The sequence below is a fragment of the Helicobacter rodentium ATCC 700285 genome, from assembly GCF_000687535.1.
Lineage (GTDB): Bacteria > Campylobacterota > Campylobacteria > Campylobacterales > Helicobacteraceae > Helicobacter_D > Helicobacter_D rodentium.
Genome location: NZ_JHWC01000008.1, coordinates 1 through 111,316 on the forward strand (window position 1 = coordinate 1; position 111,316 = coordinate 111,316).

114 protein-coding genes and 4 tRNA genes are annotated in these 111,316 nt (G+C 37.6%); 29 read left to right on the forward strand and 89 right to left on the reverse strand.

The window, feature by feature from the left end:
• Positions 1 to 237 precede the first annotated feature (237 nt).
• Positions 238 to 1,536 (forward strand): O-acetylhomoserine aminocarboxypropyltransferase/cysteine synthase family protein, encoded by a 1,299-nt coding sequence (locus BS85_RS0106890; RefSeq protein ID WP_026944143.1) that lies wholly within the window; start codon positions 238 to 240, stop codon positions 1,534 to 1,536.
• 8 nt (positions 1,537 to 1,544) lie between these two features.
• Positions 1,545 to 2,432 (forward strand): homoserine O-succinyltransferase, encoded by an 888-nt coding sequence (locus tag BS85_RS0106895; RefSeq protein WP_026944144.1) that lies wholly within the window; start codon positions 1,545 to 1,547, stop codon positions 2,430 to 2,432.
• On the opposite strand, the gene BS85_RS0106900 is transcribed toward BS85_RS0106895, so the two are convergent.
• The 5 genes from BS85_RS0106900 to BS85_RS0106920 all read right to left on the reverse strand — a co-directional run bounded on the left by BS85_RS0106900 (position 2,419) and on the right by BS85_RS0106920 (position 9,058).
• Complete coding sequence (locus BS85_RS0106900; protein WP_026944145.1) at positions 2,419 to 2,874, reverse strand: hypothetical protein; 456 nt, start codon at positions 2,872 to 2,874, stop codon at positions 2,419 to 2,421. The two genes, BS85_RS0106895 and BS85_RS0106900, sit on opposite strands and share 14 nt — an antisense overlap.
• Before the next feature lie 3 nt (positions 2,875 to 2,877).
• Positions 2,878 to 3,396: a Sua5/YciO/YrdC/YwlC family protein gene (locus tag BS85_RS0106905; protein WP_245596311.1), complete on the reverse strand. Its 519-nt coding sequence runs from the start codon at positions 3,394 to 3,396 to the stop codon at positions 2,878 to 2,880.
• Positions 3,396 to 6,656 (reverse strand): carbamoyl-phosphate synthase large subunit, encoded by a 3,261-nt coding sequence (gene carB, locus BS85_RS0106910; protein ID WP_026944147.1) that lies wholly within the window; start codon positions 6,654 to 6,656, stop codon positions 3,396 to 3,398. Before carB ends, BS85_RS0106905 begins: the two co-directional genes overlap by 1 nt.
• 75 nt (positions 6,657 to 6,731) lie before the next feature.
• Entirely contained in the window at positions 6,732 to 7,346 is a 615-nt protein-coding gene (gene gmk, locus BS85_RS0106915) for a guanylate kinase (protein WP_026944148.1), read from the reverse strand.
• A gap of 5 nt (positions 7,347 to 7,351) precedes the next feature.
• The gene (locus tag BS85_RS0106920) at positions 7,352 to 9,058 is read right to left on the reverse strand and encodes a hypothetical protein (RefSeq protein ID WP_026944149.1); all 1,707 of its coding nucleotides are present in this window, start codon (positions 9,056 to 9,058) and stop codon (positions 7,352 to 7,354) included.
• A 91-nt stretch (positions 9,059 to 9,149) separates the two neighbouring features.
• Here BS85_RS0106920 and BS85_RS0106925 point away from each other — a divergent pair, with 91 nt between their 5' ends.
• Complete coding sequence (locus tag BS85_RS0106925) at positions 9,150 to 9,674, forward strand: phospholipase D-like domain-containing protein (protein ID WP_026944150.1); 525 nt, start codon at positions 9,150 to 9,152, stop codon at positions 9,672 to 9,674.
• On the opposite strand, the gene BS85_RS0106930 is transcribed toward BS85_RS0106925, so the two are convergent.
• From BS85_RS0106930 to BS85_RS0106990, 13 genes are all read right to left on the reverse strand, one after another.
• Entirely contained in the window at positions 9,671 to 10,204 is a 534-nt protein-coding gene (locus BS85_RS0106930; RefSeq protein ID WP_026944151.1) for a hypothetical protein, read from the reverse strand. The genes BS85_RS0106925 and BS85_RS0106930 overlap by 4 nt on opposite strands.
• Complete coding sequence (locus BS85_RS0106935) at positions 10,201 to 10,719, reverse strand: hypothetical protein (protein WP_026944152.1); 519 nt, start codon at positions 10,717 to 10,719, stop codon at positions 10,201 to 10,203. Before BS85_RS0106935 ends, BS85_RS0106930 begins: the two co-directional genes overlap by 4 nt.
• Positions 10,716 to 11,765, reverse strand: a complete 1,050-nt coding sequence (locus tag BS85_RS0106940) for a hypothetical protein (protein WP_026944153.1) — start codon at positions 11,763 to 11,765, stop codon at positions 10,716 to 10,718. The genes BS85_RS0106935 and BS85_RS0106940 overlap by 4 nt, the downstream gene beginning before the upstream one ends.
• Before the next feature lie 134 nt (positions 11,766 to 11,899).
• Positions 11,900 to 12,709, reverse strand: coding sequence for a sulfite exporter TauE/SafE family protein (locus BS85_RS10485; protein ID WP_084310229.1), 810 nt, complete (start codon positions 12,707 to 12,709; stop codon positions 11,900 to 11,902).
• 64 nt (positions 12,710 to 12,773) lie between these two features.
• Complete coding sequence (cysS, locus tag BS85_RS0106950) at positions 12,774 to 14,192, reverse strand: cysteine--tRNA ligase (RefSeq protein WP_034551389.1); 1,419 nt, start codon at positions 14,190 to 14,192, stop codon at positions 12,774 to 12,776.
• A gap of 69 nt (positions 14,193 to 14,261) precedes the next feature.
• Positions 14,262 to 15,281: a hypothetical protein gene (locus tag BS85_RS0106955; protein ID WP_026944155.1), complete on the reverse strand. Its 1,020-nt coding sequence runs from the start codon at positions 15,279 to 15,281 to the stop codon at positions 14,262 to 14,264.
• Between the two features lie 68 nt (positions 15,282 to 15,349).
• Positions 15,350 to 16,471, reverse strand: a complete 1,122-nt coding sequence (locus tag BS85_RS0106960) for a ParB N-terminal domain-containing protein (protein WP_169734696.1) — start codon at positions 16,469 to 16,471, stop codon at positions 15,350 to 15,352.
• A 104-nt stretch (positions 16,472 to 16,575) separates the two neighbouring features.
• Entirely contained in the window at positions 16,576 to 16,821 is a 246-nt protein-coding gene (locus tag BS85_RS0106965) for a ParB N-terminal domain-containing protein (RefSeq protein WP_026944157.1), read from the reverse strand.
• A 4-nt stretch (positions 16,822 to 16,825) separates the two neighbouring features.
• Entirely contained in the window at positions 16,826 to 18,217 is a 1,392-nt protein-coding gene (locus BS85_RS0106970) for a restriction endonuclease subunit S (RefSeq protein WP_026944158.1), read from the reverse strand.
• Positions 18,214 to 20,319: an N-6 DNA methylase gene (locus BS85_RS0106975; RefSeq protein WP_026944159.1), complete on the reverse strand. Its 2,106-nt coding sequence runs from the start codon at positions 20,317 to 20,319 to the stop codon at positions 18,214 to 18,216. The genes BS85_RS0106970 and BS85_RS0106975 overlap by 4 nt, the downstream gene beginning before the upstream one ends.
• Positions 20,320 to 20,376: 57 nt before the next feature.
• Entirely contained in the window at positions 20,377 to 20,514 is a 138-nt protein-coding gene (locus BS85_RS11480; protein WP_156938082.1) for a hypothetical protein, read from the reverse strand.
• An 84-nt stretch (positions 20,515 to 20,598) separates the two neighbouring features.
• Positions 20,599 to 21,063: a restriction endonuclease gene (locus tag BS85_RS0106985; RefSeq protein ID WP_026944160.1), complete on the reverse strand. Its 465-nt coding sequence runs from the start codon at positions 21,061 to 21,063 to the stop codon at positions 20,599 to 20,601.
• A gap of 27 nt (positions 21,064 to 21,090) precedes the next feature.
• Entirely contained in the window at positions 21,091 to 23,046 is a 1,956-nt protein-coding gene (locus BS85_RS0106990) for a saccharopine dehydrogenase family protein (RefSeq protein WP_026944161.1), read from the reverse strand.
• Positions 23,047 to 23,194: 148 nt separating this feature from the next.
• Between BS85_RS0106990 and BS85_RS0106995 the strand changes: the two genes are divergently transcribed.
• Positions 23,195 to 23,821, forward strand: a complete 627-nt coding sequence (locus tag BS85_RS0106995) for a superoxide dismutase (protein WP_026944162.1) — start codon at positions 23,195 to 23,197, stop codon at positions 23,819 to 23,821.
• A gap of 434 nt (positions 23,822 to 24,255) precedes the next feature.
• On the opposite strand, the gene hisS is transcribed toward BS85_RS0106995, so the two are convergent.
• Entirely contained in the window at positions 24,256 to 25,566 is a 1,311-nt protein-coding gene (gene hisS, locus BS85_RS0107005) for a histidine--tRNA ligase (RefSeq protein ID WP_026944163.1), read from the reverse strand.
• Between the two features lie 137 nt (positions 25,567 to 25,703).
• Here hisS and rpmE point away from each other — a divergent pair, with 137 nt between their 5' ends.
• From rpmE to ilvD, 11 genes are all read left to right on the forward strand, one after another.
• Positions 25,704 to 25,907 carry a 50S ribosomal protein L31 gene (gene rpmE / locus BS85_RS0107010; RefSeq protein ID WP_026944164.1) on the forward strand — a complete coding sequence of 68 codons (204 nt, stop codon included), beginning with the start codon at positions 25,704 to 25,706 and terminating at the stop codon, positions 25,905 to 25,907.
• Positions 25,908 to 25,922: 15 nt separating this feature from the next.
• Positions 25,923 to 26,756 carry a 16S rRNA (cytidine(1402)-2'-O)-methyltransferase gene (rsmI, locus tag BS85_RS0107015; protein WP_026944165.1) on the forward strand — a complete coding sequence of 278 codons (834 nt, stop codon included), beginning with the start codon at positions 25,923 to 25,925 and terminating at the stop codon, positions 26,754 to 26,756.
• A 43-nt stretch (positions 26,757 to 26,799) separates the two neighbouring features.
• Entirely contained in the window at positions 26,800 to 27,486 is a 687-nt protein-coding gene (gene rlmB / locus BS85_RS0107020) for a 23S rRNA (guanosine(2251)-2'-O)-methyltransferase RlmB (protein ID WP_026944166.1), read from the forward strand.
• Positions 27,473 to 28,411: a hypothetical protein gene (locus tag BS85_RS0107025; RefSeq protein ID WP_026944167.1), complete on the forward strand. Its 939-nt coding sequence runs from the start codon at positions 27,473 to 27,475 to the stop codon at positions 28,409 to 28,411. The genes rlmB and BS85_RS0107025 overlap by 14 nt, the downstream gene beginning before the upstream one ends.
• Positions 28,405 to 29,253 carry a hypothetical protein gene (locus tag BS85_RS0107030; RefSeq protein ID WP_026944168.1) on the forward strand — a complete coding sequence of 283 codons (849 nt, stop codon included), beginning with the start codon at positions 28,405 to 28,407 and terminating at the stop codon, positions 29,251 to 29,253. Before BS85_RS0107025 ends, BS85_RS0107030 begins: the two co-directional genes overlap by 7 nt.
• A gap of 21 nt (positions 29,254 to 29,274) precedes the next feature.
• Complete coding sequence (locus BS85_RS0107035) at positions 29,275 to 30,492, forward strand: LL-diaminopimelate aminotransferase (protein ID WP_026944169.1); 1,218 nt, start codon at positions 29,275 to 29,277, stop codon at positions 30,490 to 30,492.
• Positions 30,493 to 30,499: 7 nt separating this feature from the next.
• On the forward strand, positions 30,500 to 31,873 hold the full coding sequence (locus BS85_RS0107040) for an NCS2 family permease (protein WP_425402393.1): 1,374 nt from the start codon (positions 30,500 to 30,502) through the stop codon (positions 31,871 to 31,873).
• Between the two features lie 7 nt (positions 31,874 to 31,880).
• Positions 31,881 to 34,385: a heavy metal translocating P-type ATPase gene (locus BS85_RS0107045; protein WP_026944171.1), complete on the forward strand. Its 2,505-nt coding sequence runs from the start codon at positions 31,881 to 31,883 to the stop codon at positions 34,383 to 34,385.
• Between the two features lie 9 nt (positions 34,386 to 34,394).
• A complete protein-coding gene (locus tag BS85_RS10490) occupies positions 34,395 to 34,643 on the forward strand; it encodes a DEAD/DEAH box helicase family protein (protein WP_034551397.1) in 249 nt (82 codons plus the stop codon).
• 123 nt (positions 34,644 to 34,766) lie between these two features.
• Entirely contained in the window at positions 34,767 to 34,907 is a 141-nt protein-coding gene (locus BS85_RS11485) for a hypothetical protein (protein ID WP_156938083.1), read from the forward strand.
• Positions 34,908 to 34,978: 71 nt separating this feature from the next.
• Entirely contained in the window at positions 34,979 to 36,670 is a 1,692-nt protein-coding gene (gene ilvD, locus BS85_RS0107060; RefSeq protein ID WP_026944172.1) for a dihydroxy-acid dehydratase, read from the forward strand.
• Between the two features lie 246 nt (positions 36,671 to 36,916).
• On the opposite strand, the gene BS85_RS0107065 is transcribed toward ilvD, so the two are convergent.
• The 6 genes from BS85_RS0107065 to BS85_RS11490 form a co-directional block, all read right to left on the reverse strand.
• Complete coding sequence (locus BS85_RS0107065) at positions 36,917 to 37,141, reverse strand: hypothetical protein (protein WP_026944173.1); 225 nt, start codon at positions 37,139 to 37,141, stop codon at positions 36,917 to 36,919.
• A 35-nt stretch (positions 37,142 to 37,176) separates the two neighbouring features.
• The gene (locus BS85_RS0107070) at positions 37,177 to 38,715 is read right to left on the reverse strand and encodes an ankyrin repeat domain-containing protein (protein WP_026944174.1); all 1,539 of its coding nucleotides are present in this window, start codon (positions 38,713 to 38,715) and stop codon (positions 37,177 to 37,179) included.
• Between the two features lie 46 nt (positions 38,716 to 38,761).
• Complete coding sequence (locus tag BS85_RS0107075; protein ID WP_026944175.1) at positions 38,762 to 39,094, reverse strand: hypothetical protein; 333 nt, start codon at positions 39,092 to 39,094, stop codon at positions 38,762 to 38,764.
• Between the two features lie 8 nt (positions 39,095 to 39,102).
• Positions 39,103 to 40,554 carry an IMP dehydrogenase gene (guaB, locus tag BS85_RS0107080; RefSeq protein WP_026944176.1) on the reverse strand — a complete coding sequence of 484 codons (1,452 nt, stop codon included), beginning with the start codon at positions 40,552 to 40,554 and terminating at the stop codon, positions 39,103 to 39,105.
• Between the two features lie 11 nt (positions 40,555 to 40,565).
• Positions 40,566 to 41,906, reverse strand: a complete 1,341-nt coding sequence (gene gatA, locus BS85_RS0107085) for an Asp-tRNA(Asn)/Glu-tRNA(Gln) amidotransferase subunit GatA (RefSeq protein ID WP_026944177.1) — start codon at positions 41,904 to 41,906, stop codon at positions 40,566 to 40,568.
• An 84-nt stretch (positions 41,907 to 41,990) separates the two neighbouring features.
• Positions 41,991 to 42,128, reverse strand: a complete 138-nt coding sequence (locus BS85_RS11490; RefSeq protein WP_156938084.1) for a hypothetical protein — start codon at positions 42,126 to 42,128, stop codon at positions 41,991 to 41,993.
• Between BS85_RS11490 and BS85_RS0107090 the strand changes: the two genes are divergently transcribed.
• Entirely contained in the window at positions 42,128 to 42,361 is a 234-nt protein-coding gene (locus tag BS85_RS0107090; RefSeq protein ID WP_026944178.1) for a hypothetical protein, read from the forward strand. The two genes, BS85_RS11490 and BS85_RS0107090, sit on opposite strands and share 1 nt — an antisense overlap.
• A gap of 120 nt (positions 42,362 to 42,481) precedes the next feature.
• Here the strand turns inward: BS85_RS0107090 and BS85_RS0107095 are convergent, their stop codons facing one another.
• From BS85_RS0107095 to BS85_RS10495, 11 genes are all read right to left on the reverse strand, one after another.
• Positions 42,482 to 43,828 (reverse strand): SGNH/GDSL hydrolase family protein, encoded by a 1,347-nt coding sequence (locus BS85_RS0107095; protein ID WP_169734697.1) that lies wholly within the window; start codon positions 43,826 to 43,828, stop codon positions 42,482 to 42,484.
• A complete protein-coding gene (locus BS85_RS0107100) occupies positions 43,777 to 43,998 on the reverse strand; it encodes a hypothetical protein (RefSeq protein ID WP_026944180.1) in 222 nt (73 codons plus the stop codon). The genes BS85_RS0107095 and BS85_RS0107100 overlap by 52 nt, the downstream gene beginning before the upstream one ends.
• Positions 43,995 to 44,939, reverse strand: coding sequence for a 4-hydroxythreonine-4-phosphate dehydrogenase (gene pdxA, locus BS85_RS0107105; RefSeq protein WP_026944181.1), 945 nt, complete (start codon positions 44,937 to 44,939; stop codon positions 43,995 to 43,997). The genes BS85_RS0107100 and pdxA overlap by 4 nt, the downstream gene beginning before the upstream one ends.
• A gap of 10 nt (positions 44,940 to 44,949) precedes the next feature.
• Complete coding sequence (locus BS85_RS0107110; RefSeq protein ID WP_026944182.1) at positions 44,950 to 45,483, reverse strand: DUF2393 family protein; 534 nt, start codon at positions 45,481 to 45,483, stop codon at positions 44,950 to 44,952.
• A 22-nt stretch (positions 45,484 to 45,505) separates the two neighbouring features.
• A complete protein-coding gene (gene hisIE, locus BS85_RS0107115) occupies positions 45,506 to 46,204 on the reverse strand; it encodes a bifunctional phosphoribosyl-AMP cyclohydrolase/phosphoribosyl-ATP diphosphatase HisIE (protein WP_026944183.1) in 699 nt (232 codons plus the stop codon).
• A gap of 11 nt (positions 46,205 to 46,215) precedes the next feature.
• On the reverse strand, positions 46,216 to 47,304 hold the full coding sequence (locus BS85_RS0107120; RefSeq protein ID WP_026944184.1) for an SPFH domain-containing protein: 1,089 nt from the start codon (positions 47,302 to 47,304) through the stop codon (positions 46,216 to 46,218).
• A 9-nt stretch (positions 47,305 to 47,313) separates the two neighbouring features.
• Positions 47,314 to 48,231 carry a branched-chain amino acid transaminase gene (locus BS85_RS0107125; protein ID WP_026944185.1) on the reverse strand — a complete coding sequence of 306 codons (918 nt, stop codon included), beginning with the start codon at positions 48,229 to 48,231 and terminating at the stop codon, positions 47,314 to 47,316.
• Between the two features lie 307 nt (positions 48,232 to 48,538).
• Positions 48,539 to 49,465: a hypothetical protein gene (locus BS85_RS0107130; RefSeq protein ID WP_026944186.1), complete on the reverse strand. Its 927-nt coding sequence runs from the start codon at positions 49,463 to 49,465 to the stop codon at positions 48,539 to 48,541.
• A 280-nt stretch (positions 49,466 to 49,745) separates the two neighbouring features.
• A complete protein-coding gene (locus BS85_RS0107135; protein ID WP_211246905.1) occupies positions 49,746 to 51,164 on the reverse strand; it encodes an efflux transporter outer membrane subunit in 1,419 nt (472 codons plus the stop codon).
• Positions 51,139 to 54,282, reverse strand: a complete 3,144-nt coding sequence (locus tag BS85_RS0107140; protein WP_026944188.1) for an efflux RND transporter permease subunit — start codon at positions 54,280 to 54,282, stop codon at positions 51,139 to 51,141. The genes BS85_RS0107135 and BS85_RS0107140 overlap by 26 nt, the downstream gene beginning before the upstream one ends.
• A gap of 10 nt (positions 54,283 to 54,292) precedes the next feature.
• Entirely contained in the window at positions 54,293 to 55,399 is a 1,107-nt protein-coding gene (locus BS85_RS10495; RefSeq protein ID WP_034551403.1) for an efflux RND transporter periplasmic adaptor subunit, read from the reverse strand.
• Positions 55,400 to 55,551: 152 nt separating this feature from the next.
• Between BS85_RS10495 and BS85_RS11495 the strand changes: the two genes are divergently transcribed.
• On the forward strand, positions 55,552 to 55,722 hold the full coding sequence (locus tag BS85_RS11495; protein WP_156938085.1) for a hypothetical protein: 171 nt from the start codon (positions 55,552 to 55,554) through the stop codon (positions 55,720 to 55,722).
• A 209-nt stretch (positions 55,723 to 55,931) separates the two neighbouring features.
• Here BS85_RS11495 and BS85_RS0107150 read toward each other — a convergent pair.
• From BS85_RS0107150 to BS85_RS0107280, 26 genes are all read right to left on the reverse strand, one after another.
• A tRNA-Arg gene (locus tag BS85_RS0107150) sits at positions 55,932 to 56,008 on the reverse strand.
• 5 nt (positions 56,009 to 56,013) lie between these two features.
• Positions 56,014 to 56,089, reverse strand: a tRNA-Ala gene (locus BS85_RS0107155).
• A gap of 40 nt (positions 56,090 to 56,129) precedes the next feature.
• Positions 56,130 to 56,732, reverse strand: a complete 603-nt coding sequence (coaE, locus tag BS85_RS0107160) for a dephospho-CoA kinase (protein WP_026944189.1) — start codon at positions 56,730 to 56,732, stop codon at positions 56,130 to 56,132.
• On the reverse strand, positions 56,729 to 57,532 hold the full coding sequence (locus BS85_RS0107165; protein ID WP_026944190.1) for a spermine/spermidine synthase domain-containing protein: 804 nt from the start codon (positions 57,530 to 57,532) through the stop codon (positions 56,729 to 56,731). Before BS85_RS0107165 ends, coaE begins: the two co-directional genes overlap by 4 nt.
• Before the next feature lie 77 nt (positions 57,533 to 57,609).
• A complete protein-coding gene (locus BS85_RS0107170) occupies positions 57,610 to 58,140 on the reverse strand; it encodes an META domain-containing protein (RefSeq protein ID WP_026944191.1) in 531 nt (176 codons plus the stop codon).
• Between the two features lie 9 nt (positions 58,141 to 58,149).
• Positions 58,150 to 59,019 (reverse strand): peptidyl-prolyl cis-trans isomerase, encoded by an 870-nt coding sequence (locus BS85_RS0107175; RefSeq protein WP_245596312.1) that lies wholly within the window; start codon positions 59,017 to 59,019, stop codon positions 58,150 to 58,152.
• 58 nt (positions 59,020 to 59,077) lie between these two features.
• A complete protein-coding gene (locus BS85_RS0107180) occupies positions 59,078 to 60,454 on the reverse strand; it encodes a M20/M25/M40 family metallo-hydrolase (protein ID WP_026944193.1) in 1,377 nt (458 codons plus the stop codon).
• Positions 60,455 to 60,463: 9 nt separating this feature from the next.
• Positions 60,464 to 61,129 (reverse strand): 3-methyladenine DNA glycosylase, encoded by a 666-nt coding sequence (locus BS85_RS0107185; protein ID WP_026944194.1) that lies wholly within the window; start codon positions 61,127 to 61,129, stop codon positions 60,464 to 60,466.
• 17 nt (positions 61,130 to 61,146) lie between these two features.
• Entirely contained in the window at positions 61,147 to 62,319 is a 1,173-nt protein-coding gene (locus BS85_RS0107190) for a replication-associated recombination protein A (RefSeq protein WP_026944195.1), read from the reverse strand.
• Positions 62,320 to 62,538: 219 nt separating this feature from the next.
• Positions 62,539 to 63,213: a di-trans,poly-cis-decaprenylcistransferase gene (locus BS85_RS11500; protein WP_026944196.1), complete on the reverse strand. Its 675-nt coding sequence runs from the start codon at positions 63,211 to 63,213 to the stop codon at positions 62,539 to 62,541.
• On the reverse strand, positions 63,214 to 63,972 hold the full coding sequence (locus BS85_RS11505) for a hypothetical protein (protein ID WP_026944197.1): 759 nt from the start codon (positions 63,970 to 63,972) through the stop codon (positions 63,214 to 63,216).
• Positions 63,969 to 65,243, reverse strand: coding sequence for a bifunctional phosphopantothenoylcysteine decarboxylase/phosphopantothenate--cysteine ligase CoaBC (gene coaBC, locus BS85_RS0107210; protein WP_245596313.1), 1,275 nt, complete (start codon positions 65,241 to 65,243; stop codon positions 63,969 to 63,971). The genes BS85_RS11505 and coaBC overlap by 4 nt, the downstream gene beginning before the upstream one ends.
• Before the next feature lie 8 nt (positions 65,244 to 65,251).
• The gene (mrdA, locus tag BS85_RS0107215; protein ID WP_026944199.1) at positions 65,252 to 67,114 is read right to left on the reverse strand and encodes a penicillin-binding protein 2; all 1,863 of its coding nucleotides are present in this window, start codon (positions 67,112 to 67,114) and stop codon (positions 65,252 to 65,254) included.
• Position 67,115: 1 nt separating this feature from the next.
• A complete protein-coding gene (locus BS85_RS0107220; RefSeq protein WP_245596314.1) occupies positions 67,116 to 67,535 on the reverse strand; it encodes a hypothetical protein in 420 nt (139 codons plus the stop codon).
• Between the two features lie 11 nt (positions 67,536 to 67,546).
• The gene (locus BS85_RS0107225; RefSeq protein WP_026944201.1) at positions 67,547 to 68,083 is read right to left on the reverse strand and encodes a GNAT family N-acetyltransferase; all 537 of its coding nucleotides are present in this window, start codon (positions 68,081 to 68,083) and stop codon (positions 67,547 to 67,549) included.
• Complete coding sequence (gene yihA, locus BS85_RS0107230) at positions 68,080 to 68,721, reverse strand: ribosome biogenesis GTP-binding protein YihA/YsxC (RefSeq protein ID WP_026944202.1); 642 nt, start codon at positions 68,719 to 68,721, stop codon at positions 68,080 to 68,082. Before yihA ends, BS85_RS0107225 begins: the two co-directional genes overlap by 4 nt.
• Positions 68,718 to 69,188: a lipopolysaccharide transport periplasmic protein LptA gene (lptA, locus tag BS85_RS0107235; RefSeq protein ID WP_026944203.1), complete on the reverse strand. Its 471-nt coding sequence runs from the start codon at positions 69,186 to 69,188 to the stop codon at positions 68,718 to 68,720. Before lptA ends, yihA begins: the two co-directional genes overlap by 4 nt.
• The gene (locus tag BS85_RS0107240) at positions 69,188 to 69,709 is read right to left on the reverse strand and encodes a hypothetical protein (protein WP_169734698.1); all 522 of its coding nucleotides are present in this window, start codon (positions 69,707 to 69,709) and stop codon (positions 69,188 to 69,190) included. The genes lptA and BS85_RS0107240 overlap by 1 nt, the downstream gene beginning before the upstream one ends.
• Positions 69,710 to 69,737: 28 nt before the next feature.
• Positions 69,738 to 70,232: a KdsC family phosphatase gene (locus BS85_RS0107245; RefSeq protein WP_026944205.1), complete on the reverse strand. Its 495-nt coding sequence runs from the start codon at positions 70,230 to 70,232 to the stop codon at positions 69,738 to 69,740.
• The gene (hisB, locus tag BS85_RS0107250; protein ID WP_026944206.1) at positions 70,229 to 70,801 is read right to left on the reverse strand and encodes an imidazoleglycerol-phosphate dehydratase HisB; all 573 of its coding nucleotides are present in this window, start codon (positions 70,799 to 70,801) and stop codon (positions 70,229 to 70,231) included. The genes BS85_RS0107245 and hisB overlap by 4 nt, the downstream gene beginning before the upstream one ends.
• Positions 70,802 to 70,847: 46 nt before the next feature.
• On the reverse strand, positions 70,848 to 71,687 hold the full coding sequence (locus BS85_RS0107255) for a septal ring lytic transglycosylase RlpA family protein (RefSeq protein WP_026944207.1): 840 nt from the start codon (positions 71,685 to 71,687) through the stop codon (positions 70,848 to 70,850).
• A complete protein-coding gene (locus tag BS85_RS0107260; RefSeq protein ID WP_026944208.1) occupies positions 71,684 to 72,763 on the reverse strand; it encodes a lytic transglycosylase domain-containing protein in 1,080 nt (359 codons plus the stop codon). Before BS85_RS0107260 ends, BS85_RS0107255 begins: the two co-directional genes overlap by 4 nt.
• Positions 72,764 to 72,852: 89 nt before the next feature.
• Positions 72,853 to 73,326: a hypothetical protein gene (locus BS85_RS0107265; RefSeq protein WP_026944209.1), complete on the reverse strand. Its 474-nt coding sequence runs from the start codon at positions 73,324 to 73,326 to the stop codon at positions 72,853 to 72,855.
• A gap of 28 nt (positions 73,327 to 73,354) precedes the next feature.
• Entirely contained in the window at positions 73,355 to 74,038 is a 684-nt protein-coding gene (locus BS85_RS0107270; RefSeq protein WP_084310237.1) for a lysophospholipid acyltransferase family protein, read from the reverse strand.
• Position 74,039: 1 nt separating this feature from the next.
• Positions 74,040 to 75,365 carry a tRNA (N6-isopentenyl adenosine(37)-C2)-methylthiotransferase MiaB gene (miaB, locus tag BS85_RS0107275; RefSeq protein WP_026944211.1) on the reverse strand — a complete coding sequence of 442 codons (1,326 nt, stop codon included), beginning with the start codon at positions 75,363 to 75,365 and terminating at the stop codon, positions 74,040 to 74,042.
• Positions 75,366 to 75,376: 11 nt separating this feature from the next.
• Positions 75,377 to 75,619 carry an HP0268 family nuclease gene (locus BS85_RS0107280; RefSeq protein WP_026944212.1) on the reverse strand — a complete coding sequence of 81 codons (243 nt, stop codon included), beginning with the start codon at positions 75,617 to 75,619 and terminating at the stop codon, positions 75,377 to 75,379.
• A gap of 203 nt (positions 75,620 to 75,822) precedes the next feature.
• Here BS85_RS0107280 and nusA point away from each other — a divergent pair, with 203 nt between their 5' ends.
• From nusA to BS85_RS0107320, 8 genes are all read left to right on the forward strand, one after another.
• Positions 75,823 to 76,950, forward strand: a complete 1,128-nt coding sequence (nusA, locus tag BS85_RS0107285) for a transcription termination factor NusA (RefSeq protein ID WP_026944213.1) — start codon at positions 75,823 to 75,825, stop codon at positions 76,948 to 76,950.
• Between the two features lie 93 nt (positions 76,951 to 77,043).
• Positions 77,044 to 78,501 carry a peptidylprolyl isomerase gene (locus BS85_RS0107290; protein ID WP_026944214.1) on the forward strand — a complete coding sequence of 486 codons (1,458 nt, stop codon included), beginning with the start codon at positions 77,044 to 77,046 and terminating at the stop codon, positions 78,499 to 78,501.
• Between the two features lie 50 nt (positions 78,502 to 78,551).
• Positions 78,552 to 79,958: a cell division protein FtsA gene (gene ftsA, locus BS85_RS0107295; RefSeq protein WP_026944215.1), complete on the forward strand. Its 1,407-nt coding sequence runs from the start codon at positions 78,552 to 78,554 to the stop codon at positions 79,956 to 79,958.
• A 23-nt stretch (positions 79,959 to 79,981) separates the two neighbouring features.
• On the forward strand, positions 79,982 to 81,157 hold the full coding sequence (ftsZ, locus tag BS85_RS0107300) for a cell division protein FtsZ (RefSeq protein ID WP_026944216.1): 1,176 nt from the start codon (positions 79,982 to 79,984) through the stop codon (positions 81,155 to 81,157).
• 78 nt (positions 81,158 to 81,235) lie between these two features.
• A complete protein-coding gene (locus tag BS85_RS0107305) occupies positions 81,236 to 82,003 on the forward strand; it encodes a TSUP family transporter (RefSeq protein WP_051604733.1) in 768 nt (255 codons plus the stop codon).
• 30 nt (positions 82,004 to 82,033) lie between these two features.
• Entirely contained in the window at positions 82,034 to 82,594 is a 561-nt protein-coding gene (locus BS85_RS10500; RefSeq protein WP_245596315.1) for a DNA-deoxyinosine glycosylase, read from the forward strand.
• Positions 82,595 to 82,617: 23 nt separating this feature from the next.
• Positions 82,618 to 82,695, forward strand: a tRNA-Met gene (locus BS85_RS0107315).
• 3 nt (positions 82,696 to 82,698) lie between these two features.
• A tRNA-Arg gene (locus BS85_RS0107320) sits at positions 82,699 to 82,775 on the forward strand.
• Positions 82,776 to 83,170: 395 nt separating this feature from the next.
• On the opposite strand, the gene BS85_RS0107325 is transcribed toward BS85_RS0107320, so the two are convergent.
• From BS85_RS0107325 to BS85_RS0107345, 5 genes are read right to left on the reverse strand one after another with little or no spacing between them, the layout of a single operon-like run.
• Positions 83,171 to 84,082 (reverse strand): sulfate/molybdate ABC transporter ATP-binding protein, encoded by a 912-nt coding sequence (locus BS85_RS0107325; protein ID WP_026944218.1) that lies wholly within the window; start codon positions 84,080 to 84,082, stop codon positions 83,171 to 83,173.
• Positions 84,079 to 84,744 carry a molybdate ABC transporter permease subunit gene (gene modB / locus BS85_RS0107330; RefSeq protein ID WP_026944219.1) on the reverse strand — a complete coding sequence of 222 codons (666 nt, stop codon included), beginning with the start codon at positions 84,742 to 84,744 and terminating at the stop codon, positions 84,079 to 84,081. Before modB ends, BS85_RS0107325 begins: the two co-directional genes overlap by 4 nt.
• A gap of 9 nt (positions 84,745 to 84,753) precedes the next feature.
• Entirely contained in the window at positions 84,754 to 85,152 is a 399-nt protein-coding gene (locus tag BS85_RS0107335; protein WP_051604734.1) for a hypothetical protein, read from the reverse strand.
• Positions 85,145 to 85,906: a molybdate ABC transporter substrate-binding protein gene (modA, locus tag BS85_RS0107340; RefSeq protein ID WP_034551410.1), complete on the reverse strand. Its 762-nt coding sequence runs from the start codon at positions 85,904 to 85,906 to the stop codon at positions 85,145 to 85,147. The genes BS85_RS0107335 and modA overlap by 8 nt, the downstream gene beginning before the upstream one ends.
• A gap of 9 nt (positions 85,907 to 85,915) precedes the next feature.
• Positions 85,916 to 86,713 carry a TOBE domain-containing protein gene (locus BS85_RS0107345; protein WP_245596316.1) on the reverse strand — a complete coding sequence of 266 codons (798 nt, stop codon included), beginning with the start codon at positions 86,711 to 86,713 and terminating at the stop codon, positions 85,916 to 85,918.
• 188 nt (positions 86,714 to 86,901) lie between these two features.
• Between BS85_RS0107345 and BS85_RS0107350 the strand changes: the two genes are divergently transcribed.
• Positions 86,902 to 87,390: a 3-isopropylmalate dehydratase small subunit gene (locus tag BS85_RS0107350; protein ID WP_026944223.1), complete on the forward strand. Its 489-nt coding sequence runs from the start codon at positions 86,902 to 86,904 to the stop codon at positions 87,388 to 87,390.
• A complete protein-coding gene (gene leuB / locus BS85_RS0107355; protein ID WP_026944224.1) occupies positions 87,390 to 88,451 on the forward strand; it encodes a 3-isopropylmalate dehydrogenase in 1,062 nt (353 codons plus the stop codon). The genes BS85_RS0107350 and leuB overlap by 1 nt, the downstream gene beginning before the upstream one ends.
• Positions 88,452 to 88,625: 174 nt before the next feature.
• Here leuB and BS85_RS0107360 read toward each other — a convergent pair whose 3' ends face one another.
• The 16 genes from BS85_RS0107360 to BS85_RS0107440 form a co-directional block, all read right to left on the reverse strand.
• Positions 88,626 to 89,786, reverse strand: a complete 1,161-nt coding sequence (locus BS85_RS0107360) for a sugar transporter (RefSeq protein WP_026944225.1) — start codon at positions 89,784 to 89,786, stop codon at positions 88,626 to 88,628.
• A gap of 59 nt (positions 89,787 to 89,845) precedes the next feature.
• Positions 89,846 to 90,337: a hypothetical protein gene (locus tag BS85_RS0107365; protein ID WP_026944226.1), complete on the reverse strand. Its 492-nt coding sequence runs from the start codon at positions 90,335 to 90,337 to the stop codon at positions 89,846 to 89,848.
• Positions 90,334 to 90,930 (reverse strand): hypothetical protein, encoded by a 597-nt coding sequence (locus BS85_RS0107370; protein ID WP_026944227.1) that lies wholly within the window; start codon positions 90,928 to 90,930, stop codon positions 90,334 to 90,336. The genes BS85_RS0107365 and BS85_RS0107370 overlap by 4 nt, the downstream gene beginning before the upstream one ends.
• 123 nt (positions 90,931 to 91,053) lie before the next feature.
• Entirely contained in the window at positions 91,054 to 91,257 is a 204-nt protein-coding gene (locus BS85_RS0107380) for a DUF4006 family protein (protein WP_026944228.1), read from the reverse strand.
• Between the two features lie 12 nt (positions 91,258 to 91,269).
• Positions 91,270 to 92,151 carry a c-type cytochrome gene (locus BS85_RS0107385; RefSeq protein WP_026944229.1) on the reverse strand — a complete coding sequence of 294 codons (882 nt, stop codon included), beginning with the start codon at positions 92,149 to 92,151 and terminating at the stop codon, positions 91,270 to 91,272.
• Complete coding sequence (locus BS85_RS0107390; protein WP_026944230.1) at positions 92,152 to 92,370, reverse strand: cytochrome c oxidase, cbb3-type, CcoQ subunit; 219 nt, start codon at positions 92,368 to 92,370, stop codon at positions 92,152 to 92,154.
• Positions 92,371 to 92,372: 2 nt separating this feature from the next.
• Positions 92,373 to 93,056, reverse strand: coding sequence for a cytochrome-c oxidase, cbb3-type subunit II (gene ccoO, locus BS85_RS0107395; RefSeq protein WP_026944231.1), 684 nt, complete (start codon positions 93,054 to 93,056; stop codon positions 92,373 to 92,375).
• 12 nt (positions 93,057 to 93,068) lie between these two features.
• Positions 93,069 to 94,535 (reverse strand): cytochrome-c oxidase, cbb3-type subunit I, encoded by a 1,467-nt coding sequence (ccoN, locus tag BS85_RS0107400; RefSeq protein WP_026944232.1) that lies wholly within the window; start codon positions 94,533 to 94,535, stop codon positions 93,069 to 93,071.
• A gap of 130 nt (positions 94,536 to 94,665) precedes the next feature.
• Entirely contained in the window at positions 94,666 to 94,821 is a 156-nt protein-coding gene (locus BS85_RS11510) for a hypothetical protein (RefSeq protein WP_156938086.1), read from the reverse strand.
• Positions 94,822 to 95,014: 193 nt separating this feature from the next.
• The gene (locus BS85_RS0107410; protein WP_026944233.1) at positions 95,015 to 95,956 is read right to left on the reverse strand and encodes a KpsF/GutQ family sugar-phosphate isomerase; all 942 of its coding nucleotides are present in this window, start codon (positions 95,954 to 95,956) and stop codon (positions 95,015 to 95,017) included.
• 9 nt (positions 95,957 to 95,965) lie between these two features.
• Positions 95,966 to 97,267: a Na+/H+ antiporter family protein gene (locus tag BS85_RS0107415; RefSeq protein WP_026944234.1), complete on the reverse strand. Its 1,302-nt coding sequence runs from the start codon at positions 97,265 to 97,267 to the stop codon at positions 95,966 to 95,968.
• Positions 97,268 to 97,336: 69 nt separating this feature from the next.
• A complete protein-coding gene (locus tag BS85_RS10505) occupies positions 97,337 to 98,422 on the reverse strand; it encodes a damage-control phosphatase ARMT1 family protein (protein WP_051604736.1) in 1,086 nt (361 codons plus the stop codon).
• Positions 98,423 to 98,458: 36 nt separating this feature from the next.
• The gene (locus tag BS85_RS0107425; protein WP_026944235.1) at positions 98,459 to 99,007 is read right to left on the reverse strand and encodes a DUF3972 domain-containing protein; all 549 of its coding nucleotides are present in this window, start codon (positions 99,005 to 99,007) and stop codon (positions 98,459 to 98,461) included.
• Positions 99,008 to 99,015: 8 nt separating this feature from the next.
• Complete coding sequence (gene purE, locus BS85_RS0107430; RefSeq protein ID WP_026944236.1) at positions 99,016 to 99,510, reverse strand: 5-(carboxyamino)imidazole ribonucleotide mutase; 495 nt, start codon at positions 99,508 to 99,510, stop codon at positions 99,016 to 99,018.
• Between the two features lie 10 nt (positions 99,511 to 99,520).
• Positions 99,521 to 99,706 carry a hypothetical protein gene (locus BS85_RS0107435; RefSeq protein WP_026944237.1) on the reverse strand — a complete coding sequence of 62 codons (186 nt, stop codon included), beginning with the start codon at positions 99,704 to 99,706 and terminating at the stop codon, positions 99,521 to 99,523.
• A gap of 1 nt (position 99,707) precedes the next feature.
• Entirely contained in the window at positions 99,708 to 101,036 is a 1,329-nt protein-coding gene (locus BS85_RS0107440; protein ID WP_034551413.1) for a hemolysin family protein, read from the reverse strand.
• A 1,224-nt stretch (positions 101,037 to 102,260) separates the two neighbouring features.
• On the opposite strand from BS85_RS0107440, the gene BS85_RS0107455 reads away from it, so the two are divergent.
• Positions 102,261 to 103,553, forward strand: a complete 1,293-nt coding sequence (locus BS85_RS0107455; protein ID WP_026944239.1) for a protoporphyrinogen/coproporphyrinogen oxidase — start codon at positions 102,261 to 102,263, stop codon at positions 103,551 to 103,553.
• A 544-nt stretch (positions 103,554 to 104,097) separates the two neighbouring features.
• Here BS85_RS0107455 and BS85_RS0107470 read toward each other — a convergent pair.
• The 6 genes from BS85_RS0107470 to rfbF are packed head-to-tail and all read right to left on the reverse strand — an operon-like array spanning position 104,098 to position 109,714.
• Complete coding sequence (locus BS85_RS0107470) at positions 104,098 to 104,988, reverse strand: NAD-dependent epimerase/dehydratase family protein (protein WP_026944240.1); 891 nt, start codon at positions 104,986 to 104,988, stop codon at positions 104,098 to 104,100.
• The gene (locus BS85_RS0107475; RefSeq protein ID WP_026944241.1) at positions 104,989 to 105,552 is read right to left on the reverse strand and encodes a dTDP-4-dehydrorhamnose 3,5-epimerase family protein; all 564 of its coding nucleotides are present in this window, start codon (positions 105,550 to 105,552) and stop codon (positions 104,989 to 104,991) included.
• Positions 105,553 to 105,603: 51 nt separating this feature from the next.
• A complete protein-coding gene (locus BS85_RS0107480; RefSeq protein ID WP_026944242.1) occupies positions 105,604 to 106,500 on the reverse strand; it encodes an NAD-dependent epimerase/dehydratase family protein in 897 nt (298 codons plus the stop codon).
• Entirely contained in the window at positions 106,478 to 107,563 is a 1,086-nt protein-coding gene (gene rfbG / locus BS85_RS0107485) for a CDP-glucose 4,6-dehydratase (RefSeq protein ID WP_026944243.1), read from the reverse strand. The genes BS85_RS0107480 and rfbG overlap by 23 nt, the downstream gene beginning before the upstream one ends.
• 7 nt (positions 107,564 to 107,570) lie before the next feature.
• On the reverse strand, positions 107,571 to 108,896 hold the full coding sequence (gene rfbH / locus BS85_RS0107490) for a lipopolysaccharide biosynthesis protein RfbH (protein ID WP_026944244.1): 1,326 nt from the start codon (positions 108,894 to 108,896) through the stop codon (positions 107,571 to 107,573).
• Between the two features lie 20 nt (positions 108,897 to 108,916).
• Positions 108,917 to 109,714: a glucose-1-phosphate cytidylyltransferase gene (rfbF, locus tag BS85_RS0107495; protein WP_026944245.1), complete on the reverse strand. Its 798-nt coding sequence runs from the start codon at positions 109,712 to 109,714 to the stop codon at positions 108,917 to 108,919.
• 85 nt (positions 109,715 to 109,799) lie between these two features.
• Here rfbF and BS85_RS11725 point away from each other — a divergent pair.
• A partial coding sequence (locus BS85_RS11725) for a cytidylyltransferase domain-containing protein (protein ID WP_051604705.1) occupies positions 109,800 to 111,316 on the forward strand: 1,517 nt, incomplete at its 3' end.

The window sequence follows — 111,316 nt, forward strand, 5'->3', positions numbered from 1 at the left end:
GGGGGGATAATCTGTGCAAGAAACATACACTAAAAAGTGCATTTGAGATTTTACTTATAAAGTATAAAAGTAAAATAAAAATTTATGTGAATTTAGAGGAAAAACGCCACAAAACTTCAAAAGATTAAATCTCAATTTCTTGGTTTTGCAAAATTTATTATTAAATTTATAAATACATATTGTATTTTTTAAATTTTATGCTATAATTCCACAAATTTTAAAAACAAGGAAAACAAAATGGCAAATTTACCACACAACAACTATACACAAGAAACACTCGCACTACACGCAGGTTATACTTATGATTCACAGCGCACATTGAATGTCCCAATCTATCAAAACACCGCTTATAGCTTTGAGAGCTTGGAACAAGCCGCTGCTAGATTTGGATTACAAGAGCTTGGCAATATCTACACAAGATTGACAAATCCGACTTATAAGATTCTAGGCGACCGCTTAGCCGCAGTAGAGGGTGGCGCATTTGGAGTGCCGACTGCAAGTGGAACAGCAGCGATTTTTTACGCTTTAGCAAACTTAGCGCAAAATGGCGATCATATCGTGTATTCCAATAAAATCTATGGCGGGACACAAACGCTTATTGTGCATACTTTGAAGCGATTTGGCATTACATCTAGCGCATTTGATATTGATGATATTGAGGGCACTTTAGAATCCGCAATCAATGAAAATACAAAAGTCATTTTCTTTGAAAGCCTCTCCAACCCGCAAATTGCGATTGCCGATGTAGAAAAAATCGTCAAGATTGCTAAAAAATATGGAATCGTAACGCTTTGTGATAACACCGTTGCAACCGCGTTTTTGCATAAGCCACTAGATTTTGGCGTAGATGTGGTGGTGTATAGTCTAAGCAAATATGTCAATGGGCAAGGAAGCGCATTGGGTGGTATTGTGATTGAACGCAAAGGATTAAACGATTTGCTTGTCAATAATCCCCGCTATCCCGCATTTAACACGCCTGATGAAAGCTATCACGGGCTTGTGTATGCAAGCCTCGCGGGTGCTTTACCTATCTTTGGAATCCGACTGCTTACAGAATGGTTAAGAAATATCGGCGCAACCATTTCTCCACAAAATGCGTGGATTATCATTCAAGGGCTAGAAACATTAGAATTACGCATTAAAAAACATAGTCAAAATGCACTAGAAGTAGCGAAATTCTTACAATCGCACCCGAAAGTCAAAAATGTATTCTATCCGGGCTTAGAGGACAATCCTTACCATAGTTTATTGCAAAAATATTTCAGCGATTCCAATTCTAGCGGACTTCTAAGTTTTGAAGTGGGAAGTTTTGAAGAGGCGAAAAAAGTCTGCAACGCGCTAGAGATTTTTGCGATTGTTGCAAACATTGGGGATTCTAAATCACTTGTCATTCACCCAGCCTCCACAACCCATTCACAACTCAATGAGGCGGAATTGCAATCTGCGGGAATCACACCTTGCACGATTCGTTTAAGTATTGGCTTGGAATCTCCTAAAGATTTGATTGCGGATTTGAAACAAGCATTAGAGAAATAAGGATTTTTATGCCACTTGTCATTCCAGAGGATATTCCAGCTTTTTCACTCTTAAAGCAAAATGCCTTTATTATGGGTTGCAATCGTGCGAAATCGCAAGATATTCGCCCTTTGGAAGTGTTGATTTTCAACCTTATGCCCACAAAAATAGAAACAGAAAATCAGATTCTCTCTCTCCTTGCAAACTCGCCTTTGCAAGTGAATATCACACTTCTATCCACCGCAAGTTATGTCGGTAAAAATACGTCAAAGTCGCACTTGGAACGATTTTATGTGAATTTTGAAAACATTAAGAATCGCAAGTTTGATGGAGCGATTGTTACAGGTGCGCCTATTGAACATTTGGAGTTTGAGGAAGTGAAATATTGGGGTGAATTAACGCAAATTATGGACTTTTTAAAGACGCATTGCACAAGCACTCTCTATCTTTGCTGGGGCGCAATGGCGGGGTTGCACTATTTCCATAAAATCCAAAAGATTCCGCTAGATTCCAAGCTTTTTGGCGTATTTGAGCATTCTTGGGTGGAAAAAGACTTGCTTTTAAATGGTTTAGATGAGATTGTCAGGATTCCACATTCGCGCCATTCAGGAATCAATGAAGCACAAGTGCGAGAAAATAGGAATCTTAAAATCTTGCTAGAGGGTGAAGAGAGCGGAATCACTGCCTTAAAAGACGCAAAAGACTTCTTTATCTTAGGACACCCGGAATATTCCAAAGAAACATTGGATTTAGAATACAAAAGAGACTTGGATAAAGGCTTAGAAATCACGAAACCAAAGCATTATTACAATGCGGAGAATTTACCAATCTTTTCGTGGCGTTCTTCTGCTAGCGTGCTGTTTGCAAACTGGCTAAACTTCTCTGTGTATCAAGACACACCTTTTATTCTTGGGTAGGCTTTTGGTAATACACAAGATTGCGTTTGCGTGTCTCAAAGTCTTCGGAATCCTCTTTTAAATAGACGATATAATTTTCATCTTCGTATAATCCACGAATCGTTTGCATTTCTCCTTGAATGCTTAAAGTGTAATCTTTAGATAAAAAAATCTCTCCCGCTGTGCGTCCAAGTTGCGGAATAAACAATACCATAACCCCCATTAAAGCCAAAATAAAAAGAATTTTAAACGCTTTATCCACAAAAGGAATCACAAACCCGATTCCAAAAATTGCAACAAAAAAGACAAAGGCATAGGGGTTAAAAACATTAAAAAAAAATGGATTGAAAAACACCGCAATACCATAGTATTGAATGTAACCACTAAAAATAGTCGCCCAAAAAATACAAAAAAGGAGGAAAACTAGCATAAAACTAACCACAAAAGAAGAAAAAATTTTCATAAATCACCTAATACATTTAAGATTCAAATTTGTAATTTTATAAATTTTAGAGGGCTTGGATTCCTCTAAACCGCGCTTATCCAATATCACAATATCAGCCTTTTTCAATGCAAACTCCAAATTAAAAGATTGATGGTGTGCATTTGCCGAGCTAGAATACAAAAAGGGAAAGAATCGCAAAAACTCCGTGTGCAAGGCATTTTGTCCTTGCTGATTTTGCACCACACGGATTGCTAGAGATTCCTTGTTTAAAGCATTTTTGCCTTTATAAATAAAGGTGCTTTTTGTGCTTTTTCGGATTCTATTTTTATGCTTGTTTGGAATCCGCACAAGATTTTTTAGTTTTGAAAAAGAATCCAATGTTAAAAGCACATTTTGGGATTCACTGCGCCCCTTAATAGTATTTAACTTGGCAGAATCCGCACACAAAAACCCCGCTGTTGTATCACTTTGGGCTAAAAAAATTGGCATAGCCCCATTACTAAAAAACCCCTCTCCACCTTGCCTAATTTGTAATTCCATTATTTCAAATAATCTTGAACAGCTCTAGCAATATTTGGATTTTGAGATTTTATTTCACTCATCGCACACACCGCGACACGCGCCGCTTCAAGGGTTGTAAAATAAGGCACATTGTTGCGCAAAACCTGTGTGCGAATCTTATCGGTATCGTCCTTGCTAGAAGCCTCATCGCTTGTATTAATGGCTAAAGCAATCTCTCCATTTGCTAACATATCGCCGATATTTGGACGTCCCTCGCTGATTTTTAAGGCTTCCTCGCAAGAAATTCCTGCTTTTTGTAGAATCTCCGCCGTACCTTTGGTGGCGCAAAGCTCAAATCCAAAACTTTGTAAATCACGCGCAAGGGAGACCGCTTGTGGCTTATCCAAGCTTCTAAGAGAGATAAACACCTTACCACTTGTTGGAAGCGAGTTTTTGCAGGCAAGCTGACTTTTTGCAAAGCTTAGCCCAAAGCTCTCGCTAATCCCCATTACTTCGCCTGTGGAGCGCATTTCAGGTCCTAGCACCATCACCGCACCACTTAGCTTGTTAAAAGGAAAAACCGATTCTTTGACGGCGATATGTTTTAAGGTTTTGGGCTTATACAATCCGTCTTTAAACTCTATCTTTTGGAATCTATCATACCGCGCTAATGCGGATTTTAAGTCGCCATTTACCATTACATCGGTTGCTACTTTAGCAAGTGGAATCCCAGTTGCCTTGCTCACAAATGGCACAGTGCGACTTGCGCGAGGATTGACTTCAATAAGATAAAGCACATTTTCAAAAATAGCATATTGCGTATTCATAAGCCCCACAACACCTAAGTTTCTCGCAATCTTTGCTGTGGTCTGCTCAATCTCTTGAATCCTCTCCTTAGATAAGCTAATTGTAGGGAGAGAACACGCAGAATCGCCACTATGGATTCCAGCTTCCTCAATATGCTGCATAATCCCGGCAATATACACTTCCTTGCCATCGCTGATAATATCCACATCTAGTTCAATGGCGTTGTTTAAGAACTTGTCAATCAGCACCGGAGAATCCTCACTCACGCTCACCGCCTCGCTCATATATTCTTGCAACTCTAACACATTATAAACAATCCGCATTGCGCGTCCTCCTAGCACATAGCTAGGACGCACAAGCACAGGGAAGCCAATCTTTTGGGCAACAGAAATTGCCTCCTCTTTTGTATAGGCTATGCCATTTTGGGGTTGGATTAGCCCATTCTCCTCTACAAATTTTGCAAATTTCTCCCTATCTTCGGCAATATCAATCGTTTTTGCACTCGTTCCGATGATTTTTGCCCCAATGGTTGTGAGCTTTTTTGCAAGTTTCAATGGCGTTTGTCCGCCAAAATGGACGATGATTCCATCGGGCTTTTCGCGTTCAATCACACTGCGCACATTCTCAAAGGTAATAGGTTCAAAGTATAAAACATCACTTGTGTCATAATCGGTGCTAACGGTCTCGGGATTGCAATTATACATAATGCTTTGAATCCCCATATCCCGCAATGCAAAACTCGCATGCACGCAGCAATAATCAAACTCAATCCCCTGCCCAATGCGGTTAGGTCCTCCACCAATAATTAGCACTTTCTTGCGTGGATTCTCTTGTTTTTGAGTATTTTCATTTTCTCTTGCAAAGGGTGTTGTGGAATACAAATAAGCGGTTTTTGTCGCAAACTCTGCGGCGCAAGTATCCACTTCATTGTATTGCAAATGCACACCAAGTTTTTGACGCAAGGCATAAATATCCTCTTCACGCAATTCCAAAGATTCCTCAAGATTTACCAAAAATGCTAAACTCTTATCACTAAAGCCCCATTGCTTAACTTGTCGCAAAAATCCCTCATCGTTGAGTTTTTCAAAAGAAATTTGTTTCTCTAGCGCAATGATTTCTGCAATTTCTTTAAGAAAATAAAAATCTATTTTGCACCACTTTTGCACTTCCTCCACACTCACTCCACAGCGGAACGCATCGGCGATATAAAGCAGACGCTCCGCATTGGGGCGGCGCACTTCGTGTTGAATCTCGCTTAAATCACTGCTTTTGGGCGTGAAGCCAAAGATTCCTGTTTCTAGGCTGTTGAGTGCTTTTTGTAAGGATTCCTTGAAAGTCGCACCAATCGCCATTACCTCACCAATGCTTTTCATAGAGGTTGTAAGGGTGGAATCCGCTTGAGGAAACTTCTCAAAAGTAAAGCGCGGAATCTTTGTAACAATATAATCAATGCTGGGTTCAAAACTTGCAGGAGTGCCTGTAATATCGTTTTTAATCTCATCTAGTGTATAGCCCACCGCAAGGAGAGTTGCAACTTTAGCAATGGGATAACCTGTGGCTTTGGAGGCAAGTGCGGAGGAGCGCGAAACGCGTGGATTCATCTCAATAACCGTCATTCTGCCTGTGCTAGGGTTAATGGCAAATTGCACATTGCTCCCGCCCGTATCCACGCCAATTTCACGCAGAATCGCAAAGGAGGCATCACGCATTCTTTGGTATTCCTTATCTGTTAGCGTGAGAGCGGGGGCAATGGTAATGGAATCCCCTGTATGCACACCCATTGGGTCAAGGTTTTCTATGCTACATACGATAATGCAATTATCCGCTTTATCGCGAATTACTTCCATTTCGTATTCTTTCCAACCTAGCAGGGATTCCTCAATCAAAATCTCTCCAATGGGGCTAATCTCCAAGCCATTTTGCGCAAGATTCTTAAACTCATCAATGTTATAAGCAACACCACTTCCACCCCCTGCTAGAGTATAACTTGCGCGGATAATGAGCGGGAATCCTATCTCTTTTGCCGCATTGAGTGCCTCCTCTAGTGTGTAAGCATAACGCGACTTTGGCAAGTCCATACCAATTTTTAGCATTGCTTCCTTAAAAGCTTGTCTATCCTCGCCTTTTTTAATTGCTTCGGGCTTCGCGCCTAAAAATTGCACATTCCCTAGCATTCCCTTTTCAAACATACTCATCGCAATATTGAGTGCAGTTTGCCCTCCCATTGTGGGTAAAATCGCATCAACCTTTTCTTTTTGAATAATATCTGCTACCACTTCCTCTGTGATGGGTTCAATATAGGTGCGGTCGGCAAACTCGGGGTCTGTCATAATGGTTGCGGGATTGGAGTTAATCAATACCACTTTATAGCCAAGCTCTTTAAGCGTTTTAGCCGCCTGTGTGCCGGAGTAATCAAACTCGCACGCCTGTCCGATAACAATCGGTCCTGAACCGACAAGCAAAATTGTGTGAATATCATTGCGTTTTGGCATAGAATCTCTCTTGAAGTTTAGGGTTAAAATTTCGTAATTCTAGCGTTTTATGACTTAAAAGTTGAAAGAAAAGTTTTATTTTTCCCAATTTTGTAAAAAAGGTTGCATTTTATACAAACTCGCCTTGCAAAATGCACTCTTTGCAATGCAAATAAGCTCCTTAGCGGAATCCTCTAAGTTTTCATTAATGATTAAATAATCAAAGTTTGGTAGATTTTTCACCTCATCAAGGGCGTTTTCTAAACGTTTCTCTATTGTCGCGCTATCATCGCTTCCGCGCCCATTTAAACGCTCTTTTAGTGTGCTTTTGTTGGGTGTTGTGATAAAAATGCTTGTGGTTTGGCTTGGAAAAGCCTTTTTGATATTTGCCTGTCCTTGCACATCTATATCAAAAATGACAAGTTTATCCTCCTCTAACGCCTTTAAAACCTGCTCTTTGGAAGTGCCATAATAGTTATTATGCACTTGCGCCCATTCTAAAAACTTGCCCTCTTGGATTCCTTTCTCAAAGGATTCTTTGGTAATGAAATGATAATGCACCCCCTCTATTTCTCCCTTGCGTTTTTCGCGCGTTGTGGAGGAAATGGAAAAGTAATGGTTGGGAAATTCTTGCGCTAGAATCTTGTATAATGAGCTTTTACCCGCTCCACTAGGACCTGAAAGGATTAGAATTGCTCCTTTGTGTTTCATAGATTCTAATCCTTTTTGGGAAATTGGATATTAATACTAATGGTTGCGCCACTTAGTAAGTCTTTGAGATTCTGCGCTTGAAGTGCTTGAAGTGCAGTAATCAAAGATTCCAAAGAGTTTGCCTGAATGTTGCTTGGCAATGCAGAATCCGCCACACTCGCATTTGGCACAATAGGGGCAGGATTAGGAGCTTTGGCAATAGGCTCTCCTAATGCTTCACTCATACCCTCTAGGCTTAAAGTATCAAATTCGTCCGTATTAGGTGCATCAGACATTGGCATTTGAGATTCCACTTCCCCCGCATTTAACCCTTCCTCATCTAAAGACAAATCCTCTTTATTTTCTAATTCTGTGTCTTCTGGAATCTTTAAACCTTCCTCTTCTGCTAGATTGGGTTCCTCTTGCATTGCATCTTGGCTTTCATCTCCTAATCCTATATCCAAAGGAATCTGGCTCTCTGCTTCCTCTCCACTCAAATCATTGAAATCCGCTTCCTCACCCAAGTCCCCTAAAGAATCCAAATCCTCTTTTGTTTCGCTTGTTTCCTCTGTTGGCAAATGATCGGATAAATCTAAATCCAAACTCTCTTCTTTTAACTCCTCGCTAGGGGTTTCTCCCAAGCTCTCCACTTCTTCTCCTATCTCGGATTGTGTAGAATCCTCTAACGCCTCCGTTAAATCAAGCTCCTCGTTGCCCTCTTTGGATTCCTCTGCTACCATATTCTCCATAGATTCTGACGATTCTTCAGGTTTATCGTCTATGCTTTCTCCTATCTCATCAAGGGAAAAATCAAAATCCTCCGCTTTAGAATCCTCACTAGCCTCTGTATTTTCAACCTCTAATGGCGGTATGTTCTCCTCTTTGGATTCTATTTCCTCCTCTTTGCTCTCCTCTGCAACTTCAATATTATCAAGCTCTGCCTGTAAATCACTAAAATCCAAATCATCTTTTACTTCAAAATCCCCGATTGCTTTCTCTAAGGATTCTGATTCGTCTGCTTGTTTTGGTGTCTCCTCTTCGTTGGAGAGTAAATCTTTAATCTCATCTACATCACTTTTATCCAATACATTTAAATCTTGTTCTTCCCCGCTATCGTCCTCTGCGCCAAAATCTAGTTGCTCATCGGGATTCTCTGTTGCGCTTTCTTCCCCCTCCTCTGCGCCAAAATCCAATGGAGCATTAGGATCCTCTGCTGCCTCCTCTATGCCCTCCTCTGCGCCAAAATCTAGTTGCTCATCACCACCCACATTGGAATCCGCCACCGACTCTTCATCGTCTAATTGCAAATCATCAAAGCTAGAAAGGTCTAACTCATCGTCTAAATCTAAAGATTCTGCACCCTCAAGCTCTGATATTTCACTATTATCGCTTTCTTTATGGGCTTGTTGATGATCCATAGGTGTGATTCCAGAAACCTTGCTTAAAGTTTTTACAAGATCTGTTGGCAAAAAAGGCTTTTGAATATACTCATCAAATCCCTCTAAACGTTCGGTGGATTTAGCATAAAATAGACAAAATTTTGTTTCAGGATTTGCTGTTTTATAAGCGTCAAACAACTCCTTTTCAAAACATTCATCATCTATTAACACAATCTGTGCGCTTAAACTTGAATCAATTTCTTGAGCCTCTTCCATTTCCACACCAAGCTTAGACACGCTTAGTGCCACAAGTTTGCTAATAATGGGATTTTTATTGATGAGATATAGTTTCATAGATACTCCCTATTTGCTTTGTTTAATCTTTTTAAACAAAGAATTGCTACAATTTTAACAATTTGTATCTTAATTTTGCAAGGAACTTCCAATGTTTAAAAAAGTTTTCGTTCTCATCAGTCTTTTTGTGAATTTTATGTGGGCAGATGCGCTCTATTTTATGCCCCAAGAACAAAATACTGCGCTTAATGCGCTCCTTTCCACAATCAACAACACACAGACTTCCTTAGATGTTGCGATTTATAGTTTTACGAATCGTGAAATCAGCAAAGCCATTCGCGATATTGCAAAAAAAGGCGTAAAGGTGCGTATTATCTACGATAAAAAAAGTAATCAAGACCCCAATAAATCTACGATTGGCTATCTTGCAAAGCTAAAAAACATAGAAACCTGCCTCTTAGAGGGGGAACGCTCACGCAACGGAAAATACAATGGCTTAATGCACACAAAAATGGCAATTAGCGATGATTCACACCTTGTGCTAGGCTCGGCAAATTGGTCTAAGAGTGCGTTTGAAACAAACTATGAAACGCTTTTAATTACACAAAATCAAGATTCCATTGCTAAAGCAAAACAACATTTTGAAAGAATGTTTCAAAAATGCGAAAAATATTAATAAGATTTTGTAGGCAGAGAATAGGCGTCTAATCTGAAAGAGAAAACCAATTCGGCATTTTCTCTTTCAATCTGAATAGGAAAGCTAAAACGCACGACACCGGGCAAGGTTTTTGTTATATTCAAAGCTTCTTTGAGTTTATGTATATTATCCAAACGACCACTAACAACAAAACGTTGTTTTAGATATTTTCCCTCAAACAAAGGCGTTCCGTCCTCTACAACCCCAACATCTGTAAAAATAATTCTTAATTTTTCCTCAATCTCTTTTTGTGTAATTTGACGCTCAAAATTTTCAAGAGCGAACGCATTTTGGTTTTGATAATTCGCAAGTTTTTGCATTTCTGCATCACGTTGAGATTCTATCCTGCCTTGCACATAAAGTTCCTTACGATATTGTGCATTTGTTTTGCGGAATATATCCAATTGTGGTTTTAATACACTCATAAAAACTACAATAACCATAAAAAAGTAAAAGACGAAAAAGAAAGTATTGCGGACCCAATCAATTTGTGCAAAAAATGCTCTCATTGTTGCGCTTCCTCTTGATTTAATTTGCTAATAGACACGAAATTATACCAACCATTTGGTAACATATAAAAATCTGCACGACTTTGATGAAAAATAGAACGCAAAGGCACTTCAAGCAAGAAAGTGTAAATCTGCTTAGAAGGGGTTGTTCCATAAAGAGTTAATTGGGATTGCTCCATTTGAATCTTGTTAAGAGTGATTTGCTCGGGGATTAAATCAAAGAGATTCTCAACACTCTCTTGTAACATTTTGTTTTGGCTTTCTACATAGGAATGAAAATACACTTTTTCCTCTTCTGCAAGCATTATCTCCTGATATTCTTTAATTTGCTTTAACATTTGTTGCTGCATTTCTATGGCTGCTTTTTCGTTTTGCTGCATAAAATATCCCTGCACTTTTAGCATTGCGACAAAGCCAACAAAAATAAAGAGCGTTAAGAAAATATAGCCCCACCAAATACGCGAAACTTTTTTTAGAATTGTTTTTTTGCCCGGTTGCGTGAAACTATAATTCATACTTGCCCTTTTGTTTCAAAAAACCTATAAGATTCATAACCTAAATCCGCCAATTCTTTTGCGACTTCACAAGTAAGCACCTGCACTTCTAGCATAGTGATTTGTTGAATCTGCTGCAAGGTTTCTTCTGCGATATTATGGGGATTAAAAATCACAACTTCACTGATAAATTCCCCCTCGTAAAGATCATTGTTGTAAAACTCATTTAAAGCAGATTGAATAAATTTCGCCGCTGTATCAACGCGAGAAAAATCATCTAAATCATCTCCCTTAGGCTCTTTGGAATCCTCTTGCAATTCATCTTCTGTATCGTCATTTTTTAAAACCTTAATAAGATCTTCTGCATCATCGCTTTCGCTATCTAAATCTAAAACATCTTCAATTCCGCTCAATTCGTGCTGTAAATCCGATTCAATATTCGTTTTTTGAATATCCTCTTCGTCTTCGCTCAAGGAATGCTTCACAATAGACAACCCCAAATTAATCTCACTCTCCAACACATAATATCCACCAAACAACACACCTGCGTTTTGTTTGGTAACAATTAAAGTCATATTGGAACGTTGGAATAATACATACAATTTGCAAGAATCTTGAAAGGTGTCTTTTGCTAAGCGATAAAGCACTAAAAAAGGAGAAACTACAAAGTCTGCACCCAATTTCAAAAAACACTTTTTTGTTTCTGCGATTCCTTGATTTAAAACATAAACAGACCAATTATTATCAAATCGTTTATAAACAATTTCATTGCAATTAATGCCGTGCTTTTCAAAATCACTCTCTTTATCAGAATTAATCACTCCTTGCGTAATGGAACGCGACAAAGTTGAAACATAAGTAAAAGGATTTTTGGCACGAATTTTTTTGATATACCGCACCGCTTGGATTGGTAATTCGCCGGGATTGGTTTTAAATTCTTTTGTTTGAGTCTGTATTATCTTGCCTCTGCGATAAAAATTCACCACAACGCTACATAATTTATGATCCACTTCAATACCAGCAATCACGGTGGCAAAAAATGGGCGAATGGTTTTAATTAAATTCATAATAACTCCAGACTTAAACTCGCATTGCTATATGGTATGCAATTTTGCCTTAAAAAATAGACTTTTGTAGTCAAAATTATGATTTTTTTATAAAATCCTCTTAAAATTCTATCAATCTTAACCCACTCTTTTCTTTAATTTTTAAAATCCATACTAGGAGCTTCCTCCTGTATAGAGTGTTGCATAGTTCCCATTTCTTGGGATTCCATTGTTTGCGGAGAATGCGAATCTTGCATTTGGTGCATTTTATGGGACATTTGTGGATTTTGCAAGAATCTCACGCCTTTTTCAACCATTAAAGCTCCAAAAATTACAATAGAAATTGCGGCAAGATTCATTGCGAGTTTGCGTAAAAAAGGCTTGTATAGAATCGTATTGGCTAAGATTCCAAAAAGCAACAAAGGCACAATCGTAGCAATTCCAAAAATCAACATCACCAATGCACCCTTAAAAACACTCGCAAAAGATGCTGCACTAAAAAGAAACGCATAAACAAAACCACAAGGCAACAATCCATTTAGCAACCCTAAAACATAGAGGCTAAAAGGTGTCTTAAGATTCAAAGCATTTTGGAATTGCATTTGATACCATTTGGAATTTTGCACCGAATGCTCTAAGAATGTCAAAAATTTTGATTTACCAAAAAGCGATAATCCCGCAAACACCATCAAAAATCCCGCAACAACAAACAATACACCACGCAAAGTGCCATTGAGACTAAACATACTTCCAAGCCCACCAACCAATGCGCCAAGCAACACATAAGTGCTAATGCGTCCAAGATTGTAAAGCAAATGAGAGATAGCTATTCCTCCCTTGCTTGTATTGTTTTTAGCTAATTTCCCGCTAAAGGCTAACACGATTCCACCACACATACCAATGCAATGCCCAAATCCCCCAACTAGCGCAATACCAAAAAGGCTAATGAAGTCTAAAGTTTCCATTTCTTTCCTTTTGCTTGTATAGAATCACCAATTTATCAGACAAAATCCAACGAGGTTTGCGATTCTATATTTTTTCCCACTCACACCCACTAGGTGTATCCATAATCTCTATTCCATTTGTGCGTAAATCCTCTCGGATTTTATCTGCATTTGCAAAATCTTTTGCCTTTTTGTATTCCGCTCTTTTTGCGATGAGAGATTCAATCTCTGCGCGTCTTGCTTCGCTCACACCAAGTTTAAAGTATTCAAAAGAATCCTTTAAGCCTACACCCAAAATTCTTGCAACCAAAGCAAGATTTGCCGCAATTTGTGGAATCTTATCCTTTTGCTTATTATCTAGCATTTCATTTGCGTTCGCGATAAGTTCCTCTACAATGCTTAGGGCTTTGGAAATATTTAAATCATCGCTTAAAGCCTCTAAAAATGCCTCACTAAAAGCATTTTTCTCATTTTGAGATTCTGCATTTTGCGAGACTTTAACTTGCGTCTGTGCCAATCGTTTTTTAAGCCGATAGATTCTATCTAGCCGCTTCTTGCTTGCGAGCAAATCCTCTTCAGAGAAATTTAATCCCGCACGATAATGTGTGCTTAAAAGATAGAATCGCAGAATCTCTCCATCGTAATTTGCCAAAGCATCTTTGATAAAAAAGCTGTTCCCAAGCGACTTTGCCATTTTTTCGCCATTAATCGTTACAAAGCCGTTGTGTATCCAATATTTTGCGAGATTCTGTCCCTGCGCACAACGCGTCTGACAAACCTCATTTTCGTGGTGAGGAAACAGCAAATCTGCTCCGCCCCCGTGAATATCAATCGCGTATTTGCCCTCTGTTGCCAAATGTTCTTGAATCATTGCGCTACACTCAATGTGCCAACCCGGACGCCCCTTGCCAAAAGGCGAATCATAGCCCACATCACCTACGCCTTTGTAGCTTTTCCAAAGCGCAAAATCTTTTACATCGTGCTTTTGCTCACTATTTTGGATTCTGCTTTTGGATTCCTCATCTGCGATTCTACCGCTCAAACTCCCATAATCTATGTCTTTATCCACAGACAAATAAATATCTCCATTGGGCGTTTGATAAGCAAAGCCTTTATCTAGTAGCGTTTGAATCATCGCGCAAATGCTTGGCAAACTTTGTGTAGCCTTTGGCTCAATATCGGCACGTTCCACGCCTAGAGATTCCATTTCGTCTAAATATTTTTGTGTGTAAGTTTGCGTGATTTCCTCCACACTTAAGCCTGTTTGTGAGGATTTGTTGATGATTTTGTCATCAATATCGGTAAAATTTTTGGCAAAAATCACTTGGTAACCGCACTCCCGCAAGAGTTTGCGCCACAAATCAAACACAATCGCGCTTCTTGCGTGCCCTAAATGTGAATCGTCATACACCGTCGGACCGCACACATACATACGCACTTCTTTTGGATTAATAGGCTTAAATTCAACTTTTTCTTTTAATTTGCTATCATAAATCTTAATCATCACCACTCCATTAAATCAAAGCTGAAGTATAGCAAAAAATGAAAGGTTTTTTAAAGAAGCGTAGGCACCTTAAAGACAAAATATCTCTGCGAGGGTAGATTTGGTGTAGTTTTGCAATTCTTGACTTAGATTTGCAGTGCCTTGCGGATTGAAATAATACAAAAACACTTGATTGTCTAATCCCTTGCTCTCGCCAAAAACACTTTCAAATCCTTGCACCTTATCCCTTGCATTCACCTCGTGTGTTAAGCCCTTAGGGTCTATGAAAATGATTTTATACTCCTTGCTTTGCTTATGCCTTAGCCAAAAGATAAAATCGGGATAAAACTTCCTATACGCTTGATTTTGCGAATCAAAATAAGGAATGTAAATAGAATCCACATTTTCTACAATCTTGCTAAAGCACCATTCATAGTCTTTTAGTGCATTGTCTTTATTTTTTATATAAACTTGTAATTCCTTTAAAAATGCAATCTCGCTTTGCTCTTTTATCGCACACACAATCCGCCCATCTTGCTTCTCATCAAGGATTAAAGGATTATAATAATACTCTTTTAATTCCGCATTAAGTTCATACGATTCTATTTTTTGTATTTTTGCATTTTGCTTGATAGCCTCTGTATATTCACTAAGATTTATTTTACCATCATTAAATTCCGCTTGTAATTCCTCTTCACTTTTAGCTAATAAAACTTCTTTTATCTTTACATTTATCTCTTCTATAATGCTAAAATCAAGCGTGGAGCTAAATTTCTTGAAATGACAAATTTCATCTTTAATCTCTGCAAACCTTTCAAGCTTTTTACTCTTCGTATGAAAGAAACTCTCTAAAACCCTCAAAGCATTCTCCGCCTTAAGCGTTTGCATATCCCCACTAATTTCAATCGCTTGTGTCTCACTATCATTTGCCATTTTTTCTTTAACTTTACACAATGTTTGATAACCTAAATCTTTCACCCTTATGTTCTCGCTTAAAAGCAGCACATCTTCATCAAAGGATTCTATATAACTTTTAAGCTCCTCAAAATCACATCGTGAGAGGATATAAGGCTTATTTTGTAAGTTTGTGGAATCCTTATATTTTGGCACGAGCAAGGGCTTAAGTTGCTATTAAAACTTAAATTTAGGGAAATTATAACGCCTACATTTTACTTTTACTATTTGGGAAATTTAGGAATATATTTTATCCGATAATATTCTTTTAATTCTTTTTCAAGTTCTTCCCTTAATTCCTCTGTATTTTTATAAGGAATCCATTTATACCCCTGTAAATCAAAACCAACTTCTTCTTTTACTTGCCCATCTCCATTATCTTTAAGCAACAAAATCAGTTGATTATCAATCCCTTTAGCACGACAAAGGGCTAAAGTATAACCCACTTCCAAATAAACATTAGGATTTTTACCTGTAATATCCGCAATCACAAGCCCTCTCTCATCAATTTGATTAAAAATCTCATCAATAATTTTATAAGTTGTTCCTTTTATATGTTTATCTATGCGTAAAGGCTCCAAAAGTTTTTCATCTCCTAAATTTCTACTTGCCTCTTTTATAGCTCCTCTTATCGCTTTATCAACATCATCATTACCTTTAAATTCCATAGCAATAAAAATCTTAAAACTTTTAGGAATATAGGTATTCTGATAGACCAAAAAGAGATTTTCAAAATCTTGAAATTTTTCTAACTTCGCATCCTCTAACAACCACTCACAAAAATATTTTATTTCTTTTCCTAGCTCAATGTTCTCATCATTTTGCATTTTTTCATAGAGTAAAAAGGCAATACAAATAAATTCTGCTAGTTGATTATGATTAGAAAAACTTTCTAATACCTCTTTAAAATTATCCTGCTTAACACTATCTCTCAAAAATGCGAAAAAATTATTTAGCAGTTCCTCGTTTTCAATCTTTTTTGCCAAATAATCACAAGCTTTAGCAATTATATTTTTTTCTAATTTATCCTGATAATCTTTAAAAATACCCAAAATCTTATCATTTGATTCTTTAAATACATATAGCCACCAATCAATACTTTTAAGTTCTTTAGAATCTTGAAATTCTTTCAATGTCTTGCTTAGATAATCTTTTGGCAAAAGCGGCTTGGATTTGGAATTAAGATAATAAAAGAGTGCCAACTCATTTTTGATGTTATCCTCATTGGATAAAATGAAAGTTACACCGATGATTTCATCACCAAAGCTACTTTCTTCACTCTCCAAAAGCCTTTTTATTGCTGAAAGCCTATGATTGCCATCAACGATTTTAAATTTTTGTAACATTTCATCTTTTTTTGAGGTCTCCCAAACTTGTAATTTTGCTAAACAATCTTTGCGTTGTGATATGCGAATACCCAAAGATTGATTTATAAATATATTTCCACTTTTCACCATTCAACAAATTGCAATTTCTTATCCCTTACCACAATCACAATATCAGGCAAATAACGATACTTTTCATTTTTAAGATATTGAATAATTTTCTCTTCGTGTTCTTGCTCTATTTCCCTCTGATACTCCCCGCTAAAAACTTCAAAGTTTGCTAGTTGCTTAAAAGTTAAATAACCTTTAGCCACACGATAATTAAAAACTTGCTCCTGCCACAAATAAATATCAATGGGTTCAAATGCCATATAGTTATCCTCCTAAAATCATAGATTCCACTTGTTTTTTAGCAGATTCTAAAATTGCTTTTGCTTCTTGTTGTAGTTTTTTTGCTCTCTCTTGTCTTTGCCTTATTTCATCAGCAATTCTTTCCTGCTCTGTCAATGATGGCAGAGGAATTTTTAGGTTTAAAAATTTGTCTATATTTAGATGTTTTATCACCGCTCCGATACTTTGACGACTAGCGAGAATATTCATCATAGAGCTTGCAAGCAAAAACTGCAAAAAATATCTATTAACTTCTTGGGTTAGCTTTAGCCTAAGTATTCCTCCGCTAATGACGTAATCTCTGGAGGTATCTGCTTCTAGACATATTCCTATCGTGCCATCTTTAGAATATAAAAGTTCATTTTCTTGAGGCTGGAAAATTTTAAGATTCTCATAAAGAGAAGCACTAATAAACTTTTGCACATTGTCAAAATCTATGCCACTATTTGAAATATCACTTACCCTAATAAATGGAATCTCTTGGCTTTGCGAATATTCGCTACTGCCAACTTCTATACCTTTTCTGAAACCCTCTATTGTAGAAGCTAAATTGACTAAAGGATATGAGGAACATTGTAAGGCTTTTTCTAGGTCTTGATAATATTTTTGATGATAGTTTGGGTCAAAGCGAGTATTACTTATATCGCTAAAGCTTCGCATAAAGATTCTGTTTTCTAGGATATTATTACTTTTTAGTGGCATTACAATACCTAATTCGTCCAATAAATATTTATCAGTAGAATCTAAAATCTCTTTTGCTATTTGGTCTTTGTCTTTCTTAACTTGATAAGCGTTGTCCATAATATCAATAATTTGCTGTTGAATTTGTTTGTTGGGAATCTGTGGAATTTGTAATTCTTTGATTCTCTCAATAGCCAATTTTGGAATTGTCGTTTGTATATATTGTCTTTTCATTTGATTTTGCAAAAACGAAGTTTTCAAAACAATACTCAAAAATTTTGGCAATACACTATTAATAGCTTGTAGCTTTACGCAATTTTCTGTCAAAATGACTTGATTATTTGTGTGATTTTTAAATAAAAATATTTTTCCTATTGTTCCAGCAATAGACAAAGCTATTTCATTATTATGGATTTCATAACGAGAAAGGAGATTAAAAATATTCTCATCTATTGATTTTAAATTATTTATATCAACCTCTAAACTTTCAGAATCTAAATCTTCAACGCGTAAATATTTATATGGCGTTATGGTATGAGAATAGGTTTCACCCTTTGGGATTCTCTTACCACTTCGGATAGAAACAAAGCTTTTTAGGGGATAGGTTGTTATTGTTATATTGGCATCTCTATAATACTCTGCATCAAATCTTCCATAACAAACTTCGCTGAAATTGCGTGAAAATATCTTGCTCATTTTTTGCCCCAATTTTGTGCATAATATTCTTTAAACTGCTGGGCGACTTCTGCTAAATCAGACTCTTCATATTTGCAAGTTTGCTTACCTGTGGCGTCAAAGCCAATCTCTTCAATGATAGCCATAAAAATGCGATAATCTTCTAATGTTTTGATTTGCTCCTTTGCCTCACTCTCTATTTTATCCCTTATCAGTTCTTCTTTAAATTTATATTCTCCTTTGATATTTGCAATTTCATTTTTAAGATTATTAATATTCTCTTGTAAAATTTTATTTTCTAAATCATTTTTGAGTTCTTTTTCTAGGGATTTTAGTTCTTTATTGATTGGAGTTATTGCTTTCTTACATTCTTCTCTTAAGGATAAAATCTTTGGTTTATATTTTGAAGTGCTACTTTGTTCAATATTTTTCTTTTGGGAAACAAAAGATTCATAAGCCTTTTTAGGTTTCTTTTTTAGAACCAAAATGCTTGATTTTACTCCCGCCCCATAGTTTGAAAAGGTATGCTGTGGCAAAGAAAAAGAAGCAAGCAGATAGAATCTTTCTAGCAAATAATCTCGCACATTTTGTGTGCTAGAATTTGTTAAGATTCCATCAGGCAAGACACAAGCGACAATTCCATTTTCTTTTAAAAAGTCAAAATATCTCTCCAAGAAGAGAACTTCACTTTTTTGAGATTCTAAATCTTTGTTTAATTTTTTATCTATGATTTCATCAATAAAATGCACTTCACTTTTGGAAAAATCAAAGTTTTCAAAATAAGATTTGCTTGAGGGGATACTAGAACCAAAGGGGGGATTGGTAAAAATATAATCAAAGCTATTTTTTTGAAATTTGTTATTTTTAATAATGAAGTTTTCAAAGGAATCCAAACCATCGGCAGTAATAACATTCGTATGTCCATCATCGTGGATAATCATATTCATTTTAGCAGTTTGTGAAATCCCACCACTGATTTCTATACCATAAAGATTTTTTTCCGCAAAGGAATGCCAAAAATTATGTTGTGCAGTTTTATCTTTAAGCTTTTTGCTTTTTTCTTGCATATATTGCAAGGTTTGCAACAAAAAACCTCCGCTTCCACAACTTGGGTCTAACACTAAATCATCTCTTGTAATCTCAAAGCATTGCACAATAAATTTAACAATATTTAATGGCGTAAAATATTGTCCCGCTGTGCCCTTGAAAAAATCAGCAAAAAACTTTTGAAAAACCTGCCCCTTAATATCTAAGTCTGTTTTACTAAGATTGATTGATTCTAAATTCTCGACAAGGAATTTGATTTCATCAGCATCAAGGATTATGGAATTATCAAAAACATTACTATCTTTTTCTTTATAACGACCATAAAGTTCTTTAATGCGTTTTTCTAAGGCGTATTTATCTTCATCACGATTTTTTTGAAATTCATAATATTCTTTATCATAGTCCGCATCGTATTCAGCTATTTTTTCGTCCATAATTTTTGTAAAAATAATTTTGCTAAATTCGCTAAACGCTTCGGCTGGATTTCTTTTACCACCATTCCACAAATAATTATGAATCTTTTGCAATAGAGATTTTAATTCCTCTGTGTCAATAGGTTGGATATTATTATTTTCAGAATCTCTTAGATATTTCCATAGGGGTGCATCGCCTCCATAATTAGGAATATCGTCAATCAAATCATTGCCATCATCTTTAATGTAAAGCGTTACACTTTCTTTACCATTGGTCGCTTGCGCATAGTCTGCGCGCAAAAAATTTGCATAGCTCAAAGCTTGCTCTTTAGCCTCCTTTAAATCTCTTTGGTCTTGTTTTTTGCATTCTATTATAATAGAAGCTTTTTTATGGTTTTTGTCTTTATATATTATAATATCCGCCCTTTTATTACTTTTGTTTTCACTCCCTCTTTTAACAGGCACTTCTATAGCTAGAGTTTCAAGCGGATATTTCTTTTCCTCAATAAGTTTTATAAAAGTTTTTGCCCTTATTTTTTCTTCTGGGCTATTGTAAGGCTGTTTTGATGGCTTTTTAGTATGGTAAATGATATATTCTTCCTCAAAACTTATATAACCTTCTTTTTGCGCATTTTGAAATGCCTGAGTTATGTCTTCTTGCATTATGCTTTAACCTCCTTGATTTTCCAACCTTACAAAGTAATAAGATAATTTTTGCCCTTAATTACACTTTAATCCACGATTAATAAGTAGATTGCTAAAGCCACTTTTAGCAATATTTCCCTGATGAAAATCCTTGATTTTCACACCTAAGTAGCAGTCTTCTAGTTTGCTGTAAAATGCTTTTTTGTAATCCATACGCAACACTCCCTTATGCCTTTATTTTGCGGTATTTTAGCGATATTGGGCTTAATTCTTGATTGAAAGCTGTTTAAGCGAGTTTCACGCAAAATAAGGGATAATCTTATACTCCATATCGTTTTCTTCCAAAAATTTTTTCACCCCATAATCCACACTTTCACAACTTGTTACAAACACACGGCGCACATTCTTTTTGGCAAAAATCTTTTGATTTTGCTCTATGTATGCAGTGCAATCGCCTAAAAAGATTCTCAAATGCTCCTGCTTCACTTGCGAACGCTCCCAATTCTTGCACTGAATCAAAAGTGCCTCTTTGTCTTTATATGCAATTATATCAATGCCTTTATCGCGCCGTCCCTCCTTAAGTCCTTTAGGATATACCTTGTAACCCTGCTGTTTATAATGCCTAACAATTTGCAATTCGTATTTATCGCCTTTTTGCTTGTTTTTTCGTGCATTATTAAAGTCTTTATTCTCTCTGTAAGCATAAGTTGTGCGCTTTTTAGGAAAGAGCACATAACGCAACAATCTAAACAATACACCCACAAATGCCTCCTTATTCCTCCAAAATATTCAAATGCCACAAGCACTTAAGCAAATTTCACTCTCTCTCCCGTCTTCTAGCACTTTTGCCTCTCCATTAGATTCAATTTCAAGCACAACATAAGGAAGCCCTTGTTTGTTTAGCTCTTGCATAAAGGGGTCGGGGTCGTTTTGCTCCATATTCCACACACCACTTCCTTGAAATTCAGCTTGTAGCGATAAATCGGAGAGCTTGTCGCTCATTTGTGCGATAGACGCTTGTGTCTTATCTCCGCATTCGCAACTGCGCAACTCCGATTTCTCATCTACAATCTTAGAATTTCTATCACTACTTGCCACTTCCGCACAATTCTTATTATTTCCATTTTGCAACTCTAGCGCATTATCAATTCCTTGATATTCTCCACCTTTTGGCATATCCTGGTTTGCCTCCAAACGCTCGGCATTATAAGATTCCTTTAAATCCTCAAATTCTAGGGTTGTAGATGAATTTTTGAGGTTGTGCGAGGTAAGCGAATGAGGTGTATTAGACATACTCCGCAATGAAGTGTCCGATGCACTCCTCAAAAAGTCGCTACAAACCGAATTTGCGCCTACGCCCCATTTGCCCTCACAAATGAGCTTCGCCCCAATCATCGCCGGCACACCTGTGGTATAACTCACACCCTGCGCATTCACTTCGGCATAGCATTTCTCGTGTTCGCATACATTATAAATATAAATCGTGCGCTCCTTGCCGTCCTTGATTCCGCGCATATAGCAGCCGATATTTGTCTTACCCTTTGTGCGACTTGCCAAACTTGCAGGATCTGGCAAAAGCGTCTTTAGCACCTCTATTGGCACGATTTTTTGCCCCTTGTGTTCCACAGAGTCTACGCGCAAAAGCCCGACATTCTCAAGGCATTTCATATGCGTGAGGTAAGATTCTCCAAAGGTCATAAAAAAGCGGATTCTTTTTAGTCCCTTGATATTACGCACAAGTGATTCTAGCTCCTCGTGGTAGAGCAAATAGCTATTTTTCACGCCCACTTCGGGATAATCCCACTCTTTCATTAACGCAAGAGGTGGAATATCGCGCCATTGCCCCCCTGCATAATCCACCACCTGCAAATTCTGTGTGTTAGATTCTAGCGCAAAATGCTTCTCTTCGCGTTCAAACTTGCGATAAATGGTGTCTTGTTGTAAATCAGAATTGATGGCGGTATCGGTTTGGGAGACAAGGGAGGATTTAGAATCTACTTGAGATCCTGAATCTTGCGCGCCGCGTTCCAAGATTGTAGATGAATTTTTAGGGTTGTGCGAGGTAAGCGAATGAGGTGTATTAGACATACTCCGCAATGAAGCGTCCGTTGCACTCCCTAAAAAGTCGCTACAAGCTGAACGCGCCACCCAATACCGCGCCTTGCTACTTACTTCACGCAAATTGATTTCAGGATTAAAGTTTGTCGCAAACGCATAGCCGTGGTCGCCAGCGTTGCAATCCAAAATATCAATGCTCTCTATCTCGTCAAAATAATGCTTCTGCGCATACGCACAAAAGACATTCGTAACACCCGGGTCAAAGCCGCTACCAAGCAGCGCGTAAATCCCCGCTTCTTTGTAACGCGCGTCATACGCCCATTGCTCCTTATACTCAAAATGCGCGGAATCTGGGTGCTCATAGTTTGCAGTATCCAAATAATGTGTCTTTGTGCGCAAACACGCCTCCATAATCGCCAAATCCTGATAAGGAAGCGCGACATTCACCACGAGTTTTGGGCGATATTTCTCAATCAAAGCCACAAGGGATTCCACATTATCCGCATCAACTGCATCAATCTCAATTTCGCCCAAGCCTTTCGCGCGGATAGAATCTGCGATTGCCCTGCATTTACTTAATGTGCGTGAAGCTAAAATAATGCGTGAAAATACCTCGCGATTCTGCGCCATTTTGTGCGCGACAACGCCCCCAACTCCCCCTGCTCCGATTTGTAAAACAACAGCCATTTCTAATCCTTATATAAAACAAAATGAAGCAATTTTACAAAATTTTTGTTTAAGAATTCAAGGAATCTTTAGAGGACAATTTTATTTTAATTATGTTAGAATCTCATTTCAAAACTTTATGTTTTAATTTATTTTTTAAGGATTCATTATGTTTCAATTACGCAAATTACCATTTACCGAGATTACAGGCTTTATTAGTAAAGAAACCTGCGAATATCATCACGGCAAACACCACCAAACCTACATCAACAATCTAAACAATTTGATTAAAGGAACGGAGTTTGAAAGCAAAGGCTTATTTGAGATTCTAACAAAATCACAAGGAGGCGTGTTTAACAACGCGGCACAAGTGTATAATCACGACTTTTATTGGGATTGCGTTAGCCCAAATACAAGCAGCAAAAGCGCAGAACTAGAAGAAGCTATCCAAACAAGTTTTGGTGGGCTAGAAAAGTTTAAAGAAACCTTTTTAAACGCCGCTACAACACTTTTTGGCTCTGGTTGGTGCTGGGTTGTATGGAATCCAAATGCTAACAAGCTAGAAATCAAACAAACAAGCAATGCGCAAACTCCTGTAACAGAGGGATTAATTCCTGTGCTTGTCGTAGATGTGTGGGAACACGCTTATTACATTGACCACAGAAACGCGCGTCCTGCGTATTTAGAAAAGTTTTTCAGTCATATTCATTGGGAATTTGTCTCTACAAGCCTTGCAAACGCAAAAGCACAAGGGATAGATTCTGTGAAAAACTACACAAAATCTCTCCACATTTAAATCTTATCCTTAGCAGGTAAGCTTTATGCTTACTTGCAATATTAAAAATTCCAAAAATTCACGATTTTACACGCTTCTTTTAAGTGCGTCAAAATGCGGATACTTTGGTTTCTGTCCTTGCGAGGCGCGGAGCAACGAAGCAATCTATAATCTTGTATAAAGTAATCTTTACGATGGAATCTTTTAAGGAGGTGCAACATTATAGATTGCCACGAAAATTTTTCAAATTTTCTCGCAATGACAAAGCAAGCAACATCAAGGCAATTTAAAGTTGTGGATTTGCATTAAAGCGGGTAAATTTACTATCACAAATACACACCACGAAGTCCTGCGACTTCTCGCAAGGACAGAGTGGAATCCCTGTTTCCACTAATGCAGAATCTCATAAGGGTGCAGTAGTGAAGATTCCTAATTCTTACCCCACAAGGGCGCACTTAAGATTCTACAACCCGCAAACACTCCACGAGGGATTCTAAACTCAAATGATTTTTTTGCTCTCCGCTTTCCATATTTTTGAGCGTATAAGTCTTTTGTGCTTCCTCCTCCTCCCCTAGCACAATCACATATTTATAACCCTTAGCATTCGCATACGCAAAGGATTTTTTAGGTTTTACAACTTCGGGATACACCTCAATTTTTAAGCCAAGATTCCGCAAATTCTGTGCCACAAAATAGCCATACTCTAGCGAATGCAGCGGAATCAGCAAGGCATTTGCAACATTTGCATTACCCTTGATTAATCCTAGCTCCTCTAATCCTGCAAGCAACCTATCTAGCCCGATACTAGCCCCCACACCACTGAGGGAATCGCTAGAGAAATTTTGCGTCAAATTATCGTAACGCCCACCCGAGCAAACAGAACCCAATGTGGGCAAATCCCCTAATGTCGTCTCATAAATGATTCCGGTGTAATACCCAAGCCCACGCGCAATAGAGAGATTGATGTGATAAAATTCTTGTGGAAGCAGCGAACGAAGCAGTTTGCAAAGTTCCTTTAATTCACTAATGCCCTGCTGAAATACCGCGTTTGCACTAAAGGATTCCAATTTACCTAAAAACTCTAGCGCACTGCCCTCTTGCTTTTGCGCAATAAAATCCAAAAGCATTGTAATATCCGCGCCCTTGAGAGTCGTTTTACTTTGTAATTCCTCACACACGCTCTCCCGCCCAATCTTATCAATCTTATCAAGGATTCTTAAGGTTTCAATCGTTTGCGATTCCGCGCCTAAAGATTCCATCAAGCCATTAAAAATTTTGCGATGATTCAAAGCAATCGTGAATCTCTCCACACCCAAATGGCGCAAAGTCTGATAAATCACTTGCACAATCTCCGCATCACTTCCTATGCTTTGTGTGCCAATAAAATCAAAATCGCATTGCGTAAATTCCCTATAACGCCCTTTTTGTGCGCGTTCCCCGCGAAACACATTGCCAATACAATACCGCTTAAAAGGCAAACCAAGCTCGTTTTTGTATTGCGAAATAAAACGCGCCAAAGGAACGGTTAAATCAAACCGCAATGCAACCTCGCGTCCTCCGTGGTCTAAGAAGTGATACATTTCCTTTTGAATCTCCTCACTCCCTTGCTTTTTTAGAATCTCTGCATATTCTAAATGCGGGGTTTCAATAGGAGAGAAACCAAATGCTTCAAAGGATTCCACAATGCGCTTGAGCATTTTTGATTTTGCATAAGATTCTTTGGGCAAGCGGTCTTTAAAGCCGCTTAAAGTGCGTGGTGTAATCATCTTTGCTCCAATTTCAAAATTTCTAAAAAAAGATATTAACAAAAATATGCTAAAGAATTTTAAAATTTATGCTAAATCTTAGTATTTTTTAGATATGATTTGCGCTTCATTTTATTTAAATTTTAAAGGCTGTTATGATGAAAAAAGGAATCCACCCTGAATATGTCCCCTGCAAAGTAACTTGCGTTACAAGTGGCAAAGAAATTGAAGTTTTAAGCACAAAACCCACATTAAGAATTGATATTTCCTCCTTTTGCCACCCTTTTTACACAGGTTCTGACAAGGTAGTTGATGCAACTGGAAGAGTTGAGAAGTTTAAACAAAGATACAATCTAAAATAACTCATTGATTGGGATATGGTTACTTTTCTGCCTACACCCATTGGTAACCTACAAGACATTACACTCCGCACATTAGAAGCCTTGAGAGAATGCGAGGTGCTTTTGTGTGAGGATACAAGAGTGAGCAAAAAGTTAATCTCGCTTCTAGTGGAGCGCGGACTTCTGCCACTCAAAGACTATCAATATTTTGCCTTTCACACGCATAACCAAACACAATTTTTAAGCCAAATTTCCTTAGAGTTTTTCAGTCAAAACATTGGTTTTTTAAGTGATGCAGGAATGCCTTGTATCAGCGACCCGGGCGTGGAGCTTGTCCGATATTTGCAAACACACAATCTGCCCTATGAGGTTTTAGGTGGAATTAGTGCGGTAACACTTGTTGTTGCCTTTAGTGGAATCGTGGAGAAAGAATTTTGTTTTTTGGGATTCCCTCCACATAAGCTAAAAGAACGCACACAATACCTTGCAAACGCATTAAAAAATCCTTATCCAACAATTTTTTATGAATCGCCTCACCGCTTACTTGAAAGCTTGGAATTAATGGCACAAGTGGATAAAAATCGGCAAGTGTTTTTAGCAAAAGAATTGACAAAAAAGTATCAACAAACCTTTCAAGGCACTTTAGCGCAAATCCAAGAATCTTTAACGCAGCATAGCTCTAAGGATTCCGCATTGCTTAAAGGAGAATGGGTGATAGTGGTAAGCGGTGCGCCATTGGATACCAACGAGAATGTTTTAACACAAGAAATGTTATTAAGCCTAGAGATTCCACCTAAAATAAAAGCTAAGATTCTAGCGAAATTAAAAGGCGGAAATGCAAGTGAATATTATCAACTATTGATAAAATAAAATAAAATAAACAAAAATTTTAAGAAAAAATAGGATAAAATCAATGATTGTTTATGGAAAACGCATTGCGGAATATATCTTAGCAAATCATAGCGCAAAAATCCAAAGCATTTATCTCGCAAAAGAGATTGACAAGAAGCAATTTAGTGCATTTGCTAAGCTGAATGTCCCGCTTTTGCGCGTGGATTCCAAAAAAGCACAAGCTTTAGCAAAAGGCGGAAATCATCAGGGCTATTTGCTAGAGATTACACCTCTAGTGCCATTAGAGTTTAACGCAATAAAGGCTATGGACTTTGTGCTTGTGCTTTGTGGAATCAGCGATGTAGGCAATATTGGCGCACTCTTTCGCACTGCCTATGTGCTAGGAGTGAATGGAATCGTAATTTGCGGCTTAAAGGATTTTAAGCAAGAGGGTGTTTTACGCGCGAGTGCTGGGGCATTACTAGATATGCCTTTTGCTGTGATACATAATGCGTTAGATGTGGCAAATGAATTGAAATTAGCCCATTTTACCCTTTATGGAACAAACGCACAAGGCACAAACCTAATGCAAACGCCAAGCGGAAAAATAGCATTATTTCTAGGCAATGAGGGAGAGGGCTTAAGCAATAAAATCTTAAAAAAAATGGATAAAAATCTAGCGATTCTACAAAAAAGAGAATTTGATTCTCTCAATGTCAGCGTAGCTGGTGCAATTTTAATAGATAGGATTCTAAATGGAAGATATTGAAAAATTAAAAAATATTGGCGCAAGAGAAATTTCAAAGCATACGCACATGGCGTTAAATAAAATCCAAAATATTTTGGATTCCAACTTTGCAGAACTTAAAGACCATACAACCACTATTGGGCTTATAAAAATTTTAGAGAGAGAATATAATGTGGATTTACAAAAATGGCAAGAAGAATACAATGAGTTTTGCAACAACAACCAAGAACCAAATCCGGAGAACCTAGAATCTGTGATTAATTTCAAAATCACGCACGAGATAACAGGACAAAATAATTCCAAAACCTACATTATTGCAAGTGCAATTATTCTTGTATTGTTAGGTGTTGGATTCTATGTTTATACTAATTTTTCCAACAATTCTGTCAAGATTACAGACGCCATAACTTCACAAGAACCACCACAGACAGAATCGCAAACCATTGCTCCTGCTACGGAGGAGAATGCTACAAGCAATGTTGAGAATAACTCCACTATTGGCGAAGGAAACACTAAAACACTTGCTAATTCCGAACCACTACCAACCAATAATTCCCTAGACGCTTCTGCCTCTGCACCCATCAATTCTCAACCAAAAAATGGGGGGCAAGATTCTTTGCAAACTACGCAAAACACGCAAAACAATACTATTTCAACCACAAAACACAAATTAGAAATTATCCCCCGTTCTAATGTGTGGGTTGGAATCGTTTATTTAGATACACGCAAAAAAACCTCCCTACTCACAAGCACTGCCTTAGAGATAGACTTAACGCGTCCGCAGACGATTATCACAGGACATGGAATGCTTGATTTAAATAGCAATGGTGAGCTAACCAATTACAACCAAGCAGAAAAAATGCTTTTTATGGTAGATGAAGCAGGAAACTTTAGCCAAATCACACTTGCACAATACAATCAACACACTAAGGGATTAGGATGGTAAAAAACACTTGCAAATGGTTTATCCTTGCAATGATTGGTTTGTTTGTCAGCAATGTTTATGCGCAAACTTCCTTGCAAAATCCTATTGATTATAAAGTCATACAACTTCTAGGCGCACAAGAGTATCAGACAAACCAAAAGTTTATCCAAAGACTTTTTAGCAATCAAGGTTATTTTTTGGATAAGCAAGGACAGCCTGATTTATATAAAATTTCTAAAACCCTAAAACAAAATGGGCTACTCAAACTAACTTTCAAACAACCAAGAGAGCTTGAAGTTACTTTCAGTATCCAAGAAAATCCAACAACTTTCACAAGCGTATTGTATGACATATTAAACGAAATGGGATATTATTACTTTTTGCTCAAAGAAAGTATGTTAGATGGGCGACAATTTAAATTTATTCTTTCAATGAATACAGAATATGCCATTGACCCTACCCTACTACAGGAAAAATTATCTGACTATGGTTACAAAGTTCAAAATATTGAACGCAATAGCATTTATCAATGGAATTATGCAATCACAAATACCACTTTCGCATATCCAAAAGCCACACAATTAACACCTAGCCAAACAAACCAAAAGGCGAATCTAAAAGGGGAATATTGGTATCAAATCAGCAATGGCACTCGTTTAGAAGTTAAATCAAGCAATGGAATCTTATGGTATCCCAAGCTCATATTCTTTGATAAAAATCTTAATATCCTAGAAATCATCAGCAGTCAAAAAACTTTACAAATAATCCAAAAGGAGATTCCAAAAGGAGCAATATTTGTAAAAATTACAGATACTTTTCTACCCATCACAATTAAAAATGGCTTAGATATAACACTAAAATAACAATCTAAACGAGGAGAAAAAATGTTTGACGAAATTGAATTTGAAAAAATCAAAAGACTGCCAAAGTATGTTTTTGCTGCAATCAATGAAATTAAATTAAAAATGCGCCAAGAGGGTGAAGATGTCATTGATTTTAGTATGGGGAATCCCGATGGAGCAACTCCAGAACATATTGTGGATAAGCTTTGCGAAGCAGCACATAAACCAAAAAATCACGGCTATTCTGCGAGTAAAGGAATCTATAAATTACGCCTTGCTGTTGCAGATACCTATCAACGCAAATATGGAATCGCATTAGACCCCGATATGCAAGTGTGTATCGCAATGGGTTCTAAAGAGGGCTATGTGCATTTAGTCCAAGCCATTACGAATCCGGGCGATACTGCTATTGTTGCAGAACCCGCTTATCCGATTCATTACTACGCCTTTATTTTAGCGGGTGCGAATGTCGCGACTTTTGGGCTAAAATGGAATGAAAAATACGAACTAGATGAGGACGCGTATTTTGCAAGTTTGGAGAAAGCCTTGCACAATACAATGCCAAAGCCCAAGTTTGTCGTAACAAATTTTCCACACAATCCCACTACCGTAGTTGTTTATAAAAGCTTCTATGAAAGACTTGTGGCATTGGCAAAAAAAGAGCGATTTTATATTATTAATGACATTGCCTATGCGGATTTAAGTTTTGATGGCTATGTTGCGCCCTCTATTTTTGAGGTAGAAGGTGCGCTAGATGTAGCAGTGGAATCTTACACGCTTTCTAAAAGCTACAATATGGCAGGTTGGCGCGTGGGTTGCGTGGTGGGAAATGAAAAACTCATTGGCGCATTGCAAAAAATTAAATCGTGGCTAGATTATGGGCTTTACACGCCGATTCAAATTGCCGCTACGATTGCCTTAAATGGCGACCAAACTTGTGTGCAAGAGATTGCAAACAAATACGAACATCGTATGGAAGTGCTCATTGATAGCTTTGGAGCGGCAGGGTGGAAAATGACAAAACCAAAGGCGAGTATGTTTATTTGGGCGGAGATTCCAGAAAGTGTGAAGCATTTAGGCAGTATGGAGTTTTCTAAGTGGCTTTTGCAGGAGGCAAAAATCGCGGTAAGTCCGGGTATTGGCTTTGGCAATCACGGAGACCATTATGTGCGCATTGCTTTAATAGAAAATGAAAATAGAATCCGACAAGCAGGGCGAAATCTCAAAAAGTTTTTAAAACAATTTGAACCCAACGCATAGGGCAATAATGACCAATAAAGAATCGCAAAACCCTAAGCAACAAATGAAAAAATGCCACAAGTGCAACCCTTTAAACCTAAAGCAGTGCGTGGAGCAGTATTTTCAGCTTCCGTCTAAAGGGAGCAATATTAAAACAGAATTTCTAGCGGGTTTTACGATTTTTCTCTCAATGCTCTATGTGATTCCAGTTTCCACAGAGATTCTCTCCCAAGCAGGAATGCCTAAAGAAGCCCTAATTACTGCAATCACACTTATTACGATTCTCTCTACTTTTGTGTGTGGAATCTATGCGAACACACCCATTGCGATGAGTGTGGGAATGGGCTTAAATGCGTATTTTACTTATGGCATTGTGCAAGGTTATGGAATCTCGTGGCAGCAAGGCTTGGGAATCGTATTTGTTTCGGGATTGATTTTTACCCTCATTTCCTTGAGTAATTTTAGGGTTTGGATTCTGCAATCTATCCCTAAAAACCTGCGTTTTGCGCTTTGTGTAGGGCTAGGCGCATTTCTTGCAACCATTGGGTTAAAAGGCTTAGGCATCTTCACATTCCAAAATGATAATTTATTGCTTGGCGATTTAAGCCAGATTTCAACACTTTTAGGAATTTTTGGAATCATCGTTGCGCTTGTATTGTATGTTTTAAAAATCAAAGGCGCGTTTATCCTTACAATTGCGTTGCTTAGCGGAATAGGATTTGTCTTTGGAATCGCACAAGCCCCCACGCAAATCTTTTCCTCTCCCGCTTCCATTGCGCCGATTGCGCTAGAATTAGATGTGGTTGGCATTTTAAAATTTACCTTTGTCCCCGTGATTTTAATGCTAATGGTTACGGATTTGTTTGATTCCTTAGGCACACTCTCTGGGATTGGAATCAAGGCAAATTTGTTTTATGGCTTAGACCATACAGAGCGCGATACACCGCTAGAGCGCACTTTGCAAGTTGATGCAATGGCAACAATGGCAGGGGGGCTTCTTGGCACTTCCACCACAACAAGCTTTTTAGAATCTGTCAGTGGCACTGCTACAGGAGGACGAAGTGGGCTTAGCGCGGTATTTACAGCGTTGTTTTTTTGTTTGACGCTTTTTATTTTGCCCTTGTTTTTAAGCATTCCCTCCTTTGCGATTTATCCTATTTTAGTTGTAATTGGTGCATTTATGTTTTTGGAGATTTCCCATATTGATTTTAGCGACACGGATTCTTTGATTGCAAGTTTTTTCATCATTCTCTTAATGCCTCTAACCTCCTCCATTACGATTGGATTAAGTGCGGGATTCTTGGTGTATTTGCTGCTTGTCCTCGTGCAAGGACATTGGGATAAAATTAGCGGTGGATTGCTATGTATCACCTTTTTGGGCGTGGTGCCTTTTATTTTCTAGGGATTTTATGAAGCGAGTTTGCGACCACTGCCATTTGGAATTTGATGAAAAGGTGCTACTGAAAAGCAAAATTGGCAATGCAGAGAAATATTTTTGCTGCAAGGGTTGTGAGGGTGTTTATAAACTCCTAAATAGCGAGGGTTTGGAGGATTTTTATAACAAGCTAGGCAACAACACCCTAGAACCTGCAAAGGAAATTTTAAAAAATGAAAGCCTAGATTCCTTTGATTCTGTGCCCTTTTTTGAACGTTATGTGAGTGTGAAAGAGGATTTGTGCGAGATTTCATTAATTTTGGAGAGAATCCATTGTATCGCTTGTGTATGGCTGAATGAAAAAATTTTAGCCAAAACCAATGGAATCGTGCAAGTGAATATCAACTACACCAACAATAAAGCTACAATTCTTTATAACCCAAAGCAGATTAAAATCTCTGAAATTATCCAAACAATTCGCAATATCGGCTATGACGCACACGCCTACGACCCGCGTTTGCAGGAGGCTTACGCAAACAAAGAAAAGCGCGATTATTACATTAAAATGGTGGTGGGAATCTTTTGTGTGATGAATATTATGTGGATTGCGGTGGCGCAATACGCGGGATATTTTAGTGGAATCTCGCAGGAAATGCGTAATATTCTAAACTTCGCAGGGTTTGCGCTCTCCACGCCTGTGCTGTTTTTTAGCGGAATCGTGTTTTGGCGCGGGGCTTGGGCTGCTTTGAAATTTAAAACGCCCAATATGGATTTGCTTGTGATTAGCGGGGCGACTTTGGCTTATCTTTATTCTATTTATGCGAGTTTCAAGGGCGGTGAGACTTATTTTGAATCTGTTGCGATGATTGTTACCTTTGTGCTAATTGGGAAATTTTTAGAGGTGCGGGGCAAGAAAAGTGCGGTGGATAGCCTAGATAAACTCAATGCGCAAATGCCCCTTAGTGTGCGGGTGCTACAAACTCCACAAAACACAGAATCCCCAAAGATAGAAGAGGCTAAAAATGCTGGGGATTCCAACCTCACGCAAGACTTCCAAGAAATTGCCATAGAATCCGTGCGCATCGGGGATATTGTGCAAGTGCGACCGGGGGAGCGCGTTGCGCTAGATGGGGTTTTGCTAAGTGCAGAAGCCCTTTGTGATGAAAGCGCAATGAGCGGGGAATCCTTACCGCAAATCAAAAGCGCGGGAGATTCCATTTATTCTGGTTCTTTGGCTCTGAATTGCCCCTTTAATTATCAAGTTAGCAAGGTTTTCAAAGATTCCTTAATGATGAAAATTGTCGCGTTAGTAGAAAATTCCCTTAATGCGCGTCCCAAGATTCAAGAAGCGGCGAATCGTATTTCGCGCTACTTCTCGCTTGTGATTCTCTCCCTTGCTTTTAGCACTTTTTTGGTTTGGGAATCTCTACTTAATGCGCCCTTTGAACGCTCTTTAATGGTGATGATTTCTGTGATTATCATTGCTTGTCCTTGCGCACTCGCCCTTGCAACGCCCATTGCCTCTTTAATAGGGCTTGGCGAAGCCTTAAAACATAGAATCCTCTTTAAAGAGGCGCGCTTCTTAGAGACGATTGCAAAAGCGGACACGCTCGTTTTAGATAAAACAGGAACATTAACAAAGGGACAACTCAAAGTTTTAAATGTGCAGTATTTTAACGCGCAAAATGCGCTAGATTCTAAAGATTGTGGAATCCTATATTCTATGCTCACGCAAAACGCCCACCCCATTAGCAAGGCGGTGCTAGAGTTTATTGGGCAAACAAAGCAAACGAGCGCACAAGCTAAGATTCCTTTGGATTCTATGCTACAAATCAATGCGCGTGGAATCAAGGCGGAGGTGCAAGGGGATACTTATTTGGGCGGAAATTTGGCACTCTTACAAGAACACAATGTAGAGATTCCAAGCCCTCTACAAAATACACAGAGTGTCTTTTATTTTGCAAAAAACGCTAAGATTCTAGCAGAATATACCCTGCAAGACACACTCAAAGAGGACGCAAAAGAGACGATTGCTGCATTGCAGCAAAAAGGAATTACCTGCATACTTTTAAGCGGTGATAATGCGGGGGCGTGTCAAAGTGTTGCGCAAGTTGTTGGAATTACAGAATATTACGCCGCACAAAGTCCGCTAGATAAGGCAAATTTCATAGACAAGCTACACAAAGAGGGTAAAATCGTTGTGATGGCGGGGGATGGCATTAACGATTCCATTGCGCTGGGCAAAAGCGATATTGCCATCGCAATGGGTGGGGGCATAGACTTAGCCATTAGCGTGAGTGATGTGGTGGTGCTTGATGATAGTATGCAAGGCGTGTTGGAATCTTTCAGGCTTGGGCGGCGCACTTATCGCTTTATTGTGCAAAATCTTGGAATCTCTCTTGTGTATAACGCACTCACGATTCCTCTTGCAATGGCGGGTTTTGTGATTCCACTCATTGCCGCACTCTCTATGTCGCTTAGCTCCCTGCTTGTAGTGGGGAATAGTATGAGAATCAAGGATTCTAAGGAGTTAAAATGACAGAATTTTATGAAAAACTCAATGCGCTTTGCAAAGAGATTCTATCAAAATCCCCCCCCCCCCGAGGGCAAAATCAAAATTGCGATTTGTGGGGCTTGTGGCAGTGGCAAAAGCACACTCGGTGGTAAAATAAGAAAGAAAGGCTTTGGTGATTTTAAGCCTTATCAAATCGCAGTGATTGATGACAATGTAATGAGTCTTAATCTCTTCATTGCTCGTCCAAAGCTAAAAATCCCCCCCCCCGCAAAAAATGGATAATTGCAAGCCTTTTTTAAAATTCCTCCCTTTTTATGTGAAACTTGTTTTTTGTATTGGCGCAAGCGCAAATCGCTTAGATTTTGCTGATATTTTAACCTTACTCAAGTAAGCCAAGAGGCGAGATTGAAGCGACTAACACAAAGAGAGAAAGACCCACAGAGAATCCAAAGCCTTTTGAATGCTTCCATTACCCCAAATCTCCGATACAATCATAAAATGCTTATTAGCCTTGAGGAATCCTTTGAACCCAAACTACTAAAATAATTCCTATTTCCTAAATCATTGCTTAAACTAAAACTTGCTAAAATCGCGCAAACTTTTCTTAAGGAGATTTTATGCGAAGCGACACCATTAAAAAGGGATTCCAAAGAGCCCCACACAGAAGCCTACTGCGCGCCACAGGGCTAAAAGATGAGGATTTCAACAAGCCCTTTATCGGCATTGCAAATAGTTATATTGACATTATTCCCGGACATTTTTTCTTAAACCGCTATGCACAGATTATTAAAGAGGAGATTCGTGCTGCGGGGGGAGTGCCGTTTGAGTTTAACACAATCGGCGTAGATGACGGAATCGCAATGGGGCATAGCGGTATGCTCTACTCCTTGCCAAGCCGTGAGTTGATTGCGGATTCCATTGAAACGATGATGAATGCGCATAGCTTGGACGCGATGATTTGTATCCCAAACTGCGATAAAATCGTGCCCGGAATGCTTATGGGTGCTTTGCGTGTGAATGTGCCGACAATCTTTGTGAGTGGCGGTCCTATGAAAGCCGGGAAGCTAGAGGACGGCACAATACTAGATTTAAACTCTGCCTTTGAAGCGGTGGGTGCGTTTAGCGAGGGTAAGATTAGTGAAAAAAGACTACACGAAATAGAATGCAATGCGTGTCCGGGAGGTGGGAGTTGTAGCGGAATGTTTACTGCAAACTCTATGAATACGCTTTGTGAGGCTATGGGCGTGGCATTGCCCGGAAATGGGACGATTCTAGCCCTTAGCAAGGAACGCGAGGAGCTTTTGCGCAAAGCAGCGCGCAGAATCGTGGAGATTGCGCTTGATGAGGAGAAAAGCGAAAAGTTTAGATTCCGCAATATTTTGAACCAAAAAGCCGTGCATAATGCCTTTGTTGTGGATATGGCAATGGGTGGAAGCACGAATACAATCTTGCATATGCTCGCAATCGCCAAAGAAGCGGAGGTGGATTTTAACCTAGATTCTATCAACGCAATCGCCTCTCAAGTGGCACATATCGCTAAAATCGCCCCTGCGTTAAGCACGATTCATATGGAAGACATTAACCGCGCGGGAGGCGTGAGTGCGGTGATGAATGAAATTTCTAAAAGGGGTGATTGCCTTAAAATTGACGCGCTCACGATTACGGGTGAGACTTTGGGAGAACGCATTGCAAACACACAGATTGTAGATTCCAATATTATTCGCCACAATGAAAATGCTTACTCACAAGTGGGTGGGCTAAAGATTCTTTATGGCAATCTCGCGCGTGAGGGCGCAGTGCTAAAAGTCGCCGCAGTGGCGGAATCTATGAAAGAATTTGAGGGAAGTGCGGTGTGCTTTAACTCCCAAGAGGAAGCAATTAAAGGCATAGCCGGAGGCAAGGTGAAAGCGGGAAATGTCGTAGTAATCCGCTATGAGGGACCCAAAGGGGGACCGGGAATGCAAGAAATGCTAACCCCCACAAGCCTTATTATGGGAATGGGCTTAGGAGAATCAGTCGCGCTCATTACGGACGGACGCTTTAGCGGGGCAACGCGTGGGGGCTGTATCGGGCATATTAGCCCCGAAGCGGCAGAGGGGGGCTTGATTGCACTCATTGAGGACGGAGACAAAATTGCAATTTCTGTTTCAAAAGGCACATTGGAATTGCTCGTGGATTCCGCTATTTTGGAATCTCGCCGCGCACAATGGAAGCCCATCAAAAAAGAAATCAAAAGCAAATGGTTGAAGCGATATTCCTTGCTTGTCAGCAATGCGGCAAATGGCGCAACTCTTAAGACGGAGCTGTGAGTGAGAGTTTAAAAAAGTTATTTGCCTTAAAAAACTAGATAGCACAATTTTTGCAACAATGCTACAACTATGTAGAATCTTGTATTCAATCTAAATCCAAGCATTAAGTGGCTGATTAAACTCCTATTTCTTTGTCTCCCATTGCGCTATGAGGTTAGTTTCAATGTTTTCTCTCTCTGCATCTGTGGGAGCATAACTCTCCTTTTTGTGCTACTTACTCCTCAATAGCAAGAATTACAAAAGATTCTATCTGTTTAAATGCTCTACAAATAAGTCGTGGCACTGCTCTGTGCTAAAACGAGCAAAAAGAAAGCTCCTATCTGTAATAACACCCGCATCAATTTCATTGAGCTTTATATTCTCATCACGCACAAGCTCTACTAGCTCATCTCTATCCCTTTGACTGATAGGTATGTTTTTGAGAATCTGTGCAACTATTAAGCGCAAATGCCCCCAAACATATTGCGACAATACACATAATCTTATAGATTTTCATTTTGCCTCCTTTATTTTGGTAATTGCGCACCACTTTTTGCACCTTTTTCGTAGAGTAGCTTCTCTATGACTTCACCACTTGCCTTGTCATATTCATATTTTTGCTTCTGCCTATTTATAATATCAAGTGCAGTGATATTGGAATGTTTATTTTTAATATTCACATCTATACCATTGTGTATAAGAAAAATAATTTCTTCTGCATTTCTAGTAAATGGTATGGCTCTTAAAACTTCCATAAGCTTACTTTCTCCATTTTTGTCTGTGGCATTAATATTAGCACCTTGCTTTAATAATACAGCCATTTTGTTTGTAGAATAGCTCCAATACAAAAAGACTCTATCTAAATATTCTTGCTTAAGTTCTTTGGATTGCACTAAGCCTAATGCCAACTCTGCGATTTCCTCATATTCTTGTATATTTTCTGCACTTCTACCTAAGGCTGAAAGCACTATGGATTTACTTTGTTTCTCACTGCCATTGAATGCCCCTTTAGCTAAAAATAGCTCAATCACTTCTTTAGAAGCATATTCAAAAACAAGCGGTAAATAATCAATTTTCCCTTTTTCTATCACTGCTCCAGATTCTATAAGAAGTGTGATAATATCATTACTTATAATAGGGCTTCCCCACAAACTATAAGCCTTTTTCATATCTTGTATTGCTCTATCAAGTGGGGTTTGTCCTGATTTTTCACTTGATGGGAAAAATATATACTCTAAGATGTCAGCTATTACTCCTCCGGTTTGACATTTTACATTTGGATTTACTCCGCTTTTTAAAAGCCTCTCTATCTTTTTTGTATCACCTTTGCTTACTGCATTATAAATACTACAAGGATAAAAAGCACTCTGCAAATACAAATAAAAGCAAAGCACAGGTGCAAGAATAACCCCCATAATGCCAAAAAATCGCTTAATCTTGGTCTTGCTATCTTGCCTTTGCAAAAGCTGAATTTCTTTGGGAATCTCACTATCATTTAAAAGTGGAATCTCCCAATTGACAAATGAGCCACGATGGAGTAAAATCATTTGAGAATCATCTAAAGGCAAAGAAGCGCAAAAACGAACAAAAGTAAAAATTGCCTCCCAGTGTATATTTAACCTCAAATTCACATCTAAACTTGATGTATTGCGTATGGGTTTATCAATAGAAACTTCTTGTGAAAACTTCTCACACCAATTTTGATTTTGTATAATGCTATGTTTTATAAAGTAGCGCATACCCTCTAAAAGTTTAATTTCTAATCTATGAGAAATCTTTTTTTGTTCAAAAAAGACAAGAAAACTGCCATTTTCATCACGAAAAATAGTGTATCCCTCTAGTTTTTTAAACAAGCTTTTTGCACTGACAAAATTATAAATGCCTTGCAAAATTGCGCCCAAAATAAGACCTATCCCAAATACAATAGGTGCAAATAGTATAGAGTATGCTAAAGGAATCCCACTTGCTCCGCCTGTTTCCATATACGCTAACATATAAAATAGTGTTCCAATAGGCAAAGCTACGGCTAAACAAGCTGAAATTATCGCAATCCACCTAAAAATCATTTATCTCATCTCTTTTTATAACTAGATTGAAACTTTACACAGACTTTTATTCTTCCTCATCATCTTCCAAATCCGGTGGGAATTGAAACAGCGCACTTTCCATTTCCAAGATTCCAAAACGATAAACAATGTGTGCATTGCTCCCTTGATTGCGCAAAGTTTCTATCTCTGTATTCACAAACTCCTTAAGCCTTGCAATCAAGCCCACAATTTCCTTTTGCCACTCGACGCTCGTGGTAACAAAAAGTAAATATTCTGGATTATTTAAATAAATATCCGGCTTATTTGCGCTAAACTCTGTGCGCAGTTTGGTTAAAATTCTTTCATAATCCTGCGATGTTGCGTGGTACAAACTATAACCAAAGAGTAATTTTGCCACTTATGCTCCTAATGATTGATATGATAATTGGGTGCTTCTCTAGTAATCATCACATCATGCACGTGCGATTCTCTAAGCCCACTTTGTGTAATTTCTACAAATTCTGCTTTTTCCCATAAGGCTTCAATATCTTTTGCTCCCAAATACCCCATAGAGGAACGCAAACCACCTAGCATTTGATGAATCACATCTGCTATCTTTCCTCTATAAGGCACACGCCCCTCAATCCCTTCTGGCACAAGCTTTTCTTGTGCTGTTCCCTCTTGAAAATATCTATCCGCACTCCCCTTATTCATAGCCCCCAAGCTTCCCATACCGCGATAGTTTTTATATTGCCGTCCTTGATAAATAATAGTCTCTCCCGGGGATTCTTCTGTTCCTGCCAACATACTTCCAATCATTACACTAGAAGCACCTGCTGCCAAAGCCTTAGCAATATCTCCAGAATATTTGATTCCACCATCGGCGATGACAGGAATCCCTGCTTTTTGGCAGACTTTTGCTACCTCATCAATCGCAGAGATTTGTGGCACACCCACACCCGCAACAATTCTAGTTGTGCAAATACTTCCCGGTCCAATACCTACTTTCACGCCATCAGCCCCCGCGTCTATCAATGCTTTTGCGCCCTCACTTGTCGCAACATTTCCCGCAACAATATCCACCGCTAAATGCTTCTTGATTTCTTTCACGCTCTCTATGATTCCCTTGCTATGCCCGTGTGCAGAATCCAACACAAGCACATCAACCCCCGCATCCACAAGTGCTTTTGCTCTATCATACTGAAAAACTCCTATCGCTGCCCCCACGCGTAAGCGTCCAAAGTCATCTTTGTTGGAATTCGGATACTCAATACGCTTTTGAATATCTTTAATAGTAATCAATCCTTTAAGGATTCCCTTTTCATTAACAATAGGTAATTTTTCAATTTTATGCTTATTCATAATATTACGCGCTTCTTCCAAACTCGTTCCCACTTTAGCAGTGATTAATGGAGCTTTCGTCATTACTTCTTTAACATGGCGACTTAAATCCGTCTCAAAACGCATATCCCGATTGGTTAAGATTCCAATCAAATTTCCCTTATCATCTACCACAGGCACACCAGAAATTTTGTAATTATCCGTAATAGCCTTAGCCTGAAATAAAGTAGAATTAGGGCTGATATAGATAGGGTCAATAATCACTCCGCTTTCGCTTTTTTTTACTTTTTTGATTTGTGCAACTTGGGAGTTTTCGTCCATATTTTTATGGATAATCCCAATCCCTCCAAGTCTTGCCATTGCGATTGCAGTGCTATATTCTGTAACGGTATCCATTGCAGCAGAAACTAAGGGGGCATTCAAGGATATATTGCGAGAAAATTTCGTTCGTAAAGACACTTCTTTAGGTAAAATTTCTGAATAACTAGGGACCAACAAAACATCTTCAAATGTCAATGCGCGCATTCTAATTCTCATCACCACTCCTTTTATTTTAAGGTATTTTCTAAATTTAATGCTAAATCAAGCAGGGTTTGTTCGCTAAATGCTTTGCCAATAAGCTGCATTCCAATGGGCAATCCCTCGTCCTCATCTACAGGAAGCGAGAGTGCAGGAAGCCCCGCTAGATTAATCCCAATCGTATAAATATCCTCTAAATACATTTGTAAAGGCGTTTTGCAATCTTCAAACCCAAAAGCTACACTTGGAGCAACAGGAGAGAGAATCACATCACAATCTTGCAAAATCGCATTGTATTGACGCGCAATCAGTGTGCGCACCTTTTGTGCCTTGATATAATAAGCATCATAATAACCGCTGCTTAGAACAAAAGAGCCAAGCAGGATTCTGCGCTTCACTTCATCTCCAAAGCCCTGTGAGCGCGTTTTTAGATACAACTCTTTTAGATTGCTAATCTCTTTGGCGCGATTGCCATAACGCACACCATCAAAACGCGCTAAGTTTGAACTAGCTTCGGCTGTGCAAATCACATAATAGGCAGAAATAATATAGCTTGTATCTAGCATTTCTTTTTCAATAATCTTATGTCCATTTTTACTCAACACTTCAATGCTTTTTTGATAGGCGTTTTGGATATTTGCATCTGCGTCTTTTAGAAGCTCTGGCAGAATCGCAATCGTCATCTTGCGGTTTGGATTTAAATTTTTAAAAGTGCTTTGAGATTCTATATTTGCACTTGTAGAATCCATTTTGTCATAACCCGCTATTGCGTCATATAGAATCGCACAATCTGTAACATTCTGCGTAATAGGTCCAATTTGATCCAAACTTGAACTATACGCAACCAATCCATAACGACTTACTCTCCCATAAGTGGGTTTTAATCCCACGCAACCACAAAAACTAGCGGGTTGTCTTATGCTTCCACCTGTATCACTCCCAAGTGCCGCAAGTGCGATTCCACCTGCAACTGCCGCTGCACTTCCACCGCTACTTCCGCCGGGGACTTTATCGGGATTTTTTGGATTCAGTGTTTTACCATAGAAACTACTTGCAGTCGTGCTTCCCATTGCAAATTCGTCCATATTTGTGCGTCCAAAGGGAGAAAAGCCATTTTTTAGCAAATTTTCTATTGCAGTAGCATTATAGGGCGCAATATAACCTTGCAAAATATTACTTCCACAAGTGATTTCCCACCCTTTAACATTGATATTATCCTTAATCGCAATCGGCAAAAGTGTGCTATCATAATCTTGCAACTCTCCAATATAGGCGTTTAAAGAACTTGCCTTTATTTTTTCTTTTAATGTATTTTTAAGTGCTTTAATGCCATCAATATCAAGTTTTAGTGCATCTTGAAGTGTAGGGATACTCATTGGATTCTCCAAAGTAGATTAAAAAATTGCGGAATTATAGAAAATCTTTGTTGAAAAGTTGGTAAAGTAGAAGAGAGATTAAAAGAATTTAACTTTTCTCTGTGCTTGTGAGAACTCCGCATTATTTTTGTAACAGAGTGTTTTATTTTTCGTCATTGCGAGGTTCTGCAAGGAATCGTGGCAATCTATAATACTGCATTTCTTTAAGGATTCCATTGTGGAATTTTCTTTATGCAAGATTATGGATTGCTTCGGGCAAAGCCCTCGCAATGACAAAAACCATTGCGTCATTGCGAGGAATGAGCAAAGCGAATGACGAAGCAATCTACAATAATGAAAAAAGAAAAATATCACAATGGAATCTTAAAAGTTTGGAATTGCAAAGTTTTGTAAAGTTTAATGTATGCGGGATTATGGATTGCCACGAATGCTACGCATTCTCGCAATGACGCGGTGTGTTGCTTTTTCGCAGTAATCTATCATCAAGCAAAATTAGATTCAACAATAGAATCTTTACAAGCAAGATTCTACATGGACATCGTATCTACCCTACAAGGACACACCAAGCTTCACACTACCTTTAAACCGCAGATTTTAGCCACAAAGGATTTGAGCAAATAAAGCAATATTGCCCCCCCCCCCGCACGATTCGCGGCAATTAAACCCTCACCTAGTTTATAAGAAGTGTAATTTTTTATTTTTAAGGCTTCCTCATAGTCTGCATAGGATTCTAAAGGAGGAAGTTTTAGTTTTGGATTCTTTGTGATTTTTTCTTGGTATTGTTTTTGTTCTATTCTGTGGGATTCTTTGATATAGCTTAACACATAGGGTAATCTTATCATTCCCCATAAATTTTGAGAGTTTAGAATCATTGCTTGTCCAAGTTTGTAGGCTAGATGAGATTGGACACGCAAGGTTGCGCCTGTTAGAGTGTTTTGGTAGTGGATTTGCGGGGCAGCAGGTTTTGGCTTCATTCTTTGGCAATATTCCTCAATAATCTCTTTCATCGCCTTAAAATCAGGGAGAATATGGCTGAAGTCATATTCGGATTCCACTTCCACTTGCATATGAAGAGGAATTTCATAATCCCACTTACCTCCACACACAAGGTAAAAACAAACAACATTAACATAGTTAATGTTAGGACAAATTTGCCTATCCTTGTGAAGCCACACACTAGATTCTGTCATTGGTTCATTCTCTGTGTTGATTCTAAAGTAAGTTTCCTCATCAACCTCCAAAGCGGAATCCAAAGTATGCACGAGCAAGTGTCCATTATTAAAGACTTTGATAAGCTTTGTTTTATGATTGCTTAACACAAAACTTGCGCTATCCTTATGCGCTAAACCAAGATTCCATATCTTAACCCCTATGACTGCATAGCCCTCCACTTCTTTTGGAAATTGGATTTTATCGTTTTTCATCACCTTATAAGTTACTTCTTGATAAATGGAATTACCATAATGTATAGGCGTAAGAGATTCCGCGCCCAAACATTCAATGGGAGATAGAATCGCAAACTTAGGCAAAACTTCTATGTGGCTTGCATTAGGCTTTAAGTGTTTAAATGCGTTTAAGGATTCTATAATCCTCTCACCAACCAAGCGCATTAACGCATACATTTGATGATACACGTCCGTCGTATTATAAAACTGAATCAAACCTTGTGTTTCATATTCTTTGTGTATATCTATGATATTGAAGCCATAATGGTTTGCGTTTGCTTTTAAAAGCGCGTTCAAGGCGGGATTATCATACACAAAAGGCAGAATCAAGAAAATCACTTTCTTGTTTAGTTGATAAAGCTTTTCGCATAACCAGCAGAGATTCCGCCCTATTGTTTGGAGGCTATGCCCTTGTGGAATCATATGTGAATCATTAATGTTTGTCTCAATGATGATAAAATCCGCTTCCAAAAGTGCTTATTGGTTTTTTCATTCACCAACTCAAAAAGATTTTGCAAGTTATCTGTACCGCCAAGCGCAAGATTAATTAGCTCTATACTCTCTTGCCTTAAGCCTTTTTGCAAACCATTAACTATCACAGAATTACTCCCACCCAACAAAACAATTTTGGTTTTTCTCATTTTCCTCTTCCTTTAGGCAATAATTTCTCCCCTCTTTTAGCGCGGAAAACTGCCTCTTTTACCGCATTTAAATAACTTGTGGAATCCGCCTTACCCTTATAGGCAATATCAAACGCTGTGCCGTGATCCACAGAAGTGCGGATAATGGGAAGGTTAAGCGTTAGATTAATACTTTCTTTAAAATACAAAGTCTTAAGCGGAATCAATCCTTGGTCGTGATACATCGCCACATAATAGCGCAAATGCTTCCCGACAAAAGCGGTATCTGGCACAAGTGCGCCGATATACACTTCCTTTCCCAAAGCGGCATTAGCATTTTTTATCGCGGCATTAATGGCTTCCTCCTCCTTGCCTAGCACACCAAAATCCCCCGCGTGAGGATTTAGCCCTAGCACACCGCAAGGTGCTTTGGTGATAAAAGGTGCAAGGTTTAGCAAAAACTGCGTTAGCGATTCCGTATTTATGGAATCTGGCACACTTTTAAGTGGGATATGGTCGCTAAAGAGTGCAACATAAAGCCTAGGAGAACCTAGCACCATCATCGCCTTATTATCTTTGCCTAGCACATCGCGCAAAGCTTCCGTATGTCCCGCATAAGGAATCCCGGCTAACTGCCACGCTTTTTTGTGGATTGGCAATGTAACGAGTGCCTTGGCTTCACCTTGCAATGTGAGATTGAGCGCACTCAAAAAACTAGCATAAGAATACGCACCACTCTCTTGAGTGATTTTTGCAGGTAGGATAGGAGGAATCTTAATATTGGGAGAAAGGCATTTTAAATGTTTGGGTAGCTTCACTTGAAGTATTCTAGCCGCTTCCTTCAGCAACTCTTTATCCGCACAATAAAGCGGAGTGCAGATTTTAGAAATTACCTTGTGATTCTTAAGCAGGATCTCCAAACCTACGCCATTAGAATCCCCAACACTGATTGCGATTTTCATCTGCCCTCCCTTAATAACACGCCCCTTTGGTTTCTAAAATAAATTCTGTATTGGGTTTTGGAGAGGGGACAATGAGTTTAAACTCCATAGACTCTAGCTTTTTAAGCGGAACTTTGTAAGTTTCTATGTGCATAAATTTTGGTTTAATCTTGTATTTGAGTTGTTTAATTTTTTTAAGCCCAGCAGGGATAAAATTCACGCTCAACACACACCCTCTAAAGTCAAACATTCCAACATTTGTAAATTGCCCCTCAATATAATACACATCATCATAATGTAATTTTTCATTATTTAAAAGTGTCAAATCTATCTGTTTAAGATAAGATTCCATAATCTTTTGATAAATCAAAGGAGAAGAGACAAGTAAAACTCCACTAATAACAAATGTTAAGGTTGCAAGAATTGCATTAAAACGAAATGCTACACTCAAGAGAAAAAACAACAAAATAAATAAAAAAATGCAACTAAGCACTAAATAATCGGGTAGAGAAAAATAATGGATTGTATTGGTTAAAGTGATTAAATAATTTTTTACTTCATTCATAATGGATTATCCAACCTTTTAACTACCTTTCCTCTCGCGATTCTTTTTCCGCGATTCCACTTAGCCCAAAGCGGCGCACAATCTCTTGCCTCACTAAATCGGGTGAAACATCGCGGTAGCTTAAGCCCACAAGCGCGTGATAAAGCAAATCCGCCGCTTCATAAATAATCTCTTTAGAATCCCTATCCTTAATGGCAAAGCTAAGCTCTGCAGCTTCCTCCACAATTTTTTTTGCAATTGTATTTTCGCCTTTATGGTAGAGTTTTGCAGTGTAGGAAGTCTTTGGGTCTGCGCCCTTGCGTTCTAAAAGCGTATGGTATAGTGTATCCACTGCACCATAAATTGCCTGTGTATTAAGAATGGAATCGCGATTCTCTTTTATCGTGGAATCCGCAAGAGAAATGGCGCGATAAAAGCAACTTTTCGCACCCGTATGACAAGCCACACCCTCTTGCTCTACTTGTAAAAGCAGACTATCCTTATCGCAATCTAGGGCGAGGGCGTGGATTTTTTGCGTGTGTCCGCTTTGTTCGCCCTTTTTCCAAATGCGCTGCTTGGAGCGCGAAAAATAATGCGCAAAACCGCTTTGCAAACTTAGGCTTAAAGCCTCTTGATTCATAAAGCCTAGCATTAAGACTTCTTGCGTTTTATAATCTTGCGCTACGGCAGGAATCAAGCCACCAAGTTTCTCCCACGCAATTTGCTCCAAAATTTCTTGCACTTAATGTCCCCTTAATTGCTCACAGAGGTTGCGCGTTGATTATCTTTGGAATCTAGCCAAATATTTGGCGTTGCACCACCGGGAGTTAAGAAAATTTTTGCATCACGATTGTTTTGCAATGCCTCATTAAACTTCCCTTGCACTTCAATCTGACGCAACTGCAAAAGAGGATTATTTAAGCTTTGAGAAATCAAGCGATTCGCTTTAGCTTGTGCGTCTGCCTCAATAATAGTCGCGTCTGCAACACCTTTTGCAAGGGCGGCTTTTTTCTCCGCTTCTTGTTTCGCGCGTTCTACCTCATATCTCGCCCTTTCTGCCTCTTGACGCGCAACTTGTACGCGTTCAATTTGCTCCTTAATCGCAACAGGCAAGACGATTTCTGTGAGTTGAATAGAAACCAATTCCACAGGGCGATTCTCAAGCCCATTAATGTTTTCGCGGAATTTTTGGTCAATAAGTGTGGCAATCTCATTACGTTTTGTGGGTAGCTCCTCTGCGGGAAAGCTTCCTACAACATTGCGCACGATTTCACGAATCACGGGAGTAATGATTCTCTCCTCCCAATTCTGTCCCCAAGTCGCAATCGTTTGAGGCACGCTTAAAGGATCTAGCCGATATTGCACCGCAAGTTCCACAGACACGGACAAACCCCTAGAATCCAAAACGCTAATGGCTTGATTTTTCAAACTTCCCTCATCGCGATTCCGATAACTAGAACCCTCCACGCTCGTAAATTCTGCGATTCTAACTTTTGTATTCACGGCAATAATTTTTTGAATGCCCGGAATATAAAAATGAATGCCCGGTTGCAAAGGAGTTGGATCAAATTCCCCTGTAGTAATTTTCACGCCTACTTCTCCGCTGTTAATAATCGTAAAAGGCTTGAGTAAAAAGAATAAAACAATCAAAATGACCGCGACATAAACCCCCGCCATTTTTTTGGCATTTGGCATTGAAAAGTTAGGCATTTTAGGTGCTTGGAATCCGCGATTCCGATTATTTCCACCATTGCCACCACCGCCGTTAGAGGAATTATCCTCATTAGAGTTGTGATAATTTTTATTCTTTTGTCTTAAATGTTCATTTAAATCAATCGGCATAAGCAACCTTTAGTTAATATAAGTGAGCCAATGCGCATATTTAGGATTGCGTCCATAGACGACATCAAAAAACGCATTTTGCAATTTGTATGTGATTTCTCCCCGCTTCCCACTACCAATCACGCGAGAATCTAACTCGCGAATCGGCGTAACCTCTGCGGCAGTCCCTGTGAAAAACGCCTCATCAGCGATATATACTTCATCACGCGTGATATTTCTGCGCTCCACTTTGATTCCCAAATCTTGCGCAATCGTAATAATGGAATCCTGCGTAATGGATTCTAACACGCTATCGCTTGGCGGTGTAACTAACACGCCATTGCGCACGATGAAAAAGCACTCTCCGCTACCTTCCGCAATCATTCCATTATCATCAAGCAATAAAGCCTCCTCATAACCGCATTCAATTGCTTCAAATTTCGCCATTTGTGAGTTTAGGTAATTGCCACAAGCTTTTGCCTTGCCAAAAAGGGATTTCGCAGAATTTCTAACCAGTGAGGAAGTCTTAATACGAATCCCTTTTTCCAAGCCATCATCGCCTAGATATGCACCCCATTCCCAAGCCGCAATCGCTGCTCTAACGGGTGCATTTTTATGATAAACGCCCATTACGCCATAGCCTAGATAAATGAGTGGGCGCAAATACGCATTATTTTCAAACGCATTATCCCTTAGAAGTTCAATCTGCGCCTTTTCCAATTCCTCTTGAGAATAAGGCACATCAATGGCGACAATTTTTGCAGAATTTAACAATCTTTTTGTGTGTTCTTTTAAGCGAAAAATCGCCATTCCTTTATCGGTTTTATACGCTCTTGTTCCTTCAAATACGCCATTTCCATAATGCAATGTATGGGTTAAAATATGCACATTGGCATCTTTCCAAGCGACTAATTTTCCATCCATCCAAATTGATTTTGCTTCTTTCATAATAAATCTCCATTATAAAACTTACGCACATTTCGCGCAAAAAACGCAAAAATATAGCAAAACTTATCTTAAAAAGACGATTGTATCGTGGCAATTTAGCAGCACTATCAAATACCATCAATCTTTTCTCAACAATTTATGCCTCATTTTAGCAGGAACAAAACACAATCCTAGATTCTTTTTGCATTAGCAAAAGCACACATAGATTTTTACAAACGCTTTGCTTGTTATATGAAATCTTATGCGTGTGATTCCTTGTGAAATCGCACAACAAACAGAATCACACGATAAATCAAAAACGATAAAATCATTCTTTTACGCAGATTTCCCTAAACCTTAACCACCCAACGACAAATACTACTTTTGATAAATTGCTAAGAATTGTTGCTGTGTCTTGAATAGAACTAAACCATTGTGGAAGTTGAGATTTAGCCATCAAAACCACTAATACGCAAAGCACTAGCGCAAACACAAGAAATAAAGCCATCATCATCAGTATAAAACTCCACATAAATAAGCCTTCATTTGTGATTCTTTTTAAAGTCTTAAAGAACAAAGGCAAAAACACAAATATGCCAATCAAACACAAGAGTGCCATAGTCATCTTAAAATATGGAGGTTCTGCTATAAACTTCTCTATCACTACTCCTCCCATAAACGCTCCAACAATATTTGTAGTCATCATATTCACAATCTCTACAATCGGGCTTACAAACTGCATCACAATCACAGAAAGCACAATAAGAATCCCATAGTATTTGATGATTTTGTCATCATTGCTAAGCTTGTAAAGTGAGTAAAATACCCAAGAAAACAGAACAAATACAAAGGATTGAACCACAGATTCCAAAAAGCTTGATTTACCAATACCGCTAACCAATAATGGAATAAACGCGATAAATGTCGCAAGTAACGCATAAAACTTCACAGAATGAATATTTGGCATAAGCAGATTTGCCTTTGCTTCATTTAGATCAAGAAATACCCATTGATTATCCAAATTCGGCAAATTCATATTTTGCAAACTTGATGTATCCACGCTAGAGAACTGAAATGAACTTTGTTTGCTTGTAATAAAAACGCCCACCGCTTTGCCCTCTTGCACCTCAAAATCCACTTCTAAGCCATCTAGTTTTTGGTTTAGTTTAGCATTTTTAAGCTCACTTTCATCATAATTATAGCGATTGCCATCCTCTGCCTTAATCACACCCGAGCCTAAAATTTTCCCAGTCATTGATTCTCCTTAAAATTAAATTAAAAGGCAAAAATATAACAAAAAAAAAAATAGAGAGAAAGCTTAAAGTCTGCTTATCATATAAAATTTTATCGTTTTTTGAAGTTTATTTTGTGTTGTCGGAGTTAATTCATAATTTTAAATTTAATACCCACAATCAAGAAAAGCTTGAGAATGGAATCCCAAGAGGGATTCTACATTATAGACTGCTACATTTTACTTGTAATAACAAAAACAAACCGCTTCGTCATTTACAAATTGCAATCTCTTAAAATTCTAATTATTCCTCTTGATATTTTTCCTTATCCCAACCACCGCCAAAGGCTTTATAAAGGCTAATTGCGGCACTTAGGGATTCCAACTGCGCACTTTGCTGACTTAACTCTGCGCCAAAAAGCGCACTCTGTGTGCTAAGCACTTCAAGATAATTCGTGTATCCCTCTCCATAGCGGAGATTCGCAAGTTCTAATGTGCGCCTTAACGCCATTACTTGCTCATCTAAACTTCCTAGTTTCTCGCCTGTCATTTGGTAATTAAACAAACTCGTCCTTACCTCGCCAAATGCTGTGCGCAAAGTCTGTCCATAGGTTAAAAGCATTTCCTCGTATTGCGACTTAGCATAATCCACATTCGCACTTGTGCGCCCGAAATCTAGTAGATTCCCCAAAAAATTTCCACCAAAATTCCAAGTAGAATTGGAGTTGCGGATTAATTCATTGAGTTGCGGACTTGCATAGCCAAAAAGCCCCGTCAAAGAAATCGTTGGAAAATAAGCACTTCTAGCGATTCCAATATTAAAATTTGCCGCTTTTAGATTCTGCTCGGCAGCTTCAATATCCGGTCTTTTTTCTAAAATCGTTGAGGGCAAACCTGCTTCAATGCTTGGAGGATTGGGTAATGTTTGTGGCTCTGTTGGAAGCGCATTAGCAAAAACTCCTGCTCCATCGCGTCCAAGCAGAATCAAAAATGCACTTTGTGCAGAACTCTGCTCCATTAAAAGACTTTGTAGCTGTGCGCGGACACTCGCCATTTCCGACCTTGCTTGTTGCATATCAATCTCTGAAATCTTACCAACTTCAAACTCTTTTTTGCGGTATTCATAGTTTTCTGTGCGACTTTTGAGAGTGTTTTGAGAAATTTGCACCTGATTATTGAGGGTTAAGATTCCAAAATAACTCTCTGCAACATTTGCAACGAGGCTTAAACGCACCATATCCCGATTTGCTTTTACTGCAAAGAGTTGCGCTAAGGCTCTCCTGTCTGCGTCCCTTGCGCGTCCCCACAAATCAAGCTCAAAGCTCAAAACCGCACTCAAAGAGAAATTATTATAATTATCGGGCTGATTCTGCGCTAGATTCTTGCGATTCCTTGTTGCTTCGCCCTGTGCTTGGATATTGGGATAGCGGTCGCTTCGCGCATAACTCCACTGACTGCGCGCCTGTTCAATTCTCTGCATTGCCACAAGCAAATCATAGTTATTCGCCAAAGCCTCCTCTACAAAGGCATTTAACTGCGTATCGCCAAAATCCTCCCACCACCTTGCAGAAATCTCCATTTCCTTTGCAGATTCCAATGCCTCTTTGGAATCGGGGAGATTGGTTTGGGGTTGCGTATATTTGGGCGAGAGAGAACAACCACCCACACTAAGTGCCAAAGCTAAAATAAAACTTAAATTAATTTTGTGTATCTTTTGGTTCATTTTTACTCCTAAAAGACGCAATAAATTCACTAAATCTTGCAAAATATGTGTAGAATAAAGGAATAAAGAAAGTTGCGATAAAAGTCGCCGCAAGCATTCCACCAATAACCCCTGTCCCGATTGCGTGGCGAGACGCCGCCCCCGCACCCGTGCTAATGGCAAGAGGAAAAACCCCAATCGTAAAGGCAAGAGAAGTCATTACAATCGGGCGGAATCGCAGACGCGCTGCCTCTACGGCGGAATCGTAAATATCTTTGCCCTCATTCTCGCGCGCTTGCATTGCAAATTCAATAATTAAAATCGCATTTTTCGCCGCTAAGGCAATGAGTGTGATTAATCCCACTTGGAAATAAATATCATTGTTTAGCCCTCTAAGCCAAGTTGCTAAAATTGCACCAAAAACCGCAAATGGCACAGCGGTAACAACCGCAAGAGGCATTAACCACCGCTCATATTGCGCCGCTAGAATCAAGAATACGAACACAAGCCCAAAGATAAAGGCAACCGCACCCGTTCCGCTACTTGCCTTTTCTTGATAAGAGCTTCCCGAAAACGATACCGTATAACCCTCTGGCAAGACTTCGTTTGCTACTTCCTCAATCGCCAAAAGTGCATCTCCTGAAGAATACCCCGGCTTAGCGTCTCCCATTAGTTTTGCCGCTGGGAAAAGATTGAATCGCTCCAAAATATCTGGTCCAATCACGCGCTCATACTTCACAAGTGCGCTAATAGGCACAAGCTCTCCTGTGTTAGAACGTACAAAAACATTGCGCAAATCCTCTGGCTTCTCCCTAAAGGGGCTTTCAGACTGCACATTTACCTTATAAGTGCGCCCAAAAAGATTAAAGTCATTGACATAATAAGCACCAAAGGTTGCTTGAAGCGTTGTAAAGACATCATTGATATTCACGCCCATTGCCTTTGCCTTTGCGCGGTCTAAATCCAAATAATATTGTGGCACATTCACACTCAAAGTCGTGCGCACCCCTGTGAGTTCTGGACGCTTTGCCGCCGCTTCTAGCACAAGTTGCGTATTTTTCTGCAAATCCTCCGTAGAACCTCCCGTGCGGTCTTGGATATACATTTCAAATCCGTCTGTCAAGCTAAGTCCCATAATCGGAGGGGGATTGAGTGCAAACATAATCGCACTCGGGTATTGCATTAACTGCCCAGTCATTGCACTAGCCAAAGCTTGAGAGTGCTGCTCGGGTTTCTTTCTTTCGTCCCAATTCTTTAGTTTAATAAATGCAGTCCCCGCATTACTTTTGACTGCACTAGAGAGAATATCATAACCTGATAATACCATAATGGCTTCCATATTGGGATTATCCAACGCCACTTTTGTTGCAAAATCTGTCATTTGCGTGGTTTTATTTAACGCAGTTGCGGGTGGCAGTTGCATTGAAACTAGCAATGTCCCCTTATCCTCTGAAGGCACAAGCCCGGTTGGCACACGCGTAAAAAGCCCCATTGTAATGACAAGTAACCCAACAAAAAGAATCACATACAAGATTCCACGCCGAATCGTATGCGCGACTTTATCGGTAAATTTATGGGTTAGCCAATCAAAGAAATTATTGAATTTCCTAACAATATAAAAAGGTTTAGGCTCTTTTGTTTTTAAAATAGATACACAAAGTGCGGGTGTAAGCGTCAATGCAACAAATCCCGAGATAATCACCGAAATAACAATGGTTACCGCAAATTGCTTGTAAATCTCTCCACTAAATCCGCCGATAAATGCCACTGGGATAAACACCGCAGAAAGCACTAGCACGATAGCAATAACCGGGCTTTGAATCTCCTCCATAGCCTTAATTGTTGCGTCTTTGACGCCCAATTTTTCAGAGTGAATCAGCCGCTCCACATTTTCAATAACGATAATTGCGTCATCTACAACGATTCCAATCGCCAAGATCAATCCAAAAAGTGTCAAAAGATTGATAGAAAATCCTAGCAAATACATTCCCGCAAAAGAACCAATGATAGATACCGGCACAGCAATGACTGGGATAATTGTAGCGCGGAAATTTTGCAAAAAGAAATAAATAACAATCACAACAAGAAGAATCGCCTCTATAAAGGTTTGAACAACCTCGCCAATAGAAACTTTAACAAATTCTGTCGTATCATACGCAACCGCATATTCTAAACCATCAGGAAAATTTTTTGAAAGCTCCTCTAGTCTTTGGGATACACCATCGGCAACATCTAACGCATTTGCACCGGGTTGCAAGAATATACCAAACGCAATAGCGGGTTTGCCCTTATATTTTTCGCTTAAGCTGTAATCCTCTGATCCAAGCTCAATCCTTGCAATGTCCTTTAAACGCAAAGCGGAGCCGTCCTCATTCGTTTTAATCAAAATCTCTTCAAACTCTTTTGCATCGCTAAAACGTCCTTTGGTTGTAACACTATAAGTAAATTCCAAATTGTTTTTCACAGGTTCTTGCCCAAAGAATCCTGCGGCAAACTGCGAGTTTTGCTCTTGGATTAGCGCAATGACTTCAGAGGGCGTAAGATTGTATTTTGTCAATTTGTCTGGAGAGAGCCAAACACGCATAGAATATTCTTGCAAACCAAATAAAGTCGCGTCCCCTACACCCGGAACGCGCTTTAGCTCATCTAAGATATTGATAGAAGCATAGTTTGCGATATAAATCTCATCTTGGTTTGGCATATCGGAAAACAACGCATAAACAGCAAGAATCGTAGAGCTTCTTTTCTCCACCGTAACGCCATATCTTTGCACTTCTTGAGGCAATTTACTCAATACTTGCTGGACGCGGTTATTGACATTAATCGTTGCTTGGTCTGGATCGGTTTCATTGGTAAAATACACATTGATACTTAAAGAACCCGTAGAGGTAGAGGAGCTTTGCATATAAATCATATTCTCCACCCCATTAATGCTAGCCTCTAGCACACTCGCAACATTGCTTGAAATAACTTCCGCACTTGCGCCCGGATAAGTTGCACTCACAACCACTTGCGGTGGCGTTACTTGAGGGTATTCCTCTACAGCCAAAGAAAAGGCAGACAAAGCTCCCGCAATGACAATGATAATGGACATAACCATTGCCAAAACAGGACGCTCAATAAAAAACTTAGAAAACATTTAGATTCCTTTATTGAGGCTTTGTAGCATTTGCAGGTGCTTGTTGGATTGGTGTTACAGAAACGCCCGGACGCAATTTAATCAACTGACTTGTAACAATAACATCTCCTGTATTTAAGCCACTCTTAACAATGACATTATTTCCTATATTGTAACCCAAAACTACGGGGGTTGGCTGTGCTTTGCCCTCTACAATTTTAAACACAAAACTGCCTTTTGCGTCTTGCATTAGCGCAACTTGTGGAATCATAATGGAATCTTTTGCAATGATTCCGTCCAAGCGAATGCGTGAAAACTCTCCGGGCACTAGCAAATGCTCGGGATTCTCTACAATCGCACGCGCTTTAATAGTCGCCGTGCCTGATTCTAAAACACTATCAATGAAATCCAATTTACCAAGACTATCAAAAGGTGTGCCATCAGGAAGCAAGTAAATCACCTTAACATTTTCGTGATCTAAAGTGCGCAAGAAATAATAATCGTTGCTAGGAATAGAAAACTCTGCATAAATAGGGTCTAATTGCGTAATCGTTGTCAGCACATTATCTGCACCTGCCTTGCCCACTAAATCCCCAATATCGTATCGCTTCATACTCACTTTGCCACTTGCTGGGGCAATCACATCGGTGTAATTTAAATCTACTCGCGCCACATCTAAACTTGCCCTTGCATTTTCATAAGTTGATTGTGCAGAATCGTATTCTTTTGGGCTTAGGGCGTTGTTTTTGAAAAGCTTTTGCGCCCTTACCCAATCGCGTTGCGCGGATCTAAATTCCGCTTGTGCCTTATTAAATGCGGCTTGATATTTATCCGGCTCAATCTTAAAGAGTTTATCGCCTTTTTTTACCAATCCGCCCTCTACGAAATGCTGTTCTAACAAAACCCCCTCTACACGCGCGTAAATTTCTACACTTTGTAGGCTCGTAAGTTTGGCAGGATATTCAAAGCTAATTGGCACATCGCCTTGATTAACATTGTAGGTATTGACGGAGATTGCTACATTCTGCTGCGGTGCTTCGTTTTTGTCTTTTTTGGAACAACCCGTTAGCAAAAGCGTTCCACAGACTAAACCTAGAAATACTTTAGACAATATCGCAATCGTATTGCTTTTTTTCATTGTTTTCCTTTATCTAAAAACTTTCAATAAAATTTTGTAATCACAATTACAAAAAAGTTTGAAATTCTAATAAAAATTTACTTAAAAATAAATTTAGTTTATACCAAAAATATCGCCTGAAGTGTAGCTAACCAATGTGAAGCGAAAATGAAATGAGAGTTTTATTTACACGAAGTTTTTCTATGCACGGAAAGGGTGTCCCTAGTGCGTGGTTTTTTATCCTTGCGCTTTACCGCCTTGTCATTATGTTATTTCCTCTATCATTGCATATCGCTCCTTTGTCATTGCGAGACCTAGCCGAAGCAATACATAATCACGCATAAATTAAACTTTACAATTTTGCATTTAAAAAATCAAAAGGCAAATGGAATCTTATAAAGAAGCACAATATTATGGATTGCTTCGTTATTCGCTCCGCTCATTCCTCGCAATGACAAAGTAGAGGGGGATTTGTAAGAATAAGTAGGATTAATATTTTGCATAATTTAAAAAATTGATTCAAGGTATTTTAAAGCTATTTGATAAGAAAAAATGGTACGCCCGGAGGAATTCGAATCCCCGACCTACAGGACCGCAACCTGTTGCTCTATCCAGCTGAGCTACGGACGCACAAATGGTGGAGTGTAGGAGGATCGAACTCCTGACCTCAACGCTGCCAGCGTTGCGCTCTCCCAGCTGAGCTAACACCCCTACACTTTAAAGGGCAGAATTATAACAAACAAAGCTTAAATTAAATTTTAAGCTTTTGCAAGACATTTAAATAGCTCTCTACTGCGCTTTGCAATTCCTCTAAAGTGCCTAGGTTTTCAATTACATCACTAGCTAAAGTGCGCTTATATTCTAATGGCATCTGCGATTCTATTCTGCAAAGTGCTTCTTGTTTGCTTAATCCATTGCGTTTTTGTAGTCGCTCTAGCTGTAATTCTTTTGTCGCATAGATAAGCAAAGATTGCTTAATGGGATAGTGGTTTGTTTCAAAAAATAAAGGAATATCAATAAAATAAGGGGCTTTCTTAAGCTCTTGTGCTTGTGCTTGAATCTCAATCTCTTGTCTAATCTTTGGGTGTAAGATAGATTCTAATTTTGCCCTAGCGTCTTTGTCTGAAAATACAATTGCTCCTAATTTCTGTCGGTCAATCATAGAATCCGAACCTTCCTTTAAGATTCCATTGCCAAACACCGCAAGAACTTCCTTTGTGCTAGATTCTAATACCTTGTGCGAAATCTCGTCTGCACAAATCACACAATAGCCATAAAGCCTAAGCAACGAAGACACTGTGCTTTTACCACTTGCGATTCCACCACTTAATGCAATAGCATAAGAAAAATTCAATTTTTAGCCACTCCAAAGAGTGTTGTTTTCACAGATTGCGGCAAAACAAATGCACTTAAATGCAAATTTGCATTGTAATAATCTAATCCCTCCAACATATCTGCGCGTTGTAATTGAATATCCGCTGTGGGATGATACACTTTAGATGCAAAAATATAGCAATCTTGTAAAGGCGACAATGGAGCAAAGCAAGGCATTTTTACCCTAAAACCTTTTAAGGATTCCAATAACTGCTTTACTTCTAAAGCATCCAATAGAATCTGTGGAGATTTTATCATTAAGATTCCATCGTCTTTTAGCAAGGTTTGATAATCTTGAGGATTCTGCTTGGAATCTAACAACACCACAATATCATAACCTACTTTATTTCCCTCTACATTTTGCGCTAAAAACTCCTTGCTTTTTTGTGGAATCAATGTAAAATGTGAGGATTGCATCACCTCTTTATAGTGCGGCAAAAAGCTAATGAGAGATTCCAAAACCTTTAAATCAAATTGCAAAAAATCTACTTGCAAATCTTTATGTTTTAAAAACTCAAAGGCAATTTCTAAATTAAAACTTCCCACAATCAATACGCGTTTAGGCATTTTATGCGAACAAGCCGAAATATGTGCTAAAAACTCACTTTGCACACACAACAAATTCTGAAGTAACATTCCCTCCTCTAACAAAGCAATCTCACCAAAAGCAATAGAGTTAAAAAGCTCTAATGTATGCCTCTCGCCTTTGATTTCATGCAACTTACGTTCTATTTTGTATTCTTGTTGAAATTTATCATTATAGGATTTTGTAACCCACATTCTTTTACCTTTCAATAAATCTTAAAAGCCTAAAGCCTATTGTAATTTAGGTAAAAATATCTTTAAACTTTATACTTTTAGTTTAATACTAGATAAAAATCCTTACCTATAAAGAAAATTTTACTCACTCCTTTGGCTTCCTCTATGACAACAATTTTTGTAGAAACATTTAAAAAATTCTGCACCATAGTATCCTCGTGTATCATTACTTCTGGAGCACACATTTTGCGCGTCATTCCCACATTTCCAAGTTTAAGGTAATTGCCCTCTATTAAATAATCACCAAAAAAATGATTACAACCCAATGTGCCGTTAATTTTATTATTATTAAATCGCACCACAAAAGGGCTTTCCGCAGTTTGTTTTAAGACAATCGTATTGCCTTTGAGATGATAAGAATTGATTTTCCATTCCTCTTTAGATTCCAATAATTTTTTAAAATCCATCTCTTCACAATTCTTTGCCGTATTGGTTTCTTGGTTGTAGCATTGTGAAAATTGCGGGGCATTTGGAGTGGTTGCTTTTGTTGTGCCACAACCCACTAAAGCCACTGCGCTAATCGCCATTAAAGGCATACCATATTTAAAAAAACTTCTTATACTTAACATTTTTTCTCCTTATCTTAAACGCACAATATTAACTTTTGCATTAGAACGCAACTTTTCAAAATATTCATAAATCAAATAATCCTCTTTTTGCTCCATTATTTTTTGCAATACAACATTGCGAACATTATTGTAAGGCAAAAGTGCAGGATTATTCTTTGCTTGAATCAAGAATGTAACAAATTCGTCCTCAATGGGAAAAATTGGCGTAAATCTACCAATCGCCCCTTGCGTGAAAGCATTAACTATTTGAGGGTGTAATTCTATTGTCTGCAAGACTTCATTCGTCTTTTTGACGCTATTTGGAATCACTTTTCCATTGCTTTGAATCGTCTTTTCAAGTGCTTTATTATCCTTGCTAAAATACTTCACCACTTCAATACTTTGTGGAATAGAAAATTCTTGTTTGTGTGTATTATAGTAATTTTCAAGCTCTTTTTCATCTACCATTCGCAAACCCTCTTGCGTAATGGATTGATAGAGTTTTCTCTTTTGCAAATTCTGCTTAATGTTTTCTTTATAATCCTCCCAATTCCCACCATTGCCCTGAATATAATTCCTAACCTGCTCTAATGTCGCATTCTTTTGCTTTGCAATTCTTGCAATCTCATCTTCAATCTCAATCGTATTGACGACAATATTTCTCTTTTTAATCTCTTCTTTGTGCAATCTGTCGTTAATGAGCATATCTACTGCAATTTGTTGTGAAACTTTATCGCGTTGCTCTACTTGATACACTTCCATTAAAGTAACAGGGGAATCATTTACGAAAAATGCAATCCCATTTACAAGAGAAGGTGCTGCAAATAAAGAACTTGCCCATAAAGCACCAAAAGCTATAAAGCATAGAAAAACTTTTGAATCTCTTTTATTTTGTGCCATTCTTAATCCCTAAACCTAAATTTCTGCGCAATTCTAGCAAAATCTCTTTGGCATTTTGCTAAATTGCTTGGAATCTTTTTAGAACTTCTTTTAGAATCCTATCAAATCGCACAAAGCTTTCCAAATCCATCTCCTCATTTACTGAATGTGGATGAGAAATGCTTGGTCCAATGGAGGCAAAACTAACTTTTGGGTATTTTTGTTTCAAGATTCCACATTCAAGCCCAGCGTGAATGCTTTTTAATTCTACTTTGGGATTTTGCTCTTGCATTACTTCCCATACGCTTGTCAATAATAGGCTTTCCTCTTTCTCCCAAGGCGCATAATAATCAGATAATTTCACATCAAAGCCCAATGTTTCTAATCTAGCTTTTTCTTGTGTAATATTGTTTTGCATTAAAGATTCTTGATTTCCGCGTCCCATTACCACAAAATTAATTTGCACTTTTTCATTCTCAATATTTTGTCGCAGAATCCCAAGATTACTAGAGAGAATAGGTGCATTATCAGAAGAAACAATCACTCCATTTTGCAAGTTTAAAATGGCTTCTAAGATTTTATCTGCATTAAAATATTTGTTATTCCTCGCTTCAAAAGTAGAAAGAGCAAAATGCGCGGAATCCTTTAAGGGTTGTTGTGTGGCTTTTTTTAAAATGTCCTTGCATTGTGCATATTTTGGTTGCGGAATCGCAACGCGCAACATTGCATTCACAGGGATAGAATTTCTTTTCTCACCCCCGCTAAATTCTACAATAAAAGCTCCATTATCCACCAAATTCTTAGCAACTTTAGCTAATTCCAAAATCGCATTAGGAATCTTTTTGTGAATCTCAATCCCACTATGTCCGCCCTTAAATCCTTTTGTATAAATCTCTACTAGCTCACAATCTTGTGGAATCTCAAAGGATTCCATACAAATTTTGCATTCCAAATCATAGCCTCCAGCACAGGAGCAAACCAACTCATCTATCTCTTCACTATCGCAATTTAACATATAAGGGGAGAGCAAGGGCAATGCAATATCTCTTGCGCCCAACATTCCTACTTCCTCATCTATGGTAAAGAGACATTCAAGATTAATACAATCCCTTAAAGCAAGTAACATACACGCCAAAGCTGCCCCATTATCTGCCCCCAAACTAGAATCCTCTGCACACAAAAAATCTTTATTTTGACTCTTTTTGAATTTTGGCTTTACTTCAAATTCCGCAGATTCCCCCACATAAACCATATCATAATGCCCTTGCAAACAAATCTTGGGTGTGCCTTTAGAGCATAGCACATTACCTATTGTATCACACTGCACTTTTGCGCCAAATTTCTGTGCCTCTTTGATAATCCATTCCTTTAAAGCTTGTGTTTTAAAACTTGCGTGCGGAATCGCACAAATCTCTAAAAACACTTTTAAAGGCTCAAATTTTTCATATTTTTGCATTATTTTTCCTTACTGATGTTTTTTACAATACTCTACAATCTTGCCGTGAAATCTTGCGAACAATAGATTCATAGGAATCTCTAGCCCATAAAGTGCGCAAACCTTATCGTAATGTTCTCTTACTCCACTACTTAACCAATCCTGCAAATCCTCATAAGATTCCAAAGTATAGCCATAGGTTTGGAGCAACTTAAAAGTATAAGCATCTGCCACCATTACTTCTCGCCCCAAGCCATAGCACAAAATTGCATCGCAGGTTTCCATTCCAATTCCTTTTTGAGACAAAAGCCATTCGCGCGAAACTTGCATACAAAAATTTGCATAATCCCCAAAATCTTTTAAAATATTTTGACATATTTTTTGGATTCTTGTTGCTTTTTGACGATAGAATCCTACATTTTGCACCAAAACTTGCAAAGCAGAATTTGGAATCTTGCTTAAAGATTCCAAATCCAATATCTCTTGATTTCTTAATTTTTCTAATGCGATAGAGACTTGCTCCCAACGCGTATTTTGCACTAAAATTGCTCCAATTAACACTTCAAAGCTCAAAGCATTAGGCCACCACCATAAATTCTTTTGGTATTCCAACTCCGCAATACAAGAAATTTGAGGAATATTCGGTAATAAATTTTGCATTTTAAGATATTTTAATAACTCATAACTATTTGCAATCTCTATTCTTTCCCCGCTCATTCTTTGCTTTCCTTTCCTTTAATCTTATCTAGCCATTCCTTGAGGGTTTTTTCAAATCCTTTAGGTAACCACTCCACAAATTTTAAATCTTTATTTAAATATTTTTGTTCTACAAAGCCTCCAAAATCGTGGGGATAAAGATAATTTTTGTGGAATTGCAAAATATGGGGTGGAATTGGCTCGTTGGGGTTTTTTTCAACATAAGAAATCGCCTTATCAATCGCACAATAAGCACTATTGGACTTAGGCGAAGCACTAAGATAAATCACACATTGGGCTAAGAGAATCCTAGCCTCTGGATAACCAATTTTTGCAACGCTTTGCATTGTGGAATTAGCTAAATTTAAGGCATTGGGATTAGCATTTCCAATATCCTCACTTGCTAAAATCACGAGGCGGCGCGCGATAAATTCAGGGTTTTCTCCTCCCGCAATCAAACGCGCAAGATAATAAATCGCTGCGTTTTCATCGCTTCCACGAATGCTTTTAATCATTGCCGAGATAAGATTATAATGCGTATCTAACTCGCTTGTGCCACTTAGGCTTGTCTTGCGAAAAGATTCTAAAAGCCCTATATTTAAAGGCAAATCCGTGCTTAACGCACAATCAAGCAGATTCAACATCGCCCTTGCATCTCCTCCGCTTGTTTGGATTAAAAAGTCTTTTACCTCCGCTTTTAGCGTATAGGATTCTAAAATTTTTTCTAAATCCTCTTGGCTTAAAGGATAAAATTCAAACACCATAGAACGCGAACGAATCGCTTGAGTAAGAGCAAAATAGGGATTCTCTGTGGAAGCTCCCAAAAGCAAGGCTTGATTGTTTTCCATAACGGGCAAAAGCATTTCTTGCTGTGTTTTGCTCAAACGATGCACTTCATCAATAAAAATGAGGGGTTTTTGTAGAGTATGATGATGAGTTTTTAGGATTCCACGCAAATCCTCTGCCTTAAAATTTGTGGCATTTAGAGGATAGAAGGGATAATCCATTGCTTTAGCAATCAGCATTGCCGCGCTTGTTTTACCGCTTCCCGGAGGTCCAAAGAAAAAGCTATGGGGAATCTTACGCGACAAAATCAAGCGCATAAAAGGTGCATTTTCTCCAAAAAGATGGGATTGTCCGATAAAATCTTGAAAACTTTTAGGTCTTTTATTGTATGCTAAGTTTTTCATTTTTACTCTTTTAAGGAAAAGTATGTCAAAGTTTATTCCTTTATTGTTAGGATTTTTCGCTGCCTTTATGGTGCTTTTTATGATGTATGGCACAGACAATCCTGTGTTTTAGCAAGATTAACTATTGTTATTTATTTAGACTTTTTGTGGTTTTGCCTATTTTAAAAGGGGGATTATAATACATATTCCATTAAAGATTCTCTACTTAAACAAAAAACTTTATAGCCCACCAAAGCGACGATTCCTTTGGTGAAATTCTGTAAGCATAGAAGCCAATTCTTGTGTGCTAAAATTAGGCCACAAAGTTTGGGTAAAAAACAGCTCTGCATACGCACTCTGCCACAAAAGAAAGTTTGAAAGTCGCATTTCTCCCCCTGTGCGCACGAGCATATCTACATCTGGGATTCCCTTTGTATCTAGCATTTGAGCAATTTCCCCTTCTTGCACTTGTTGCAAATCTCCTTTTTGGCTTAATTGTATAAATGCGCGTCTTAATTCATCTTTTGCGCCATAATTTAACGCCAAAATCTGCGTTAGCCCATTGCATTTCTCCTGTGTTTGCTCCTCTAAAGATTTGATTTCTTGTTGTAGCTCTAAACTTAATTTACTAAGATCTCCAATGCTTTTAAAGACGATATTGGATTCCAAATAAGTTTGTCGCTCCTTTACTAAATATTCCCCTAAAAGCTTCATCAAATATTCTACTTCCGCTTTGGGACGTTTCCAATTTTCGGTAGAAAAAGCATAAAGACTCAAATACTTTATACCGCTTTTTGCGCAAAATTCTGTAATTTCTCGGATCTTCTTTGCACCCTCTTTATGACCAAAAATACGAGGTTGTAGGTGCTTTTTTGCCCATCTGCCATTGCCGTCCATAATAAGCGCAAGATGCATTTAGCCCTCTAAATCCAACAAAGAATTACTAAAGTCATACAAAGGCACGATTCCGCTATCTACACTAATATTGGTTTCACGAATAAACTCAAGCTCCTTTAGATTCTCGCGCAACAAACGCGCCACCCCCTCATACATCACGCTAATATCTAACCGCACACCCTCTTTGAAATTCCAAAGTAAGCCCCAAGTAGCACCGAGATTTGCAAAGACAGAATAAAACTCTAAACATTCCTGCTCACCTATTCGTTTTTTTCTTAACTGCATTAAACCATCCTTGCTCTCATCATCATAATGCAAAGGAATCGTGAGAACTTTCTGTTTCAATGACATTAGCATATGGCTCAAAAATGCAAATTCCCACCTAGATTCCGCATTTGCCAAACGATCACTCAAAAACCCTTTCATTACATCAAAGGGATTCTCTCCTCTTAAAAACTCCTGCATTGCCTCGCTACTAAGTTTGAGTGGGACATTTTGCTCTTTTAGCAAATCGGGTTGCTTGATAAGATTAGAAAGAGTGATTCCACCTGCGCTTCCACGCGCCATTTGAGCCCAATATTTTCCCCCAATCTCTAGTTCTTTTAGGCTTTTTGTCTCCATTGCTATATTACCAACTTTTAGCATATAGCGGATTCCTTGCATTTTTTCCATTACTTCTAATCTCATCGGGAGTGAGGCATTAAACTGCGTAGGTTTATTTGCGGAGTTTTGTAATGTATTTTGCACTTGTGCAAGTTGGCTTAGTTGCTTTATCATAAGTTTTTTGCCTGTTGTAAAATTTTAAAGGCTAAACTGAATTTATCGCAAAATCCCAAATCCACAACAGAGGAATCTTGTATCCAAAAAATTTGATTCTGCTGGGATTCTAGTGGATTTTTGGATTCTGTAATCGTATTCAAGCAAATTGCGTCTATTTGTTTTTGCCTTAGTGCATTTTGTGCATTTTGCAAACTAACTTCCTCATTTGCTTGTGATTCTAGTTTGAAACCAATCGTTTTTTGCACTTTGGGCAATGTGGCTAAAATATCTTTGTTTTCTTGCAATTGCAGATTCCACACTTCGCCAATTTCTTGTTTTTTGAGCTTACCATGTGCTTTTTTAGGGAGATAATCACTAATTGCCGCATTCATAAACAAAAAAGATTGTTTTGATTTACAAAATGGGCTTTTCTGCCAAGAGAGAATCGCATTGAAAAAATCCTCGCTAGATTCCACTTCTTTAATGTTTATATCCAAAGGTAAAGGATAAGGCATTTTTGAACTAATAAAATAAACATTTGCACCCAAAAAATAAGCGGCTAACGCCAACGATGATCCCATTTTGCCACTAGAAAAGTTAGATAAATAGCGCACATCATCTATTGCTTCCTTGCTCCCACCACCACTTACGCATACAGCACAATTTTCCCAAAAAGAGTTCTTTAATAAAGCGCGTAAAAGGTTAAATACAATCTCTAAGGGATCTGCTAATGCACCATATCCATTTGTTCCACACGCAAGTTCTTTTACTTGTGGAGGAATGACAAAATGCGAACCATATTCCTTAAGAATTTTGTTCAAAGAAGTTGTAGAATTATTCAGCATTACACTATTTGCAGCAGGTGCAACAAGTTTAATTTTATCAAACGCTAAAAAGCTTTCCAATAAAACATTATCTGCGATTCCATTTGCAATTTTATTAAAAGTATTCGCAGTGCTTGGTGCAATTAAAAACACATCTCCCCAAGTTGCAAGCTCAATATGGTTGCAGGGATTCTGTCCCCAACTTTGCGTCTCTTGTGTCAAAACCTGATGATGTGAAATTGCCTCAAAAAGCAAGGGTTTAATAAACTCCTGTGCGCTTTGGCTCATCACTACGCGCACACTTGCGCCTAATTTTTGCAAGATTCTAATAATCTCCAAAGACTTGTAAATCGCAACACTTCCACAGACGCCTAAAATAACCTTTTTGTCTTTCAAGAGTTTTGGTAGAGATTCTACAAAGTCCATTTTTTGGGTTGATTCTATCTTGTTGATTTCTGATTCCATTCCCACTCCTACTCTGCTTCTGCTTCAAAGCTAGAATCTACCGCATTAATAGTCTTTGTATTTTTCCCCCCACGAGGTTTTACATAACCTAAATCCACTAATGCGTTTGCAAGTTTTGCCAATACCGGACCACCTGTACCGCTACCACTCCCGCCGTGTTCTACCATTACCGTAATCACATAAAGCGGATTATCTGCAGGCAAAAAGCCCGTGATCCAAGCTTGGGAGCGATGAAAATAATCCATATCTTTTTCTTTGATTCTATCCTTATCTGCCTGTGAAATGCCTACAACCTGTGCAGTTCCTGTCTTACAAGCAAGATAGGCTTTGGATTCTCGCGTAGAGAGATTCGCCGTTCCACCTGCCTCCGAACACACTTGACGCATTCCTTCTCTAAGGACATTTAACTTGCTTTTTTGAAAATCACTCAAGACATCTCTTGGTGGATAAATCTTTTTTCCCTCTGTGGTTTCTTTTGCAAAATGCGGAATCGGTAATTTTCCACTCGCAATTAAAGCGGTATAATTTGCTATTTGCAAAGGTGTAGTCAAAAATAACCCCTGCCCAATAGAGCTTACTACATTATCACCCGCATACCAATCTTGTTTAAAACGAGCTTTTTTTAATTTTGGGCTTGGGACAATTCCGGAAAATTCATTTGGCAAATCTACTCCTGTCTTTTTTCCTAATCCCATAGTTTTTAACACATTGGCAATATCTTCAAAATCTGCCTTTAAAGAGAGAATATAAAAATACACATCTACACTTCGCTTTAATGCTTTATACAAATCTGCACTCCCGTGTCCCTCTTTTTTCCAATCACGGAATTTTCTCCCTCCTAGCTCTATGAAAGCAGGAGTTTTTATCTCTGTTGTTTCGCTAATCCCTGCGTGTTCTAAAAGAGCTAGTCCCATTCCCATTTTAATTACAGAACCGGGCGGATACAAACCATTGATAAATTTATTGATGAGTGGCTTATAGGGGCTATCTCGCAAGACATTCCAATTCTCATAAGAGATTCCGCCCACGAAATGATTTAAATTGTATTCTGGATAACTTCCTGCAGCTAGAATCTCTCCATTGTGCGCATTCATAACGATTGCCGCTCCATTGTGCTCCATAAAAATCTCGTCCATTGTGCGCTGAAGCCTAATATCTAACGTGGTAATTAAATCGTGATTCTCAATCGCGTCCTCGTGTGAAACTACTTCCATTTCTTTGTTTAATGCAGTTACTTTTACAATGCGTTTGCCAACTTCCCCTTGCAAATAACTATCGTATTGACGCTCTAACCCCTCTTTGCCTATATTTCCTGTGTATTGAGCAATGGGTTGGTCTTCAATATCTTTTTGATTTGCTTTGCTTACATACCCAATCACATGAGAAGCAGAGGTTTTGTTGGGATAATATCGGTGCGCTAAAGGAATGATACGCAATCTTTCGCTTTGAGAAAGCTGTGTATAATGTTGCAAAATAAAACTATGCTCTACAAACTCAATAATTGGTATATAATCGTGGTTATAAGGAGAATCCTTTTGACGATAATTTTTCATTAATTCCTCTTTGGAATATTGAGGAAAAAATGCCAAAAGATTCTCCACTTCTCTCTCTAGCAAAGGCAAATTGGAACGCAAAGAAAGACGAGGAGGAAGTGAAAGCATAAAACCTACATTGTTTGTCGCAAGCGGTTCGCCATATCTGTCTAAAATCTGCCCACGCACAGGCACAATGTATTCCTCGCGTAGAATATTCTTGATTGCTTGTTCTTGAAAAAAAGCCTGTTTTAAAACACTTAAATCAAAGATTCTAGCCAATAATAATATCCAAAACAGCACGAAGATTATAAAGGCTATTGTTACACGAATATTCATCTTATAAAATCCACATAAAAAACCAAATTAACACCATTTCACACACAATATACAATCCAACAAGCCAAGAAATTGGTGGAATATCAAAATCCAAAAACCAACCAAAAATTTTCAAAAACGCAAAATAGCCCAAATAAGCATAAGCTATAAAAAATGGAATAAAAATCTTGCTATCACCAAAGAATTTGCGGAACTTTGGCAATAGAATCTCAAAGGATACCGCAATAAACAAAATGCTACTCAAAAAAGGAAAACCTTTACTCGCCTCATAATAGAGAAAAAAAGGAACTAAAAAATAAAAACTTTCAAAATATTGCTCTTCATAATTCTCTTGTGTTAGCACATACATTACACCAAAAAGTGGTGGCAAAAAATAAAAAATATCTGTTAAAGCAAGATAAAAGACAAGTGCAATAATCAAAAAAAAGATTTTTAAATTTTTTTGATTAACGCTATTTCTTCGCATAGTGGAAAATGTTTGCATAAAATACAATCCGCCCATATTTTTTGATTTGGTATATTTTCTTTACTAATCTCTTGAAATCCTAATTTTTCAAATAAAACGCGTTTATAAGTTAAAACCAAAATCTCCTTAATTCCAAGCGTTTTACCCTCACGCTCACAATCTAAGATTAACGCACTCCCTGCTCCTAACCTTTGCGCAAAAGGTGCTACAACAAGACTACGAATTTCTGCCAACTCCAAAGAATGGATATGCAAAGCACAGAATCCCAACATTATGGGATTCTTTAGCTCACTTAGCTTTTTAGATTCTAGCTTTAATTTCGCTTTAGGAGCATTTTCAAGATTTTTTAGTGCAGACTCTTCTTCCCAAACTACACGATAGGAGCGAATCATATTCGCCATTGCCTCTGTACTCCTCTCTAAAATTACGCCACGTTCAACTTCTAAACGAACAATTTCACGCATTTTAGGAATATCCGCTAAGAGTGGGGGTGCAATAATCATAAATCCTCCAAAACTTCTTGCCCAAGTGCATTTGCAATAATGGAATCTACTATTTTGTCTTGATTCTGCCTCTTTAAAGAACTAGAAAATAGTGCTTTAGGAAATGCAGTTTTTAGCCTATTTTGCTCCGTTGCATTTAATTTATCAAATTTTGTAAAAATCCGCATTAAATGCTGGTCAGCCCTAAGAAATTGCGAGATAAAGCAAACAAGATTCTCATCAATTTCTAAATCTGTATGACGACTATCTACCAAATGCACAAACAGCCTAATATTATCACGTTTGCGCAAAAATTCTACTAAATTGCGATTCCATAATTCCTTTTGGCTTTTTGCAACTTTAGCATAACCAAAACCCGGCAAATCCACAAACATCATCTTCAATGTTTCAGATTCCAAGCTATTTTGCGTCTTATTTTCCCTCCATTCTGTTAAGAAAAAATTAATTAATTGTGTCTTGCCGGGTGTTGCAGAACTTTTAGCGAGATTTTTTTGATGACAGATTAAATTAATCAATGTGCTTTTGCCTACATTACTGCGTCCCAAAAAAGCCACTTCTGAAATAATGGGTGGAGGACATTGCGCAAGTGTTTGTGCCGAAGTTTGGAATCTTGCAGACTTTAAAAGATAATGACTCATAGCTGCCCTTTTTCAAGCTTAAAAATCAAACGCGCAGGTTTATTATCATTGCCTATAACATTAATAAAACCCTCTCTATGTCGGATAATAATTTTATCTCCGCGCACAATATTGTTTTTAGCGGGTTCTTTTACAACCGCATTTCCTAGAATCTGATATTCTTGATTGGAAGGCAAATAAAATGCTTCATTTGCCTGTCCTTCAATCTTGCGCCCATCTTGCAAAGTAAGCCAAAAGCGCACATTTCCAACCGCTTGCATTTTGGTTGGACGATTGTTGGAATCAAGATAAATAAAGGCTTCATTCGCTTTTAAATTATCTTTTGCGCGTTTTACCTCTACATTGCCTTTAAGTTGTGTTATTTTGCGTTTCTCATCGGCAATTAACTCTTTTGCACTCACTTCAATTTCATTTGCCAACACAAAATGGTTTAAAAACAACAACGCAATTCCAACCAAAATTCTCATCAATTTGCCTTTAGGATTCCATAAATATTGTCTGCATAGACTTTGTTTTCCTTATAAACAATATTCTGTCCTCTAATCTTGTAATTTTCGTCCAAAACGATAAACTCCCCCTCTCCTTTTAACTCTTTTTTGTCGGGATTATAATTTGCAACTTGACTCCAAAACTCTGTTGCATCACGTTTGTAATTTACTCCCTGCGGAAAGAAAATCTCTTGATTATCATAAAGGGCAAAACTAGATTGCAAATTCTCTTGAACCCCCTCTTTGGCTTTTTCATTCGGAAAAGTAAAATTCACAATGCTAAAATGTTCTAATTCATTTAATTTTTGGGCATTTTCACGCGCCCTCTTTCCAAACGCAACAACACTTACGCCTTGTGTTCCGATTCTATAATATTCAAAATCAAAGATTTCAAATCTCGCGACTTCCTTTGGTTTTGCTAGATTTTGGACTTCTTTATTATTCAAAACTACAGCCATTACAAAACTAAAAACACACAAAGAAAGAAAAAATATTGGCACTAAACGCCCACTTTGAAGTTGATTTATTCTAAGCAAAGATTTCATAAAACCTAACTTGCAACTTTTCTTTTTTGATTAACCAATTAATCATTTCACGCACCGCCCCTTTGCCACCTTTACTCTTTAAGACTTTATAGACGCTATGTCTCACTTCTTTTACCGCATCTGATGGAGCAAAAGAATATTTAACAAGCCTTAGCATACTCAAATCATTTAAATCATCGCCGATAATAGCGACTTCCTTTAAAGAAAGATTAGCTTCCTTTAAAATCTCCTCTAAAGCCTCTGCTTTATTACTTACGCCTTGTTTTAAATAAGTAATTTTAAGCTCTTGCGCTCGGGTTTTGACTAATTGGGATTCTCTCCCTGTGATGATTGCAACCTTTCTCCCAAGCTTAAGCCAAGCTGCGATTCCTAAACCATCCTTAACATTAAACGCCTTAATCTCTATACCTTCATTGGTATAAATTAGCTCTCCATTGCTTAAAGTGCCATCTACATCTAATACAATTAATTGAATCATAAAATACCTTTTGTGCTTGGAATCCCTATTGTTTCGTTCTTGGTAGTTGCACGGCGCAAAGCCACTGCAAACGATTTAAAAGCAGCTTCTATTAAATGGTGCTTATTTTTACCCCGCTTCTTAACAATATGTGCAGAGATTCCAGCATTTACAACTACTGCGCGAAAAAACTCCTCTACCAACTCACAATCAAAATCTCCGACCTTACCCACTACATTTAAATCAAAAAACAAAAAAGGACGATTACTAAGGTCTAAATCACATTCCACACAAGCTTCGTCCATTACAATCGAAGCATTCCCGAAACGTTCAACCCTTTGAATAGGAAAAAGTGAATTTTTAAGCAAAGTCCCAATTACGATTCCACAATCCTCCACGCTATGGTGAAAATCCACTTCTAAATCTCCCTCACATTGTAGCTTTAAATTCCAATTAGAATGCTTACAGAGTGATTCTAACATATGATTAAAAAAGCCAATATTGGTTGCAATCTCTGCTTTACCTTCGCCATAAACCTCTAAAGTTGCGGTAATTCGTGTTTCTTTAGTATTGCGTGTGAGAGTTTCCATTCATCTGCCCTCCTTGAATTTATAGCCATTTCACTTAAATTTTTTACTAATCTGTTGCAATAAATGCACCAGCGATTTTTTCCGATGCAATAAAGTCTCTTGCTTCTGCTTCACTTTTAAAGCCACTCAACATTACACGATAAATTGTTTTCCCATCAAAAGTATATTCTCTAATAACCGCTTGATAACCATATTGATTTGCGTGTTTTTTCTGATAGCTTCTTGCGCCCTCTTTGTTTCTAAATGCGCCAATTTGCACGAGAAATTGGGAGAGTTGCATACTTTGTTCTGTGTGGGCAACTTTATATTCACTATGTGCGAGTGTTTCTTGATTTAATGGCATAGAATCCGAAATAGTCCCATTAAAACCAATGACTTCTACACGCACACGCGCCGTACCTTTACCCACCATATCAATATCTTTTGCCGCACTATTGGACAAATCAATGATTCTACCTGTTACAAAGGGTCCCCTATCGTTGATACGCACAATAGTGGATTTACCATTTTCTTTGCTTGTTACGCGCACAATGGTATTCATAGGCAAAGTCTTATGTGCAGCAGTATGCGCATACATACTATAAGTTTCTCCATTGGAAGTTTTTTTGCCGTGAAATTTTGGACCATACCAACTTGCAATTCCATCATAAGTCTCGCCCAATGCAACATTAGTAGGATAATACCATTTCCCTTTCACTTTATAGGGCTTCATCGTAGCTTTATGTGCCTGTTCGCTAGTGTTTGGCTTCCCATAATTTCGTGTTGTATCAGAACTCGCAGGATAAATTGATGGATTATAATGGACATTGCTTTCACCAAAAAAACAACCACTAAGACCCAAAGCAATCCAAAAAATACTTAGCACGATTCCATAAAGATTTTTCACGCTTTGCCCTTATCAAGAGGAATAATAATCTCTTGGTTAATAGAGAGAGAATTCGCATTTTTAATTGCATTGTATTGGGTAATGCGTTTGCTAGATACACCATAACGTTTAGCAATGGAATGAATCGTCTCTCCCTTTCCTACACGATGAACCAAATAAGACTTAACTTGCATTTTCTCTTGATTCTGTGTTTTTGCTTTATAACGCGCCAAAAATTGATAAGGCATATAAACAGAATAAGTCTTTGCTTGTGTCGGTGTCATATTGCGCTTAAATTGTGGATTATAGGATTTCAAATCTGCTAAACTCAATCCCACTTGGGAAGCAATTTTATGAAGAGGCGTTGCAGAAGGAACTTCAATAGAAGCAAGCAAAGAATTTGCTCCACGATTCAAAAAATAATCATAGTTGCTATTTTTTAATGTATGGACATTATGAAACATCAAAGAAACAGACAGAATCTTGCGGATATACATACGACTTTCAAGTGGAATATATTTAATCTCTGGGTCTAAAAGCACACTAAGCGAATCACTACCTGCTTCATCAATCGCGCGCCTTAAGCGTCCATCACCACAATTATAAGCAATCGCTGCTAAATACCATTTACCAAAACTCTCTTTTAGGGTTTTTAAATAAGTAATTGCTGCTTTTGTTGATTTAATAGGATCTTTACGCTCATCAATTTGCGCATTAATTTCTAACCCCAAAGACTTTGCTGTTTTAGGCATAAACTGCCACATTCCCGTTGCACGTTTGCTAGATTTAGCGGTGAGTGAAAATCCCGATTCAATCATCGCTAGATACAAAAACTCTTGTGGAATCCCCTCTTTTAAAAACATTTCTTTAAGAGTAGGAATAAACTCATAACCATTTTTGAATTTTGTCAATAAGTAATCTTGTCGCGCATCACTCAAAAATGTATTTTTCACATCAACAAAATATTCATTATTCAAAAATTCAGGTTCAACATCAAAGGTTTTTAAAACTTCTTCACTGCGAGTGTCATAACCCATTATATCAAATTGGGCAAAACTAAAAGTTATAATAAATAAGAGAGAATAAAAGATTTTCATTAGGATACCTTAAAAAATGTTTAATAAATGCGGGAATTTGATTTTATCCAAAATTTATAAAGTTTTCAATAAAAAATACCAATATCTTTTTATTTTGTCTGTTTTTGTAAAGAATGTTGGGCTTCTTTTAGGCGATTCTCTAATTGCAAAAACCACCCTTGATACTGCTTTAGCTGCTTTTCTTCCATTTCGCTTGGGTTGTTAAGCATCAAAACAGAGCGGTATTCTTTATTAAACTCTTCCACAATCCAACGCAGTTGCAAAAATTCTTGCGGACTTAAGCTGCCTTGTTTTAAAATTCTCAAAGCATGTTCATAATTTTGCTCTGTTTTTTGTAAAAGTTTCTGAATATTTAAACGTTGTTTGGATTGACTAGAAATGCCAAGCGCGGAACGATTGTAAGGATCAACCTCCAAAGCTTGTTCTGCTAAATTATAAGATTCCTCAAAATTACCCTTTGCAAACTCTTTTTTGGCTTCACGACTCAAACTATACGAGGTAGAAAAGTAAAAATATCCTACAATCAAAAGAAATAAACCAACACCTCCTATTGCCCATTTCATCGCCAAATATTCCTTACATTTTGCTTTCTCAATCTTCTTCCATTTTAGCTTTAATTAAAATCTTTGCCTCATCTAATTTTAAAGATTCTATATTTAAAGGTTCTTTAATGATGCAATGCACTTTGCTAAAAGGCTTTGGAATCTTGAATCTATCCCAGCTTTTAAATTCCCAAGCACTTTGATAAATCACTCTTGAAATCACAATGGGGGTTCTTGATTTTTGTGCCAAAAACACGATTCCATCTGCTACATTATGATAGGGACCACGCGGACCATCAGGTGTAATTGCGACATATTCTTGGGATTCCATTTTTTTAACCGCATTTAAAAGCACACGGATTCCACCTTTAGAGCTTGAACCACGCAAAGAATCAATACCAAAAAACTTAATCGTTCCACTAATTAAATCACCATCAAAATGCTGACTAATCAACACAGAAGCTTTTTTTTGATTGCAATGCAAAAAACGATTGCATATTAGAGGTTGCAGCAATAACTCTCCGTGCCAAAACGCTACAACAAAGGTCTGATTCTGTTTAATTTTGTCCGACACTTTTGGAGAAACTTGAATCTCCCAACGCACCAAATAAAATAAGACTTTAATAATAAGAGCAAAAATGGGTGGCAATATTTTTGTTAAAATTTCACGATTCTTACCTTTAAGCTTTTTTTTGAAATTTTTAAATTTTGTTTGGTAGTTTATAATGCCCATTTCAATGCTTAACAATCTCGCCTAAAAGTTGAGCACCTTTCACTTGATGGATTTTTACATCATAAAATTTTCCAATCAAATCACTCTTTGATTGAACGCGCACAAGCTTATTTGTATCACTTCGTCCCTCAAACAACGCATTAGTCTCATCAAAACTTTCAAATAAAATTTTATGAATCTTTCCCAATTGTTTTGCGTTCTCTTCAACTAGAATTTCTTTATGGCGATTCTTTAAGTGCGCAAGACGACTTTTCGCAACTTCCTCTTCTACCAATTCTATATTTTTATCCATTTCTAACCATTTTTGGGCTTGCGTATGCGGACGAGGAGAGTAAATAAAGCTATAAAGCGTATCAAAACGCACTTTTTCCAATACATCTAAAGTATCCAAAAAATCCTCTTCGCTTTCTGTTGGAAATCCCACAATAATATCTGTTCCAATACTTAAATCCGGAATTAATGAACGCATTTTTTCTACACGATTTAAAAACCACTCTTTTGTATATCCTCGCTTCATTTTTTGCAAAATGACATTAGAACCGCTTTGTAAAGGCATATGAATTGCTTTGCAAATTTTGGGATTCCTAGCAAACTCCGCAATAAAATCATCGTCCATATGCAAAGGGTGTGGAGAGGTAAAGCGAATGCGCTCTAAACCATTAATTTGTGAAATTTCATTCAGTAATTGTGTAAAATTGATTGCTCTATGTTCGCTTGAAAAACGTCTGCCATAGTTATTTACATTTTGCCCAAGAAGCAGAATCTCTTTTGTGCCATTTTCTACCATTTTTCTTGCTTCATCTAAAATCAATTGCGCAGGAATAGAAATTTCATTTCCTCTTGTATGAGGCACAATGCAGTAAGTGCATTGTTTATCACAACCAATAGAAATATTAATCATACCCTTTAAAGTAGAATTAGAATTTTGACTAAACACATAAGCACTATCGTCATAATCAATATCCACCCAAGCAACACGTTCTTTGTGAATGATTTGTGCAATTTTAGAAACATTGCGCGCCCCAAGCACAAAATCTACGGCTTTGGAACGTTTAAGGATTGTATCGCCCAAATGACTTGCGGTACAACCACAAACTCCAATTTTTGCATTGGATTTTTTCAGTTTTGCATATTGTCCAATCTCTGAAAATAATTTCTTTTCTGGTTTTTCACGCACAGAACAAGTGTTAATTAAAATCAAATCCGCTTCTCTTGGATTGTCTGTCAAGCAATAAGATTCTTTCTCTCTAAGCTCTGCAATAATATGTGCGCTATCGCGTTCATTCATTGCGCAACCAAGCGTCTCAATAAAGAGTTTTTTATTCACGCAAAACCGCTTTATAGAATATGCATTTCATACATATAATCGTTTTCATCTAATCCATAACGAACTTCACGAAAATATGCACGCTTACCCTTTTTTTCAAAATATTCCAACAAAGACTGCATTTCTTTATGAGAATTTTCTTTATCACAATAGAAAATGTCTGCATTCTTTTTTTCTAGCATTTCTTCTAATTTTTTAATTGTAACTTTGATTGGTTTTTCATTGATATGTTCTCGTGCTAATTTAATGTCCATTTTTCACCCTTAACTTTTTAGAAAAATATTTGATTATACATATTATTTACTTAAATATTAATTTTAAATTTCAAAATCAAAATAAAAATTATAAATTTCATAGTAAAGCCCTTATAAAGAAAATTTAAGCTAGAATCAAAAAATTATTTTTCAAGTTTTAAAAAAGACTCAAATGCACAAAGTTAAATTTTTAAGGATAAGTTTTGGAAAAAATACTAGATATCATTGAAGGAATCTCTTACGAAAAAGGGCTTCCGATTGAAAGCGTTTCAGAAGCAGTCAAAGAAGCAATCGTCAAGGTTGCTAAAGAAACTTTGGATTCCAATATTTCCTATGAAGCGGAAATTGACAAAAGAAACAAAACACTACATCTTTATCAAGTAATTAGCGTATGCGAAAATGATAGCCCCAATGTAGAAGATAAAAATAATTTTATCTCTTTAAATGAAGCCAAAAAACACGATAATGACATTAAAATAGGTGATGAATTGCGTTACGAATTAAGCCTAGAAGATATGAGCAGAAGTGCAGTAAATGCTCTTTTTAGAGAGCTTGAATACAAAATCCAACGATTGATTGAAACACAACTCTTTGATAAATACAAATCGCAAGTTGGAAAAATCGTTAGCGGAAATGTCGTGCGCATTGACAACCTAAGCAATACTTATGTGGAAATTGATGAAATTCGCGCAATTCTACCAAAAAAAAATCGTATCAAAGGAGAAGATTTTAAGGTCGGGCAAGTTCTTGGGGCGGTGCTTAAACATGTAAGCATTGATAGACAAAATGGAATTATGATTGAATTAAGTCGCACTACTCCTAAAATGCTAGAAGAACTTTTAAGATTAGAAGTGCCAGAAATTAAAGATGGGGAAGTGGAAATCGTAAATTGCGCAAGGATTCCGGGAGAACGCGCCAAAGTCTCATTAAAAACCACTTCAGCAAAGATTGACCCTGTGGGTGCTACCGTTGGAATTAAAGGTGTGCGTATCAATGCTGTTTCAAAAGAGTTAAAAAATGAAAGTATAGACTGCATTGAATACTCGGCACAACCAGAAATTTATATTGCTCGTGCGCTCTCACCTGCACTCGTGATTAGTGTTACCTTAGAAAACAACAAGGCAATCGTTAGCATTACAAGCGAACAAAAACCAAAAGCGATTGGTAAAAACGGAATCAATATCCGCTTAGCTTCTATGCTTACAGGTTTTGAAATTGAACTCAAAGAAATAGACAATCTTAACCACAACATACAAAATATCAATGAGAATACTGCACAAGAAGCTCCAAAAAACAATCTTGATATTCTCTCCTCACTTTTTAAAGGGTAATTTTGAAAATTCATAATCTTTTTTACCGCTTTTTAAATGTTTTTAGAATAGAATCCGCACTTTAATGTTGATGAAAGATTTGGAGTTTCTTTTATGATTAGTTGGATGCAAAAACACAAAAAATATCTCATTATAACCGTTTGGATTAGCACGATTGCCTTTGTAGGCGCAGGATTTGTTGGCTGGGGAAGCTACAATTTCTCAAGCACAAGCAATGCTGTTGCTGTTGTAGGCGATAGGCAAATTAGCATTGAAAAACTGCAACGCGAATATGCTAAACTTTATAATCTTTACAATCAACTTTTTAATGGCACATTAGATGATGAACAAGCAAAAAAAATCGGCATTGAGGAACAAGCACTCAACAATCTTATTTCACGCGCCTTGAGGCTTAATTATGCTTATGATTTGGGTTTGCGCATCAGCAAAGAAGAGATAGTTGAAGCAATAACTGCAATGGACACTTTTCATCATAATGGCAAGTTTGACAATGAAATCTATAAACGTCTTCTAGCGGATAATCAGTTACGCCCTAAAGACTTTGAAGAGGAAATGGGTGAGGGTTTATTGCTTGAAAAATTAAATGTTGTTTTAGGGATTCCACTTACTCCGCTTGAAACTCAAATGATGGGCGCAATGTATTTTACAGAGGACCACATAAAAATCCACATTCTCAAGCAATCTGACATTTCTTTTACTCCAACCCAAGAAGCAATCAAAAAATATTGGGAAGAAAACCAAGACATTTATCAAACAGAACGTGGCTATGAGATTTCTAGCGTGTTAATTTCTCCAAACAGCATAAAAGAAAGCGAAGAGAATCTTAAAAAATATTATGAAGATTTTAAAAATCAATTCTTAGACGCCAATGGACAGCTTTTGCCTTTTGACAAAGCAAAAAACCAAGTCTTGGAAAAATATAAAGATTCTCAAGCGGAAAAAGAATCCTTAAAAGAATATATTGCTTTGCGCAAGGGAGAAAATCCCAATGCCAAAACTAGCATAATTTATGAGGGCGATGAAAAATATGATATAGAATTTTTAAATCTCCTTAGCCAAGCTAAAGAGCAAAGCACATTAAAACCCATAAAAACAAAAGAAGGTTACATTACTGCAAAAGTAATAAAAATTATCCCTAGCAAACCAAAGTCCTATGAAGCTGCTAAAGCAGACGCAACAGAGGATTTCATAAATTTTGAAAAAGCAAAATTGCTTGAAGAAAGTGCCAAAGCTCAATTAGAAAATTTCAAGGGTACAGATATAGGTTATATAAGTCGTGAAAGCAATGCAAACATAGCAGGTTTAGACGAACAGGAAAGTCAAGATTTTATTTCTCAACTTTTTACCAAAACACAGGCAAAAGATTACATTTTCTTAAAAGATAAAATAATTTTGTATCAAATCCTTGACCAAAGATTGAAAAATTCTGATATAATGGCGAAAAATTTAGAGTTTTTAACACAAAGTGGTATGCAAGCCAAATCGCGTTTGATTGATATTGCGTTTATGGAACATTTATTAAAAATTTATAAAGTTGTTAAAAAAATCTAAATATGCAAGAATATAATATCGTAGAAATGAATCACAGCAAAGGAAAGGATTTGGAGCAAACACTCTTAGGCATTGATATAGGTTCAACTAAAATCTGCGCAATTATCGCCACCTGTAAAGACGAAACTCCCCATATCATTGGAATAGGATTTCATAAATCACAAGGATTAAAAAAGGGTTCAATTACAAACATAGAACAAGCAAGTCGCGCCATTAAAGATGCCGTTAATGACGCAAGACGCGTTGCTGGAACGAATATCAATAAAGCGGTTATTTCAATCTCTGGTGCTTATACAAAAAGCACAGATAGTTCTGGGATCGTAAATATCCCAAATAATGAGATTGGCGTAAAAGAAATTAATCGCGTGATTCAAACTGCTCTTTATAACGCTTCCATTCCTAGCGAATACGAAGTAGTGCATATTTTGCCTTACAATTTCAAGCTAGATGACCAAGATTTTATTGATGACCCAATGGGAATGAGCGGGAATCGTTTAGAAGTCTCTGTGCGTATCATTACTGCACAAAGATCAAGCCTAGGAAACCTCAAAAAAGCTATTAGAAGTGCTGGAATTGAAATTGAAAATATCGTGCTTTCCTCCTATGCTTCCTCCATTGCTGTTTTAAGTGAAGATGAAAAAAGCTTGGGAGTTGCTTGTATAGATATGGGAGGAAGCACTTGTGAGTTAATGATTCACGTGGGAAATTCCTTGCGTTATAATGATTTCTTGGGTGTTGGTTCAAACCATATTACCAACGATTTAGCAATGGCATTGCATACCCCACAATCTATTGCTGAGCAAGTTAAGATTCAATATGGAGGCTTTTCAAAAGCTTCTGAAGATATAGACAATTTAATAGAAATTCCAAGCATTGGTGGTAGCGATAGTGGAAAACACCAAGTTTCACTTGCTACTGTACATAATGTTATCTATGCGCGCGTAGAAGAAACTCTAATGATTCTAGCCAAATCTTTAGAACATAGTAATCTAAAAGATCAGTTGGGTAGTGGTGTGGTGCTAACAGGCGGTATGGTGCAACTTGATGGAATCCGTGATTTAGCCACAGCACTTTTTAATGCTCCCGTTCGTCTTGCTAGACCAATGGAGATTGATGGCTTATTTACCGACTTGAAAGGACCAGAGTGTTCTACCGCTATTGGACTTATCCTCTATGCGTCAGGCAAATATACAAATTACGAAATTGATTCAGAAAAGCGCATTCGTTATCGCAATGAAAAACTAGAAGAGGAAACAGCACAATTCCAAAAAAATATTCATCTTATGAATCCATTGCAAGACAAGCAATCAAGTATTGCAAATCCCGTCAATAGTGTGCCAAAAACTGCAGCAGACATTAAACAGGATTTAAGCAATATCACAGAGATAAAAAAGATTCCAACCAAAAACAATAATTTCTTTGGGCAAATATGGCAAAAACTCACACAAATGTTTTGATTTAATTCAGGAGGAATACAATAATGATAGAAATTCAAGAAGTTAGTCCAAAATTCGGTGCAAATATCAAAGTAATTGGTGTTGGTGGCGGTGGTAGCAATATGGTAGGACACCTCATTGACACAGGCACTTATGAGGGAATTGAATTAGCAGTTGCAAACACAGATGCACAGGCAATCAGTAGCTCAAGCGCACCAATTAGAATCCAATTAGGAGCAAAGCTTACCAAAGGATTGGGCGCGGGTATGAAACCGCAAGTTGGAAAAGACGCAGCATTGGAAAGCTATGAAGAATTAAAGCAATTTTTAGAAAATACCGATATTGTATTCATCTCTGCAGGACTTGGCGGTGGAACAGGGACAGGTGCAGCACCTGTCATTGCGAAAGCCGCAAAAGAAGTGGGTGCATTAACCGTGTCTATCGTAACAAAACCCTTCCGTTGGGAAGGAAGACAGAGGGCAAAACTTGCAGACGAAGGATATAGAGAATTAAAGGCAGAAAGCGATTCTATTGTTGTAATTCCCAATGAAAAACTCCTTTCTATTGTAGATAAAAATTTGGGAATGAAAGATAGTTTCAGAATCGTAGATGATGTCCTTGCGCGGGCTGTAAATGGAATGAGTGGCGTGATTTTATCCCATAGCGCAGGGGATATTAATGTGGATTTCGCCGATGTTAAGACCGTAATGAATCACAAAGGAATGGCACTAATGGGTATTGGAGAATCTAGCGGTGCAGATGCAGCCAAAGAAGCAATTAAAATTGCCATTGAATCTCCTTTATTTGACAATATGTCTATCAATGGAGCAAAAGGTGTGTTGGTGCATTTTTACATCAATCCAGACTATCCATTGGCTGAAATTTCAAATGCAATGGACATTATTTATAGTAATACCGACCCAGAGGCGGAAGTTATCTTTGGAACAACAACAGACGCAAGTTTAGAACGAGACAAAGTAAGAATCACGATTGTCGCTACAGGTTTTGAGCGCGATATAGCACAATCTGCTCCTAATACTCAAGAAGCCAATAGCAATGAGGATGGTTCTACCTTAAAACTTGTAAATCCAAAAGATATGAGTCAAAAAATCAATCAGCAAGATAGCATTACACTTGCTAGGAAAAAGGTTAGCGGTGGAGAATATGCTAATGATGATTTTTTAGATATTCCTGCATTTTTGCGCCGACAAATGGATTAACCTCTAAAGCTTACTAGCAACGCTAGTAAAGCTACTTTCTACTTATAATATAAACCAATATAGAAACAAAGGATTTGTATGCAGGAACTCTTTTTTAATCTTGATTTCTTTATGCTTTTGTTTCTCTTTGGTATAGCTTTCATAGCGGGATTTGTGGATTCTATTGCAGGAGGTGGTGGAATGATTACGATTCCAGCACTCCTATTAAGCGGAATTTCTCCGCTTGAAGCCTTAGCTACAAACAAATTTCAATCCACTTTTGGTAGTTTTTCTGCTACCTATCACTTTTACACAAAAGGTTATTTAAACCTAAAACAATCCTTGCCTTTTGCCTTGCTTGTTTTTGTCTTTTCAGCAGTTGGCACGATTAGTGTGCAGTTTATTCAAGCAGAATCTCTCTCCAAGATTCTGCCTTTTTTAATTTTGCTTTTTGGTGTTTATTTTTTATTGTCTCCAAAAATCAGTGAAGAGCAAAGGGCAACAACTATTCATCAAGGATTCTTGATTCTAGCTCTTGCTTGTATTGGCTTTTATGATGGATTCTTTGGACCCGGCACGGGTTCATTTTTAATGTTAGCCTTGATTCTTTTGGGTGGGTTTGGACTTACGCAGAGTTTAGCCCAAGCTAAATTTTATAATTTTTCTACCAATGTTGCCTCACTCATCTTTTTTGCACTTGGCGGAAAGATACTTTTTGGCGTAGGACTTGTTATGGCATTGGGACAATTCATTGGCGCAAATCTAGGCTCAAGAACTGCGATTCGTTATGGAATCCGCATTATTAAACCTCTCATTGTCCTAGTATCTTTTGCAATGGCAACAAAATTACTCTATGAACAATTTTAGCCCCCTAAAGTCAAGATTCCACACAAAACAATGTCTTGTCTCAACAAATCCTTATCCATACATCATCCCTTAGAACCCATCAAAGATTCTAAATCCAAAATTTTAATTTTAGGTTCTTTTCCATCGGTTATCTCAAGAAAACAAGGTTTCTATTATTCCCACCCACGCAATCGCTTTTGGGAAGTGCTTGGGAGATTGTTTAAAGATAGAGACTTAAAAACAAAGAATTGCAAGGACAAAATCGCTTTTTTATTGACACAAGGAATTGCACTTTATGATATTTGTGTGGAGTGTCAAATCACAAATTCAAGTGATAGCAATCTAAAACCTATTAAAATAGCACCCATAGAACACTTGATACAAAATACACAAATACGACATATTTTCCTCAATGGCAAAAAAGCAGAACAAATTTATCAAAAAAACTTTCAAAAGTTTCCTTTGCCCTACACTTGCCTACTCTCTACAAGCCCTGCTAACGCGCAATACAATTTGGATAAACTTTGTCAAGAATGGCATAAAATTCTCACTCCTTTACAAAGCAACACCGAATCTCCAAGCTTTAATGCCATTTTAAAGAAAAAAGGATAAAATTCTACTTCCGCTTTTGGTATGCCAAGGTAGCTCAGCTGGTTTAGAGCGCTGGTCTCATAAGCCGGAGGTCGGGGGTTCAAGTCCCCCCTTTGGTACCAAGTGCGCTCATAGCTCAGCTGGATAGAGCAACGGCCTTCTAAGCCGTAGGTCAGAGGTTCGAATCCTCTTGGGCGTACCACTTATGACTTCTTAACTCCACTAAAGTTTCTTTTATTTATCTGTTGAGCTTTTATTTTTTCTTTTTTTAGAGTGCTATGTTTCTATTAATAACAAAACAGAAAAACCAAAATTGTAAGAGTAAAAATCCACCATCTTGTCATTGCAAGAGATTCTTAGAATCTCTTGGCGCACAATCTATAAGGATTTTACCCATACTTGCAAATCTATAATCTTACACTGCTTTAGCTTTTCTATTTTGTTATTACAAGGAGCGAGTAAAACGAGAGACAAAGCAATCCATTAGTCGTTGCATATCCAAGATTTCAATGGAATCCCTAAAGTAATCCCGCATTATAAATTACCACAAATTACCTTGCAATCCTTGCAAGGATACGGTGGTTGGTTTGCTGTGTGTTATTGGGAGAGATTTGTGCTAGAATCTATTTTTGCAAACATTGGATTCCACGCCTTAGAAGAAATCATTACCAAATCCCCATTCTGCAAATTTTCTACTTCACTTTTACTAGCCGTAATTTGTGCAATCTCATTGCCCACAAGCACACTTAAAAGATACACCAACCCACTCTTTTTTATCTCTAGCACAACGCCACTATGGCGGAATTTTCCACTTGGTAAATCTTGCAAAAATACCGCGCTTGGGTTACCCATTTTAACGATTCCACCTTTTTCCAAACAAAGCACAAAATTAGAAAGAAAAAAGACTTCGCTAAAGTTGTGGCTTACCAAAAAAGTTGTAAGATGAAAACGCCGATGAATACGCAATAGCTCCTTTTGTAGTTTATGCGCCATTGCAGAATCTAGCGCAGAAAATGGCTCATCAAGGAGTAAAATTTGTGGGTCTCTCACGAGTGCTCTAGCTAATGCCACACGCTGCTGCTGTCCTCCACTTAAGCTCAAAGGTTTTTGTTTTGCAAGAGCTTGCAATTCCGTAATTTCAAGCAATTCCTTAACCTTTGTCCTAGATGCGCCTTTGGGCAAGGCAAAGTTGAGATTTTCCTCTACACTCATATTAGGAAAAAGTGCGTAATTTTGGAACACAAACCCAATGGAACGCATTTGCGGTGGGAGATTAATACGCGCCTTTTTCGCGCCTTTTTCGCGTTCATACCAAATAGAATCTCCTATCTGCACTCGCCCAAAATCTGGCTCCAAAAGTCCTGCTAAAATGCGTAGAATCGTTGTTTTACCTGCACCACTTTTGCCAAAAAGCGTGATTAAATCCTGTGGCTTTAGGCTACAATGCACTTGCAATGTGATAGTGCCTTGCGCCCCTAGAAGCTGTTTTTCAAAGTCTAGCGTAATCATTTTGTGCTTCTTTTGTTAAGATAAAATGTTAAAAGCAAAACAGAAAAAGTAATCACAAAAAGCGTGAGGGCGTATTTATGTGCTAAAGCGTAGTTTAGGGCTTCCACTTCATCGTAAATCGCAATACTCGCCACGCGCGTAACCCCCTCAATATTTCCTCCAATCATCATCACCACGCCAAATTCTCCGATTGTGTGGGCAAAAGTTACCACGATTCCCACAAGCAAAGAGCGCGAAATATTGGGCAAAAGCACACGATAAAGAATCGCAAATCTCCCTTTACCAAGCGTTAAAGCTGCCTCAAAAAGTGATTTTGGTAGAGCCGCAAAACCTGCTTGAATCGGATTTACCATAAAGGGAAGTGAGAAAATCATTGAACCTACAATTAATCCTTCAAAGCTAAACACAAGCTTCACATTAAAGGTTTCCAACAAAAACTTCCCTACAAAACTCTGCGGACTAAAGGTAATTAAAAGGTAGAATCCTAAAACGCTAGGAGGCAGCACAAGAGGCATTGAAACAATGGCTTCCAAAATGGGCGTGAATTTGCTTTTGTTAAAAGCAAGAAAATATCCTAGTGGAATCGCAAGGATTAAAAGTGCAATGGTAGTGATTGTGGCGACTTTGAAAGTTAAGGCAATCGTGATTAAAAAACTATCCATTCTGATTCCTTAATTTGTATTTAAAAACAGCATAACTTCACTTTCTAAGATATGCCAATACACACAATCGCCAATTTTAAGCGCATTCTTTTCTACAAAATCTCTTGGACAAAGTGCGTTAATGGTGCTTAAAAATGGCGACTTCAGACACAATCTAGCAAAAAGACTATCGGTTTGTGTCTCTAAAATCTCGGCTTGAAAAACATTTTGCACACCCTCTATGGCGGTGCCAACAACCACATTGCTTTCTTTGAAACCCACCTCTATGGCTTGACCCAAAAAAGATTCCACAAGTTTAGAATCCTCTAGCAACAATGCGCAAATATAAGAATTATCCACGCGCACAAACAGGCGCAAAATGCCCTCTTGTGCGCTAAATTTTTCTAAGATTCCGCTTAGTTTATTCAACACTATATCCGAATTTTAAGAATTTTTCCTTTGCTTTATCGCTTAGAATATAAGCTTTAAAATCGTTTGCAAGTTTGGAATCCTTGCCATAGTTTGGCACGATTAGTGCTTGATTGATTGGCTTATAAAGACTCTCATCAATGCTTACATAACTCATTGTGGGCGTGTTAATCCCACTCTCTCCAAGCATTGAAAGGGCAGTAAAGCCGACTTCTGCGTTTTTGGATTCCACATAAGTTGTTGCTGCGCCAATACTCTCGCCTGTTACAAATTTGGATTCTACCTGCTCTAACATTTTTGTAGCCTCTAATGCCTCCACAGAAGCCCTACCATAAGGTGCAACCTTTGGATTGGGAATAGAAATATGCGTAATTTTAGGATTCAAAATATCTTTAAATTCTTGAATTTTAAAGTCTGCATTATTGCTCCAAAGAACCAATTTTCCCTTTGCGTAAATCTCCTCTTTAGCAGGGGCTAATTTTTCCTCATACAGCTTTGCAGGATAACCCACATCTGCTGCGACAAACAAATGCACGGGTGCGCCATTTTTGATTTGCGCATAAGCCTTGCCACTTGAAATATAAGAAATCTCAATCTTGTCGCTTGGCTTGTCTTTTAAAAAATCGCTTTTAATCTCCTCTAAAACATACTTTAAAGAAGCCGCTCCTAAGACTTTAATCTCCTCTGCATATACGCTCAAAGACAAAGCTAACCCGCAAGTTCCAACCACTAAAATTTTTTTAAAAAAATTCATTTTGTCTCCTTAGATTCCTAAAATAACATTGCTTGCTTTGAATCCAAACCAAACTTTTTGCCCAACTTGAAGCGCGAGATTCTCGCGAGATTCCTCTGTGATAATCGCACTAAACTTCACGCCCTCGCTCTCCATTTCTACTTCACAATTCACCGCGCCCTCTTGGATATTTTTCACAACACCGCCGATACAATTTCGCAGAGAAACCCCTTTAGGCTCACTTCCAAACACAACAATCCAATTTGCTTTAATGAGCGCATAGGCTATCAAGCCGACCTTTAAGCCTAGATTTTTCACAGATTCTAAAGTGATTGTGCTAATAATTTGTGTGTTGCCATTCACCTTTAGCACAACTTCTGCATTGACTTTACCCTCTTTAATTTCTGTAATTTCACCCATTAATTGATTTCTTGCGCTTGTTTTTATCATTACATTTCCTTTAAAATTCTTTATAGAATCTTTTGTATGGCAAAGCATAGAATCCCAAACATTCAAATCACCCTCAAAGAGAGCAAAAAGCTCCTCTGAAATGCGCTCCATTTCGCGAAAGATTCTAATTGCTTCTAAACCTTTTTGCGTAACTTGCGTTCCGCCACCGCCCTTACCACCTGTTATACGCGTTACAAGCGGTTCTTTGGATACATTATTCATTAAATCAATGCAATCCCAAGCCGCTTTGTAACTCATTTTCATTTCCTTTGCTGCTTTAGAAATTGAACCACTTTGCGCAATGCGCTCTAGCAATTCCACTTTGCCGTGTCCTAAGAAATTTTTATCTTGTTCCTTAATCCAAAGTCTCCCTTGCACTTGCAAATCACACCTCCAAAACAACAAATTTTAGTTTGCAAACTTGCCGTATTATATTCTAATATATAACGAATTGTCAATGCTATCACTTTGCGATTCCGCATTTTGTTCGTATCATTTTAAAGGCTTTTGAAACTTCTTTTGCTATAATTGTTGCTTTTATGCAAAGTTTAAGATAAAGGAATCGTATGCAAGGAAAAGCTTGGAAATTTGGGGATAACATTGACACGGATTTAATCATCGCCGCAAGATATTTAAACACAAGTGATACGGCGATTTTAGCCTCACATTTAATGGAAGATGCGCGTGCGGGATTTGTCCATAGCATTAACAAGGGCGATATTATCGTAGCAGGAGAGAATTTCGGCTGCGGTTCAAGTCGCGAACATGCGCCTGTAGCAATTAAAGGCGCAGGAATTAGCGCGGTGATTGCAAAAAGCTATGCAAGAATCTTTTATCGCAATGCCTTTAATACGGGTTTGCCAATTTTAGAAATCAAGGAAGCGGATTCCATTTGTGAGGGCGATATTTTAGAGATTGATTTACAAAGTGGTGTGGTAAAAAATCACACACAAAATTGCAGCTATGCCTTTGCCCCGATTCCACCTTTTATGCTAGAGCTATTAACAAGCGGTGGATTAATTCCTTATGCAAAAAATAAATTAGGAGCTAACTAATGCAAACATACAAAATTGCCGTCATTAAGGGCGATGGAATCGGACCTGAAATCATCAATGAAGCCATCAAGGTGCTAAAGGTAGTAGCAGAAAAATTCCATTTTGGACTTACATTTGAGGACTATTTAATGGGCGGAATCGCGTATGATTTAACGCAGAATCCCTTACCTGATGAGACAATTAAAGGTTGTTTGGAGGCGGACGCGACACTTTTTGGTGCGATTGGTGGGGAAAAATGGGATAACTTACCGCGTGAATTGCGCCCAGAGAGTGGGCTTTTGCGCCTAAGAAAAAGTCTAGAAGTCTTTGCTAACTTTCGCCCCGCAAAAGTGTATGATGAGCTAGTAGAAGCTAGCACACTAAAGCCTGAAGTTGTGCAGGGCGTGGATATTCTTGTTGTGCGTGAGCTTATTGGTGGAATCTATTTTGGCACACCCAAAGGACGCGATAAAGAGAGGGGCTTTAACACAATGGTGTATAGCGTGGAGGAAGTGAAAAGAATCGCACACACCGCATTTAGTGCCGCTAAAAAGCGCAATAAAAAAGTCTGCTCGGTGGATAAGGCAAATGTGCTTGATGTCAGCCAGTTATGGCGTGAAGTCGTCATTGAGGTGGCAAAAGAATACCCCGAAGTGGAGCTAAGCCATATGTATGTGGATAATGCAGCAATGCAACTCATTCGCAATCCTAAGCAGTTTGATGTGATTCTAACGGGCAATCTCTTTGGCGACATTTTAAGCGATGAAGCAAGTATGCTAAGCGGTTCTATTGGGCTACTTCCGAGTGCTTCTATCGGAGGAAAGGCAGCGATTTATGAGCCAATACACGGAAGTGCGCCCGATATTGCAGGGCTTGGAATCGCAAACCCTATTGCTACGATTGCGAGTGCTGCAATGCTTTTGCGCTACTCTTTGGGACAAACACAAGCAGCTGAAGCAATAGAAAATGCCATTGAAGCTGCGTTAAAAGAGGGATTCCGCACGAAAGATATTGCAAATTATGGTGCAAAAGAAGTGTGTTCTTGTGAGCGAATGGGAAGTGTAATAGCAGAGCGCATTTGAGATTATAGATTACTTCATTTCCCCACAACAGCAAATAGGTGTTCCATTTTATTACAAAATGGAATCCCGCAGTCATTGCGAGAATGCGCGTAGTATTCGTGGTGTCTTGCATCAGCAACACCTACTTTACACAAATCCACTCGCTTTTATAACAATCTATCTACTCATACAGCTTCATTTCAAAAACCAACCTTTGTAATAAACGCAAACACAAAACGCCAAGATAGCTCCAATATAACTAATGTTTGCAATACCCAAAGACTGAATAACAACTCCACCAATCAATGCTCCACTACCGATTCCGACATTATAAATCCCAGAAAACATTGACATCGCCACAGAAGTCCCTATTGGCACAAGACTTAAAACTTTAGCTTGAAAAGTAAGGTTAAAGATAGTAATGCACAAACCCCAAAATACACAGGCTAAAACTGCGCTAACCATACCAAAACTAGCTCCAGCCAGACTAAAAATCGCAATAAAGATTCCAAAAATTGCTAAATTGGCAAATAACCTTTGATGTTTATTGTAGTATTTGGAAAACAAAAAACTCCCCAAAAATCCAATGAATCCAAACATAATTAATGTAATAGTGATAGCATTTTCTCCAAACTTAGCATACTGCCCCAAAAAAGGCTCAATATAACTATACACGATAAAATGCGCACTCACTATGCCAAGTGTGATTCCATATAATCCGAGTAATTTTGGAGTCTGAAGCATTTTTGGCAAACTCCTTGGAGAAATAGCTCCGCTACTTGGTATTTTTGGCAAACTTTTAAATAAAATCAAAAGGAGTAAAAAGGCTGCAATTCCAATGCTTAAAAAACTTATTCTCCAACCCAAATGTAAGCCAATTACCCTCCCTAGAGGTAATCCTGCAATAAAAGCAATGCTTGTCCCAGTTGCAATACAACTAAGTGCTATACTCTCCTTACCTTGAGGGGCGATACGAACAGCCATTGGAGTAGCAATAGACCAAAACAATGCGTGAGCACACGCCACACCCAATCTTGATAACATAAGCGTCCAATATCCACTCGCCAAAGCAGAAGCAATATGACTGACAATAAAAAGGGTAACGACAAAGATTAAAAGATTTTTCATCTCAAAACGCGAACAAATTAACATTAATGGCAAGGAAGTTAATGCCACTACCCACGCATAAATACTAATCAAGAATCCAGCTTCTGCTTCATTAATGCCAAAATCATTTGCAATTAAACTTAAAAGCCCAATAGGTATAAACTCTGAAGTGTTAAAAATAAATGCACTAAGACTAATGGCAACGACTGCTAACCACATTTTCCAATTAGAATCCACCGCATTATCCATTGAAGTGCCCCATATTTACAATAACGCAATTACAATTTATTCATAAAATAAATACGATTCTAGGGTTTATCCTTAATAAAATACTCTTGCGTAACACAGATGGAATCCTCGCCAATCTCCACTAACGCCTCACTTTGATAGCGTCCGGGTTTTTCCACGATAAAGGAGCTACTCTGCCACAAACCATCAACTAACTCGGCATCGCCTAAAATTCTATCCTCTCTCGTTGTATTAGGGCGCGTGAGAAAAAATTGCACACGCGCATTGGTCTCTAATTTTCCGCTTTCTTTATCCTTAATGCGCAAGAAAATTTGACGAAAACTTTGTAAATCCTGCTGCAATGCGCCCTCAAAGGCAATGTTATATTGCTTTAAGATTCTATTGCGCATTTGTGTGATTGCATTGGAATTTTCATCAATATATTGGGAGCTTTGCTGACACACGCCTTGCAACTCCACAGGATTTGTTATTGCAACTTTAATGGTTAGCACAATCAGCCCCACCACCACCATTGCAAGCAAAAAGATTCCAAAAGGCCAATAGTTTTTCATTTATTTCTCCTTAAATACACCAACGCAAACAATCCAAGCAAAACAAATAGCATAACATAAAGTGCTGTCCGCACAGCAATTTGGACGCCCTTATGCTCTTTTGGAAAACTATGCTCTAGCATTACGCCTTTTGTTTCTGCGATTCTATCCGCAATATCCACAAACCCGTTCAGTAAAAAAGCAGAAATGCTTTGCTGTGTTAATTCCTTGTCAGACTTTGGAATTAATGGCACAATATAATCCCAATAGACTGCTTGTTTATCAAATAATTTGCTAGATTCTGTACTTGTGATAATATTAATTTTCTTTTCTTTGCGCACAAAAAACAACAACACATAAGGTTCTTTCAAAGACGCAATATAGTTTTGTTCTTGTTCTTCAAGACTTTTTTCGCCTAAATCTTCAAGAGCAACAACATACAAAGACACACCCGTTTTTTCTAAAACTTCATTGGATAGAATCTCCATAAATTGCGTTGTCTTCTCAATGAGTTGATTTTGATTCTCTAATACAAAAGGCGCACTCCAAGAAAATGTATGCAAAAATGCGCAAAGAAATAGGGAGAGAATCCCTATTTTCCAAGCTCTAAACATCCATTAACCTACAAAAAGTTTAGGAAGAAAAGCAACGGCAATGGACACAACAATTACTACAAGATGTGCTGCAAAAAGAAGTTTTTCTAATCCACTATACTTTGTCATTATTTCGCTCCTTTTTTATTTTTGAATTTCTTTATAATGTTGCGCATTATCCGCACTTCTCATTTGCAAAGCGTTTGCATTTTCAATCACATAAGGATTATTTGCTTGAGCACTTTGCGTTACCACTGCTGCATAACCTAAGCAAAAAACAATAGAAAGCAACAATACAACCGCTACGATATAGCCTAAAAGCCCATTAACTCCAAACAAACCATTCATACTCAAACCTCCTTAGTTTTTCTCTGAATAGATAAAATGCGCCAAAGCTTCTTTTTGCTTATCGGTTAGCATTTGAGTTTTGAAGGTTGGCATAATACCAATATGTCCCTTTTTACCTTTTTCAAGCACTTCAGCCACAAATGCAGGAGTTCCATATTTTGTTAAATCTGGTGCCATTCCACCCATACCTGCGCCATCTTCTCCGTGGCAAGCATTACAAGTTGCAGCAGTATAAAGTTCTTTACCTTTTGCGACTAGTTCTGGATATTTTGTATTTTTTACTTCGGAAATCTCTGCCATTACATACGCAGCAACCGCTTTTTGGGATTCCTCACTATCCAATACACCGGGCGCAACTTCACTAATTGGCAACATATCCCCAAGCATATAGCCTAAACCTTTACTACCATTTTTAATCGTTGTGATAATGCCCTCTTCTCTACCCCATTCTGCTAGATTTGCCGCAACGCCATTGAGTCCCTCTGTTGTGATTCCGTGGCATTGAGAGCATTGCACAAGAAATAGATTCTGCCCCATTTTTGTTAATGTTGCAGGGTCAATATTTTGCCATTGCGCTTCAAATTTTGCATTGTAAGCCTTTACCTCATCGTTGTATTCACCGATTTGAGAATAAGTATTGAGAGGATAACCCACAAACCAATACCATAATGCCCAAATCAACAATACAAGGTAAGTAGCACCCCAACCAATTGGAATGTCATTTTTAAATTCCTTGATTCCATCCCAATCTTCTTCTGTTAATTCACCTTCTGCCTTGCTATCTTTCATCTTTTTGATGTAACCACCGACAATGAAAATAGTCAAAGCTAAAATTGCTACGGCGCCAAGCAATCCAAGTTGATTAATGCTGTCGCCTAAGTTAAACCATTCCATTTAGCTCTCCTTCTTTTCGTCTTTATTATTTCGTTTTTCCACCAAAGCATCATTGAGGTCATCGTCTAATGCCAATCTCGCATATTTTTCATAGTCAATCTTTCCGCTTTTTTGGCTTTTGTAAAGATGATAAATATACCCATACAGCAAGACAACCAATAAAAGCGTAATGAACCAATACGCATAACCCTGAATGATTCTTATAGTTTCATATTCCACGATTAGTTAGCCCTTCTTTTTTGCCCTAAGCTATTTAAATAAGCAATGAGTGCCACAATTTGCTTAATTTCACCTCTCTCTAGCGCAGCTTTAATCTCTGGATCTTTCATATCCTCTGCAAGAATTTTTGCTTCTGCTAGAATCTCTGCTCTTGCTGCCTCCAAATTACCCAATTTAGGATTATTTTCTGTGTCATAAGGCATTGCAAAAACAACTTTTTGCGTATAAGCTTCTGCATAAGCAGTATCCACATCTATATTTTTAGTGTATAAATGTTTATAAGCTGGCATAATAGAACCGGGTACAACCGCAGTTGGATTCAACATATGCTCTTCGTGCCAATCTGTTGTCCTCACATCACCTACGCGGTGCAAATCTGGTCCTGTTCTCTTAGAACCCCAAAGAAATGGTCTATCATAAGCATATTCACCACTTAAACTATATGCGCCATAACGATCTGTTTCTGCCTTGAATGGGCGGATTAACTGTGAATGACAAGCATTGCAACTCTCCGCGATATAAATCTGACGCCCTGCTGTTTCTAAAAGCGTGTAAGGTTTAAGATTCTCTGTTGGGCGTGAAGCCTTAGCAAAGTCTGGTAGAATCTCAACCAATCCTGCGATTGAAAATACCAACAAAAAGACTACCGTAAAGAAAAACGGATTTTTTTCCAACCAATGAAACATCACAAGCCTCCTTTACGCTGCCATTGGAGTCGCATATTTAGGTTCGCTTTCAAGCTCCCTACTTGCAACAATGGTCATAATAATATTATAAACAAAGATAATAAAGCCTAAGAAATACAACAATCCACCAATTGCTCTAATTGTAAAGTAAGGCATTAGAACAGTTACAGTATCAATAAAAGAATAAGCCAAGCTTCCAAACTCATCTGTTGCTCTCCACATCATACCTTGTGTGATACCTGCAATCCACATACTTGAGAAGTAAAGGATAATCGCAATGGTTTGCACCCAAAATTGTGTATCCATTAATTTTTTAGAATAAATTTCGCGTTTGAATAATCTTGGTGTCATATGATAACAAGCTGCAATAATCGTAAATGCAACCCAACCCAATGCCGCATCATGCACGTGTCCAATAATCCAATCTGTAAAGTGCGCTAAAGCATTGACGGATTTAATAGATTGAATTGGTCCTTCCAAAGTGGTTAGCATATACCAAGTAGAAGCTAAAAGCAAGAACTTAATAAGTGGAGATTCTTTTAATTGATGCCATTGTCCTTTCATTGTTAAAAGCATATTCACTGCTGTTCCCCAAGAAGGTAAAATCAACACAACAGAGAAAATTGAACCCATTGTTTGCATCCAATCTGGAACGGTAGAATAAATAAGGTGGTGGCTACCTGCCCAAATATAAACAAACATTAAGCCCCAAAATGAGAATAAAGTCAATTTATAAGAGAAAATGGGTTGCCCGGATTCCTTTGGCAAGAAATAATAAATCACACCGATAATTCCTGAAGTGAAAACAAATGCAACCGCATTATGTCCAAACCACCATTGCACCATTGCATCATTTGTTCCTGCATATAAAGAAATGGAATGCCATAAAGAACCCACACCAGAAACTAGATAAGTTGGAATCGAGAGGTTATTAAAGATATAAAGCGCAGAGATTGCTACAAATGTTGCAATAAAATACCACAAGCTGATATAAATTGTTTGTTCGCGTCTAACGCCCATTGAACCAAAGAGACTAACTCCCCACAATACCCACACGACAACAACTAATAAGTCTAGGGGCCACACAAGCTCGGAATACTCTTTTGATTGGCTCATACCTGCAAACAAACTAACAACCGCTAGTGCCATTAGAGCGATATAAACCCAAAAGTGCAAGAGACCAATCACCTTTAAAAATGTATGCTCATTATAAGAAATTTTTAGAACTCTTTGCCCTAAATAATACCAAGCTGTCCAAATACCACTCAATGTGAATCCATAAATGATTCCATTTGTGTGCAAAGGTCTCAATCGCCCGAACGTTCCGAATTCACCGGCTAAATAATTAAGGTCTGGAAATGCCATTTGAAAAGCGATCACAACACCCAACAACAATCCAACAATACCAAATGCGATCGTTGCAAAAAGAAATAATTTTGCAATGGAGTAATCATACTCTAACGCAGGATTTGATTGCATATTTGCTCCTTCCTCTAAGATTTCCCTTTTAATAGATAGAGAATTTTGCATTTTATAAAATAAAGCATAATTACAAGCTTAAAATTAACAACAAATGGTAAATGAAATTAAAAATATTGTTTCGTTTTTGTCAAGTTGATTCAAAAAATAGGTTCTCCACTTTGTCGTTGCGAGATTCTATATTAGCAGAATCTACTTTTATTATTGTGCTAACCACCACTTCATTGCGAGAAACACATGGTGTTTCGTGGCAATTCATAATGTGGATTCTCGCCAATAAAGCCATTTTTGCAAGAATTCCATTTGTTCTTAAAATATGAAATTGGAGTTTAATTTATGTAAAATTTGGATTGCTTTGTCTTTTGTTTCGCTCATTCCTTACGATAATAGAGAGACAGCACACAATGGCGCAGTAGAAAACCCAAAGAAATTTAATATTAAGATTGTTTCAAAACAAAGCCCTTGTTAACGTTTTCAGATTAAACCCTGCCAATCGCATAAAGCTGCACAATTCCCACCAATTCTCCGTCATCTTGGACAATCAATTCTTTAATTTTATGTTCTAGCATAATGGATTCTGCTTCGGTTGCCATTGTATTGCTTGTAATGGTTTTTGGATTCTTAGTCATAATTGCACAAGCCATAACATTAAAATTCTCCTCACTCAAAGCTCTACGCAAATCACCATCGGTAATAATTCCTAATATTTTATTGTTTTCTATTACTAAACACATACCCAATTTTTTAGAAGTCATTTCGGCAACCAATTCTTTAAAGGTTGCATTAGGAGAAACTAGAGGCAAATCCTCACAAATCATCACATCTTTCACGCGCGTGAGTAACTTGCGCCCTAAACTACCGCCCGGGTGAAATAATGCAAAATCCTCTGGCTTAAAACCCCTTGCACGCATCAAAGCTACGGCTATAGCATCTCCCATTGCAAGTGTAGCAGTAGTGGAGCTTGTAGGGGCAAGTTGCAAAGGACAAGCTTCTTTAGCCACACTGATATTTAAGAAATAATCACTCTCTTTTACAAGCGTGGAATCCGTTTTTCCACTCATTGCAATCAATGGAATCTTACGCATTTTTACCGAAGGAATTAAACGCAAAATCTCTTCACTCTCGCCAGAATTTGAGATAGCCAACAATGCGTCCTCACAAGTTAGCATACCCAAATCCCCGTGCAATGCTTCAGCTGGGTGCATAAAAAAACTTGGCGTTCCTGTGCTTGCTAAAGTTGCAGCAATCTTTGCTCCAATATGTCCAGATTTTCCCATTCCGCTAATCACCAAACGCCCTTTAAGGCTCAAAATCTTAAGTATCACATCATTAAACTCTGCTCCCACAAAAGATTTCAATCCTAAAATCGCATTGGATTCCAAATCTAAAACCTCTTTAGCTAACCCTGTGAAATCTTGCATTTCTGTCCTTTATAATAAAATTGCACCAATACTTCCACCGATAATCAATGGGATATTATACATTAAAAAAGTCGGCACACAAGTATCCCAAATATGATGATGTTGTTTATCTGCATTTAAACCAGCGGTTGGTCCTAATGTGCTATCACTTGCGGGGCTTCCCGCATCGCCTAATGCACCTGCAATCCCAACTAGCAAGATAATTGCAGCAGGTGAGAACCCAAGCTCTAACCCAAGCGGACAATAAATCGCTGCGATAATTGGAATAGTACCAAAAGAAGTTCCTATACCCATTGTAACCAATAATCCAACAAGTAGCATCATTAAAGCACCACCAAACTTGCCTCCTGCAAGTGCAGCAACATAATGGACAAGGGATTGGATTGCGCCTGTTTCTTTCAACACTGCACCAAACCCTGCAGCCACTAGCATTACAAACGCAATGAATGCCATCATTTTAAAACCTTCTTCCATTACTTCATCAATCTCTCCCCATTGGATTCCGCCAAGCAATACCATTAAGACGATTCCACACAATGCACCAAGAGGCAATGAACCAGCCCAAAGCTGCACAACAAAAGCCACAACTGCTCCAAGCAATACCGCAAAATCCTTGCGTTGCATAGAGGGTTTTTCCAATATTTCAATGGATTTTTCATCAAGATAAGTATTTTGATATTCACGCGGTTTGCGATAAAATACAAAAACAGCAAGAAGCAAACCAACCAACATACTCAATCCGCCAATCCACATAACACTTGAAACATCACCCAAACTTACATTGATACCATTTTGGTTTAATTGGTCGCGCAAGATTGTGTGAAAAATCAATCCAAACCCCACACTAAAGCTAACATAAGGTGCTTTCAATCCAAAAGTAAGCGCACAAGCTACTGCGCGTCTATCTATTTTTAAGTGATTCATCAAAGGCAACAAAGGAGGAATGAGAATCGGAATAAAGGCAATATGCACAGGAATGAGATTCTGCGAAAAACAGGCAAAAAAAGCAATGGAGAGACAAAACATTAAACGCCGATTCTGCACAAAATTAGCAATATAGTGAATAAGAATCAATGTGAGATTTGTGCGTGCAATCGCACTAGCAAGTGCGCCAAGCAAAATATAGCTCAATGCAGTTTCAAGATTCCCTGCCATACCAGAGATAAGCAAATTAATGCTTTTCTCTACACCAATTCCCCCGAGTACTCCCGCAACAAGAGCAGAAATTAGAATCGCTAAAAGCACATTCAGACGCGCTAAACACAGCACACCCATTACAATAATGGACACAACAACAGGATTGGTCAGCATTTATAACCTTTGAAAAAAAATCAAAAACAATATTTTACTTAATAGAAGCTAAAATTAACAAGATATTCTTCATCTCTGAATAACTTTATGCGAACTCGGATTCCAAAACACAAAATCGCCTAGATTTTTTTGTAAAAATCTACGCACAACCTCGCACTTAATCTTAAAAAGAAAAAAGATTCTGCTATCGCTTCTTGCTACCTTTTCCATAGATTCAAAATTTCCCATATCCTTTGCCAAAACCACATCAGCATTATGATAAATTTTCTTTGCCTCCGCGTTTGCTAAAGATTCTATAAATCCGGGGCTTAACACCCCACTATCTACAACCCTACAAAGCGCAAAAAGTCTAGAATCGCTATTTTTTAAATCCTGCAAGGTAATATCATTAATAATCTCTGCTCCGCGCACAAAATAAAAAATCTCTAAATGCGGATACAAAGATTTAAGCGCAACAATCAAAATCTCATCAAACTCATTTTCCCCCGCATTATCACCGATAAATACGAGATTCTTAGACTTTTGTAGCTTTTGTGCGAACTTTTCTAAATCAAAATAAGCAAAGTTTGCGCTCAAAATCTTTTGCGATTCCTCCTCTAAATCAAAACTGCATTGCGCCCCATAATCTAGCACATTTCCTAGCACACAAATCTTAAGCGCGTAAGTTAGAATCTCCAATTCATCACATTTCTCTTGCGCAAGCTTTTGTGATAAAATCTCCAAAAAGCCCTTTTTATACTCTCTAGCGGTGGCAATACTAGAATTTTTCAACGCTTGATAGGGTGAGGGATTCTTTAAAATTGCACCAATTTTTTCATACACTTTCACCGCCAAAAGTGTAGGTGGAATCTCAAAATCCAAATCCAACGCAATCTTTTTATCTGCGAAAAACTCCCTAAGCTCCGCTTGAATCTTTGCTTTATCTTGTATGGTTAGGCAAGAAGTTTGCGTGGTTTTTTGCTTAATTTGTGGATAAAATGCAGAATCCAAAAGGGATTCTGCGCTGATTTTTTGGAGCGTTTGGGATTTTGTATCTTGCGATTCTAAATTTAGTGTTTCAAAAAGTCTAGCAATTTGACTTTGCACACCTTTAGCAAAGGAATCCTCACCATAGAGTTTCGCCGTTGCTTTTGCTTGTTTTAGCAGACATTCCAAGCATTCATAAGTTAAATTAATGTGAAATCCTTCGCATTACGATTCCTTAGTGGAATCCTGCCCCGCTTGTGTTGCGTTCTTTTGCTCCTCATTGTTTTCCTTAGCCTTTACATCAATCGCCTTACCCCACATTAGACGATACTTGCGTTTTAAGAAGTCAATCTCCTCTTGTGCGGCGCGTAATTGCTCCCTAAGAATCGCAATCGTTTTCTTATCGTCCTCATACACCTCTTGCGTATTAAAGAGTGCGTCTTTTAAGAATTGGTTTTCATTTTTCACGCTTGAAATCGTCTCTTCTTTGGAGCTTACAACCTTTTCGTGCAAACTTAGAATCGTTCCAATGGTTTTTTCTACAAACTCACTATCCACTGCACTACTCACCGCTGTATCGCCCTGCACCATTACCGCGCCGCCCTTTGTAATGCCGCTTTGCACCAAAGCCTGTGTGCCACTTCCCGCATCAATATAAAATTGCCCATTTTCTTGTTTGCTTTTTAATGTTCCATTTGCAACCATTTCTAGCACTTTTTCTTTCTCTAATTGCGCAAGTTTTACAAACTCGTCTATGATGACCCAAGTTTCCATTCTCTACCCTATAAAATCACTTCAATATCGCTAGAATCCAATTCCACATTTTTCGCTTTCATCACACGATCTTCTTTGAGCTTTCCGCCCAATTCTGCGTCGTTTAACGCCAAAATCTGCATCGCAAGATATGCACTATTAACCGCACCTGTTTTACCCAAAGCCACGGTTGCCACAGGCATACCAGAGGGCATTTGCACGGTGGAAAGCAATGCGTCTAAACCCTCTAATGCACCACCCTTTAGCGGCACACCAATGACCGGCTTTGTCGTCATTGAAGCGACTGCTCCCGCTAAATGCGCCGCCATACCCGCAGCAGCAATAAAGACTTTTGCCCCCTTTTCCTCTGCATTTTTTACATATTCTTTCGTGCGATTGGGACTGCGGTGCGCAGAGCTAATAATCACTTCATAAGGCACATCAAACTTTTTTAAAACATTAATGCACTCCTCCATTACCGCATAATCACTCTTACTTCCCATTAAAATTGCTACAAACTCCATAATTTCTCCTTTATAATGCAGACAAGGACAATCCAAGCCCAATCAAAAATCCGCCAATTAAGGTAAATAAAAACAAATAAAGAAAAAGATAAAGAAAAGTTGGCAATAACACAAGCCACCACGACCATTGAATCTTATCCGCGAGTTTCAATCCAATAAACAATAGCTGCAAAAGCATTAAAAACCAACTAAACACTCTATTCCTTGTTTTCTGTTCCAAAAGGCTTCTTTGTTGCTTTTAAACGCACAATCCTAGCACCCTCTGTGGCTAACACCTCATAAACGCAATATTCATCACTGATAGAATCCCCAACCACAGGCATTCTCTCTAGCAGATTAAAGACATAGCCTCCAATGGTTACCTGCTCCGTGTCCTCCTCAAACTCAATGCCCAAAACATCTGCTACGCGCTCTAAATCAAGCATTCCATCAAAGGAATAGGAATCCTCATCAATCTTATGGTAATCCTCACTTTTTTTATCGTGTTCATCACTAATATCGCCAATGACTTCCTCTAAAATATCCTCCATTGTAAGCAATCCCGCCGTTCCACCATACTCATCTACGACAAGCGCAGTGTGGATTTGTCTGCGGTTCATTTGGATTAAAATATTAGAAATAGATGCACTCTCTGGGACGATAATCATTTCTCTAATCAAGCTTTCTAACTCTTTGGAGGGATTCTTACTCAACATCGTCTCAAGCAAATCACGCAAATGCACCATACCAATGATATTATCCTTGCCCTCCTTGCAATAAGGATAGCGCGTGTGTTTCGTGGAAGTTACGATTCGCATATTTTCCTCATAGCTGTTATCATCATACAAGCAAATCATATCTTTTCTAGGCGTCATTACTTCCTTTGCCATCGTGTCTGAAAAGCTTACAGCATTTTGAATAATCTCATTTTCAATCGTATCCAAATAGCCGCCCTTTAAGCTCTCTCCCACGATAATTTTAAGCTCCTCTTCAGAATGCGCATTCTCCTCCCCCTCACTTGCGGGTTTAATCCCCATTTTATGCAAGGAAAATACCGCCAAATAGTCAAAAATACGAATCAATGGAAAGAAAAGAATCCAAAACATATGCAAAGGCTTCGCGACAAATAACACCGCCTTTTCAGCTTTAGCGATTGCCACAGATTTTGGAATCAACTCCCCTGCCACCACATGCAAAAGCGTAATAAAACTAAACGCAACCACAAAACTCACAGAATGTAAAAGCACAGGATTCTCGCCTATAAAGTATTTAAAGGGCTTTTCAAGCAGACGCGCAATCGCAGGTTCGCCAACCCAACCCAACCCCAAAGAGGAAAGCGTAATGCCAAGCTGCGTAGCAGATAGATAAGAATCCAACTTACCTGTGATTTTAAGTGCTAGTTGCGCACTTGGCACTTCGCGTTTAACTAACTCCTCTAGGCGAGAACGGCGGATTTTAACGATTGCAAATTCAGAAAGCACAAAGAAACCATTTAGCATTACTAAAAATAATGCAAAAATAGACAAGAGAAACGACTCGGTGTCCAAAAAATCTCCTTTAAAAATAAAAAATTTTGTAATTTTAGCATAATCCTACTTAAGATTTTAATAACCCAAAGAATAATGGCACTCAAGCGTAAAAACTTAATCAATAGGTCTAACTATTTCATTATGTATATCTCCTTTGCCAACGAATTCAAAAGATAGTTTTTTACATTTTAGATTCCAAATCTTAATATGCTTTACAAATTACGCAATGTTTGTTTTCACCTAGATCAACATTACAAATTATATGCTCATTTTACTACTTGTAGCGATGGATTATCTTTTATTTATTGCGACTTTTGCTTCTGTGTCTTTTTCTGTCCGGAGTGAATATGAATCTCGCACTCTCGCTTGGCTTAAAGTGTGGGGTTAAAAAACCTTGCATATGGTGTTTGGTGCGCTTTCTGGATTCACGCTTGTGGTAATTGTATGTGACTATGGAGCAAACTTTATTTTAGCCCATGATTTTGCATTTAAATCTTTTCTAATTTTGGGTGCTTTGTTTTTGATTTATCTTGCGTGGAAGTTTTTACCTTTCAAGAGCAGCATTGCAAGAAAAAAGAGAGAATCTATTGTCATTCAAGGCTTTATCTCTGCAGTTTAAAATCCCAAAGATTATATTTTTTCTTGCTCTCCTCCCGCCTTTTTTGGAAAAATCCAATCTTTTCACTCTTGCAAGTATTATGGTAATTTTAGAATCCATAGCGCTTATTACCTTATGCGCTAGACGGGAGTTTGTTTCATCTTTTTCTCTTTAATTATATCAACAAGCTTTTTAAATTCTCCGCACTTTGCCTTTTTGCGCTTAGTTATTGGATGCTTTATGAAATAATTTGAGAGTTCTAAACCTCCTACCACCTTTTGTGTGATATCTACTTGATTCATAAGATATATTTTATGTTAGCTTTTTTCCGTCAAATAAAAAATGCAAAAAAATACAACAAACTGCACACTCTGCCATAAAATTCAAAACATTAAGTAAAGCTTATAAAATTTTTGCATTTTATAAAAAATCCAAATGATTCAAAGGCATTTTTAGAGATTATCAAAGAAATAATATTGCTGCAAATGGCTATGTTGAAATAACCGACATTCAAAAATATGAATACAATCCACTAAACAATATTAACGCCACACATTCATCCATTATAGCTTTGGCTTTATCTTTATAGAAAAATAATTTTGATTATTGTAGAATGTTTCGAAAATATCACAAAAGGGTTTTTTATGAATAATCCAATAATTATAGGGGGGGGGGGCATTGCTGGAATCTCTGCTGCTTACCATCTAAAACAAAAAGGTATATCAAGCACGATCTACGAAAAAGAAAATCTTTACGGTGGCCTTTGTGCTTCGTTTAGTATCAATGGTTTTACTTTTGATAATGCAGTACATCTATCTTTTACGCACGAAAAATACGTGCAAAATCTTTTTAATTCTTCTTGCGAAATCATCATACACAAACTCCCAAAAATGGCAAATTACTACAAAGGATATTGGTTAAAACATCCGGCACAAAACAACCTCGAACCGCTAGATACCAAAGAAAAAGTCGATATTATTGCGGATTTTTGTAATAATCCCTATAAAAATCAACCCATTCATAATTACGAAGACTGGTTAAAAGCTCAATATGGTGAATATTTTAGTCAAAATTTCCCTATGCGCTATACTAGAAAATACTGGAACTTAGAGGCTAAAGATTTAAGCACTTCTTGGGTTGGTTCTAGAATGTACCAACCAAACATTAAAGAAGTCTTGCATGGTGCTTTTGACAAAAATACACCCAATACATATTATGCAAAAGAAATGAGGGTTCCAAAGCATGGGGGCTACAAGTCATTTTTGGGGGGAATGGCAAAAGATTGCGATATAAAATACAATAAAGAAATTATAGAAGTTAATCCCATAAAGAAAATAGTCTATTTTGCTGATGGAAGTCGCCAAGAATACAGCACTTTTATCTCAACAATTCCACTACCAGAATATACAAAACTTATCAGAAATACCCCAAGAGAAGTATCTATAGCCTGCAATAAGTTAAAATATACCAGTATAGCTTTAATTTCTTTTGGTTTTAATAAATCAGATATTGCAAAACATCTTTGGTTTTATATCTATGATGAAGATATACTTCCTGCTAGATGTTATAGTCCCAATATGAAATCTCCTTATAATGCACCTCAAAATTGTAGTTCATTACAATTTGAAATATATTTTTCAAAAGATAAGCCTTTAGCACTCACTAAAGATGAAACTATTAAACAAGTAATTAACCAATGTGAAAAAATGAAAATATTCAAAAAAGAGGATATACTTATGCAAGATTATAGAATTTTACCTTATGGAAATGTAACTTTTTATCGCGGAATGGAAAAAGACAGAGAGATAATAAAAAAATTCCTTCAAACTTGCCACATCTATACGGCAGGGAGATTTGGAGAATGGGATTATCTATGGAGTGACCAAAGCGTATTGTCTGGGAAAAAGGTAGCTGAAGAAATTGCTCTAATTATTTAGTATTTCCATTCTTTTCATTAAATAAAGCGATTTTTTTGCGCCCCATTTGGTATCTAACCTTCAAACAATCAAAATTATTTACAACATTATATGCATAAGAATAACCAACAATGTGATTTCCTCCACCCATTGGCAATTATTCATCTTTAAAATAAATTTTTCTCAATAAATTTGAACAATTTATTTTAATTATTTAATTTCCCATAAACATTAAAAATCAATAAATTAATCATTATTGTTTTTGGACCACTTGAAACATGATAACATATTATATATTCAAAAACTTTTTTAGTGGAAGTGTATAAGGTTGCTGGTTTATATTCCGAAGAATCGTAACAAAAACCAAAACTAGATGTATTAATTAATTTATTCTATATTGCTACTTCCCTAACTAAGGCAATAATTTCATATTTTTGAACTTACAAGAAAATTTGCTCCAATAAAATCTGTAGCACCCGTAAGCAAAATCGTTGTTTTAGAGACTGGCATTTAAGCAATCTCTTTTAAAAATAAGCAGATAATATAATCACATATTACTGCCACCTCAGTTATGACAATCCTTCATCATTTCAAATCCTTGCTCAAAAGTAATTTTTTGCTCCCATTGTGGTAGCTTATCCCCACTCTCATAAGGCATAAAATTTTCCCTCAAAGAATATGGTAAAGCACCCCAATTAATATCTATTTCTTTGCCAAAACACTTTTCAAAAATTTTAGCAATATCTTTCAGCGTTTTTCTCTCTTTTGAATGCAGAGCAATTTTTCTATTATGCAATAATACCCCTTCTTTCTTCTCCAACAAATCAATACAAATTTCGAACGCATCAATCACATCGCTAATATACAATATATCAATAACTTGCTCACCACCACTCATTTTTATTTGCTCATCACTCTTTAAAGCTTTTAACCATATATTAAAGATTTTTGGACGACAATCATTTGGGCCATAAGTATCATTTAGCAAAATAGTAGTAAATTTAAATTTTGCAACCTGAGTATAATAATCAGCAATCCTTAAAAATGCTGTTTTTGTTGCTGCATATAAATTCAATGGATTATTTGATAAATTCTTATAAAACTGCCAAAAAGTTCCAACATTAATAAACCAACCTTCAAAATCAATCATATATAAAATTTCTAACAATTCTGCACCAAAAACAATATTACTTTCAATCAAAGAAGATACTTGATAATTCTCATGGTTTTTGATGTATAAAGTAGCCAAATGCACAACGCCATCTATATTTTCTTTTTTTAAAATATTGGAAAATTTTTGCATATCTCCATCATAGCGATAAATCTTACAAAATTTTTCAACTCTGCTTGTATCGCTATCTTTTCTGACTAAAGCAATAATTTCATGTTTCTTGTGAAGTTGCAAGACAAAATTTGTTCCAACAAAGCCTGTGGCACCGGTAAGTAAAATTTTCATTTAAAAAACCTGCCTCAACTTAAAGTCTTTTAAAGTCTCAAAAGATAAATCTCTTTGTGAAATAATTAAATCTTCAATGTCGTATTTGCTACTATTTTTTCGCCAATCAAACCCAAAACTATTATATAAAATTCCACTATCATATTCTTTAGAATAAATACTCGTTTGGAGATAATGCACTTTTGTATTATCTTCCAAGCACAAAAAACCATGTGCAAAACCTTTGGGTATATATAAAAAACTATTTTCTTTAGAGCTTAAAACTATTTCAAAAAAATTCCCAAAAGTCAAAGAATGAGAGCGAATATCAACAACTACATCCAATATTTTTCCACTACTCACATACACAAGCTTGGTATGTTCAAAAGGAGGTAGCTGAAAATGCATTCCCCTAAGAACACCTTTTTTGGATACGGAGTAATAAGCTTCCTTAAAATCAGTATCTAACGAGCATTGTTTAAAAAACTCTTCATTAAACTGCTTAACAAACTCTCCACGCTCGTCTTGTAAAATATTTGTTTTTAAAACATAAAGCCCTTTGAAATCTGTTATTAACTTTTCCATATTAAGCAACCTTTTGCCAAATATGGGATTCTTTTCTATTAACAATAAGGCTTAAAAGCCCCCCCCCCCGCCACTATTATAAACTCTAAACAACATATCACTGATTCCTTTTTTATAATCGTATTTTGGGATGAAACCTAGTTTTAATAAAGGCGCAATATCTTCATCAATATGCATAGGCTCACCTTTCCTATATGGAATTGCCCCAAAATCCAAAATGCTATTATTGGAGCATTGATATTTTTTAAATTCATCAGCCAAATAAATGCAAAATTCTCGAATACTTACCTGCTTACCAGTTCCAATATCAAATTCTGCAAATTTTGGCAAACAATACAGATTAGCAACCAAAACTTTATAAGCGGACACCACATCATCAATATATATAAAGTCTCGCATTTGTTCGCCCTTTGTCAAAGCAATACTCGCTTTATTGTTTTGCAAAGATTCCATAAGAAAACATACGAATTTATCTTTACCATCATCATAACCGTACATATGTTCTAGTTTACAATTTATGATTTGAATCTCTTTTGATAATGGAACCAAATAATCTCTAATGTGCTTTTTGGTGGTAGTATAGTAGTTCAAATAATCTTGTTGTAAGGTGTCAGTATTAAAAAAGGTGTCAGTATTAAAAAGAATACTGTATTCTATCATTTTTATGCTTAAATTTATATTGGTGTTTATGATGTCACTTAATTTTTCATTATTGCGTCCATAATTTACCGCTGTATGAAAAACTAACGTTGGCCTATGCCTATCAAAAATTGTCTCCAACTCAACCTCGTCAATATTATAAAGAATCAGATTTGCAATATCTGCAATGCGATAAATATTTGAACTACTTCTTTTTATCCCCACAACTTCATACTCTTTGGAAAACTCTCTCGCCAAATGAGATCCCAAAAAACCACTGATGCCACTAATTAGAATGCTTTTTTTCACTAAGAATCCTATGATATTCCTGCAATTGTGTTTCCGTTATTATTTTTTTATTTTCATAAAACTCTCTATACCATTTTATTGTCCATTCTATAGAAGTTTTAGAATCTAAAACCGGATTATACTTTAACATATTTCTAGCCTTAGAAACATCAAGCATTAATAAACCTGCTTCATGTGGGGCACCAACATCCTGTTTGATTTCATAATCCACCTTATTCCAAAATTTTTTAGCATCTTTTAAAACCTCTTCCACCCTTAGACATTCTTGTGGACCAAAATTGAAACTAGTCGCAAACTCCTTTTTACCTTCTAGCAATTTCTCCCCCAAGCTCAAATAGCCACTTAATGCTTCCAACACATGCTGCCAAGGGCGCACCGCATTAGGATTCCTAATGATTGTTTTTTTGTCACAACTAATAGCCTTAATAATATCGGGAATAAGTCTATCATGACTCCAATCTCCACCACCAATAACATTTCCAGCCCTAGCGGAAGCGACTAAAACTTGATGCGCTTCGCCAAAACTGTCTGTATTAAAAAAACTTGCTCTCATAGAGTTTGTAACAATCTCCGCACAAGCTTTACTAGCACTATAAGGATCATGCCCACCCAAAGGTTCATTTTCCCTATATGCCCAAAACCATTCTTTGTTTTCATAGACTTTATCGGTCGTTATTATTACAATAGCTTTTAAGTCTTTAAGATTTCTTGCAATATTTAGAACATTAAATGTCCCTATTGCATTTACCAGAAAGGTTTCTCTCGGGTTTTCATAACTATATCGCACCAAAGGTTGCGCTGCTAAATGAAAAATAATCTCTGGATTACTATCTATCAAAGCTTGTTCTATTTGTTGGTAGTCATTAATGTCCGCAAAATAACTTTGAGCTAAAGCATTTTGCATATTCAATAATTCAAAATGGTTAGGGTTTGTATTTGGAGGCAAAGAATATCCATAAACTTTTGCACCAAGAAACTTAAGCCATAGAACCAACCACGAACCTTTAAAGCCACTATGTCCAGTTAGAAACACTCTCTTATTTTTATAAATATCAAACCCCATCAATAAACTATCCTTGTTGTGAGCAAAACTCTTTAATCTTCAATATCGCATAATCAATCATTTCATCACTCATTCCCGGATACACTCCAATCCAAAAACTATCCCGCATAATTTTGTCAGACACTTTCAAATCATTTACAATACGATAATCTCTATTGATTTCTAAAGCACTAAACGCGGGATGTCTAATCATATTTCCACTAAATAAATTTCTAGTTTGTATATTGCATTTCTCCAAAAATTCAACAATATTATTACGCGTAAAGCCAACACCGTCTTTTAAAGTCATCATAAAACCAAACCAACTGGGTTCAGAATTAGGTTGCGCTTCCACCACTTGCAATTGTTTAACTTCTTTTAAGCCATCATATAATCTTTTGTAGTTATATTTTCTTTTTTCTATAAACTTTGGAAGCTTCTCTAATTGTGCGCACCCAACTGCTGCCTGCATATCTGTAACTTTGAGATTAAATCCGAAATGAGAATAAACATATTTATGATCATAACCTAAAGGCAATGTGCCAAACTGCTGTTCAAAACGACAACCACAAGTATTATCTACACCACTCTTGCACCAGCAATCTCTTCCCCAATCTCTCATTGATAATAAAATTTTTTTAAGTAGAGGATTACTAGTATAAACAGCACCACCCTCCCCCATAGTCATATGATGAGGCGGGTAAAAAGAACTTGTTCCTATATCACCCCAAGTGCCTGTATATTTGCCATCATATTTTGAACCTAACGCATCACAATTATCTTCAATTAGCCAAAGTTTGTTTTTGTCACAAAAATCTTTGATGACTCCAATATTAAAAGGATTGCCTAAAGTATGAGCAATCATTACCGCTTTGGTTTTATGGCTTAAAGCTGACTCAAGATATGAAATATCAATATTGGCATATTTTAATTCCATATCAACAAATACAGGAACCGCACCATACTGAATAATAGGAGCCACTGTAGTTGGAAATCCTGCCGCCACCGTTATAACTTCATCACCCCTTTTAACTTGCCGCTCTTTAAGCAGAGGAGAAGTTAAAGTAAAAAACGCTAATAAATTAGCAGATGAGCCAGAATTAACTAAAAAAGCCCACTTTACGCTCAAAAACTTAGCTAACTCTTTTTCGAATCTCTCAGAATATTTCCCATAAGTAAGCCAAAAGTCTAAAGAACTATCAATTAAATATTCCAACTCTTTTTCATCGAAAATCCTTCCTGCGTAATTAATTCTTGATGTGCCACCTATAAACTGATCACTTTTTTGGTGGTGTGATTGATAATATTCTTTTACTTTAGATAAAATTTCTTCCTTTAAATTACCGCTTTTCACTTTTTTCCTTTTGTTGCAAATTATTTATCCCATAAAGCCCAAGGAGCTTTATTTTCTAGCCACATTTGCGTTAAATCATTTTTATCCTTGAGTGTATCCATACATTTCCAAAACCCATTGTGTTGGTAAGTGTATAACTCCTTGTCTTGCGCTAGATTCCTTAATGGCTCTTGCTCAAAAATTGTGGAATCCCCCTGTGTAATATAGTCAAAAATTTTTGGCTCACAGACAAAAAATCCTCCATTAATCCACCCACTATGTTGCACACCAGAATCGCCCTTTGGTTTCTCGGTAAAAGATTTTACGCATTGAGATTCTTGCTCAATTTCCAATGCACCAAAACGCCCATCGGGAAGCACAGAAGTCATTGTTATCGATCCTTTATGGGAATGATGAAATTCCAAAAGCGCGCGCAAATCAACATCACTCACGCCATCGCCATAAGTCAGCATAAAGGTTTCATTACCTACATAGGGCTTAGCGTGCAGGATTCTGCCTCCTGTTTGAGAATCCTGCCCCGTATAAAGCATTGTAACCTTCCAAGGCTCGTGGCGATTGGTATGCACTTCTACGCTATTTGTAGCCATATCCACGGTAATATCGCTATATTGCGTGTAGTAATTAATGAAGTAATCCTTAATGATATGCCCCTTATAGCCTGTCAAAATAATAAACTCATTAAAACCATAATGACTATAAATCTTCATAATATGCCACAGAATCGGACGCCCACCCACTTCCACCATAGGCTTGGGCTTCAATCCTGTTTCTTCGGATAATCTTGTGCCAAGCCCTCCAGCTAGAATCAGAACTTTCATTATGTAAGTCTCCCCTTATATTATATTTTTAATTATATATTAATTTCTTTTAAATAGCACTTACAAATTGACAGGAAGTAAAACAATGAGAAAAATATTAGCTATTATACCAGCACGTGGAGGCAGTAAAGGAATACCAAAAAAAAATATAGCGTCACTTAGTGGAAAACCGCTAATAATATACACAATTGAAGCTGCTTTAAATTCAAAAATTTTTAGCGATATAATCGTGACTACTGATAGTGATGAAATAGCAGAATTGGTATCCAAACAAGGAATAAGCACATTAAAGAGACCTCATGAGTTAGCCACAGACACCGCTAGTAGTATAGATGTGATTGATCATGTGCTAAAAGAAATCCCAAAGGATAAATACGATTGTTTTGCCTTGCTCCAACCAACGTCTCCTTTGAGAAATGCGATGCATATTCAAGAGGCTTGGGAACTTTATAAAAAGAATAATGCTACTACTTTGGTGAGTGTTGTGTCAGTGAGTGATTGTCCGCAAAAGATGTTAGCTAAAAATGCAGATAATGTCTATCCTATTACATCGTATGACGACTTAGTAAAGCCAAGGCAACAGCTTGACAAGGCATATATTCCTAATGGTGCAATATATATATGCAATATCCATAACTTTTTGAAAACAAAATTTCTTTTTGAAAACAAATTGGTCTTGTTTGAAATGAATGAAAGAGATAGTATTGACATTGATACACCTAAAGATCTTGAATGTGCAGAAAATATTTTAAAGGAGATTGCAGTGAACAAAGAGATAAATAGCAACATTAAAGAAATGGTGGATATTCTAAGCGTAAATATGGCAAAAGCCACGCTTTTATACAAGGAGGAAAAATATATTCAGGCGACTGAGGTTTTCTCTTTGGAGGAAAAAGAAAGTAATTTTGGGGCTATACAAATGATTGGAGTTTGTTTCTTTAAAGCAAAAGAGTTTGATAAAACCATAGAATATTTGAGTAGATCTGTTAGCAAATTCCCAACAAAAAGCTCAAAACAAGCCTATTTGTATCTTTTTAATAGTTATGTTCAATTAAATAATGATACGGCGTGTTTTGAGGTGGTGCAAGAGGCTTTGGCAAATAAAAAGGTTGATGGGAGAATGGCTAAAGCTATTTTGGAATTTTTGTGCAAAATTGAAGATATGCAATATTTGTCCTTGATAACTCAAATTTATCCAATATATGAAAAATTTTGTCACGAAAATAATACAGGGATTCCCCAAAGATTTAAGGTAGCCTATGCAAAATACAACTGTTCTCTTAATAGCACTTACAACAAGAAGACTATAGAAGCACCAAAAGATTTATTAGATCTTTTTGAAGTTTTAATACCAACCTACCAAAGAAAAGAGGTTGTTATATCGACAATTAGAGAAATCAAAAAAGTAAATCAATGGGTACATATTAGGGTTATCGATAATGCTTCAACAGATGGCACATATGAAGCACTTAAAAAGCTAGAAGAGGAATATCCGAATTTATATGTATTCCAAAATGAAGAGAATATAGGCTATGCTGGAAGTATGTTTAGATTGTTGAAGGATTGTCCAAAAAAATTTGGAATATTTACTTCAGATGAAGA

Coding starts and splice junctions, on each gene's coding strand:
- BS85_RS0107190 (WP_026944195.1), bottom strand. CDS start 62,319: ATGAAAAACTTAGCATACAATAAAAGACCTAAAAGTTTTCAAGATTTT.
- rlmB (WP_026944166.1), top strand. CDS start 26,800: ATGATTGTTTATGGAAAACGCATTGCGGAATATATCTTAGCAAATCAT.
- modB (WP_026944219.1), bottom strand. CDS start 84,744: ATGGATAGTTTTTTAATCACGATTGCCTTAACTTTCAAAGTCGCCACA.
- BS85_RS0106935 (WP_026944152.1), bottom strand. CDS start 10,719: ATGAATTATAGTTTCACGCAACCGGGCAAAAAAACAATTCTAAAAAAA.
- BS85_RS0107475 (WP_026944241.1), bottom strand. CDS start 105,552: ATGGAAAAGTTAATAACAGATTTCAAAGGGCTTTATGTTTTAAAAACA.
- BS85_RS0106900 (WP_026944145.1), bottom strand. CDS start 2,874: ATGAAAATTTTTTCTTCTTTTGTGGTTAGTTTTATGCTAGTTTTCCTC.
- BS85_RS0106975 (WP_026944159.1), bottom strand. CDS start 20,319: ATGCAAGAAGACATAACTCAGGCATTTCAAAATGCGCAAAAAGAAGGT.
- BS85_RS0107180 (WP_026944193.1), bottom strand. CDS start 60,454: ATGCAAAAATATGAAAAATTTGAGCCTTTAAAAGTGTTTTTAGAGATT.
- hisS (WP_026944163.1), bottom strand. CDS start 25,566: ATGATTACACCACGCACTTTAAGCGGCTTTAAAGACCGCTTGCCCAAA.
- BS85_RS10490 (WP_034551397.1), top strand. CDS start 34,395: ATGAAAAACTCAATGCGCTTTGCAAAGAGATTCTATCAAAATCCCCCC.
- rsmI (WP_026944165.1), top strand. CDS start 25,923: ATGGTTACTTTTCTGCCTACACCCATTGGTAACCTACAAGACATTACA.
- cysS (WP_034551389.1), bottom strand. CDS start 14,192: ATGATTAAGATTTATGATAGCAAATTAAAAGAAAAAGTTGAATTTAAG.
- BS85_RS11500 (WP_026944196.1), bottom strand. CDS start 63,213: ATGCATCTTGCGCTTATTATGGACGGCAATGGCAGATGGGCAAAAAAG.
- BS85_RS0106970 (WP_026944158.1), bottom strand. CDS start 18,217: ATGAGCAAGATATTTTCACGCAATTTCAGCGAAGTTTGTTATGGAAGA.
- BS85_RS10500 (WP_245596315.1), top strand. CDS start 82,034: ATGTCTTGTCTCAACAAATCCTTATCCATACATCATCCCTTAGAACCC.
- BS85_RS0106990 (WP_026944161.1), bottom strand. CDS start 23,046: ATGGCTGTTGTTTTACAAATCGGAGCAGGGGGAGTTGGGGGCGTTGTC.
- carB (WP_026944147.1), bottom strand. CDS start 6,656: ATGCCAAAACGCAATGATATTCACACAATTTTGCTTGTCGGTTCAGGA.
- BS85_RS0107225 (WP_026944201.1), bottom strand. CDS start 68,083: ATGATTATTGCACCCCCACTCTTAGCGGATATTCCTAAAATGCGTGAA.
- BS85_RS0106905 (WP_245596311.1), bottom strand. CDS start 3,396: ATGGAATTACAAATTAGGCAAGGTGGAGAGGGGTTTTTTAGTAATGGG.
- ilvD (WP_026944172.1), top strand. CDS start 34,979: ATGCGAAGCGACACCATTAAAAAGGGATTCCAAAGAGCCCCACACAGA.
- BS85_RS0107425 (WP_026944235.1), bottom strand. CDS start 99,007: ATGGAAACTTGGGTCATCATAGACGAGTTTGTAAAACTTGCGCAATTA.
- BS85_RS0107380 (WP_026944228.1), bottom strand. CDS start 91,257: ATGAATGGTTTGTTTGGAGTTAATGGGCTTTTAGGCTATATCGTAGCG.
- rpmE (WP_026944164.1), top strand. CDS start 25,704: ATGAAAAAAGGAATCCACCCTGAATATGTCCCCTGCAAAGTAACTTGC.
- BS85_RS0106925 (WP_026944150.1), top strand. CDS start 9,150: ATGTTTAAAAAAGTTTTCGTTCTCATCAGTCTTTTTGTGAATTTTATG.
- BS85_RS10495 (WP_034551403.1), bottom strand. CDS start 55,399: ATGAAAAAAAGCAATACGATTGCGATATTGTCTAAAGTATTTCTAGGT.
- rfbF (WP_026944245.1), bottom strand. CDS start 109,714: ATGAAAGTTCTGATTCTAGCTGGAGGGCTTGGCACAAGATTATCCGAA.
- mrdA (WP_026944199.1), bottom strand. CDS start 67,114: ATGAATATTCGTGTAACAATAGCCTTTATAATCTTCGTGCTGTTTTGG.
- BS85_RS0106940 (WP_026944153.1), bottom strand. CDS start 11,765: ATGAATTTAATTAAAACCATTCGCCCATTTTTTGCCACCGTGATTGCT.
- BS85_RS0106920 (WP_026944149.1), bottom strand. CDS start 9,058: ATGAAACTATATCTCATCAATAAAAATCCCATTATTAGCAAACTTGTG.
- BS85_RS10485 (WP_084310229.1), bottom strand. CDS start 12,709: ATGGAAACTTTAGACTTCATTAGCCTTTTTGGTATTGCGCTAGTTGGG.
- BS85_RS0107245 (WP_026944205.1), bottom strand. CDS start 70,232: ATGATTCAATTAATTGTATTAGATGTAGATGGCACTTTAAGCAATGGA.
- BS85_RS0107140 (WP_026944188.1), bottom strand. CDS start 54,282: ATGTTTTCTAAGTTTTTTATTGAGCGTCCTGTTTTGGCAATGGTTATG.
- ftsZ (WP_026944216.1), top strand. CDS start 79,982: ATGATAGAAATTCAAGAAGTTAGTCCAAAATTCGGTGCAAATATCAAA.
- BS85_RS0107280 (WP_026944212.1), bottom strand. CDS start 75,619: ATGGACATTAAATTAGCACGAGAACATATCAATGAAAAACCAATCAAA.
- BS85_RS0107325 (WP_026944218.1), bottom strand. CDS start 84,082: ATGATTACGCTAGACTTTGAAAAACAGCTTCTAGGGGCGCAAGGCACT.
- BS85_RS0107135 (WP_211246905.1), bottom strand. CDS start 51,164: ATGAACCAAAAGATACACAAAATTAATTTAAGTTTTATTTTAGCTTTG.
- BS85_RS0107385 (WP_026944229.1), bottom strand. CDS start 92,151: ATGGAATGGTTTAACTTAGGCGACAGCATTAATCAACTTGGATTGCTT.
- pdxA (WP_026944181.1), bottom strand. CDS start 44,939: ATGAAAATCGCAATCAGTGTTGGGGATTCTAATGGCGTAGGTTTGGAG.
- lptA (WP_026944203.1), bottom strand. CDS start 69,188: ATGAGAATTTTGGTTGGAATTGCGTTGTTGTTTTTAAACCATTTTGTG.
- BS85_RS0107070 (WP_026944174.1), bottom strand. CDS start 38,715: ATGATTTTTAGGTGGATTGCGATAATTTCAGCTTGTTTAGCCGTAGCT.
- BS85_RS0107265 (WP_026944209.1), bottom strand. CDS start 73,326: ATGAAATGGGCAATAGGAGGTGTTGGTTTATTTCTTTTGATTGTAGGA.
- modA (WP_034551410.1), bottom strand. CDS start 85,906: ATGAATTTTTTTAAAAAAATTTTAGTGGTTGGAACTTGCGGGTTAGCT.
- BS85_RS11505 (WP_026944197.1), bottom strand. CDS start 63,972: ATGATAAAGCAACTAAGCCAACTTGCACAAGTGCAAAATACATTACAA.
- BS85_RS0107025 (WP_026944167.1), top strand. CDS start 27,473: ATGGAAGATATTGAAAAATTAAAAAATATTGGCGCAAGAGAAATTTCA.
- BS85_RS0107030 (WP_026944168.1), top strand. CDS start 28,405: ATGGTAAAAAACACTTGCAAATGGTTTATCCTTGCAATGATTGGTTTG.
- BS85_RS11510 (WP_156938086.1), bottom strand. CDS start 94,821: ATGGCTTTATTGGCGAGAATCCACATTATGAATTGCCACGAAACACCA.
- BS85_RS0106995 (WP_026944162.1), top strand. CDS start 23,195: ATGTTTCAATTACGCAAATTACCATTTACCGAGATTACAGGCTTTATT.
- BS85_RS0107370 (WP_026944227.1), bottom strand. CDS start 90,930: ATGTTTAGAGCTTGGAAAATAGGGATTCTCTCCCTATTTCTTTGCGCA.
- BS85_RS0107305 (WP_051604733.1), top strand. CDS start 81,236: ATGCAGGAACTCTTTTTTAATCTTGATTTCTTTATGCTTTTGTTTCTC.
- BS85_RS0107125 (WP_026944185.1), bottom strand. CDS start 48,231: ATGAAAGAAGCAAAATCAATTTGGATGGATGGAAAATTAGTCGCTTGG.
- BS85_RS0107260 (WP_026944208.1), bottom strand. CDS start 72,763: ATGAAAATCTTTTATTCTCTCTTATTTATTATAACTTTTAGTTTTGCC.
- BS85_RS0107130 (WP_026944186.1), bottom strand. CDS start 49,465: ATGACTGGGAAAATTTTAGGCTCGGGTGTGATTAAGGCAGAGGATGGC.
- yihA (WP_026944202.1), bottom strand. CDS start 68,721: ATGAGTCATTATCTTTTAAAGTCTGCAAGATTCCAAACTTCGGCACAA.
- BS85_RS0107120 (WP_026944184.1), bottom strand. CDS start 47,304: ATGCCGATTGATTTAAATGAACATTTAAGACAAAAGAATAAAAATTAT.
- coaBC (WP_245596313.1), bottom strand. CDS start 65,243: ATGGAATCAGAAATCAACAAGATAGAATCAACCCAAAAAATGGACTTT.
- leuB (WP_026944224.1), top strand. CDS start 87,390: ATGCAAACATACAAAATTGCCGTCATTAAGGGCGATGGAATCGGACCT.
- BS85_RS0107290 (WP_026944214.1), top strand. CDS start 77,044: ATGATTAGTTGGATGCAAAAACACAAAAAATATCTCATTATAACCGTT.
- BS85_RS0107410 (WP_026944233.1), bottom strand. CDS start 95,956: ATGCAAGATTTCACAGGGTTAGCTAAAGAGGTTTTAGATTTGGAATCC.
- BS85_RS0106960 (WP_169734696.1), bottom strand. CDS start 16,471: ATGTTACAAAAATTTAAAATCGTTGATGGCAATCATAGGCTTTCAGCA.
- BS85_RS0107415 (WP_026944234.1), bottom strand. CDS start 97,267: ATGCTGACCAATCCTGTTGTTGTGTCCATTATTGTAATGGGTGTGCTG.
- BS85_RS11495 (WP_156938085.1), top strand. CDS start 55,552: ATGAGAGTTTTATTTACACGAAGTTTTTCTATGCACGGAAAGGGTGTC.
- BS85_RS0106890 (WP_026944143.1), top strand. CDS start 238: ATGGCAAATTTACCACACAACAACTATACACAAGAAACACTCGCACTA.
- BS85_RS0106965 (WP_026944157.1), bottom strand. CDS start 16,821: ATGGCATTTGAACCCATTGATATTTATTTGTGGCAGGAGCAAGTTTTT.
- rfbG (WP_026944243.1), bottom strand. CDS start 107,563: ATGGGGTTTGATATTTATAAAAATAAGAGAGTGTTTCTAACTGGACAT.
- gmk (WP_026944148.1), bottom strand. CDS start 7,346: ATGAAACACAAAGGAGCAATTCTAATCCTTTCAGGTCCTAGTGGAGCG.
- ccoN (WP_026944232.1), bottom strand. CDS start 94,535: ATGCAATCAAATCCTGCGTTAGAGTATGATTACTCCATTGCAAAATTA.
- BS85_RS0107350 (WP_026944223.1), top strand. CDS start 86,902: ATGCAAGGAAAAGCTTGGAAATTTGGGGATAACATTGACACGGATTTA.
- BS85_RS0107100 (WP_026944180.1), bottom strand. CDS start 43,998: ATGAGAAAAACCAAAATTGTTTTGTTGGGTGGGAGTAATTCTGTGATA.
- BS85_RS11480 (WP_156938082.1), bottom strand. CDS start 20,514: ATGGATTACAAAAAAGCATTTTACAGCAAACTAGAAGACTGCTACTTA.
- BS85_RS0107165 (WP_026944190.1), bottom strand. CDS start 57,532: ATGTGGGTTACAAAATCCTATAATGATAAATTTCAACAAGAATACAAA.
- BS85_RS0107365 (WP_026944226.1), bottom strand. CDS start 90,337: ATGAAAAACTATTGGCCTTTTGGAATCTTTTTGCTTGCAATGGTGGTG.
- BS85_RS0107035 (WP_026944169.1), top strand. CDS start 29,275: ATGTTTGACGAAATTGAATTTGAAAAAATCAAAAGACTGCCAAAGTAT.
- BS85_RS0107110 (WP_026944182.1), bottom strand. CDS start 45,483: ATGAATGAAGTAAAAAATTATTTAATCACTTTAACCAATACAATCCAT.
- BS85_RS0107360 (WP_026944225.1), bottom strand. CDS start 89,786: ATGGATAATGCGGTGGATTCTAATTGGAAAATGTGGTTAGCAGTCGTT.
- BS85_RS0107455 (WP_026944239.1), top strand. CDS start 102,261: ATGAATAATCCAATAATTATAGGGGGGGGGGGCATTGCTGGAATCTCT.
- BS85_RS0107270 (WP_084310237.1), bottom strand. CDS start 74,038: ATGGGCATTATAAACTACCAAACAAAATTTAAAAATTTCAAAAAAAAG.
- BS85_RS0107170 (WP_026944191.1), bottom strand. CDS start 58,140: ATGTTAAGTATAAGAAGTTTTTTTAAATATGGTATGCCTTTAATGGCG.
- BS85_RS0107175 (WP_245596312.1), bottom strand. CDS start 59,019: ATGGCACAAAATAAAAGAGATTCAAAAGTTTTTCTATGCTTTATAGCT.
- hisB (WP_026944206.1), bottom strand. CDS start 70,801: ATGGAAACTCTCACACGCAATACTAAAGAAACACGAATTACCGCAACT.
- BS85_RS0106930 (WP_026944151.1), bottom strand. CDS start 10,204: ATGAGAGCATTTTTTGCACAAATTGATTGGGTCCGCAATACTTTCTTT.
- guaB (WP_026944176.1), bottom strand. CDS start 40,554: ATGAGAATTAGAATGCGCGCATTGACATTTGAAGATGTTTTGTTGGTC.
- BS85_RS0107470 (WP_026944240.1), bottom strand. CDS start 104,988: ATGAAAATTTTACTTACCGGTGCCACAGGCTTTGTTGGAACAAATTTT.
- BS85_RS11490 (WP_156938084.1), bottom strand. CDS start 42,128: ATGGAATCCTTAAAGAAATGCAGTATTATAGATTGCCACGATTCCTTG.
- purE (WP_026944236.1), bottom strand. CDS start 99,510: ATGGAGTTTGTAGCAATTTTAATGGGAAGTAAGAGTGATTATGCGGTA.
- ccoO (WP_026944231.1), bottom strand. CDS start 93,056: ATGTTTCATTGGTTGGAAAAAAATCCGTTTTTCTTTACGGTAGTCTTT.
- BS85_RS0107040 (WP_425402393.1), top strand. CDS start 30,500: ATGACCAATAAAGAATCGCAAAACCCTAAGCAACAAATGAAAAAATGC.
- BS85_RS0107045 (WP_026944171.1), top strand. CDS start 31,881: ATGAAGCGAGTTTGCGACCACTGCCATTTGGAATTTGATGAAAAGGTG.
- BS85_RS0106895 (WP_026944144.1), top strand. CDS start 1,545: ATGCCACTTGTCATTCCAGAGGATATTCCAGCTTTTTCACTCTTAAAG.